This is a genomic window from Oceanobacillus sp. CF4.6, from assembly GCF_051262635.1.
In the GTDB taxonomy this organism is placed as follows: domain Bacteria; phylum Bacillota; class Bacilli; order Bacillales; family Amphibacillaceae; genus Oceanobacillus.
In genome coordinates, this window is the sequence record NZ_JBIMEX010000002.1 from 173,014 (window position 1) to 288,356 (window position 115,343).

Annotated in this window: 114 protein-coding genes, 1 pseudogene and 1 riboswitch (2 of these 116 only partly in view); of the genes and pseudogenes, 20 read left to right on the top strand and 95 right to left on the bottom strand. The window is 38.3% G+C overall.

From position 1 onward, the window contains the following. The 27 genes from ACHABU_RS04470 to ACHABU_RS04600 all read right to left on the bottom strand — a co-directional run. A protein-coding gene (locus tag ACHABU_RS04470) for a PDZ domain-containing protein (protein WP_435762693.1) crosses the window boundary here: on the bottom strand, positions 1-416 show its beginning. The gene continues 793 nt to the left of window position 1, outside the view; the window shows 416 of its 1,209 coding nt (coding positions 1-416); the start codon lies at positions 414-416; its stop codon lies off the left edge, out of view. A 193-nt stretch (positions 417-609) separates the two neighbouring features. Next, on the bottom strand, positions 610-2,076 hold the full coding sequence (locus ACHABU_RS04475) for a S41 family peptidase (RefSeq protein WP_435762695.1): 1,467 nt from the start codon (positions 2,074-2,076) through the stop codon (positions 610-612). Between the two features lie 212 nt (positions 2,077-2,288). Beyond that, positions 2,289-3,764 carry a peptidoglycan DD-metalloendopeptidase family protein gene (locus tag ACHABU_RS04480; protein ID WP_435762697.1) on the bottom strand — a complete coding sequence of 492 codons (1,476 nt, stop codon included), beginning with the start codon at positions 3,762-3,764 and terminating at the stop codon, positions 2,289-2,291. Positions 3,765-3,825: 61 nt separating this feature from the next. Continuing rightward, entirely contained in the window at positions 3,826-4,719 is an 894-nt protein-coding gene (gene ftsX / locus ACHABU_RS04485; protein ID WP_435762699.1) for a permease-like cell division protein FtsX, read from the bottom strand. Beyond that, positions 4,709-5,395: a cell division ATP-binding protein FtsE gene (ftsE, locus tag ACHABU_RS04490; protein WP_435762701.1), complete on the bottom strand. Its 687-nt coding sequence runs from the start codon at positions 5,393-5,395 to the stop codon at positions 4,709-4,711. Before ftsE ends, ftsX begins: the two co-directional genes overlap by 11 nt. A 253-nt stretch (positions 5,396-5,648) precedes the next feature. Continuing rightward, complete coding sequence (cccB, locus tag ACHABU_RS04495; RefSeq protein ID WP_435762703.1) at positions 5,649-6,014, bottom strand: cytochrome c551; 366 nt, start codon at positions 6,012-6,014, stop codon at positions 5,649-5,651. Positions 6,015-6,229: 215 nt separating this feature from the next. Next, a protein-coding gene (prfB, locus tag ACHABU_RS04500) for a peptide chain release factor 2 (RefSeq protein ID WP_435762705.1) occupies positions 6,230-7,331 on the bottom strand; the annotation gives its coding sequence in 2 pieces (ribosomal slippage) (positions 6,230-7,258 and positions 7,260-7,331; 1,101 coding nt in all). A 182-nt stretch (positions 7,332-7,513) separates the two neighbouring features. Further along, positions 7,514-10,027: a preprotein translocase subunit SecA gene (gene secA, locus ACHABU_RS04505; protein WP_435762708.1), complete on the bottom strand. Its 2,514-nt coding sequence runs from the start codon at positions 10,025-10,027 to the stop codon at positions 7,514-7,516. A 196-nt stretch (positions 10,028-10,223) separates the two neighbouring features. Continuing rightward, complete coding sequence (locus ACHABU_RS04510; RefSeq protein ID WP_435762711.1) at positions 10,224-10,388, bottom strand: hypothetical protein; 165 nt, start codon at positions 10,386-10,388, stop codon at positions 10,224-10,226. 293 nt (positions 10,389-10,681) lie between these two features. Next, entirely contained in the window at positions 10,682-11,242 is a 561-nt protein-coding gene (gene hpf, locus ACHABU_RS04515; RefSeq protein WP_435762714.1) for a ribosome hibernation-promoting factor, HPF/YfiA family, read from the bottom strand. Between the two features lie 217 nt (positions 11,243-11,459). Continuing rightward, on the bottom strand, positions 11,460-11,813 hold the full coding sequence (locus tag ACHABU_RS04520; RefSeq protein ID WP_435762716.1) for a flagellar protein FliT: 354 nt from the start codon (positions 11,811-11,813) through the stop codon (positions 11,460-11,462). Further along, positions 11,813-12,214, bottom strand: a complete 402-nt coding sequence (gene fliS, locus ACHABU_RS04525; RefSeq protein ID WP_435762718.1) for a flagellar export chaperone FliS — start codon at positions 12,212-12,214, stop codon at positions 11,813-11,815. The genes ACHABU_RS04520 and fliS overlap by 1 nt, the downstream gene beginning before the upstream one ends. 29 nt (positions 12,215-12,243) lie before the next feature. Continuing rightward, a complete protein-coding gene (locus tag ACHABU_RS04530) occupies positions 12,244-13,767 on the bottom strand; it encodes a flagellar hook-associated protein 2 (RefSeq protein ID WP_435762720.1) in 1,524 nt (507 codons plus the stop codon). An 11-nt stretch (positions 13,768-13,778) separates the two neighbouring features. Next, positions 13,779-14,150 (bottom strand): flagellar protein FlaG, encoded by a 372-nt coding sequence (gene flaG, locus ACHABU_RS04535; RefSeq protein ID WP_435762722.1) that lies wholly within the window; start codon positions 14,148-14,150, stop codon positions 13,779-13,781. Between the two features lie 75 nt (positions 14,151-14,225). Beyond that, positions 14,226-14,450 (bottom strand): carbon storage regulator CsrA, encoded by a 225-nt coding sequence (gene csrA, locus ACHABU_RS04540; protein ID WP_435762724.1) that lies wholly within the window; start codon positions 14,448-14,450, stop codon positions 14,226-14,228. Next, a complete protein-coding gene (fliW, locus tag ACHABU_RS04545; protein WP_435762727.1) occupies positions 14,450-14,896 on the bottom strand; it encodes a flagellar assembly protein FliW in 447 nt (148 codons plus the stop codon). The genes csrA and fliW overlap by 1 nt, the downstream gene beginning before the upstream one ends. A gap of 18 nt (positions 14,897-14,914) precedes the next feature. Next, positions 14,915-15,481: a DUF6470 family protein gene (locus ACHABU_RS04550; RefSeq protein ID WP_435762729.1), complete on the bottom strand. Its 567-nt coding sequence runs from the start codon at positions 15,479-15,481 to the stop codon at positions 14,915-14,917. Between the two features lie 105 nt (positions 15,482-15,586). Further along, a complete protein-coding gene (gene flgL / locus ACHABU_RS04555; RefSeq protein WP_435762731.1) occupies positions 15,587-16,471 on the bottom strand; it encodes a flagellar hook-associated protein FlgL in 885 nt (294 codons plus the stop codon). 9 nt (positions 16,472-16,480) lie between these two features. Then, positions 16,481-17,959 (bottom strand): flagellar hook-associated protein FlgK, encoded by a 1,479-nt coding sequence (flgK, locus tag ACHABU_RS04560; RefSeq protein ID WP_435762733.1) that lies wholly within the window; start codon positions 17,957-17,959, stop codon positions 16,481-16,483. Positions 17,960-17,988: 29 nt separating this feature from the next. After that, the gene (locus ACHABU_RS04565; RefSeq protein ID WP_435762736.1) at positions 17,989-18,474 is read right to left on the bottom strand and encodes a flagellar protein FlgN; all 486 of its coding nucleotides are present in this window, start codon (positions 18,472-18,474) and stop codon (positions 17,989-17,991) included. A gap of 32 nt (positions 18,475-18,506) precedes the next feature. After that, a complete protein-coding gene (gene flgM, locus ACHABU_RS04570; protein WP_435762738.1) occupies positions 18,507-18,767 on the bottom strand; it encodes a flagellar biosynthesis anti-sigma factor FlgM in 261 nt (86 codons plus the stop codon). A 116-nt stretch (positions 18,768-18,883) separates the two neighbouring features. Then, entirely contained in the window at positions 18,884-19,309 is a 426-nt protein-coding gene (locus tag ACHABU_RS04575) for a TIGR03826 family flagellar region protein (RefSeq protein WP_435762740.1), read from the bottom strand. A 34-nt stretch (positions 19,310-19,343) separates the two neighbouring features. Continuing rightward, on the bottom strand, positions 19,344-20,024 hold the full coding sequence (locus tag ACHABU_RS04580; RefSeq protein ID WP_435762742.1) for a ComF family protein: 681 nt from the start codon (positions 20,022-20,024) through the stop codon (positions 19,344-19,346). Beyond that, the gene (locus ACHABU_RS04585) at positions 20,021-21,439 is read right to left on the bottom strand and encodes a DEAD/DEAH box helicase (protein ID WP_435762744.1); all 1,419 of its coding nucleotides are present in this window, start codon (positions 21,437-21,439) and stop codon (positions 20,021-20,023) included. The genes ACHABU_RS04580 and ACHABU_RS04585 overlap by 4 nt, the downstream gene beginning before the upstream one ends. Before the next feature lie 83 nt (positions 21,440-21,522). Next, entirely contained in the window at positions 21,523-22,365 is an 843-nt protein-coding gene (locus ACHABU_RS04590) for a DegV family protein (RefSeq protein ID WP_435762746.1), read from the bottom strand. Between the two features lie 852 nt (positions 22,366-23,217). Beyond that, the gene (locus ACHABU_RS04595) at positions 23,218-23,910 is read right to left on the bottom strand and encodes a response regulator (protein ID WP_435762748.1); all 693 of its coding nucleotides are present in this window, start codon (positions 23,908-23,910) and stop codon (positions 23,218-23,220) included. 111 nt (positions 23,911-24,021) lie between these two features. After that, positions 24,022-25,161 (bottom strand): sensor histidine kinase, encoded by a 1,140-nt coding sequence (locus ACHABU_RS04600; RefSeq protein WP_435762750.1) that lies wholly within the window; start codon positions 25,159-25,161, stop codon positions 24,022-24,024. Positions 25,162-25,336: 175 nt separating this feature from the next. On the opposite strand from ACHABU_RS04600, the gene ACHABU_RS04605 reads away from it, so the two are divergent. Then, complete coding sequence (locus ACHABU_RS04605) at positions 25,337-25,987, top strand: YigZ family protein (protein WP_435762752.1); 651 nt, start codon at positions 25,337-25,339, stop codon at positions 25,985-25,987. Between the two features lie 41 nt (positions 25,988-26,028). On the opposite strand, the gene ACHABU_RS04610 is transcribed toward ACHABU_RS04605, so the two are convergent. From ACHABU_RS04610 to ACHABU_RS04625, 4 genes are all read right to left on the bottom strand, one after another. Beyond that, positions 26,029-26,187 (bottom strand): hypothetical protein, encoded by a 159-nt coding sequence (locus ACHABU_RS04610; protein WP_435762754.1) that lies wholly within the window; start codon positions 26,185-26,187, stop codon positions 26,029-26,031. A 147-nt stretch (positions 26,188-26,334) separates the two neighbouring features. Then, positions 26,335-26,835, bottom strand: coding sequence for a VanZ family protein (locus ACHABU_RS04615; protein WP_435762756.1), 501 nt, complete (start codon positions 26,833-26,835; stop codon positions 26,335-26,337). A 174-nt stretch (positions 26,836-27,009) separates the two neighbouring features. Further along, complete coding sequence (locus ACHABU_RS04620) at positions 27,010-27,339, bottom strand: helix-turn-helix domain-containing protein (protein WP_435762759.1); 330 nt, start codon at positions 27,337-27,339, stop codon at positions 27,010-27,012. Between the two features lie 79 nt (positions 27,340-27,418). Then, complete coding sequence (locus ACHABU_RS04625) at positions 27,419-27,547, bottom strand: anti-repressor SinI family protein (protein WP_435762761.1); 129 nt, start codon at positions 27,545-27,547, stop codon at positions 27,419-27,421. Positions 27,548-27,568: 21 nt separating this feature from the next. Beyond that, a riboswitch (cyclic di-GMP riboswitch) is annotated at positions 27,569-27,652 on the bottom strand. 423 nt (positions 27,653-28,075) lie between these two features. On the opposite strand from ACHABU_RS04625, the gene ACHABU_RS04630 reads away from it, so the two are divergent. Then, positions 28,076-29,020 (top strand): LCP family glycopolymer transferase, encoded by a 945-nt coding sequence (locus ACHABU_RS04630; RefSeq protein ID WP_435762764.1) that lies wholly within the window; start codon positions 28,076-28,078, stop codon positions 29,018-29,020. Between the two features lie 123 nt (positions 29,021-29,143). Then, a complete protein-coding gene (locus tag ACHABU_RS04635) occupies positions 29,144-31,162 on the top strand; it encodes a penicillin-binding transpeptidase domain-containing protein (protein ID WP_435762766.1) in 2,019 nt (672 codons plus the stop codon). Positions 31,163-31,213: 51 nt separating this feature from the next. Here ACHABU_RS04635 and ACHABU_RS04640 read toward each other — a convergent pair whose 3' ends face one another. The 4 genes and pseudogenes from ACHABU_RS04640 to ACHABU_RS04655 all read right to left on the bottom strand — a co-directional run bounded on the left by ACHABU_RS04640 (position 31,214) and on the right by ACHABU_RS04655 (position 33,561). After that, on the bottom strand, positions 31,214-31,657 hold the full coding sequence (locus ACHABU_RS04640) for an IDEAL domain-containing protein (protein WP_435762768.1): 444 nt from the start codon (positions 31,655-31,657) through the stop codon (positions 31,214-31,216). A 177-nt stretch (positions 31,658-31,834) separates the two neighbouring features. After that, positions 31,835-32,103 (bottom strand): annotated as a pseudogene (locus ACHABU_RS04645) (DUF779 domain-containing protein); the annotation flags it as partial. Positions 32,104-32,421: 318 nt separating this feature from the next. Further along, positions 32,422-32,604, bottom strand: coding sequence for a cold-shock protein (locus ACHABU_RS04650; protein ID WP_379496379.1), 183 nt, complete (start codon positions 32,602-32,604; stop codon positions 32,422-32,424). A 78-nt stretch (positions 32,605-32,682) separates the two neighbouring features. Then, on the bottom strand, positions 32,683-33,561 hold the full coding sequence (locus ACHABU_RS04655) for a LysR family transcriptional regulator (protein ID WP_435762770.1): 879 nt from the start codon (positions 33,559-33,561) through the stop codon (positions 32,683-32,685). A gap of 173 nt (positions 33,562-33,734) precedes the next feature. Here ACHABU_RS04655 and ACHABU_RS04660 point away from each other — a divergent pair, with 173 nt between their 5' ends. Then, positions 33,735-34,754 (top strand): YeiH family protein, encoded by a 1,020-nt coding sequence (locus ACHABU_RS04660; RefSeq protein ID WP_435762772.1) that lies wholly within the window; start codon positions 33,735-33,737, stop codon positions 34,752-34,754. Between the two features lie 111 nt (positions 34,755-34,865). Here ACHABU_RS04660 and ACHABU_RS04665 read toward each other — a convergent pair whose 3' ends face one another. From ACHABU_RS04665 to motA, 7 genes are all read right to left on the bottom strand, one after another. Further along, positions 34,866-35,609: a Cof-type HAD-IIB family hydrolase gene (locus ACHABU_RS04665; protein WP_435762773.1), complete on the bottom strand. Its 744-nt coding sequence runs from the start codon at positions 35,607-35,609 to the stop codon at positions 34,866-34,868. 202 nt (positions 35,610-35,811) lie between these two features. Continuing rightward, a complete protein-coding gene (locus ACHABU_RS04670) occupies positions 35,812-37,014 on the bottom strand; it encodes an MFS transporter (RefSeq protein WP_435762775.1) in 1,203 nt (400 codons plus the stop codon). Between the two features lie 215 nt (positions 37,015-37,229). Continuing rightward, on the bottom strand, positions 37,230-37,703 hold the full coding sequence (locus ACHABU_RS04675; protein WP_435762777.1) for a chemotaxis protein CheW: 474 nt from the start codon (positions 37,701-37,703) through the stop codon (positions 37,230-37,232). 17 nt (positions 37,704-37,720) lie between these two features. Continuing rightward, complete coding sequence (locus tag ACHABU_RS04680; protein ID WP_435762779.1) at positions 37,721-39,745, bottom strand: chemotaxis protein CheW; 2,025 nt, start codon at positions 39,743-39,745, stop codon at positions 37,721-37,723. A gap of 245 nt (positions 39,746-39,990) precedes the next feature. Next, positions 39,991-41,685, bottom strand: coding sequence for a methyl-accepting chemotaxis protein (locus tag ACHABU_RS04685; protein ID WP_435762781.1), 1,695 nt, complete (start codon positions 41,683-41,685; stop codon positions 39,991-39,993). A 22-nt stretch (positions 41,686-41,707) separates the two neighbouring features. Then, positions 41,708-42,481, bottom strand: a complete 774-nt coding sequence (motB, locus tag ACHABU_RS04690; protein ID WP_435762783.1) for a flagellar motor protein MotB — start codon at positions 42,479-42,481, stop codon at positions 41,708-41,710. Continuing rightward, the gene (motA, locus tag ACHABU_RS04695) at positions 42,474-43,259 is read right to left on the bottom strand and encodes a flagellar motor stator protein MotA (protein ID WP_435762786.1); all 786 of its coding nucleotides are present in this window, start codon (positions 43,257-43,259) and stop codon (positions 42,474-42,476) included. The genes motB and motA overlap by 8 nt, the downstream gene beginning before the upstream one ends. 248 nt (positions 43,260-43,507) lie before the next feature. Here motA and ACHABU_RS04700 point away from each other — a divergent pair, with 248 nt between their 5' ends. The 4 genes from ACHABU_RS04700 to ACHABU_RS04715 all read left to right on the top strand — a co-directional run bounded on the left by ACHABU_RS04700 (position 43,508) and on the right by ACHABU_RS04715 (position 45,352). Beyond that, positions 43,508-43,912 (top strand): secondary thiamine-phosphate synthase enzyme YjbQ, encoded by a 405-nt coding sequence (locus tag ACHABU_RS04700; protein WP_435762788.1) that lies wholly within the window; start codon positions 43,508-43,510, stop codon positions 43,910-43,912. Positions 43,913-44,284: 372 nt separating this feature from the next. Next, positions 44,285-44,923: a sigma-70 family RNA polymerase sigma factor gene (locus ACHABU_RS04705; RefSeq protein WP_435762790.1), complete on the top strand. Its 639-nt coding sequence runs from the start codon at positions 44,285-44,287 to the stop codon at positions 44,921-44,923. Continuing rightward, the gene (locus tag ACHABU_RS04710; RefSeq protein WP_435762793.1) at positions 44,916-45,089 is read left to right on the top strand and encodes a YvrJ family protein; all 174 of its coding nucleotides are present in this window, start codon (positions 44,916-44,918) and stop codon (positions 45,087-45,089) included. The genes ACHABU_RS04705 and ACHABU_RS04710 overlap by 8 nt, the downstream gene beginning before the upstream one ends. Further along, positions 45,086-45,352: a helix-turn-helix domain-containing protein gene (locus ACHABU_RS04715; RefSeq protein ID WP_435762796.1), complete on the top strand. Its 267-nt coding sequence runs from the start codon at positions 45,086-45,088 to the stop codon at positions 45,350-45,352. The genes ACHABU_RS04710 and ACHABU_RS04715 overlap by 4 nt, the downstream gene beginning before the upstream one ends. 372 nt (positions 45,353-45,724) lie before the next feature. Here the strand turns inward: ACHABU_RS04715 and ACHABU_RS04720 are convergent, their stop codons facing one another. Continuing rightward, the gene (locus ACHABU_RS04720; protein ID WP_435762798.1) at positions 45,725-47,029 is read right to left on the bottom strand and encodes a S8 family serine peptidase; all 1,305 of its coding nucleotides are present in this window, start codon (positions 47,027-47,029) and stop codon (positions 45,725-45,727) included. Positions 47,030-47,277: 248 nt separating this feature from the next. On the opposite strand from ACHABU_RS04720, the gene ACHABU_RS04725 reads away from it, so the two are divergent. Continuing rightward, the gene (locus ACHABU_RS04725; protein WP_435762800.1) at positions 47,278-48,603 is read left to right on the top strand and encodes a short-chain fatty acid transporter; all 1,326 of its coding nucleotides are present in this window, start codon (positions 47,278-47,280) and stop codon (positions 48,601-48,603) included. A gap of 18 nt (positions 48,604-48,621) precedes the next feature. On the opposite strand, the gene ACHABU_RS04730 is transcribed toward ACHABU_RS04725, so the two are convergent. The 4 genes from ACHABU_RS04730 to putP form a co-directional block, all read right to left on the bottom strand. After that, entirely contained in the window at positions 48,622-49,539 is a 918-nt protein-coding gene (locus ACHABU_RS04730; RefSeq protein WP_435762802.1) for a DMT family transporter, read from the bottom strand. Between the two features lie 101 nt (positions 49,540-49,640). Beyond that, complete coding sequence (locus tag ACHABU_RS04735; protein WP_435762804.1) at positions 49,641-49,895, bottom strand: hypothetical protein; 255 nt, start codon at positions 49,893-49,895, stop codon at positions 49,641-49,643. A gap of 289 nt (positions 49,896-50,184) precedes the next feature. Next, positions 50,185-51,135 carry an agmatinase family protein gene (locus tag ACHABU_RS04740; protein WP_435762807.1) on the bottom strand — a complete coding sequence of 317 codons (951 nt, stop codon included), beginning with the start codon at positions 51,133-51,135 and terminating at the stop codon, positions 50,185-50,187. A 17-nt stretch (positions 51,136-51,152) separates the two neighbouring features. Continuing rightward, positions 51,153-52,652 carry a sodium/proline symporter PutP gene (gene putP / locus ACHABU_RS04745; RefSeq protein WP_435762810.1) on the bottom strand — a complete coding sequence of 500 codons (1,500 nt, stop codon included), beginning with the start codon at positions 52,650-52,652 and terminating at the stop codon, positions 51,153-51,155. A gap of 421 nt (positions 52,653-53,073) precedes the next feature. On the opposite strand from putP, the gene ACHABU_RS04750 reads away from it, so the two are divergent. The 3 genes from ACHABU_RS04750 to ACHABU_RS04760 are packed head-to-tail and all read left to right on the top strand — an operon-like array spanning position 53,074 to position 58,120. After that, entirely contained in the window at positions 53,074-54,732 is a 1,659-nt protein-coding gene (locus ACHABU_RS04750) for a serine hydrolase (RefSeq protein ID WP_435762813.1), read from the top strand. A gap of 22 nt (positions 54,733-54,754) precedes the next feature. Beyond that, positions 54,755-56,830, top strand: coding sequence for a beta-N-acetylhexosaminidase (gene nagZ, locus ACHABU_RS04755; protein ID WP_435762815.1), 2,076 nt, complete (start codon positions 54,755-54,757; stop codon positions 56,828-56,830). Positions 56,831-56,851: 21 nt separating this feature from the next. After that, on the top strand, positions 56,852-58,120 hold the full coding sequence (locus tag ACHABU_RS04760) for an exo-beta-N-acetylmuramidase NamZ family protein (protein WP_435762818.1): 1,269 nt from the start codon (positions 56,852-56,854) through the stop codon (positions 58,118-58,120). A gap of 56 nt (positions 58,121-58,176) precedes the next feature. Here ACHABU_RS04760 and ACHABU_RS04765 read toward each other — a convergent pair whose 3' ends face one another. The 12 genes from ACHABU_RS04765 to ACHABU_RS04820 all read right to left on the bottom strand — a co-directional run bounded on the left by ACHABU_RS04765 (position 58,177) and on the right by ACHABU_RS04820 (position 72,685). After that, positions 58,177-59,019, bottom strand: a complete 843-nt coding sequence (locus ACHABU_RS04765) for a carbohydrate ABC transporter permease (RefSeq protein WP_435762820.1) — start codon at positions 59,017-59,019, stop codon at positions 58,177-58,179. A gap of 35 nt (positions 59,020-59,054) precedes the next feature. Beyond that, a complete protein-coding gene (locus ACHABU_RS04770) occupies positions 59,055-59,948 on the bottom strand; it encodes a carbohydrate ABC transporter permease (RefSeq protein ID WP_435762822.1) in 894 nt (297 codons plus the stop codon). A gap of 186 nt (positions 59,949-60,134) precedes the next feature. After that, positions 60,135-61,433, bottom strand: a complete 1,299-nt coding sequence (locus ACHABU_RS04775) for an ABC transporter substrate-binding protein (RefSeq protein WP_435763672.1) — start codon at positions 61,431-61,433, stop codon at positions 60,135-60,137. Positions 61,434-61,535: 102 nt separating this feature from the next. After that, the gene (gene murQ / locus ACHABU_RS04780; protein WP_435763674.1) at positions 61,536-62,468 is read right to left on the bottom strand and encodes an N-acetylmuramic acid 6-phosphate etherase; all 933 of its coding nucleotides are present in this window, start codon (positions 62,466-62,468) and stop codon (positions 61,536-61,538) included. Positions 62,469-63,172: 704 nt separating this feature from the next. Next, positions 63,173-64,027, bottom strand: a complete 855-nt coding sequence (locus ACHABU_RS04785; protein WP_435762824.1) for a MurR/RpiR family transcriptional regulator — start codon at positions 64,025-64,027, stop codon at positions 63,173-63,175. A 16-nt stretch (positions 64,028-64,043) separates the two neighbouring features. Continuing rightward, positions 64,044-65,009 carry an N-acetylglucosamine kinase gene (locus tag ACHABU_RS04790; protein ID WP_435762826.1) on the bottom strand — a complete coding sequence of 322 codons (966 nt, stop codon included), beginning with the start codon at positions 65,007-65,009 and terminating at the stop codon, positions 64,044-64,046. 97 nt (positions 65,010-65,106) lie between these two features. Continuing rightward, complete coding sequence (locus ACHABU_RS04795; protein ID WP_435762828.1) at positions 65,107-65,571, bottom strand: flavodoxin domain-containing protein; 465 nt, start codon at positions 65,569-65,571, stop codon at positions 65,107-65,109. 161 nt (positions 65,572-65,732) lie between these two features. Further along, a complete protein-coding gene (locus tag ACHABU_RS04800; protein ID WP_435762831.1) occupies positions 65,733-66,767 on the bottom strand; it encodes a LacI family DNA-binding transcriptional regulator in 1,035 nt (344 codons plus the stop codon). A 25-nt stretch (positions 66,768-66,792) separates the two neighbouring features. Next, entirely contained in the window at positions 66,793-69,147 is a 2,355-nt protein-coding gene (locus ACHABU_RS04805; RefSeq protein WP_435762833.1) for a glycoside hydrolase family 31 protein, read from the bottom strand. Positions 69,148-69,194: 47 nt separating this feature from the next. Beyond that, a complete protein-coding gene (locus tag ACHABU_RS04810) occupies positions 69,195-70,037 on the bottom strand; it encodes a sugar ABC transporter permease (RefSeq protein ID WP_435762836.1) in 843 nt (280 codons plus the stop codon). A 1-nt stretch (position 70,038) separates the two neighbouring features. Continuing rightward, positions 70,039-71,328 carry an ABC transporter permease subunit gene (locus ACHABU_RS04815; protein WP_435762839.1) on the bottom strand — a complete coding sequence of 430 codons (1,290 nt, stop codon included), beginning with the start codon at positions 71,326-71,328 and terminating at the stop codon, positions 70,039-70,041. Between the two features lie 79 nt (positions 71,329-71,407). Continuing rightward, the gene (locus tag ACHABU_RS04820) at positions 71,408-72,685 is read right to left on the bottom strand and encodes an extracellular solute-binding protein (protein ID WP_435762841.1); all 1,278 of its coding nucleotides are present in this window, start codon (positions 72,683-72,685) and stop codon (positions 71,408-71,410) included. A gap of 321 nt (positions 72,686-73,006) precedes the next feature. On the opposite strand from ACHABU_RS04820, the gene ACHABU_RS04825 reads away from it, so the two are divergent. Continuing rightward, on the top strand, positions 73,007-74,776 hold the full coding sequence (locus ACHABU_RS04825; protein ID WP_435762843.1) for a glycoside hydrolase family 13 protein: 1,770 nt from the start codon (positions 73,007-73,009) through the stop codon (positions 74,774-74,776). Positions 74,777-75,099: 323 nt separating this feature from the next. Here the strand turns inward: ACHABU_RS04825 and ACHABU_RS04830 are convergent, their stop codons facing one another. From ACHABU_RS04830 to ACHABU_RS04895, 14 genes are all read right to left on the bottom strand, one after another. After that, a complete protein-coding gene (locus ACHABU_RS04830) occupies positions 75,100-75,315 on the bottom strand; it encodes an EAL domain-containing protein (RefSeq protein ID WP_435763676.1) in 216 nt (71 codons plus the stop codon). 4 nt (positions 75,316-75,319) lie between these two features. Continuing rightward, the gene (locus ACHABU_RS04835) at positions 75,320-76,234 is read right to left on the bottom strand and encodes a type II secretion system F family protein (RefSeq protein ID WP_435762845.1); all 915 of its coding nucleotides are present in this window, start codon (positions 76,232-76,234) and stop codon (positions 75,320-75,322) included. A 5-nt stretch (positions 76,235-76,239) separates the two neighbouring features. Then, entirely contained in the window at positions 76,240-77,175 is a 936-nt protein-coding gene (locus tag ACHABU_RS04840; protein ID WP_435762847.1) for a type II secretion system F family protein, read from the bottom strand. Between the two features lies 1 nt (position 77,176). Further along, positions 77,177-78,595, bottom strand: coding sequence for a CpaF family protein (locus ACHABU_RS04845; protein ID WP_435762849.1), 1,419 nt, complete (start codon positions 78,593-78,595; stop codon positions 77,177-77,179). Then, positions 78,546-79,397, bottom strand: a complete 852-nt coding sequence (locus ACHABU_RS04850; protein ID WP_435762851.1) for an AAA family ATPase — start codon at positions 79,395-79,397, stop codon at positions 78,546-78,548. Before ACHABU_RS04850 ends, ACHABU_RS04845 begins: the two co-directional genes overlap by 50 nt. Positions 79,398-79,416: 19 nt before the next feature. Then, a complete protein-coding gene (gene cpaB, locus ACHABU_RS04855) occupies positions 79,417-80,346 on the bottom strand; it encodes a Flp pilus assembly protein CpaB (protein ID WP_435762853.1) in 930 nt (309 codons plus the stop codon). Between the two features lie 10 nt (positions 80,347-80,356). Next, positions 80,357-81,274, bottom strand: coding sequence for a TadE/TadG family type IV pilus assembly protein (locus ACHABU_RS04860; RefSeq protein ID WP_435762855.1), 918 nt, complete (start codon positions 81,272-81,274; stop codon positions 80,357-80,359). A 10-nt stretch (positions 81,275-81,284) separates the two neighbouring features. Further along, complete coding sequence (locus ACHABU_RS04865; protein ID WP_435762858.1) at positions 81,285-81,659, bottom strand: TadE/TadG family type IV pilus assembly protein; 375 nt, start codon at positions 81,657-81,659, stop codon at positions 81,285-81,287. Beyond that, positions 81,656-82,162: an A24 family peptidase gene (locus tag ACHABU_RS04870; RefSeq protein ID WP_435762860.1), complete on the bottom strand. Its 507-nt coding sequence runs from the start codon at positions 82,160-82,162 to the stop codon at positions 81,656-81,658. The genes ACHABU_RS04865 and ACHABU_RS04870 overlap by 4 nt, the downstream gene beginning before the upstream one ends. A gap of 76 nt (positions 82,163-82,238) precedes the next feature. Further along, positions 82,239-82,421: a Flp family type IVb pilin gene (locus ACHABU_RS04875; RefSeq protein WP_435762863.1), complete on the bottom strand. Its 183-nt coding sequence runs from the start codon at positions 82,419-82,421 to the stop codon at positions 82,239-82,241. Between the two features lie 62 nt (positions 82,422-82,483). Next, positions 82,484-82,834: a DUF192 domain-containing protein gene (locus ACHABU_RS04880; RefSeq protein WP_435762865.1), complete on the bottom strand. Its 351-nt coding sequence runs from the start codon at positions 82,832-82,834 to the stop codon at positions 82,484-82,486. A gap of 207 nt (positions 82,835-83,041) precedes the next feature. Further along, positions 83,042-85,159 carry a LuxR C-terminal-related transcriptional regulator gene (locus ACHABU_RS04885; RefSeq protein WP_435762867.1) on the bottom strand — a complete coding sequence of 706 codons (2,118 nt, stop codon included), beginning with the start codon at positions 85,157-85,159 and terminating at the stop codon, positions 83,042-83,044. Then, complete coding sequence (locus ACHABU_RS04890) at positions 85,156-85,413, bottom strand: hypothetical protein (RefSeq protein WP_435762869.1); 258 nt, start codon at positions 85,411-85,413, stop codon at positions 85,156-85,158. The genes ACHABU_RS04885 and ACHABU_RS04890 overlap by 4 nt, the downstream gene beginning before the upstream one ends. 15 nt (positions 85,414-85,428) lie before the next feature. After that, positions 85,429-86,853: an ATPase domain-containing protein gene (locus ACHABU_RS04895; RefSeq protein WP_435762872.1), complete on the bottom strand. Its 1,425-nt coding sequence runs from the start codon at positions 86,851-86,853 to the stop codon at positions 85,429-85,431. A 221-nt stretch (positions 86,854-87,074) separates the two neighbouring features. Here ACHABU_RS04895 and ACHABU_RS04900 point away from each other — a divergent pair, with 221 nt between their 5' ends. After that, the gene (locus tag ACHABU_RS04900; protein ID WP_435762875.1) at positions 87,075-87,215 is read left to right on the top strand and encodes a hypothetical protein; all 141 of its coding nucleotides are present in this window, start codon (positions 87,075-87,077) and stop codon (positions 87,213-87,215) included. Between the two features lie 76 nt (positions 87,216-87,291). Then, positions 87,292-87,624: a hypothetical protein gene (locus tag ACHABU_RS04905; RefSeq protein WP_435762878.1), complete on the top strand. Its 333-nt coding sequence runs from the start codon at positions 87,292-87,294 to the stop codon at positions 87,622-87,624. 115 nt (positions 87,625-87,739) lie between these two features. Here the strand turns inward: ACHABU_RS04905 and ACHABU_RS04910 are convergent, their stop codons facing one another. The 6 genes from ACHABU_RS04910 to ACHABU_RS04935 form a co-directional block, all read right to left on the bottom strand. Further along, positions 87,740-87,979, bottom strand: coding sequence for a DUF362 domain-containing protein (locus tag ACHABU_RS04910; RefSeq protein ID WP_435762880.1), 240 nt, complete (start codon positions 87,977-87,979; stop codon positions 87,740-87,742). A 94-nt stretch (positions 87,980-88,073) separates the two neighbouring features. Further along, a complete protein-coding gene (locus ACHABU_RS04915) occupies positions 88,074-89,588 on the bottom strand; it encodes an AbgT family transporter (protein WP_435762886.1) in 1,515 nt (504 codons plus the stop codon). 120 nt (positions 89,589-89,708) lie between these two features. Continuing rightward, positions 89,709-91,010, bottom strand: coding sequence for a hypothetical protein (locus ACHABU_RS04920; protein WP_435762888.1), 1,302 nt, complete (start codon positions 91,008-91,010; stop codon positions 89,709-89,711). Between the two features lies 1 nt (position 91,011). Next, a complete protein-coding gene (locus tag ACHABU_RS04925; RefSeq protein ID WP_435762891.1) occupies positions 91,012-92,259 on the bottom strand; it encodes a M20 family metallo-hydrolase in 1,248 nt (415 codons plus the stop codon). Next, positions 92,252-93,547: an amidohydrolase gene (locus ACHABU_RS04930; RefSeq protein WP_435762893.1), complete on the bottom strand. Its 1,296-nt coding sequence runs from the start codon at positions 93,545-93,547 to the stop codon at positions 92,252-92,254. The genes ACHABU_RS04925 and ACHABU_RS04930 overlap by 8 nt, the downstream gene beginning before the upstream one ends. A gap of 4 nt (positions 93,548-93,551) precedes the next feature. Further along, on the bottom strand, positions 93,552-94,748 hold the full coding sequence (locus tag ACHABU_RS04935; protein ID WP_435762895.1) for a M20 metallopeptidase family protein: 1,197 nt from the start codon (positions 94,746-94,748) through the stop codon (positions 93,552-93,554). A gap of 217 nt (positions 94,749-94,965) precedes the next feature. Between ACHABU_RS04935 and ACHABU_RS04940 the strand changes: the two genes are divergently transcribed. Continuing rightward, positions 94,966-95,172: a DUF2188 domain-containing protein gene (locus tag ACHABU_RS04940; protein WP_435762897.1), complete on the top strand. Its 207-nt coding sequence runs from the start codon at positions 94,966-94,968 to the stop codon at positions 95,170-95,172. Between the two features lie 107 nt (positions 95,173-95,279). Here ACHABU_RS04940 and ACHABU_RS04945 read toward each other — a convergent pair whose 3' ends face one another. After that, a complete protein-coding gene (locus tag ACHABU_RS04945) occupies positions 95,280-97,448 on the bottom strand; it encodes a DNA topoisomerase III (protein WP_435762900.1) in 2,169 nt (722 codons plus the stop codon). Between the two features lie 134 nt (positions 97,449-97,582). Here ACHABU_RS04945 and ytaF point away from each other — a divergent pair, with 134 nt between their 5' ends. Beyond that, on the top strand, positions 97,583-98,215 hold the full coding sequence (ytaF, locus tag ACHABU_RS04950; RefSeq protein ID WP_435762902.1) for a sporulation membrane protein YtaF: 633 nt from the start codon (positions 97,583-97,585) through the stop codon (positions 98,213-98,215). 212 nt (positions 98,216-98,427) lie between these two features. On the opposite strand, the gene ACHABU_RS04955 is transcribed toward ytaF, so the two are convergent. Both ACHABU_RS04955 and ACHABU_RS04960 read right to left on the bottom strand, forming a co-directional pair. Further along, positions 98,428-99,219 carry an SDR family oxidoreductase gene (locus ACHABU_RS04955; protein ID WP_435762904.1) on the bottom strand — a complete coding sequence of 264 codons (792 nt, stop codon included), beginning with the start codon at positions 99,217-99,219 and terminating at the stop codon, positions 98,428-98,430. Between the two features lie 296 nt (positions 99,220-99,515). Beyond that, a complete protein-coding gene (locus ACHABU_RS04960) occupies positions 99,516-100,412 on the bottom strand; it encodes an AEC family transporter (RefSeq protein WP_435762907.1) in 897 nt (298 codons plus the stop codon). Between the two features lie 579 nt (positions 100,413-100,991). On the opposite strand from ACHABU_RS04960, the gene ACHABU_RS04965 reads away from it, so the two are divergent. Further along, a complete protein-coding gene (locus ACHABU_RS04965; protein ID WP_435762910.1) occupies positions 100,992-101,846 on the top strand; it encodes a CvfB family protein in 855 nt (284 codons plus the stop codon). Positions 101,847-102,385: 539 nt separating this feature from the next. Here ACHABU_RS04965 and ACHABU_RS04970 read toward each other — a convergent pair. Further along, positions 102,386-102,670, bottom strand: a complete 285-nt coding sequence (locus ACHABU_RS04970; protein ID WP_435762912.1) for a hypothetical protein — start codon at positions 102,668-102,670, stop codon at positions 102,386-102,388. A 125-nt stretch (positions 102,671-102,795) separates the two neighbouring features. Beyond that, positions 102,796-102,990 carry a YwbE family protein gene (locus tag ACHABU_RS04975; RefSeq protein ID WP_379496441.1) on the bottom strand — a complete coding sequence of 65 codons (195 nt, stop codon included), beginning with the start codon at positions 102,988-102,990 and terminating at the stop codon, positions 102,796-102,798. Between the two features lie 265 nt (positions 102,991-103,255). Between ACHABU_RS04975 and ACHABU_RS04980 the strand changes: the two genes are divergently transcribed. Together ACHABU_RS04980 and ACHABU_RS04985 are read left to right on the top strand one after the other, a co-directional pair. Next, positions 103,256-104,953: a M3 family oligoendopeptidase gene (locus ACHABU_RS04980; RefSeq protein ID WP_435762915.1), complete on the top strand. Its 1,698-nt coding sequence runs from the start codon at positions 103,256-103,258 to the stop codon at positions 104,951-104,953. Between the two features lie 149 nt (positions 104,954-105,102). After that, entirely contained in the window at positions 105,103-105,888 is a 786-nt protein-coding gene (locus ACHABU_RS04985) for an HAD family hydrolase (RefSeq protein ID WP_435762917.1), read from the top strand. A 76-nt stretch (positions 105,889-105,964) separates the two neighbouring features. Here ACHABU_RS04985 and ACHABU_RS04990 read toward each other — a convergent pair whose 3' ends face one another. The 11 genes from ACHABU_RS04990 to ACHABU_RS05040 all read right to left on the bottom strand — a co-directional run. Further along, a complete protein-coding gene (locus ACHABU_RS04990) occupies positions 105,965-106,492 on the bottom strand; it encodes a chromate transporter (protein WP_435762919.1) in 528 nt (175 codons plus the stop codon). Then, the gene (locus tag ACHABU_RS04995) at positions 106,489-107,067 is read right to left on the bottom strand and encodes a chromate transporter (protein ID WP_435762921.1); all 579 of its coding nucleotides are present in this window, start codon (positions 107,065-107,067) and stop codon (positions 106,489-106,491) included. The genes ACHABU_RS04990 and ACHABU_RS04995 overlap by 4 nt, the downstream gene beginning before the upstream one ends. A 45-nt stretch (positions 107,068-107,112) precedes the next feature. Then, positions 107,113-108,723, bottom strand: coding sequence for a gamma-glutamyltransferase (gene ggt / locus ACHABU_RS05000; RefSeq protein ID WP_435762924.1), 1,611 nt, complete (start codon positions 108,721-108,723; stop codon positions 107,113-107,115). Positions 108,724-109,075: 352 nt separating this feature from the next. Beyond that, complete coding sequence (locus tag ACHABU_RS05005; RefSeq protein WP_435762927.1) at positions 109,076-109,450, bottom strand: DUF3278 domain-containing protein; 375 nt, start codon at positions 109,448-109,450, stop codon at positions 109,076-109,078. Then, a complete protein-coding gene (locus tag ACHABU_RS05010) occupies positions 109,451-109,645 on the bottom strand; it encodes a helix-turn-helix transcriptional regulator (RefSeq protein ID WP_435762929.1) in 195 nt (64 codons plus the stop codon). A 254-nt stretch (positions 109,646-109,899) separates the two neighbouring features. Further along, positions 109,900-110,031, bottom strand: a complete 132-nt coding sequence (locus tag ACHABU_RS05015; RefSeq protein ID WP_435762931.1) for a YuzL family protein — start codon at positions 110,029-110,031, stop codon at positions 109,900-109,902. Between the two features lie 203 nt (positions 110,032-110,234). Next, complete coding sequence (locus ACHABU_RS05020) at positions 110,235-110,516, bottom strand: YciI family protein (RefSeq protein ID WP_435762933.1); 282 nt, start codon at positions 110,514-110,516, stop codon at positions 110,235-110,237. A gap of 148 nt (positions 110,517-110,664) precedes the next feature. Beyond that, positions 110,665-112,509 carry an asparagine synthase (glutamine-hydrolyzing) gene (asnB, locus tag ACHABU_RS05025; protein ID WP_435762935.1) on the bottom strand — a complete coding sequence of 615 codons (1,845 nt, stop codon included), beginning with the start codon at positions 112,507-112,509 and terminating at the stop codon, positions 110,665-110,667. Positions 112,510-112,728: 219 nt separating this feature from the next. Then, positions 112,729-113,388: an alpha/beta hydrolase gene (locus ACHABU_RS05030; protein WP_435762937.1), complete on the bottom strand. Its 660-nt coding sequence runs from the start codon at positions 113,386-113,388 to the stop codon at positions 112,729-112,731. Positions 113,389-113,508: 120 nt separating this feature from the next. Beyond that, positions 113,509-114,309, bottom strand: coding sequence for an alpha/beta fold hydrolase (locus ACHABU_RS05035; protein WP_435763678.1), 801 nt, complete (start codon positions 114,307-114,309; stop codon positions 113,509-113,511). Between the two features lie 856 nt (positions 114,310-115,165). Beyond that, positions 115,166-115,343, bottom strand: the end of a protein-coding gene (locus ACHABU_RS05040) for a catechol 2,3-dioxygenase (RefSeq protein ID WP_435762938.1). It continues 815 nt past the right edge of the window; the window shows 178 of its 993 coding nt (coding positions 816-993); its start codon lies beyond the right edge, outside the window; it ends in the stop codon at positions 115,166-115,168.

Here is a 115,343-nt window from a genome sequence, read left to right on the forward strand (position 1 = left end):
TTCGTTTCCGTTATTAATTCTGTATCTATTACTGTCTGGTTTTCCAACAAAGATGGTAAGAATAAGAGAAGTAAAAATGTAAGGCCGATTGTATAACTCGGAGATAGCATCGTAAATCTCAAAGCAAGACTCAATATGATGGTTATAATTGCTAATAATACAATGAATTCATAAGAAAAAACGATACCTGCTCCGATTGTAATGATAGACAAAACCAAACCGGTAATAAGCGATACACCCCAAGTACTTCTCCATTCTGAAAAAATGTCGAATACTTTAGATCCGAAATCAATTCTTTCCTGCTTGATACGTTTATAGCCTGCCAATAGTATTAATAGGATTGTCCAATATACAATTGGGTTCATAAACAATCTTCCAACACCTTTGAAAATTTCAATTAGCCATGCTTCTGCCAAAACGATTCACCTTCTTTACTGTCTGACGACCATCATTTATTATATTCGATAGTTATCTATTATTTTCCTGCTATATCAAAAAATTGGCTTATCGCCATGTTGGTATCTATCAAGCCAAACTCACTAAATGAAAATCCACGAGCAATGCCTCGTGGATTGTTAAAAACTTATTGCTTTTCACCGATTTTTTATGCTATTGATATAACTCTTCCAATGCAGTTTCAAGCTGCTGATCATCTTCACCATTACGCATTTTTTCAATAATTTGTGTCTCAATTAAGCCGGCTGTTTCCTGATTGACTTCACCAGTTGAATCAAGATCATTATCTATTTGAAATTCTGATACAGCAGTTTTTGTTTCTTCACTAAAGTATCCATCTGTTCGGCCCGAATCATACCCTAATCCAGAAAGCATTACTTGCATATTTGCGATTGCTTCTGCTGTTTGATCGTAAGTAAAAGGTTCTTCTGCCTGAATCGGATAGGTATAGTAATAATCTGGTTGTTTTTCTTCTATCGTAGGCTCAACACCTGTTTCATTAATCCACTCACCATTTGGAGATAACCATTTAAAGGTTGTCAGTTTAATTGAACTTCCATCACCAAGTGGTACTGCCTGTTGTACGGTACCTTTTCCATAGCTTGTTTCCCCAACAATATCATATCCAAGTTCCTTTAGGGCAACAGCAAGAATCTCTGAAGCGGATGCACTTCCTTCATTAATCAATACACTAATCGGATATTCTTTCTGTTCATCCAATTGTGAGTAATACTTTTCTTTTTCTCCGTTGCTATCTTCAATTTGTAAATATGGTATATCTTTAGGGACAAATAACGCTAGAATCTCCTCAGCGACATTTAATAAGCCACCCGGATTCCCCCGAACATCTATGACCAGACCTTCTATTTCTTCATTCTCCAGAGCTGTTAACTGTTCTTCAAATTCAGTAGATGTGTTCTCTGAGAAATTGGTAACTTCCAATATCCCAGTAAGTTTTCCATCGATTGTTTCTGTCCTGCTGTACACCGTTTCTACAGGAATTTCGTCACGGACAATGGTCACATCAAACGCTTCTGTTACACCGGATCGCTGTATTTGCAATACCACTTCCGATCCTTTCTCACCACGAATTTTAGCAACAGCTTCATTCAAGTTTAAACCTTCCAAACCTTCCCCATCAACAGTTAATACTTGGTCATTGGGACGCAATCCTGCCTTTTCTGCTGGTGAATCCTTGATAGGTGCAACAATCGTTACAAGTCCGTTAACCATGCTAACCTCTGCACCAATTCCTTCAAAGGAAGATTCGATTTGGTCATTAAACTGACTTACTGTTTCAAGGTCCATGTAGGAGGTATGCGGATCTTCCAGGGTAGATAGCATACCTTCTATTGCTCCTTCTATCAGTTGTGTATCATCAACATCTTCCAAGTAATTCTGTTTAATTAAACCATACGACTGGGTAATTTTATTTAAATCTCCAGATTGCTCTGATTGATCCTCTTCTACGTCTTTAGCCGTCTTATTTTGAAGCTGATTGGAACTCTGTATTTCTGGTTCCTCGGGCTGTGCAAATTGTACCCCAGCATATGCACCCGCAAAACCTAGAAGAAGTGCAGCAACAAGGATTAATGCAATGTGTGATTTTTTTAAATTCATAATTCCACCTCTAACTTATTATTCGCTATGTAAAAGTATATGACATGATCAAAAAGTTTACGAATTGCAAGCAACTTTATCTGATATCTCATATGAAAAGCATACCATTATATTTTACCAATGACTATGGTTTTATCTTTTGTGCTTTGTGGAATTAAAACAATATATAGAGAAAAAGGCACACCCACTGGGGAATGCCTTTTGTAAACATACTATTTTAAATAGGTCATTGGGTTAGCTGGATTTTTATAACCACCGGGATGTACTTCGAAATGTAGATGTGGTCCAGTTGAGTCTCCGGAATTACCAGTTTTACCGATTGCTTGACCTTGACTAACCGCTTGTCCAACAGATACAGAGATACTGCTTAAATGCGCTGAAAGAGTCGTATAGCTTTTACCATTGATATAATGTGAAATCATTATTGTATTTCCATAACCACTGACCCATCCAGCTGTACTCACAACACCGTCAGCCACTGCAACCAAAGTAGTTCCTGTAGGTGTTGCAAAATCCGTTCCGGCATGAAGCTTATTGTAATTGTGAATTGGATGGTATCTCATTCCATAATGGGAAGAGATTGAACCAGCCGCTGGCTTTATAAATATTCCTGAACCGGAACTACTGCTTGGCGCGGGGCTGGAATTTGATTTTGTGCTAGGACTAGGGGTTGAACTAGGGCTAGAACTAGGGCTTGAACTTGACTTTGACTTATTTGCTTCCTCAGCTTTTTGTGCTGCTTCTGCTTTTCTCGCTGCTTCTGCTTTTCTCGCTTCTTCTTCTTTAGCCAATTGCTCGAGCTCACCTTTTTTACTTGAAGCCATTGCAATCGCCTTTTCTTTTGCCTTTTGTTCCGCGCTCAAAAGTTGCTGTTCTTCTTCAACACTCATTTTATGTTCTTCCAGCTCACCATGTTCTTCTTCTAGTGAAGCCATTAACGTTTCTTTTTCTGCCAACTGTGCATCAAGTTGACTTTTTAGAGCTACAAGATCTTGTTTCTGGTTTTCCAATGACTTTTTCTTATCTTCCACTGCAACCTTTTTCGTTTCTACTTCTTCTTTGTTTGCTTCTACTTCTTTTTTACTTCCTTCAAGTGCTTTCTTATCTGCAGCTTGTGCTTCCATAATCTCTTTATCTTGATCCATAATCGTATTTACTGCCGAAGTTCTACTGATGAAATCACCAAAACTGTTGGCACCAAGGATTACGCCCATATATTTCATTTCGCCGCCACTTTGCTGTATCGCACGAAGACGTTCTCTCAGTAATGCATCACGTTTTATGATTCTTTCTTGTAATATCTCAATCTCTTCTTTTAATTCTTCAATTCTATCAGAGAGTTCACTAATCTTGTTGTTTAATTCTTCTATTTCATTGTTCGTATCTGTTATTTCATTTTCCTTTGTGCTTATTTTACTCTGTGTATTTGAAAGTTCATCATCTATTGTATTTATTTCCTGTTCAACCGAACCCTGTTGTTCCTCATTCTCGCCCAACTTACTTTCGGTTTCTTTTTTGGTACCTTCCAATTGGTTCTTCTCTTGATCCAGTTTGGATTTCTCTTGTTCCAGTTCATTGATTTCTTTGTTCAGGTCCCCAATTGATTCTGCAGATACCTTACTTATTCCTGCAGGTAATGACACTAAAATTAAGACGGCAATAAGAATAACCGTAGCTAGCTTTTTCACTCGTATTTCCCCTTTTCAATTAAAATTGTCTAGTTGCTTCTCTATATTAGTCTTAGTCACCTTAAACTTTCAGGAATTTACGAACACTCATTACACTTCCCCAGATACCGATAACTGTTCCGATTCCCAGTATCATGATGGACAATTGCCATGCAAATGGGTTAAACGGCAAAAGTTCCACAAAACTGAGCGAAATTTGATGTCCAAAGTTGGTTTCCAAATAATAATATCCGCCTGCAATGACTGTTATCGGAATGATCGAACCGAGAATTCCGAGTAGTAATCCTTCAATAAAGAACGGCCATCTGATAAATCCATTTGTTGCCCCTACAAGTTTCTGAATTCCTATTTCAGTACTGCGTGCCATAATTGTAATTTTTATCGTATTGGAGATAAGGAATATTGCTGTGAACACCAATGCGATAACTAAAACCAAGCCGATTATTCTAGCATAGTTATTAAACTGGAATAACTTGTCTACTACATCTTGTCCAAAGTTTACCTCTTGCACATGATTAAATGATGCTATTTCGGTCGCTATTCTCTCTGTGTCCTCAGGGAACTCTGCCCGAACGATATATGCATGGCTCAGAGGATTATCCTGCTCATATAATTGCCAAGCTTCTCCTTCTTCTCCCATACTATCAATAAGGCCTTGCAGTTCATCATTATTTGATGAAAATGCAGTAGATTCAACTCCATCTATTTGCTCAATTTGTTCTCCTAAAGCGAGAATATCCTCTTCTTCAGCAGTTAGATCAATTAGCGTTTTTATTTCAACATCGTTTTCAATGTTATTTGCCATCTCATTTAAATTCATTACGAGTGCAAGAAATACCCCGACCAAGATCAATGTCGTAGTAACCGCACCAACTGAAGCAATGGTCATCCAACCATTACGGATTATATTTTTTGACCCTTCTCGTAAATGCCTTCTAAATGTTCTAAATTTCATAGCCGTAATCACCCCTGTGCTCATCTCTAACAATTAAACCGTCTTCGATAGCAATAACACGTTTCTTAATTGTGTTTACAATTTCCTTACTATGAGTGGCCATGATAATTGTTGTTCCACTAGCGTTTATTTCTTCAAATGTCTTCATAATGCCCCAAGATGTTTCCGGGTCAAGGTTTCCTGTAGGCTCATCTGCAATTACGATTTTTGGGTGGTTAACGATTGCACGTGCAATTGAAACACGCTGCTGTTCTCCCCCAGATAATTCATTGGGAAGGAAACGGGCCTTATTTTTCAAGCCAACTTGTTCAAGTACTTCCATTACACGTTTGCGAATATTCTTCGGAGATTCTTCAATTACTTCCAAAGCAAATGCAATATTTTCATAGACTGATAATTTCGGTAAGAGTTTAAAGTCCTGGTAGACAACTCCAATATTCCTACGTAAAAAAGGAACTTTTCGCTCTTTAATTTCACTTAAATCCATATCACCAATAACGATTGTTCCACTACTTGGTTTTACTTCTCTGAACATTAATTTAATAAATGTCGACTTTCCAGCTCCACTGGGGCCTACAATATAGACGAATTCACCTTGCTTAATTTCAATATTAATACCACTTAAGGCTGTTACACCATTTGCATACGTTTTATAAATATCTTTCATTAATATCATTTTAGTATCAACCTTTTTATTTATTGTTGTTGTCCTTTGCTGCCCGAGTCTATCAAAAAACGTAGAAATTTGTCGTTTCAACGTTACGTTTTCAAGAATACTAACTTATTATAACATTTTTCTACAATAATTTTAGCTATAAAATTATTACATTTATATTTCATTCAGTAACTATTATGTAAAATAGAATTAATAAAAAAAGCTCTGTTACAAGTAACTCACTTGTAACAGAGCTTTTTTATCCTTTTAACCATTATTGTTGTTCAGCCAACCAGCTTGATAATGCATCCAAATCTTCTCCCGCTACATTTTGCGCTGGCATATTTCCTTTACCATTTGTAACGATATCTGCGATTTCTTCAGCGGAATATGTTGATCCAACTGCTGTTAATTCAGGACCTGCGCCACCTGATAAGTCGGCACCGTGACATGCTGCACAGTTTGCTTGATATACTTCTTCCCCTGCGGCAGTATCAACCGTACCTTCATCTGCTGGTACTTCCGTTTCTGTGCCGGTATCATCTGATCCTGTATCATCAGTTCCGCCATCGTCACCACCGCCACATGCTGCTAATGTTAATACTGATCCAAATAATAATGCCATTAAAACTTTTTTCATTAATAAATCCCCCATTCATAAGTAATTGTTTTTATAAAAATAGTTGCTGCTTCTATTATAACCCTTTTAGAAATAATTAAAACTTATGTTTGAAACGTTTTCATTATATAACTTCGGTAAAACATTGATATGTCAATCCCTCTGAGTGATTATGGCAATTTTATGAAGTTAAAAAGGAGGAAACTATCTATATGACAGAAATCCTCCTTTTGGGATTATTGAATTTGTGATCTTAGATAAGAATCAATAAATGAATTGATGTCACCATCCATTACTGACTGTGTGTTCCCTGTTTCTGTATTTGTACGATGATCTTTGACCATAGAGTATGGGTGGAAGACATAGGAACGAATCTGACTACCCCAGCCAATTTCTTTTTGTTCTCCACGTATGTCATCCAGTTCACGCTGTTGACGTCCAATCTCTAATTGATACAACTTGGATTTTAACATTTTCATTGCTGCTTCACGGTTTTTTATTTGTGAACGTTCATTTTGACAAGTAACAACCGTGTTGGTCGGTAAATGTGTAATCCGCACTGCCGAATCAGTCGTATTAACATGCTGCCCCCCCGCACCGCTTGCACGGTACGTATCCACCTTTATATCTTCCGTTCTGACTTCGATATCGACATCGTCTGCCAACTCTGGGGTTACATCACAGGAAACAAATGAGGTATGTCGCCGTCCGGATGAGTCAAATGGCGAAATACGCACAAGTCGATGGACACCTTTTTCTGCCTTTAAATAACCATATGCATTATGTCCTTTAATTAAAAGCGTTACGCTTTTCACACCTGCTTCTTCACCAGGAAGATAATCAACTGTTTCTACCTTGAAGTCTTTGTCTTCAGCCCAGCGCTGATACATTCGAAGTAGCATGCTCGCCCAGTCCTGTGATTCTGTTCCCCCTGCGCCTGGATGTAATTCAAGGATTGCATTATTTGCATCATAAGGTTCGCTTAATAGCATTTGTAATTCAAAATCATTAACGTCTTTCATAAAGGCTTGCAGTTCTGATTGTAAATCTTCAAAAAGCTCCTGATCCGCTTCCTCTTTTATCAATTCGTAGGAAACTTCCAGATTTTCTAAACGTTCTTCCATATCATTAAAGCTTTCCACGTAGCCTTTCAAACCATTTGCTTCGGAGATTACCTTCTGGGCTGCCTCCTGGCTATTCCAGAATTCTGGATCTGACATTTGCATATCCAATTCAGCAATGCGAGCCTTTTTAACATCTAAGTCAAAGAGACCCCCTAAAGTCTTCAACACGTGAAGCTATTTTATCTAATTCATTTTTTATCTCTACTAATTCCATTTCCTTCACCTCTAGTTAATTTATTCAAAAAGAATCTTTCGTAATGTTTGTTGCTTTATAATCGAGTTGATATAAACTGCGACGTAATTTCAGGTTACATGTGCTTTTCCCGCCGTCCGCGAACCGCAAGTATATTTCCCAGAGCGCCGCCGAAGTTTCTACATACTGAAGATATATTTTATTTATTTCCCGTGACAATTTTTATATTTTTTCCCGCTTCCACATGGACATGGGTCATTACGGCCAACCGTTTGATTCTTCACAATAGGTTTACGCGATTTTTTCTTTTCATCCTGTCCACCAGCAACGGCTTGTGTGTTCTTCACTACTTCTTCACGCTGCAGATTTTCACGAATTTGAGCTTTCATAATATATTTAGCAACTTCATCCTCTATATTGGCAATCATCTCTTCAAACATAGAATAACCTTCCATTTGGTATTCACGTAGCGGATCATTTTGTCCGTATGCACGAAGATGAATACCTTGGCGCAACTGATCCATTTGATCAATATGATCCATCCATTTGGAATCGACTGTACGAAGCAGTATTACTTTCTCAAACTCACGGAATTGCTCTGGAGAAAGCTCCGTTTCTTTCTCATCATAACGTGCACGTACTCTTTCCATAAGCAGATTCGAAATTTCATCCGCTTCTTTCCTTTTAAGGTCCTCCTCAGAAATTTCAGTAGGGTCCATTAAGTTTCCGTGTGCATATTCTACAATTGCTTTTAAGTCCCACTTTTCTTCATTATCCTCCTGTGTATGCGTTTGAACGATACGATTAATGGATGACTCAGTCATATTTTCAATGATTTCACGTAAATTATCATTCGCATCGATAACTTCGAATCGTTGCTTATAAATAATCTCGCGCTGTTCCCGCAATACATCATCGTAAGAAAGAACCGTTTTCCGTGCATCAAAATTATTTCCTTCCACACGTTTTTGTGCAGATTCAACAGCTTTGGAAACCATTTTGCTTTCTAAAGGCTGTGTATCATCCATTCCCAATCTTTCCATCATTGATTTCAAATTATCGGAGCCAAAGCGGCGCATCAATTCATCTTCCATGGACAAATAAAATTGTGTTATACCTGGATCTCCCTGACGACCGGAACGTCCCCGAAGCTGATTATCAATTCGTCGTGATTCATGTCGTTCCGTACCTACTACAGCAAGTCCCCCTAGTTCTATAACACCTTCACCTAGTTTAATATCTGTACCACGACCTGCCATATTCGTAGCTATTGTTACGGAACCTTTTTGGCCTGCATTTTCAATAATATCCGCTTCTCTATAGTGATTTTTTGCGTTAAGAACTTCATGCCTAACTCCAGATTTTTTTAACATTTGAGAAATAAGTTCCGACGTTTCTACCGCAACCGTACCGACAAGAACAGGTTGTCCGGCTTTATTTCTTTCTTTAATATTTTCTACTACGGCACGGAATTTACCTTCCATTGATTTGTAGATCAAATCAGCACGATCATCCCTTGTTATTGGTTTGTTCGTAGGTATAGCAATGACATCCATATTATAAATATTTCTGAACTCTTCTTCTTCTGTTTTAGCCGTACCTGTCATACCTGCAAGCTTATTATACATACGGAAAAAGTTTTGGAAGGTAATGGAAGCAAGTGTCATGCTCTCATTTTGAATTTGTAATCCTTCTTTTGCTTCAATCGCCTGATGAAGTCCATCACTATAGCGGCGGCCTTTCATCTTACGCCCTGTAAATTGATCAATGATGATAACTTCTCCCTCTTCTACCATATAATCATCATCACGATGCATGGAAACTTGTGCTTTCAATGCTTGATTAATATGGTGTGTTAAGGATACATTGTCTAAATCAAATAAATTCTCAATGGAAAAATAACGTTCAGCTTTGTTAATTCCCTCTTCCGTCAGCTGGACACCTTTTGTTTTTTCATCATATGTATAGTCCGTCTCACCATGCAGGGTGATAACAAAACCATCTGCTTGCTGATAAAGAGCAGCTGATTTTTTTGCTGACCCAGAAATAATTAATGGCGTTCTTGCCTCATCTATGAGAATAGAATCGACTTCATCGATGATTGCGAAATTAAGAGGTCGCTGCACCATTTGATTTTTATATAAGACCATATTATCTCGAAGGTAATCAAAACCAAACTCATTGTTTGTACCATAGGTAATATCTCGATTATACGCTTCTCTTTTTTCTTCTTTCGTTAGCCCATTTCCATTCAAGCCAACTGTCAAGCCGAGGAAATCATAAAGTTGGCCCATTTCCTGCGCATCACGGTCAGCCAGATATTCGTTGACTGTAATAATATGAACACCTTTTCCAGCCAAGGCATTTAAGTATGCTGGCATAGTGGAAGCCAAGGTTTTACCTTCACCAGTTTTCATTTCAGCTATGTTGCCTTCATGAAGCGCTATCGCTCCCATTAGCTGCGTTTGGAATGGACGCATCCCGAGTACTCTTTTTGAAGCTTCACGCACTACTGCAAATGCCTCGTCCAACATATCATCAATTTCTTCACCATTCGCATATCGTTCCTTGAATTCTTCTGTTTTTTTCTGAAGTTCGGAATCCGTTAATTTTTCGATTTCAGGTTCCAGCGCTTCTATTTTATCAACTTGTTTTTGTAATCGATTTATTTGTTTTTGGTTACCATCACCAAAAATTTTTGTTAATAATCCAACCATATTATAAACGCTCCTCAATTAAAACAATCTAAACTATAATCCACTATTATCATAACACTTTACGATAAGCTATGACAACTCGGGTGGGCATTGCCAAAGAGCATAATTGTAGAATACTAAAATAGAGAGCAGACCGGGGATAGTCTGCTCTCAGAAATGGGGAAAAAGAGGTAGATTTGGGGAGATACCCTGCTTTTTATACCTGAGAATAAAAATAATCATTCTCTTTTTGTTTTGCTGAAATCTCTGTAATTTTCCGGTTCGTTGCAGCAAGAATTTCCAGTAACTGCACAATTGTAGCTTCATGCTGTTGTACTTTAATTACTAAGTCATTAAACGCCCTCCGATCATTTTCATTCACAGACTCACCTCCTAGTTCTATTGACTTATTTATATCATGAGGATGGGTGAAAAGACGAATGGGTATTTTTCAATTTTAGTTTCAAATTCGATAGCGATTTGATCCTAATAAGAGCTTTGAATAAAGTAAACTAATGTTATTTTCCATTTCAAATAATTTTTTTGTCACAAAACTAAAATTCTATTTTTCGTTCTACAATTTTCGACAAATACTGCATACAGGCTGCAACTACTTACTCTCGCACATTTAAAAAGCGACTCCTTTACAGGAATCGCCTTAAGTATTTTATATTTTTAAAAAGCATTTGGTTCTATTAATCCATATTTTCCGTCTCTGCGGCGGTATACAACATTTGTCTCACCAGAATGATCATTCGTGAATACAAAGAATTCATGTCCGAGCATATCCATTTGAAGGATTGCCTCTTCAGAATCCATCGGTTTAAGATTGAAACGCTTTGTTCGAACAATTTCTATTTCATCAGGATCTTCTTCTACTGCAATACTAGTAGCCTGTTTTTCCATTTCCGCAAAAGCGTGTTTAGGAGAACCTTTCTGTCTAAACTTACGATTGATTTTTGTCTTATGTTTCCGAATCTGTCTTTCTAATTTATCAACAACCAGATCAACAGCAGCATATAAGTCAACATGCTGGACTTCGCCACGCAATAATAGATTTGTCATCGGTATAGTAACTTCGATTCGTTGTTCATCATTATAGACACTTAAATTCACATGTACATCGGACGTTGGAGGTGTGTCAAAATATCTTTCCAGCTTACTGATCTTTTTTTCCACGTATTCCTTGATTGCCCCTGTTACCTCGAGATTTTCACCACGAATATTATATTTCATGAAAGTGTCCTCCTTCAATACTTTATATATTTATTATACTACTTTACCACTAATTTTTCCTGTTTAAACCTTACAAAAACGTAACATATATTTGATATAATCATTAAGCCCTTTCACAGCAAGGGTTCAAGGATTTACAATTAATTAATATTTTTTACAATTCTATAAAGTAAGTAATATACAAAAAAACTTCTGAAGTAAAACAGAAGTTTTTTCGTTATTTTTTACTGTCCATAAACATTCCATCTATTGTCTGAACATGTTTATATGGATTAGTATAAGATTGATTTGATTTTTTCTGTTTCTTAACTTGTCTCATTTCCAATTTCAATTCAGCGAAAAGTATTTGCATCTTTTTTTGAATTTCATTGTTGATTAGTAGAAGTTCTTTACCGATTTTTTTTTCTTCTTCTAAATAGGGAGGCTTTAGTTTCTCCATATACACGCCTCTATTTAATATAAGATTGTTCAATTCTTCGATAACGGATTCTCTTGATTTTGCGGTAATATCCTGCTCCAACAATGTTTTAATTTTCATCGTTATTTCATAAATTGGCTCTGCCCTGTTCATTAAACCTGTGCACCTTGAGCAAATTGCTGCTGCCTGTTTTTGATAATGACCTGTTTCCAAGTATCCCTGAAGTCTTTAACAAACTCTAACACTTCTTCCAGCTTTGAAGCGTCATTTTTTATATTCGCTTCTTTTAGCTGATATTGCATATATTCATATAATGGTAGAATCTGTTTTGAAATTTCTACTTTAGGATCCAGAGTAATCATTAATTCCTGAATGATATTTTGTGCTTTTTGAATATTTTTATTTTTTGCTTCGTAGTTTTTATCGTCCATATCTTTCATTGCCTGCTTAATGAATTTCATGCACCCATTATACAACATTAAAGTTAACTCACCACCAGAAGCAGTGTTTACTGCATTGTTCTGATAGGTTTGATAGGCTTTATTAACTGCCATTAGCCTGATCCACTCCTTTATTAAGTAATCTACTGTCCGCCACCGAAGTTGGACATAAGCATGGAAGATTGCTGATTCATCGCAGAAATTGCTTGTTCCATTGCACTGAATTGCCTCCAGTAACGATCTTCTACTTGGGTAAGTCGATCTTCAAATGCACTGATTCTGCTATCTAGATCTTTCATCCGCTTACCCAACGTATAATTTTCTAATGTATCCGTACCTTTACCAGCACGTTGATTGATTTTATCCATGGTGCGTTCTAATGAATCTTCCAGTCTATTCACCAATCCACGTTGATTACCTGTTTCACTGTTGGAAAATAATTTTTGTACACTTGCTGGATCTTCTGATAATGCTGCTCTTAGTTCTTCTTCATTTACGACAAGCTTTCCGCCATTAAGATAATCACTTGAAGTGGCAATACCAATTTGAGTAAGTGATGTAAATTGCCCACCACCTGTATCGACAGTAGAATACCAGCTTTGACGCATATCGAATAATCCGCTGGAAATTGCACTTTCCCCTTTTAGAAGACCGCTCTTCGCCTTTTCTTCCCACAATTCAATTTCATTATCAGACATCTCTTCCCTTTGTGCGTCGGTCAATGGCGGGAAGTCTCGATACCGTTCTTCCTGTTGGGAACCATTTAATGTCTCCACTACCTCATTATATTTGTCCACGAATGCCATGATTTTATCGAAGGAAGCATCGACATCGTTGTTGACGGTTAAAGTTGCGTTTTGGGCGACACCGGAACTGTCTTTGGTCGTGTTGTTGAACTGGAAAGTAATACCGTTTAAAGTGTAGTTGTTTTCTTTTGATACTACTTCGTAACTATTGTTGTAGGTGAATATTGCATTTTCTCCACCTGATTCTTCTCCCATCTTGAGTCCCTTTTCAAAAATGGTACTATTAAATACAATCTCGTCTCCTGTTAAATTATAATTGCCTGTCCTTGTTGACTCCATAATGACTTTATTAGTGTTATCGTCATATGTCATACGTACATTATTATCACTATCGTCGTTAATTCGTTTCATTATATCTTTCAGTGTTTCATTCTCACCAACTTTATACTCATGAGGAAGATTAGCAGTTCCATCTTCTTTGTAAGTAGTAAAGGAAATTGTGTAATCAGAAGGTATAATTTCAGTATCTGTACCTGTTCCTATGCTTTGTCCAACTAATGGCTTGTCCGCATCAATTCCAATTTCCTCCTGACTCACATTTATTGCAGATGTTGCCAGCTGAGATACGCTAATATTGTACGTCCCATTCGTAGAACTCGCTGTACCTGTAGCCGTCACAGCACCTTCCATCGTAGAGGTAACTGATTTTGAATTATATGTTCCGCTCATTTTCATATCAAGCATCATATTATCCAGTTCGAGCAACGATTTATTGACATCCCGAAATGCATCCCGTTGCCATTCCAATTTTATTTTATCCTGACCCATTTTATCCAATGGAATTCGTTCTGCCTTCATTAAATCCTTGATTATACTATCTGTGTCTATGCCACTGGCTAGACCACCAATTCTCATTCCCATTTTATCACTCCTTATATTTTCTTATCGATTAAAAAACCCATGAAGTCTGCCATTTCAGCATACATATCAAGCATTTTTTTCGGAGGGATTTCTTTAATGATTTCTTTTGTGCTCGAATCAATGACCGTTACATAATATTTATTCAGCTTGTCGTGAAGTTCAAATTTAACATTCCTTCTTAATGGTTCAAGAAAGTCATTCATTTTGGAAACTGCCATTTCCAGATCTTTATTGTTTATCATAGAATTTTGCTTTTCTGATTGCTCTTGTTCATATTTATTATCCGTCCTGATTTCAGAACTTTCCACTACTGTTGTAGATTTCATGCTGTCCTCACTGATTCGTAAAGTCTGAGATCCGGTCGCTAATTTATCCACCATCATCCCACAACACTCCTAAACCTTTTCCTTTTATATCGGTTATAAATTTTGCTAAGTGAAGGATTTCGATCATTATTTTCATTTATTTGAGTCTTTTAGGAGTTCGAGTAAATCTAGGGAAACATTTGCCGCCTCATTGTTTTGCTGTTGAATATCCACATAAATTTCCTTGCGATAGATATCAACAGACTTTGGAGCAGAGATTCCCAGTTTTATTTGATCTCCCTCTATAGCTAAAACAGTAATTTCGATGTCTTCACCAACCTGAATTGCTTCATTTCTTTTTCTGGAAAGTACGAGCATTATTTAACCTCTCTTTCCGCAACTGAAGGAATAATTGGTGCCTTTGAGGAATAATCGTCACTATTTAAAATATATTGTTTCCCTTGTCTAAGAGCAGAGTTAATAATAATCGGTGCTTTCATATTTAATGTACTCGTTTTAAAGGGATTTTTTAAAGTTACAATGGAAAGCACTGCCACTTCTATTTCCTTTTTAATTTGCAGACTCTCCATTAAGCTTTCATCCAATTCGAATGTGTATTCCTCATATATTTGGTAAGGATTCGTTACAATAAACGCAACATTGGCAGACGCAATCGACTGTAAAATTTGAAAGATAGGGTTATCCGGCAAATCCAGTAATACAAATTGTGTTTCATGAACAAATCCAGGAAGGCCAAATGGAAATTGAATAATCTTATAATCTTCAATTTCTACCTCACTTAAATATTTCGTTTGTATTTTCATTTCTTTCATCATCCTTTCCTAAACCCGAAGATTGGTAAAACTTATTTCCAGGTTTTGTTGCTGTTTCACGTTTGTTTCTACTTTACCAGGCTGATAACTGAACTCAGGTTTTCTAACAGTAGCATCAATAACCGGTTTGTTCGTTTGGACCTCAATATGTACTTTTGCTGGCTGATAACTTGTCTTAACTGAAAAATGCGTTGGAATAAATTGAATAGCGAGAGACTTCATTGATTCATGACCATTTTGCAATGCTTGACTGACAAATGGATTCCCACCATTCTCAATTTTCATCAGCTCATTACCTTGCCTCGCCCGTCGTGCTATTCCTTGCATTAATGCATTTTCACCTTCTTGAGCAAATCTCTGATTACGTTTAGAAATATGCATTAAGTTCATATCTTCCCATGCTTGCGTCTGATCAATTTTCAACTTTCCAGGAGTCGTCCGAATGGAAAGTTCCGCTTTAGGCTGTTGAATGGTAAGCTCTGCCTGTGGCTGATAAATTTGTTGTTTTCCTTCTGTTGTTTGGATTTGAATTTGTGCCATCTGTGACTGCAATCGGATTTGTGGTAATTTCACCATCGAGGACTCCCTTCTGCATAAAATCTCCAATTTATCAGGGTAAATTTTACCGTTAAATACAGGATAAACCCTGAACTCTATTTCGGGTCAGGGTTTACTGAATGTTTATCTTAAGAAATCAACCAGTGACGGTTGGATAATTTTTGAACCTGCAGATAATGCAGCACGATGAAGGCTTTCCTGAGTAATCAATTGGGTTATGGCTTCAGCATAATCAATATCTTCATTGTTGGACATCGATTGGGTTGCAATAACTTCCTGTTCGCTTAAGCGGTTTTCAACAAGTTCGAGACGATTCATACGAGCACCCAATTCCGCACGCGAATTAATGATATTATTAATGCCAATGTCCAGTTCACCAATGCTGGAATCAATATCTTCACCTGAATCCAATCGATCAATAAAATTATCGATTGCACCAAAAATGCTTGGTTCCCCACCGAATACGTCTGCACCACTTACATTTGCTTTCAATGTAGTACCACTGGATACTTCAATTTTTACTTCTCCACCGGTAAACCCAGGTTCGATTCCACCATCTGCATTAATCGTATTAACAGGTGCTATATCGGTATCGGTCCCATTGAAAATATATTTATCATTTACATTTGTATTGGCAATATCGACAAGATGTTCTTTCAACTGCTTGACTTCTTCACTGATGCTTGCAAGTTCTTCGTCATCATATGTTCCATTACTTCCCTGGACAGCGAGTTCACGAATACGCTGCATTGCAGATGTTGCTTTATCCAAAGCCGTATCTGAATTATCCATCCAATTGTGCATTTCATTTGTATTCCGCTGAAATTGTTCCACCTTAACCAACTCCGTACGGTAACCCATGCCTTTCATGGCAACTACAGGATCATCGGAAGGTCGGGTGATTTTTTTACCAGTATTTAATTGATCCATATACGAACTCATTTTTGTATTGCTTTGCATTAAATTTCGTAACATATTATTAGAAAGCATTCCTTGAGTCACACGCATCGTTACTGCCTACCTTCCTACTAATCCCATATTATTTATAACTCTATCAAGCATTTCATCCATGGCAGTCATGCTTCTGGCTGCTGCACTATATGCATGCTGGAATTTAATCATATTGGACATTTCTTCATCCAGCGAAACTGCACTCACGGAGAGTCGCTGATTTTCCACCTGTGCCAATAGTGTCCCTGTGTTTTCTGTCATACGATTTGCGTGCTCAGCAGTAACACCAAGATCCCCGATGACCGACTCATAAAAGTCTTTAATGGAAGCACCGTCCAAATCATCATTGTTTGAATTATAAAAAACTTTTGCTAGTGCTAGAGCATTTTCTCCATTACCAGCATCGCCATTTGAACTTGCGATAATCTGACTTCCTTCTGTTAAAGCAACCGATATGGAACCTGCAGCGCCTATAGAATTATTCGGATTATCAACTTCAAAAAACGAAACTTCGCCTTCATTATTGGCATGTTTCTCATTAAAATCAGTTGCAACTGCATATGCCATTTTATCGAGGTTACGTATCGTTTCTGGATAATCACCTAATGCATTCTCTCCATCGGCATATCCATAAGCGTCAATGAAACCTTTCAGTGATCCGCTTGAGTTCATAATGTCAACACCGTTAACATTAACTGCTTCGACTACAGAAAGTGATTCCACAGTGTCATACACAGGATCGTCTATCGTTTGTTTTGTTCCTTCTACACCGTTAACCAGTTCCGAGATTGCTGTCCCAACATCATTTACGACATTGATTGTTGCTACACCATCCACTCTTTTATTTGGGCTGTGACTATTATCATAGGAAACTTCAATACTTACGATTTCAGATAGCTGATCAATCAGTATGTCTCTTCGATCATACATATCATTCGCATCGTATCCATTTGCTTCCAGGTTTTTTATCTGTTTATTTAACTCATTTATTCCATCAACAAACGTATTCGCGTCATTCACCGTCGTATCAATTTGAGTTTGCAGATCTGTTCGAATGTTTGTCATGGATTCGGACATATAATTAAACGTTTCTGCCAAAGCTTGACCACGCTGAAGTACAACAGACCGTGCACCTGAATTTTCCGGATTAACAGCCAGGTCCTGCAGTGATTGCCAAAATTTATCGATTGTAGTGGATAATCCTGTATCAGAGGGTTCGTTTAAAATATTTTCCATACGGCTTAAAGCTTCAGACTTTGTGGACCAATAGCCTGAAGTACTGTTTTCGCTGCGGAATTGATTATCCAAGAATTGATTCCGGATACGCTGAACGGATCCTGACTCAACTCCTGTTCCCATCTGACCTGGAATTTGTGGTCGATTACGGGATGCTGAAGGGAATGGGGATGATGTCTCAAAATTGACCCGCTGCCTCGTATAGCCTTCTGTATTTGCATTCGCTATATTATGACCGGTTGTATATAGTGCTGACTGTTGCGTGGATAAGGCTTGTCTTGCCATCTCCAAACCATGAAATGTACTCATTTTGGCGTACTCCTTTTATTGCTTAATCTTTATGCTTTGGAATCAAAAACCGACCGACTTGAAGTATCCGCTTCACTTTTGACTCCATAATTCATACTTTTTAATGTCGGACTCATTAACTCCAAAGATATTTGAACAAATTGCATCGATTGACTGATGAGTACCTGGTTTAATTGTTCCTGCTGTTTTAACTTCGTAATAACAGCAGTAAGTTTGATTGCAGCATTTTCCATTTTTACTTGTTCTGCTTCATTTTTAACTTGTTGTAGGATGTTTGTAATTGTCGCATCTTCCACCGCCATATGATTGGCTTTACACAGCGCCTCAACAGCGATTTGCCTTTTGCTCTCCGCTTGTTCTAAAAGCCGAATTAGTTTCCGTTCCCTTATTAGCAAAGACTGTAAATGGTCGATGGAACCTTCCTTGACTGTTCTCGTTTTCTCTTTTGAAACCGCTAGTAAATCTTCATGTATCTTTACAAGCTGTTCCAATGATTGTGTAATTATATGGGACAACTTGAAGTCCTCCTTTTAGACGTTACCAACTTTTATTTTGACCAAAATTCTAACATTTTTTGTGCCGCCTTCTCTGGATTTACTTTATATTCACCAGAATTAACTGCTTGTTGGATCTCTTGAACATAGGCAGCCCGCTTTTCACTTGTCTTATCTGTTTCCTGAAGCTGTTTTGCCTGACTTGAAATCTCAATTTGATCTTTCGTTTGTATTGCTTTCTTTACTTCTGTTTGTTTTTGTATTTGCTGTTTATATGGATTGAAGTTCGTATGATTTGTACCGTTAATTTTCATTTGAGCTTCACCTCTTCCTGTTCATAGTTTTCTGCGGACAATTTCTGTAATCCTATTATCGGCCACTAACACAAAAAGTTTAAGGGTTTATTCAAAAAAATCCCTGTAAACGCTGATTATTTCCGGTTTTTATCCACCGCATAATACGTATCCGTACGGGCATTCTCTCTTATACGCACTTCTTCCGTCCTTTTTTCTGCTTCTTCATATACTTTCAGTTCTTTGTTTAATTCTTCCCGACAGCCTATGCAAAGCTTCCCTGAAACAATCTTCGTACCACATTTTTCACACGGGTAAGCAAGTTTTGGAAAATCGGTCGGATGAAGTCTTTTCGCTTTAATGAATTTCGTGATTAACGTTTCTTCAACACCAGTTTCTTCAACAATCTCTATTAAAGTTGCTTCTCTATTTTTTCTTATTTTTAAAAAAGCATATACTTTCTTAAAAGCTGCTTCTTCTTCTTTGTAACAGTTTGGGCATATATCACGTAATCCTTTTACAAAAACTGCTTCACAACTGCTGCAATTTGCTAGTTCAGCCATTAGTCTATTCCCTCTTTTCAATAAGTATCATACATCAACCCCGAATCAAGGTAAGAGCATAAATTGACGGACAACCATGGTTTTTCAGTAATTTGGCTGCATGACGTAATGTCGTTCCTGTTGTATATATATCATCGACAAGAATGACTGGTTTGTTAATAGGTTGTTCTATAAAAAAAGGGCTATCGGTGTATAGTCGTTCTAATCTCGTTTTCTTGGACTGTTTCTCACCATCTTTACGCGTTAAAATATCCATACATGGTACAGGTAAAAACTCCGCCAATGCCTTTGCCTGATTAAAGCCTCTTTCTCCAGCACGTTCTTTACTCAAGGGAATTGGAATTAGTACCGCGTCTTTTTTTAAAACTGAAAACCGCTCATTAAATGTGTCCTTGAAATAAGTTCTAAAGATTTCTCCAAGCACATAATCCCCACGATATTTCCATTTTGCAATCACTTCCTGCATTCTCTCATTGTAGGCAAATACAGAATAATTAAATTCAAGCGCATGTTCCTCGAGATTTTCCTCCCACCACAAACAGTCTGAGCAGATTTTTTCATCTGTTTGACGGCTGCATATTCTGCATCGGGGCCCATGCAACAATTCTAGTTTTTCTTCACACCCGGTGCAAATCGGCTTTGGATTGTACAACTGAAATAAGTTGGACCAGGTAATCTCTGGGATGATCTGATTGTGACACCAGAGACAAATCACTTTAAAAACTCTCCCCTCTTATTCATTGACTTTATCGAATCGATAGCCTGCACCATCGCCTCTGTCTTGCCATCATGGAAAAATAATACTTCCCCAGTCGGATCATCAGGACTTCTTCCTGCGCGTCCAGCAATTTGAACAAGGGCGGCTTCATCGAATACATCATGTCCAGCATCAAAGATGGCCACATCTACGGAGGGAAATGTAACCCCTCTTTCAAGTATCGTCGTCGTAATCAAGATGAAAATTTCCTTTGCTCTGAATGCCTGAACCTTTTCTTCCCTATCCACATCCGCTGCGTGTACAGATTGTAGCTTTTCTTCTGACAAAAGAATTCCTACTTTTCGCAAATGCATCGAGAGAAAAGGCTTTATGTTTTCAGCTAGTGTAATGGAAGGTACAAAAATCAACAGTTGTCTTTTTGGATTTTTCCGGGATTTCACCCATTTCAAAAATGCAGACGGAGGAAAATAGGTATTTAGATCCCGATTCAACCCATGACACATTACCTTTTTTGGTATAGGCAGTGGTTGTCCATGAAATCGGACTGGCACAAAAATATGTGGAAGCTTTTTACGTCTCATTGCTTTTTTATGTTCTTTTCTTGGAGTCGCAGTTAAATAGATGGTTGTACTTTGGGATTTTTTGGAGCGTTTCGCAGCATATGGGAGCGATTTATCTGCGTGATATGGAAAAGCATCAATTTCATCAATAATCATTACATCAAATGCTTTCTGATAACGAAGTAATTGGTGTGTCGTTGCAATAATGAGCTGCGCTGCTCCTAGCTTATCCTCACTCCCACCATACAATGCTTGAATCGAAACCGCCTGAAAAGCACTCTGAAGTCGAGGAAGCAATTCTCGGACTACATCTGCTCGCGGAGTTGCTAAACAAATACGTTTTCCTGTGCTTAATGCTTCCGTAATACCAGGAAATAGCATTTCCGTTTTTCCAGCTCCACAAACTGCCCAAACTAATAGCTCAGACTCTTTCTGTTGTACTGCGTCGACAATTCGATCGGCAGCTTTTTGTTGGACTACTGTCAATTTCCCTTTCCAGGAACATGGATCCACATGATAACTCCAATCCGGTTCCGTTCCATTCCAATAATAAAGCAACTCACATTCACTAACACGTCCCATTTCAATACATTTACGACAATATCTATGTGTATGATGACATCTTTGGCAAGGTAGTTTCGCAAACAAATGAGGGTTTTCATTACCGCAACGCTGACACTGATAATGGAAGTTTTTTTGAATGATGGATTTTTTAGCTGTTAGTAAATTATTTGCTAGAAGTTGTTGGAATGAAGGTTCGTTTAGCAGTATTTCTTTTCTCAGGAGGAGTTTTCCAGCGTACTGAAAGGAGAATTCCTTGAAGTCGAGAGGTTGTAGTACAGAATCTGGCATCAATGTTTCACTCACTTTCTATATTATGTTTTTGGCAGATAGGAAACTTTTATGCTTTCCTTTCTGCCAAAAAAAGTCACTTCTTACTTCACATACCAACCAACACCGATGGATCCCTCGCCGAGATGGGTGCCAATAACTGGTCCAAAGTAGCTGATGGATGTATGCATGGTTGGGTATTTTTTCACAAAATCATCTCGAAGCTCATTAGCTGATGCTTCATCATTACCGTGAATGAATACAACTTGCAGATCTTTTCCTTTTTCCGCATCTGTTTCAAGCATTCCGATGATCCGATTAATCGCTTTTTTACGGGTTCGTATTTTTTCAAATGGAACAATAAATTTTTCCGAGAAGTAAAGAATAGGCTTCACTTGCAAAAGACTACCAACAAGTGCCTGTGCTCCACTCAAACGTCCTCCACGCTGCAGGTTAGTAAGATCGTCCACCATAAAGTAAGCCTTCACACTATTCTTCATCTCATCCAAGCGCTGGAGAACTTCTTCAGCTGTTTTTCCTTTTTGAGCCATGTCAGCAGCTTCCAGTGCATAAAAACCTTGAACCATACAACTCACTTCCGAATCGAAGGCATAAACATCAATACCTTCAACTAACTCACTTGCTGTTATAACTGTCTGGTACGTACCACTAATGCCACTTGATAAGTGAACAGATATTACCGCATCATAATCCTTTGCAAGCTCTTCCAACTTGGTTGTTATATAACCAATGGATGGCTGTGATGTAGTAGGCAGTTCTTTTGTTTCTCTTACTTTTTCATAGAACTGTTCTGCTGTGATATCTATTTCTTCTTCAAAGGAGTTATCTTTAAAAATAACACTGAGCGGAACCATATGTATCTTATGCTTGTCCCTTATATCAGCGGGGATGTATGCTGTGCTATCTGTCATTACAGCAAGTTTCATGTATATCCTTCTCCTCTATAGCAAATTGAACGATACGTGTAATTTATTTTACATGAAAGATATGAAAAAATCACCTGTAATTAACTCAACTTTCGCAGATTGAAATTGACAAATAAGCCTTGGTGGAAATAGGAGGGCTGGAGATACACTGTTCAAGTTAAATTTAAATTAACTTTTTGCTCTGAGCAGTCCGGTTACACTTAGACTTCAAGGGTTTATTCGTTCATTTTGTTGATTTTTATCATCGCATTTTAGATAAAATGCGACATAACTTTTGGTTGGTATTCTAACATATGTGCTGTTGCTGCCGTCCGGGTTCGCTCTGGGCGGATGCGCATCCTTAGGGCACGGCCTCAGCCCCGAAGAGAAAACCACTCTTCTGGTCTTCGGACACGTGCTTTTCCCGCAGGAGTCACCGCCCGCCGCTCACCCGGACTGGTGAAGTTGTATGATGTTATTTTAGCACCCGCAAGTATAGTAATTGTTAGCAACCTTAACTAGCTCTGGGAAATACACGGAGACTCCAACGGGAAGAGAGGCATAGGTGAGACACTGAAATGCGTCAGCATGAAGGGGCTCACCAGCCGCCTTAGGATGCGCGCAGTGTATTTCCCAGAGCGGTCGCCGAAGTTTCTACATACGGATAGAAATCAACCAGCAGTTACTTCGCATTTTATATAAACTCTGCGATGATTAAAAAGAAAAAAGCATTATTTTAAGTTTAACCCAGATTAAATGTTTAAACTTATTTTATTGGTGCGAAATTAGAGTAATTAAGATAAATAACCTGCACATAGAAAAATACCCTGGTGCATTAACACCAGGGTATTTTTAAAGCAACTGTAAAGTAAGTTAAATTACTTCCACCCAGCCCTTGCGAATTGCCGAAACAACCGCCTGTGTACGGTCATTTACGTTCATTTTCTGTAAAATATTACTCACATGGTTTTTAACTGTTTTTTCACTAATATATAAGGTCTCCGCTACAGCACGATTACTTTTTCCATCCGCCAGTAGCTGCAATACCTGACACTCACGTTTCGTAAGCAAGTGTAGTGGTTTACGGTATTCTATACCTTTATCCGTAATACTCGAAGCATTTTCCTTAGCAAGGCGACGATATTCCTTCACAAGGTTATGTGTTACCTTTGGATGCAGATAGGACCCGCCGTCACTGACTACTTTTATTGCTTCAATCAAGGAATCCGAATCCATTTCTTTGAGCAAGTACCCTTGCGCCCCAGTTTTCAATGCATGTGTCACATAGCTTTCATCATCATGAATGGAGAGAATAATTACTTTTGAGTTTGGAAAGTATCGGACTAAGTCAGCAGTCGCCTGAACACCGTTGATCTCCGGCATATTAATGTCCATTAATACAACATCGGGATTATTTTCTTTTACCAGTTTAGATGCAACAGACCCGTCAGCCCCCTCAGCAACCACGTTAAAGGACGGTTCAAATTCCAGAATGCGTTTTACCCCTTCACGAAATAACTTATGATCATCTATTAACACGATACGAATTTCTTTCTCTGTATTCATTGATTCATCTTCCTCCTGCATTCGATTACTTCGTACACCTACTAAAATTTATATGACAGATATATGTTTCTCTCTATTTTTCATTAGTTATTCTTATTAATCATTATATACTTATGGCGTTGAATAAGGAACTTTTATGGTAATTGTTGTTCCTTTGCCAATAGCTGACTGTATATTCAGTTGGCCTTCTAGCATTTCGACTCGTTCTCTCATACCTATCAATCCAAATGATTTATCTCTTTTTACACTCAAATCGAATCCCTTCCCATTATCTTTAATGAGCATCGTCAAACTATCTCTACGTATTTCCAGTTTAACTTGAATCAAACTAGCTGCACTATGCTTGATTGCATTTTGAATGGATTCTTGCATGAGACGGAAAAAGGCTATTTCATATTTTTGATTAAGACGCCTTTCTTCTCCAAAAACAGTAAAATCAATCGTGATTTTATTATAATCCGAGATATTGTCCACGTATTTTTTGATCGTTGGTACAAGTCCCAGATCATCCAATGCCATCGGTCTTAGGTCATAAATAATTCTTCTCACTTCATACAAGGAAGAACGAACCATTTCTCTTACACTTCTTATTTCTGCTATTGCCTGATCAACCGAACCACTTTTTACTGTTCGTTCCATAAGTTCGGAACGCAATAAAATATTGGCAAGCATTTGTGCCGGCCCATCATGTATTTCTCTTGATATCTTTCTGCGTTCATCTTCTTGTGCTTCAATAATTTTCAACCCAAATTCCTGTTTCTCTTTTGCATTTTCTATCATTTCGTTAACTTGCCGGAAATCATCCTGCAAGTAAGTAAGAATTACTGAAATTTTTCCAGCCAATCCTTCAGCCCGATTGATGGTTTGAGATAAGGTGATTAATCTTCTTTCCAATTCATCCCGTTTATCACGCAATACTTTCTCTTCCTGGCGAAGCATAGCTAGATTTGTTTGCATAAGATGTGTATTTTCATATACCTCTCGTATATCCGCCTCGGAATATCGTTCAAAGTATTTACTTACCTCGGCTAATCGCTGTCGTGAAAAGCGGACTTTTTCTTCTAACTGATCTCCATTTTCAATATGCCGAAGTACTTTTTCCTTCGTTTCTTTTAGCTCAAATACAAGATGCTCATGTTCCTTACGAGCCTCTTCACTAATATTGAAAATTTCGTCCTTGCTATTTTCAACGACTTCGATCATTTCGTCGATGACGTGGTCCAAAGCCTTTTCACTTATCTTTACCGCCATATTTTTCCACCAACCTATGTTATAGTTATACGTATAGACATTTCATTTTTTTAGGGTCTTTTCCCTATATTGAGGAAATATTTTCCTAATTTAGATATATTTTTAACAACTTCTCTTTATATGATATTAAGGGTACCTATATACTATAATGTGCGTTAGAGGTGAGAAAATCAAGATGTTAAAAAACTATTATACCGTAAAAAAAGAAGGAAATGACCAGATTATTATCCAGAAATCCAGATTTATCGGCTATATTAAGCGGGTGGAAAGCGAAGAGGAAGCACAAATATTTATTCAGGAAATAAAGAAAAAACATCATGATGCTAACCATAATTGCTCTGCCTATATTATTGGAGAAAATGACCAAATCCAAAAAGCAAATGATGACGGCGAACCAACTGGTACTGCAGGCGTTCCGATGCTGGAAGTGCTTAAGAAACAGCATTTAAAGGATACCGCAGTCGTTGTAACAAGGTATTTTGGTGGAATTAAGCTTGGTGCTGGAGGACTAATTCGTGCATATGGAAGTACGACTTCTCAAGCTATTAAAACTACAGGTATTGTAAAAAGACAGCTTATGAAAGGTTTTTCCATAACGGTGGATTACAGCCTTCTAGGTAAATTGGAAAACGTGCTAAGAAATTCGGATCATCTTTTGGAAACAATTAACTATTTGGAAAGTGTTGCGTTTATCGTTTTTGTAAAAGTTGAGCAGGACGAAGCTTTTCAGAGTTGGATGGTAGACTTAACAAATGATCAGGCAGATATCAAAAGAATCGAATCTAAATATATTGAAATCGATGTTACTTCGACCGATAAAATATAGAAAAATGACAAAACAAAACTGCATCCTATAGGAATGCAGTTTTATTTTGCCATCGATTGTGCATATTTTTCCAAACGCTTACTGCTCGACAACTCACTAATCAGCATCTTGATCAACTCTTCCGAACTATGAATATTTTGCTTTTCGGTTTCATCAATCATTCGTCGCAGCATATTTTTATATTTTTCCTGCTCTACCATTCTCTTACCGCCTTTTCGTTCATATTCCAAGTTACTATCATTGCAATTAAAAAGAACTGTATCATAGTTTTTGGTAAATGCGTGTCGAACTATGTCGAAACAAGAAATAATTTATTTTCCCTCACCATACCTATACGACAAAAACTGTCATTTATGGGCGCTGTTTCGCCTTTTACCAAACCAATTTATACTAATGATACAAAAAACAGCTATTAAAGCTCCAATACTATCCAACATGACATCGCCGGCATATGGAGTTCTATTAGGTGTCATTCCCTGGTGCAGCTCATCTAAAACGGCATATATAACTGTCAGCAGAAAAGAAAATAGTAATCGTATTTCTATTCTAAAGTCAGTCGATTTTCTAAAAGCGATATAGAAAAAACAAGCTAACAAAAAGAAGACCGTAACATGTGCGCCTTTACGAATAAAAAATTCGATAAAGCCATTAATCCCAAGTACATCAACATTTACCAAGGAATGATTATAAGTAAAAGAAATCCAACCAACAAATGGCTCTAGAAAACTGAAATCAATCAGACTTCCCATCAAGGGTTTAATATCCTGCTGCTCATATGGTGTAGCTGAAGAATAGAAGATAATACCCATCCACCCCATCGGCAACAGCCAATATAAATATTTTTTCATCGTTAACAACCAAACTTTCTTATAAGAAATAAAACACCCTGAACGATAACGAGACTATTATATAGTATATCTGTTAATCCAATAATTTTCATCTATTAATTTCCCCTTATATATATAAAAGGGGAAATCGAAACATAAAAAAACCGTTAAGCAGTTGGCTTGACGGTTTTTCTCTTAATGATCTTGTTTTTGTTTCCATTTATTAAACTCCAGGTATTCTTTAAACTGTTCTTTCGATACTCCAGACTGCATTGCTTCCTGTACAATTTGCATCCATTCATTATCAAGTTCTGCTGTATCTATGGATTCATTTTCATTAATTACATCATTGACGGATACACCTAATACAGTACTGATCTTTTCAATAAACTGGATCGATGGATTAGATTGAAGGTTTCGCTCAATCGAACTAAGATATGATTTTGCTACCCCCGCTTTTTCAGCTAATTCAGAGATGGACATTCGTTTTTCCTGGCGTAATTTCTTTATCGTTTCACCGATCAAGTTCCTCACCTACTTTCACTGCGCATTATATCATATTTACAGTAAGTAGTTCTATATAGAGTACACTTTTTCATGAAAATTACGCCTTTTGTCCTGTGTCTTTTAAAAATTGGCGAATCTCATCCATTGAAATTCCCATTTTTTTTGCATTCTTTATTAAGACTACCCATTCCTCATCAACTGCCACATTTTCAATAATCTTTTCCACAATCCGTCCCCCATTATTCATCCAGACAATCCAGCCATCTTAGCATAATGCTTTAGACCCGTGACTTTGCGCCCTTACCTTTCGATAAGTTTGCCCTTTTCTGAGGATTTCATTTATTTCATATGACTATCATACTATATAAACTAACACAATAGGTTGACTTCTTTTGTCGGATACAGACTAGTTTTGTAATTGACGAAAATACAACTATTATTCAATTGTTGGAATTCTAGTTTCATTGTATCTGCCGTAAGTTAACAAGGAAAATCACTTCTTAAATTTTAAACTTTCATGAAATAGGAAAATACTTCTTAAAAAATGGAACCGCTTCCTGTTACTATTATTTTATTAATAAACAAAAAATCCAGTCACCTTAAATAAACAAAAACCTACTTATTTCTTTAAATTCCATAGACTATATTCGCTATTTCAGATATAATTTATCCAAGATTTGATATTTTTTTACAAGTAACTACTAGTCAAAAAGTCTTATAATGGAAATCATAATTAATACAGAGGAGAATACGAGTGGTATCAAGAGCAGAGAAAAGACAAAATAAGAAAAAACGCAAATGGCCTTATTGGGTTGGTGGAATAATATTGGCATTAATTTTACTTGTTGGAGGATTAGCATTCTATGTTTGGAATCAGGTCGGTGCTACCGTAGAAACCATGCACAATCCGCTGGCAAGAGATGAAGACCCAGAAAGACAAAAACAAATACAGAATATCTTTAAAGAAACGGATTCTGTTAATATTCTTTTGCTTGGCGTTGATGAACGCTCCGGTGATAAGGGTCGATCCGATACAATGATTCTTTTGTCTGTTAATCCAAATACGGAATCGATGATTATGTTGAGCATACCACGTGATACTTATGTGAATATACCTGGACGGGGACAGGATAAGATAAATCATGCCTATGCTTTTGGTGGAACTGATTTATCGGTACAAACTGTCGAAGAAGCATTTGACCTTCCGATTCATACGTATGCAAGGGTGAATATGGAAGGCTTTCAACAAGGAATTGATGCATTAGGTGGCGTTACAATCAATAATGATCTAGCCTTCTCACAAGATGGTCACACCTATCCTGAAGGGCAAATTATGTTAAATGGTGAAGAAGCACTAAGTTTTATTCGCATGCGCTATGAAGATCCACGTGGAGACATGGGTCGAAATGATCGTCAACGAAAAGTAATTACCGCTGCCATGAATGAAGCGGCAAGTTTTAATAGCATTACCAAAGTTGGAGAGATACTGAATATTTTAGGTGACAATGTACAAACCAACCTAGATATGAAAAAAATACAAACCTTGTTCACTGGTTACGCAGGAGCACGCAAAGATGTGTCCACAATGGAAATAAGCGGTTCCGGACAAACCATTAATGGTGTTTGGTATTATATCGTTCCGGATTCTGAGTTTAACCGTATTCATACAGAGATAAAAGATCATATGGAAGCCAATTAGGAATGGTAAAATGAAAAGTCACCTGTGTATCATAAAACAGCGTGGCTTTTCTGTTCGATGTACAAATTTTTGTATATCGTTGATGGTATACTATATATAGAAAAAAAGTTGGGGGTATAATTTATGAAACGAATATTATTATTATTTATAATTCCACTTGTTCTTGTGGCATGTTCCAATGATGAAGAGGTCACACCGAATGAGCGTTTTAATGACTATGTCAACCACTGGAATGAACAGGAAGTTGGAGAAATGTACGGGATGTTTTCTCAGGCAGCAACAGAGAGCTATCCTGAAGATCAATCAACTTTACGAACAGAAAAAATTTATCAGGATCTAAACGTTTCTGATTTACAAATAGTTTTTGAAGAATTAAACGAAGAAGAGCTTGAAATGGCAATGGAAGAAGGTACAGCGAAACTGCCTTTCACCGTTAATATGGAGACGATCGCCGGACCAATTACTTATGAGTATGAAGCAACACTTGTCCAGCAGGGTGAAGAAGACGAAGAAGAGGAATTAAATTGGTATGTAAATTGGGACCCCGGATTTATTTTTCCTGATTTGAAAGACGGCGGCGAAATTGGTATCCATACGGTTAATCCAAAACGTGGAGAAATCCTTGACCGTAACCAAATGCCTTTAGCAATCAATGGGACAATTGTTGAAGTCGGCGTTGTCCCTGGTGAGCTTGGAAATAACGCTGAACAGTCAAAAAAACAAATTGCGGAATTGCTCGGTATAAGTACTGAATCTGTTGACACGGCTCTTAATGCCGGCTGGGTCGAAGATAATTTGTTTGTACCACTCAAAAGTGCCCTGCCTTCTGAAGAGGAACTTCTACCCGAGTTAAGTGCCATTGATGGCGTACGGCTTAGAGAAACTACCGGACGTATCTACCCAGCTGGCGAGGCAGCTGGGCATCTTGTTGGATATATCCGAAGTATAACTGCTGATGATTTGGAAGACCTTGATCCTTCTCAATATAGTGCGAATGATAAAATTGGTTCACGTGGACTTGAAGCAAATTATGAGGAGCAACTTAAAGGAAAAAAAGGAGTAAAAATTACAATTAACAAAGAAGAACAAGATGAAATCGTACTTGCTGAAACACCTGTGGAAGACGGCGAAACAATAAGCGTTACAATTGATGTTAATGTTCAAGAAAAATTGTTTAACTCCTATGAAGAAGATGCAGGAACAGCTGCTGCGATTCATCCAAAAACCGGTGAGACATTAGCACTTGTTAGTAGCCCTGCGTTTGACCCAAATGAAGTTTTATATGGTACATCAGGAGATTTATGGGAAAGAATAGAAAACGATGAGCAAAACCCTTTAATTAACCGGTTTGCTTCTACCTATGCCCCCGGGTCTGTTTTTAAACCCGTCACAGGTGCAATCGGATTAAAGAATGGAAGTATCGAACTTGGTCAAGGAATAGAAATTGATGGTAAAACGTGGAGCAATGGAGAAGGCTGGGGAAATTATGAGGTTACAAGGGTTTCCACCTCAGATGGTCCTGTTGACCTTGAAGATGCGTTAATCCGTTCTGACAATATCTTTTTTGCAAGAAAGGCGGTTGAAATGGGATCCGATGCCTATGTAAGTGGTCTGAAAGAATTTGGATTTGGTGAAGATTTACCATTTGAATATCCAATCACAATGTCAACCATTTCATCAAGTGGTGATCTGGATGATGAAATCTTATTAGCAAACTCCAGCTATGGCCAAGGTGAATTGGAAATGAGTGCACTTCATGTGGCATTAACCTACACGACATTCTTAAATGAAGGGAATATGATTAAGCCTACATTCCTAACAAGTGAAGAAACAGCTCAAGTATGGAAAGAAGGATTAATTACACCGGAACAGGCAACAGCCATTCAAGAAGCTTTAAGAAAAGTTGTTACAGAAGGTACAGCGAAAAAAGCTCAGAATGCAGACTTTCCTATTTCAGGTAAAACGAGCACGGTAGAGTTAAAGCTTTCGGATAGTGAGTCAGGTGCTGAGAATGGCTGGTTTGTAGGTTACCCAACGGATGATCAGGACATCCTAATTGCAATGATGGTGGAAGAAACACAGGATAAAGAAGGCGGACTTGCCGTTCAAAAAGTGACGGATGTCTTAACACAAATGAAATAGTTTCCAAAGCAAAAAAATCTACTCCTTTCGTTGCAGGAGTAGATTTTTATTTTATAATAATTTCGCCAGCGAATAAAACATATTTTCATCACGTGCATCAAGTGCCATATCGATCAGCCTTTTGATATTATCTCTTTCCAATTCATGAATAAATAGATGGGTAGCTTTTTCTTGGTCTGTTTTACTTAAGCTTGCATCGCTGTGGTAATACGATTCAGCAATCGAATGCAATTGCTTGAGAAAATCAGGGATGGAAATGAGTTTGGACATCGGGACATTTACGACGTCTTTACCATTTTGAAAAGCAAAGACCGCATCGGTATTTTCTACCATCTTTGTTTTTCGATTAATCCGTATTTCATTGGCCTCAACAGGAATGAATTGATAAACCTTTTTATTGATCATGACCGAAAAATATTGATACGCTAAAATAATACGGACATATTTATCTTCTGTTTTAACATAGTACGGTTTTAGCATTTTAACAGTTACCATCGATTCCACCTCCCAATTTTTCTTACGCAATATCAATCTAAATTTTCAGTTAATTTATTTTACATGAATTTTCTGCGAATTACAAGAAGAAGTTTTGAAGAAGCCTTTCATTCTGGTAGGGTAATCGTCAATTTTCATTTTATCCTTCGATATATGACGATTAAATTAATGATTGATTCATTTTTTCTCTATTTCTGTAAATACTCGGGATCTTGTAAGAAATTGTTTCCCTTCAGGACCTTCGAGGGAGAACATGCCACCCCTCCCCTTCACTGCGTCAATGATAAGCTGTGTGTGTTTCCAATATTCATATTGATCTTTAAAAAATTGGAAATATAAAATGGTGTATCTCCTATTTTCCCAAAAAGTAAATCCGATTCACCTGTACAGAACTCATCTCTGGGGTAGCACATTGGGGAGCTGCCATCACAGCAGCCACCCGATTGAATTTACTAGATCCCCTTCAGTGTTTGGGTTTGCATACCTCATACATTGATTCCTCCCCCTTATTGTAAGCGATTACAATTACTTGATGAAAGACATGCGGTGAACTATCTCTCTCTAGATTATAACATTATATGTTTAACTATTCCAATAATTATAATTATGAATAAAAATAAAATCCTTGATCAATCTATTTTGATCAAGGATTTTTTCAAGCTGAAGCTATAAGAAAAACGCTGGTAACCCAACGTTATAGCTAGCAAGTATTGTATTATGAATTCAAATTTTAGCTTCAGCTTTTTTTGAGATACTATTTCCTACTACTTCATCTCTGGAATAACGCGAACTTCTCGCTCCATTGTCGATTTACATAGTGGACACGCTGGTTCCTCGTTAAAACTGTATGTTTCTCTCATCCAGCCTTGACAATCGTCGCTTGTGCATGACCATACGTTCGTTTCCACTTCAGGAACCGGTTCCTTTGGTCCTCGAGAAAATGACATAATAGCATCCCCTTTCCTTTTACTCTTCTTATTATACTCTTTTTCGGGTAACAATGTAAGGGCATGCTTGTGACCAGATTAAATTTTCTGTTTAACAAGTTCCTCAAATACTTGCAATGCCTTTGCATGAAACTCATGGTGATTTTTAATAATGGAAAATTTGCGCTTAATTGGTGTCCCATCAATGATGAGCTTTTGGATTTTATTCAATTGAATTTCTTTTGCAAATGTTAAATCAGAAAGCAGGCTGATGCCTAATCCGGCTTCAACCCCTTCTTTAATTGTCTGTGTACTACCAAAAGTTAAAACTCGTTTTGGATGAAGACAATGCTTTTTGAAAAAATCTTCAAGCACTTTACGTGTCCCGGAACCTGACTCCCGAATGATCCAAGTTTCTTTTTCCAAATCCTTTATGGAAACTTCCTCTTCTACTTTATATGGTTGCCTTTTCGCTGCGATAATATACATTTTATCTGTTGAAAACTGCTCAACGGAAAACTGTTGATGCGAGTAATTTCCTTCAATGAGGCCAATATCTATTTCATGGTTCAAAAGCTGCGAACCAATTTCATCCGTATTTCCGATAGTAACTTCGGGAACAATCTGAGGGTATCTCTCCTGTAATTCCGCCAACAGTTTGGGTAGTAAGTATTCCCCAATGGTATAGCTTGCGCCAATTTTCAATTCTCCACTTGGATCATTTTGTAAGTCCGAAACAAGGATCTGCATTTGATCATAACTGCGCAAGATTTGCTGTGCGTATTGATAAACAATCTTCCCTGCTTTGTTCAACTCTACAAATTTATTGCTTCTCTCCAGAAGCCGAACACCGAGTTCCTTTTCCAAGGATGCTATGTACTGACTGACTGCTGGCTGAGACATATGTAAAGCCTCAGCAGCACGGGAGAAACTCTTACGCTCAGCCACTTCCTTAAATACAACAAGATGTTGATCCACCAACTACTCCCCCTTCCTCAAAATCAGGTGCCTGTCACTCCCCGAATTTTGTCAAATAATATTGTACTTTCTATTTATAAGTATATCTTATCATAACAATAATAATAATTTATTTTTCTTATGTTAAAAATGAACTTATACTTAAAATTACAATTTGAAAGTGAGGATTATCTATGAGCACGTTAACGAAAGTCTCCAATTACTGGAGAAAGCTTTTATTAGGAATCTGTTTTACATTTATTTTTTCCCTCTTTGGATACTTGCTATCATTGGTACCTGGTTTTAATCGTGTTGGGCCACTTGCTAGTGCTATCATGCTCGCTATTGCCTATCGACAAATAGTTGGCTATCCTGAATTTTTTCGTATTGGAATAGAATTCTCATCTAAATATTTATTACGTTTTGCTATTATTTTATATGGGCTAAAATTAAATATCGATGTGATTTTTCAAGATGGACTTGGATTACTACTTAAAGGGACGATAACGATTATCTTCGCAATTCTGGTAACGATATATCTAGCAAAATTATTTAAGGGAAATACCCAAATAGCTTTATTACTCGGAGTTGGCACAGGGGTTTGTGGAGCAGCAGCCATAGCCGCAGTTGCGCCGATTGTAAAAGCGAAAGACGAAGATACAGCAATAAGTATTGGTATTATTGCACTTGTCGGTACGATATTTTCAATTATTTATGCACTCTTACTGCCGCTACTGCCCATTTCAGATGTCCAATACGGCATATGGGCAGGTCTCAGCTTACACGAATTAGCGCATGTTGCTCTTGCTGCAGAACCAGCAGGTGAAGAAGCACTTGCAATGGCATTACTGGCAAAGCTTGGACGTGTTTTTCTGCTTGTACCCCTATGTTTTGTTTTGATTTTCTGGGTTAAAAACCGTAAATCCGTAGATGGGACAGATGATACGAAAGTTAAATTTCCAATGTTTTTGCTTGGCTTTATTGCAATGAGTTTATTTGGAAGTTATGTATTGGGAGACATAGTGCCGGTAACAGATAATGTCATGGATGTTATCAGTTTTGCTACCACATTTATCCTCACTTCGGCCATGGTCGGACTTGGGTTGAATGTGAGCTTGAAGGATGTTAAAAACAAAGCAATGCGTCCACTCTTTGCTATGCTGATCGCTTCCGTACTTGTTTCCATTTTGATGTATTGGATTGCGGGAATTTAATTGAATGATTGTTTCGTGGATCGGCTGCTTTAGCCGGTTCTTTTTGATTAGATGATTGCAAAAAAATCAGGGAGTGACCGGCACCTGATGGTGGGCACTCCCTAAGCAAACTTATAATGCAAATCGTTCGATAGCTTTAGCAACGCCTTCTTCATTGTTTGAATCTGTTGTATGGTTCGCAACATTTTTGATTGCTTCCTGGGCATTGCCCATTGCTACACCAATTCCGGCTTCTTGAATCATCTTAATATCGTTTAAACTATCGCCAACTGCCATGACTTCTTTCATCGTTATACCGATTTTGTCGCACAGGAAATGGAGTGCTCTCGCTTTACTAACGCCCTTTGGATTAGCTTCCATGTTGGTTGGCAATGAGTTCGTCAACTCAAGCCCTTCATAATGTGAAAGTTCCTGTACCATGATGTCCAACTTTTGTTTATCTTGAGATTCACAGCCAAATTTCAGCCATTCATAGTCATAAAAGTTCTCTGGAGCTTCTCCACGGAAAACACCACTTGTGGAGATCATCCACATATTAACTCCGACCTGTGTACCCAGATTATATAATTTCTCAATAAGCTTTGTTTCAAGTAAATGCTGATCCAGAAGTTCTTTTTCAACTGTCCAAACCTGACCACCATTGGCAGTTATCAGATAGGATTGCAATTTCAATTGTTCTGCATAGGGATAACAGGCTTGAAATCCACGCCCTGTACTAAGAACAACGTGTATACCTTGATTCATCGCATCTTCAATTGCTTTTACAGTACGTTCTGACACTTCATGATCATCCGATAATAAGGTACCATCCATATCTAACGCAATAAGCTTTATATCTTGTTTTTGTTCTGTCATTAAAATGCTCCTTTTTCTATAGTTCTTTATTATCGTATCCGATTTTCTGTCATATAATTGTGTCCTTAACAAACAGTAAGTTCCATAATAAATATGATGTTTCGGTGAAGCAATTCTAACTGTAATCCATTTTAACAGAGGTTTCGCCAGAACGATAAGAAAATCATTTTATTCCCCATAAGGAACGGTAGTCGTCATCACTTTATACATCTCTTTTGCTTAGTCTACTTTGTATAACACGAACAAATACTAAATAAACGAGTGGTAATAGACCTGCCAGTAATACAACACCATTCCAACCTACCGTGTTCCCGATTGGACCTACTGCTGAACTGCCTAATGTAACACCAACATAGTAAGCAACTAAATATAGACTTGAAGCACTTCCTTTATGATGTGTTGCATGTTCTGTCACGGACGTTGCTGTCAACGAATGGGCAGTAAAGAAGCCAAGACATAGCACACACAAACCGATCACTATTACGATTAAAGACTGGCTAAAGGTGATAAATGCCCCCATAGATAATACGATGATTCCAGCAATACGGACTTTCTTTAAATTAAGCTTCGCCGCAAGCCAACCAGCAAGCGGCGCTCCTATCACTCCCAATCCGTAGGCTAAAAATGTATAGGAAATAGCTTCCATTGATAATGAAAAAGGCTCAGACTCCAAATGGAAAGGCAAATACGTCCATATGGATGTGAAGGAAAATTGCAAAACAACACCTATTCCAATGATGACAAGAATGGCAGGATTTTTTAAATGAAAAACCATCCCTTCCATATCCTTTTTAAATGGAAGTCTGCTAGCTTCAAAAAATCTTGATTTGGGTAGGAATAAAAATACCAGTACAGAAATGAATACGCCAATTCCAGCAAAAACATAAAATGCTGTTTGCCAGGAATAGTGGTCGGTTAAATAGCCGGTAACCACTCTCCCTGCCATTCCGCCAATAGCATTGCTGGATATGTATAATGCAGTTGCTACACCAACACTTCGCCGATCAATTTCTTCATTCAAATAAGCAAGCGATGCAGCAGGTAAACCAGCAAGTGCAAATCCTTGAATAAAGCGCAGCAGTACAATCAAATAAAAAGAGTCAGATAGAGGAATGAGAAAGAAAGGAATAACCGAACCTATTAATGAAAACTTGATAAAGAAAGTCCTTCCGACCCTATCTGAAAAAAATCCTAAAATGATTAATCCTATGATTAGTCCAACAATTGTCATTGACAATACCAACGTGGACTCTGAAACCGTGACATCGAATTCTTGGACAAATAATGGCAAAAGCGGTTGAACGACATATGTACTTGCAAAAACGAAAAAGGATGCAAATGCTAAAATCAATGTTATCTTCCAAAAATAATAATCCTTGATATTATACTTGTGCTGCTGCCTCATCAAATGACACTTCCTATTTATGTAGATATATCTTTTTCTCTATCTACTATAGCATAATCTATTCCGGAAAAATCTAGAATTATCATCCTAATTCTAGATTTATCAGCTTTCCCTACATCAGAAAAGACGTTACTGCAACCATTCTCCGGAAGCATTGTACTATTTATAAAACAGGGTAGCTGCGTAAAGAACGCAGTCTCTGTTTATTTCAATTTTTATTCAACTTCATCTTCGAATACTACTTCACGCAATTCATTCGTTTCTTCAAAATCCACGATACGGTCCAGATCCATTAAAATTAATAGATTACTATCAATTTTTGCTACACCCTTAATAAACGTATCTTTGACCCCACCTACAAGTTTTGGTGCAGCCTGTATCATCTCTTGGTCTATATCCTTTACCTCTGTTGCTGCATCGACGATAAGACCTACCTGCATCTCTTGAACAGAAACGACGAGAATGCGACTATCATCCGTAGTTTCTGTTTCAGCAATCAGGAGCCGTTCCTTTAAATCAATAATAGGGGTTGTTTCTCCTCGCAATTCGGTTACACCTTTAATAAACTCGGATGTTCTTGGAACTTCCGTAATATCCTGCACCCTTTCAATAGAGATAACCTGCTGGATATTTACCCCAAAAGATTGCTCCTTCAATTTGAATACAATAAATTTTGTTATTTCTTCCAATTTACGACCCTCCGACTCTATTTAATTAATGCATTTGGATCCAGTACTAATGCAACTTCACCGTCTCCTAAAATAGTTGCACCGGAAATCGCAAAAACATCTTTCAAGTAGTTACCAAGCGACTTCAATACAACTTCTTTCTGTCCAACAAAGGAATCCACAATTAAACCAGTCAGTTTGTCACCTTTTTTGACAATAACAACGGAGTATTCCTGCTTGTTATTTACTTCCTTTAATGGGACTTCAAATATGGTTTCTAGGGAAACGAGTGGAATAACTTTACCCCTAAAATCCATTACCTTCCTACCATGTGCGTACATCAACTGAGCTTTATTCAGTATTGCGGTTTCAATAATACTGGATAATGGAACTGCATACGTTTCCTGCTGTACTTTAATTAGCAAGGTAGCAATAATCGAGAGGGTTAATGGTAATTGAATGGAAAAAATACTTCCTTTTCCAGCTTTAGATTCAATGGATATCTGACCGCCAAGTGATTCTATTTTATTTTTAACAACATCCAGACCAACCCCGCGACCAGAAATGTCCGATACTTTGTCAGCAGTACTAAAACCCGAAGATAAAATAAAATTAGCAACTTGATCATCGGTTAATAATTCCGCCTCTGAGGCAGAAATTAGTCCATTTTCAATCGCTTTTGACTGCACTTTTTCGCGATTTATACCAGCACCGTCGTCTTCAATTTCAATAAAAACATGATTGCCACTGTGGAATGCCCGTAATATTAAATTGCCTTCCTCCTGTTTACCAAACTGTTTCCGAACATCCGGCAATTCAATTCCGTGATCGACGGAATTGCGAATTAAATGTACTAAAGGGTCCCCAATTTCATCAATAACCGTTCTATCGAGCTCCGTATCTGCACCAATTACGTTAAGATTAATCTGCTTATTCAAGTCTTTGGCAAGTCCTCGGATCATCCGTGGAAATCGATTAAATACCTGTTCAATCGGTACCATGCGCATTGCCAAAATTAAACTTTGCATATCGGTTGATACACGGCTCATATGCTCAACGGTATCGGTAAGGTCACTATTACTTAGATTATCTGCAATTGCTTCCAGTCTACTTCTGTCGATAACCACTTCTTCAAACAAATTCAACAGATCATCGATTCTTTCAAGATTGACCCGGATCGTTTTGGAAGTACTACTGCTTGTCCCAGATGCAGACTTTTCTGTAGTTGCAGCCGCCTCTTCTTGTACGAGTTGAGACGTCAGATTCTCTTCGTTGATTGGCAGAGCGTCTTTCTCCGTATTAGAAATGGTAACCAGATTACCAATATCTACCTCTTTGACCTCAGAAACTTTTCCAATGATCGTTTTAATTGTTTCAGCTTCCACTGTTGAAAGGAATATCATTGTAAATTGTTGCGCAAAATTACCTTCTTCAATTTCTTCGACAGAGGGATTTGTCCGAATAATTTCCCCACGATCTTCCAAAGACTCGAAAACCATATAGGCACGAGCGCCTTTTAAAATACAATCATCTGTCAATGTAACTGTTATTTGATAAGGAAAAAATCCCTGTTCACTGGTCTGGTCGATAATGGTTATTTGAAATTCGTCGAGATCAAGTTCGTCTGTATTAATGAAGTGACCTTCATTTGCAACTGTTGGTTTGATCATTGCCTTAACCGGCTCTCCCTTTTCAATTTGATCCAGTAGCTCTACCAATTCGGAAACATCTTTTTTCCCGTCTTGTCCTTCACTGATGGAGCTAACCATTTCCTCTAAATATTCAATTGCTGAAAATATAATATCAATAATAGCAGTTGAAACCGTTAATTTTTGATTGCGAATCAAATCCAATACATTCTCCATTTTATGCGTTAAGGAAGCGATATCCTCATACCCCATTGTTGCAGCCATTCCTTTTAATGTATGGGCTGACCTGAAAATCTCATTTACAAGATCTATGTCCTGAGGTTGTTTCTCCAATTTAAGAATATTATCATTAACCGCCTGTAAATGCTCGCGGCTTTCATCCAAAAACACTTCCAAATATTGATCCATATCCATAGGAAAAATCCTTTCTCATTTCCAATTTGTCACATCATTTCTTTGTTTAAGGCTATTTTCAGAATAGCTGATTGACTTCCATCTCATAAATATTTTTGAAGATTATGTAGGCTAAAATCCCTAATTTTTATATCGGTTTAAGACCGAAAATTGTGAAGGGTAAAATGGAAATACGAACGCCTAAGAAAAATAGGAAACAGAATCATCATTCTGTTTCCTATCATAACCTCAAAATAAGAATATCTCTAAAGTTTAAATTTTCTAATGAGTTCATTTAATTCTTCTGCAGAATTCGCAAGCTGTTCTGAGCTTGATGCAACTTCATCCATCGAACTGCTTGTTTGTTCCGTAGAAGCGGCAATTTCCTGAACACCTGCAGCCGACTCTTCTGAGACAGAGGCAATTTCTTCGACAGACCCGTTCATCTTGTTTGTACTATCTGCAATATCCAAAAGGTTTTCTGATACGATATTTATATCCGTTACCATATTCGTAATGGAAGACCTTACTTCTTCCAACATTTCCGCGGTTGACTGAATTTGATATGTACCCTGTTCAACTTCTTTATAGCCACCTTTTAATGATTCGGTCACATTACTTGTCTCTGTTTGGATCGTACCTACAATCCCTGTTATGTCCTTTACTGAGTCAGAAACCTGTTCAGCAAGCTTTCGGACTTCATCTGCTACAACCGCAAATCCTTTTCCATGCTCACCGGCTCGTGCAGCTTCAATTGCTGCATTTAAAGCAAGCAGGTTTGTTTGTGAAGCAATTTTCTGAATCACAGATATAAGTTTAGAAATTTCCTGTGATTGCGTATCCAGTCCTTGAACCTTTGCAACTGAATTTTTTACGAGCTGATTTATTTTCTTCATCTGAACATTCGAGTTTTTCATAAGCTGGCTTCCGATTCCGACTTTCTCCAGTACATCATTCGAATTAACGTGAATATTTTCACCTTTTTCTTTTGCTTCCTTCACCTTAATCGCGAATGTGCTCATAACGATTGCTAGATCACTCGCACTATTTGCCTGTGTTTCCGATCCTGTTGCTAATTCTTCCATTGTGGTTGCCACCTGATTAGTACCGACTTTCACCTCATTCGCAGAGCTTGTTAACGCTTCCCCTTGACTGGATAACAGTTCGGATACTTCACTTAGTTTTGTAACGACATTATTTAAATTAGAGCTCATTTCATTTGTCGAAATAATAAGTTGACCGGTTTCATCCCTAGTGGTAACTTCCAACGGTTCTTGGCTGATATCCCCAGATGAAACCATCTTCATACGATGCATCACTTTATTAATAGGCTTAGAAATACTGTTGGAAGTAATCATACCTGAAACAATTGCGACAACAAGTGTGATAACGCCCAGTGCAATCATACTGATATAGTTTATTCTATTGTTTTCCAAGATGTTGTTTCCCAAATCAGTTATAATCTCTTCTCTCGTCTCAGATGCTGCGATCGCTGTACCGATTATTTCATCCGTTAGTGGACTTAAGTCGTTTTCCATAATCCTTAATGATTCGTCCTTATTCCCAATTTCGTATAGAGCTATGATTTCGTCAGTAAGCGTTTCCCATTCCATTTTCTTGCTTATTAATTCTTGATTTTCTTTAATATTATTTAAAGCTAATAACTCCTCTTCTAATTCAAAAGAAGCACCAAGTGAATCTGTAAATTTATTCTTTTCATTTACATCATCGAATAATAAATAGCCTCGCAAATAAGCTTCACGTGTAGCCATATTATTTGCCAAGTTTTCATCGACAATCAGCAAGGATAGTTGATAATCCATGATTTCAGTCGTTTGTTCATTTGTGATACGAATCATATAGGAATTAAATAGTATAAATATAAATACAAGGAGTATAACGACTGCAAAACCGGATAAAACCCTTGTTCGAATGCTCTTAAAATTGGATAACTTCTTCAATACTTCCACTTCTTTCATCGTATTATTGAGGTATATTTATTTCATAATTAGGTAGAATTAGAACTTCCACCCTTCTGTTTTTTGCCCGATTCTCATCACTCGTATTTTCAACAATTGGTTTGTGCTCTCCGAATCCTTTCGCACTAAAGAGGGTAGGGTCCAATTTTTCATTCTCCAGAACAAGACTCATAAAGTTCAGTGCCCGAGTCACACTGAGTTCCCAGTTCGAGCTATATTCAGATGTACCAATCGGGACGTCATCAGCGTGTCCACTGATAACAATCTGATGTGGAGGCTCTGTATATAAAAGATTAGAAACATCCCGTGCAACTTCATGGCTTTCTGTTTTTACTTCTGCACTGCCAGAATCAAAGAAAATATCATTTACAATGGTGATCAGCAGGCCCTCATCCGTCAAATCTGTAGCTAACTTATCCGTAAGATTATTTTCATTGATATAATTTTGAATCATCGATTGCAGTTTCTCTAATCGAAGGATTTCTCCATCCGCTTTTCCGTTGCTATCATTTGCTTCTTTTTCTTTTTCATCTTCTTTTTCCTCTTGCTCTTCAACCGGGGGAGCAACTGGATCGTTATTTTCCTCTAATATTCCACTACCTGAACTTGAAAATTCACTGCGAAACACACTTGATAGTTCTTCATACTTTTGAACATTAATATCACTCATCGCAAATAGAACAATAAATAACGCTACTAGAAGTGTCAGTAAATCAGAATACGGGAGCAGCCACGATTCATCAATATGCGATTGTCTTATCTTTTTTCTTCTACGCATTGGCATCAGCCTGCTTCATTGCTGCCATCTCTTTACCAGAGAGTAAAGATCCAAGTTTCTCTCTAACGATCATTTTGGAATCTCCTGTCGTTATAGAGAGAATTCCCTCTACCATAATTTCCTTGTGTAAAACTTCTTTTTTGGACTTCTCACGCAATTTATTAGCAAATGGATGCCATAATACATACCCAGTAAAAATACCTAACAATGTCGCAATAAAGGCTGATGAAATCGCGTAACCAAGCGCATCTATATCGGACATATCTCCTAAGGCAGCAATTAGACCTATTACCGCACCGAGGACCCCGAGTGTTGGTGCATATGTACCTGCCTGGGAGAAAATAGCTGCACCCTCTTCATGTCTTCGCTCCATCGCGTCTATTTTTTCAAGCATTATATCTTTGATAAAATCGGGTGACTGTCCGTCGATTGCAAGCTGCAACCCGGATGATAAAAATGGATCATCTACCTCAGAAACCCGTTGCTCCAGTGTTAGGATTCCTTCTTTTCGGGTCTGATCTGCCCATTCACTGAACATTTGAATGAGATCTTTTGTGTCTGTATGGTGTTGTTCTGTAAAAAGAATTTTAAATAGCACAGGAACTTTTTTTAAGGTGCTTGCGGGAAAAGCTATGGTTACAGCAGCAACCGTTCCTAGAAGTATAATTAAGATTGCTGCAGGATTTACAATTGCCATGACACTTACGCCTTTAAGCACCATACCTACTCCAATCGCAACGAATCCTAATATTAAACCTATAATCGATGTTTTATCCATGGGTTACCTCCTGAAGAATATGAAATCGTTCATTGTGAAGTTGTTATTCTTTTTATCGGTTTAAATTGTTAGGAGTGTAGTGAATTATCGGAATGTCGAATATTTTGATAATTATTGCTCGCTGGATGAGACAAAAAATCAGAGAGTCAAATCGATGAAGTTTCGGTGAGGAAGTTCCATATTAATCTTCACTCTCCTCCTCATTTCCAGTAAAATAAAAACAGATCATTGAGAAAGGATGAATCAACATGCTAAACACATTTGTATTAAACACGAACAAGCATTCAGAAATGATAGACATTACTGCAGAAATTGAGGAGTGGATTCATCATGAAGGAATAGCAGATGGCATTGCAATAATCTCCTCTCTACATACAACAGCAGGGATTACAGTAAATGAAAATGCTGATCCGGATGTGAAGCAGGACATGCTTATGAGGTTGGATGAGGTATATCCATGGGAACATACAAAGGATAGACATATGGAAGGGAATACAGCATCTCATTTAAAAGTAAGTACTGTCGGCCATGCACAGACGCTGATTATCTCAAACGGTGCGTTGTTGCTTGGTACATGGCAGGGCGTCTATTTCTGTGAATTTGATGGACCAAGAAGAAACAGGAAGTATACAGTCAAAATAATGGAAGGTTAAGTTTATCACAGAACAAGCAGTCCTCCTTTTGGTGCTAATCATAACTGCTTGTTCTGACTTATTAATTGTAAAATTTTTAGGTACTTTAAGCATAGTTACGAAGACTTATTTTTTAGAAATATACGCTTCTTTTCATCCTTTTTCAGCTTCTTATTTCCTCTCTCACCCGTATCTAGTATGTATAGCTCAGTTATATTTTCCCTATGTACCTAATAAAGGCGATTAAATGTCCCGAATTACAACCTATTTGACTAAAAAGTTTTACTAGGAATTATTTATAATATTTAATATAGTATAGGAAACTGATGTTCTTTCAGGTTGTGCCATAGTCATTATTTTTGCCTTTATGAGATAGAAGGGAGGAAAATTAGGATGAAAAAAAATACAAGTCCTGATGAGGAACAATGTGAATACACATGGGCTAAGAAGTTTGTTGATGAAAATGAGTTGATCTTCCGTAACAATCTGATGCGATCATTTTTGCTAACGAAGAAAAATTGTTTTCTTTTGGATCAGTCCATCCGTTATTCTACATCTGATTCAAAAAAGGCGTTAGATAAGGCGTTCCAAGATCATCTTGCCGAGATAAGGTTAATTAGCCAATTATCAAATGATTTGCGAAGGTATGCAATTCGTTACGACCAGAAATTTAACCTGGACAGGAGGCGGCAATTATTAATTTTGGACCAGCCAATTCATATTGATACAAATAACCCAGCATCGAAAGTCGACCTTATTGCAGACAGTCAAGCTTTATCTGTTGATGAGGAAGCATTGGAAAACGATAATCAGTTAGAAAGTAACATTGGAAATCCTTCTCTTTATCAAGCTCTTCATTTTCTCACACCAAGACAGAAATATATTTTAGAAGCATCGTATCTTTTTCATATGACTGATACGGAAATCGCAGCTAAAGAAGGTGTCTCCCAACAATCCATTTCCAAAACAAGAAATAAAGCTTTAAGCAACTTAAAAAAACAGCTATTAGCAGAGGAGGGAAAACATGAATGAAATTTCTGCTCTCTCTTATATGGTCCAATCCATGGAAAATGTCGGGTTTCCGGTTCTGGTTACTTTAATTTTGTTAATTCGTTATGAAGTAAGAATGGAACGCCTAGAAAAACATTCCAGAGATTTATCGGATATTATAAAAGAATTAAGGAGGGATATTTCATGACTCGACTCATTGATTTAACGAAAAAAATTCAAATGCAAAATGATATCGAATCGTTGGAAATTGTTCTTCATTTATTTGAACCGAAAATCAGAGTTTCTTTGAAACAGACTTCTCCCCAAGAACGCGAGGACCTGTACCAGGAATTGAAAATCAGAACAATTGAGATTGTTCGGCAATATGACTTCAGTAACACATATGGATTTTGGGAATTCACAGATATACTAAGAGCACAATACGATATGGAATATGCTGAATCAAAGTAGCTCTACAAGTTTTAAAACGCATCCTATAGTCAACGCTTAGAGGAGGAAAGTACAACTATTGTATAATAAGAAAATAATGTATTCCGTTTCTAATTTTAATCCTCCAGTATAGAATCCGTTCTCTTTCAGAGGGGGGCGGGTACATAATGCTAGAGAATACGAGTTCAGTCGCGCTCCTCACCCGCATTTCTAGGTGGGGGAAGGAAACCGCTATAATTACCCCTTTATTTCTCTTACTTTTTATGATGTACAAGCCCATCACCTTCCTGAAAAGATCTTACAGTGAACCAATCCCGCTACATGAACTACCCAACTAAATTATAAAAGGGAGAACTGTTTGTTCTCCCTCTCCTTCTGTCTATTTCATTTCTCCTAGCTATCCTGGACTGCTGTTTGTACTTGAAGTTGATAATTTTTTGCCATTTCAACAGCGCTTTCTGCTTCAAGATATCCCCATAAATCATCAAGCGTAGGATGAGAAGTCGCCTTTAAGATGCTTTTTATATCATTCGGACTGAGATTCGGGTTAGCTTCCAACATAAGGGCGATGATCCCTGCACAAATTGGTGTTGCCATCGATGTACCTGACAACTGGATATAGTTTTCATCGATAATCAACTCTGGTATTTGTGATTCGATTGCTGATCCTGGGGCTAACAAGGAGATAATATTTGTACCTGGTGCATAGATATCTGGTTTAATTAGGGAATCAATTGTAGGGCCTCTACTGGAATAATCTGCTATATGATCATCCGTACGCTCTAACGTATTTTGATCATCCGTCGATCCAACCGTAATGATAAATGGGTCGATTGCTGGGGTACTGATTGTTGCTGCAGCAGGTCCACTGTTTCCAGCTGCTGCACATACAACAATTCCTTGATGCCACGCTTTCTGTGCCGCTCGCGATAGTGGATCATCTCTGAAAGACTCATAGGCAGGAGCTCCGAGTGATAAAGAAATGATTCGAATATTATGTGCTTCTTTATGATCCATACACCATTCCAAACCTTCAATAATCGTTGATAGCCTACCACTTCCCTGCTCATCCAAAACTTTTATTCCTATTATAGAAGCTTCAGGCGCTGGACCTACATACCTTCCATTGGAGAGGTTACCGTTCCCGGCAGCATCCCCGGCACAATGCGTTCCATGACCATTATCATCATACGGTTCATTTTGACCATTTATAAAATCTTGAAAAGCTATTATTCTATTTGAGGGAGTAATCAAATCTTCATGTGGGTGAATTCCTGTATCAATGACGGCAATCGTTATCCCGTTTCCAGTTAAATCAAGATTTTTGTGAACATTAACAGCACCTATATGCTCACACGCGACATCCAGAAAGGAAGTTACGATCCGATCGTAAAAAATCCGATCTACTGCTTCATGGTCTTTAATCTCTTTTATTTTATCAGGTGTTAAATGGCCTTTCACCCCATTTATACTATGCAGTTCTCTTTCGAGTTTGTTATGAGAATCTAAATTGCAGGTTTTTAGGAGGTCGTCTTTTTTGTCTTTGTCACAGTTCTTCTTCAAATAAACGATAATGGGGATTTCATTGCTGCTTATTACATTCATGTCTACTTTACGGGCATTCCATAATTGTTCTACCAGGCCAGGATCAAGTTTGCGATCGTTATTTTCAAACCATACTTTTTTCCTGTTACTCATTTTACTCCTCCTTTTAAAATAATCTATCTTCATTGATAGATTAGCAATGAAGATAGATGATAACAATCCGACAACATGACTATTTTTAGAAAATTAAAATAAAAAGTAGTAGTTTTGTCGATATCTTTAACATTTTTTGAGACATTTTACGTAATGACAAGCATACACTTAACTATATTTTAATATTATCAAATAATTTGATAATATTATTTTGAAAACGTTTATAAAATAGTTAAGGAGGAATAATTGTGAAAGGATTAACTTCATTCTTTGACCGTATGGTTCAGCGTTATTTACCGGATGCATTCTTATTTGCCATCATCTTAACCATTGTCGTTTATCTTTTGGGTGTGCTATTTACAGACAGCGGACCTGTTCAGATGATTGAGCATTGGGGAACGGGTTTTTGGGATTTACTTGCTTTTGCTATGCAGATGGCTCTCGTTGTTGTTACAGGGTATATTTTAGCAAGTGCACCGGTTGTTAAGAACCTGCTGGCGAAATTGAGTACACTTGCCAATACACCTGCACAAGCAATAATGTTAGTTACCTTTGTAGCCATTATAGCTTGTTTAATCAATTACGGGTTTGGCCTTGTAGTTGGAGCGCTCTTCGCCATTCACGTCGCCAAGCGGGTTCCATCCGTGGATTACCGCTTATTAATCGCCAGTGGCTATAGTGGCATGCTTGTCTGGCATGGTGGTTTTTCTGCATCGATCCCATTAACCATTGCAACACCAGGGCATTTTTTGGAAGAAACGTTGGGAACAATTCCGGTAGTAGAGACGTTATTCAGTCCTTTTAATATTTTCACAGTTCTTGTACTCGTTATTACCTTACCTTTGTTTAATCGTTACTTGTTAAATGGTACAGATCCACTAAGAAACACGGATGCTGCTTTGTGGAAGTCTGATACTGAGGAACAAACAGCCCATGAAATCGCACAACCGACCACACCTGCAGAGAAGCTTGAAAATAGCCAAATTGTTTCACTGATTATTGGTGTTATGGGTCTTGCTTATATGGTTTATCATTTTGCTACAAATGGATTTGATTTGAATATCAATATCGTTAACTTTATTTTTCTATTTCTAGGTATCATCCTTCATAAAACGCCAAGACGATTTCTGGATACAGTAAGTAACGGTGTGAAAAATGCGGGAGGAATTATTATTCAATTCCCATTCTATGCTGGTATCATGGGAATGATGGTTGCTTCTGGTCTTTCGGAACAAATGTCTCTATGGTTCGTCAGCTTTTCAACTGAATATACACTGCCGTTTTTTTCCTTTATTAGTGCGGGTATCGTGAACTTCTTCGTTCCCTCTGGTGGTGGACAATGGGCAGTTCAAGGTCCAATTATGATTCAAGCAGCTCTTGAAACCGGCGCAGACACAGCAAAAACGGCAATGGCAGTTGCATGGGGAGACGCCTGGACGAACATGATTCAGCCATTTTGGGCACTGCCTGCACTCGCTATTGCTGGTCTGAAAGTTCGTGACATTATGGGATTCTGTGTAATGATACTGCTATTCAGTTTTATTCCAATCTCAATTGGTCTGTTTTTATTTTAAAAGAAATCCTCGATTCCTTCATTGGAGTCGAGGATTTTTTAATTGAGCAACGATAATACCGATAACAATCAACACAAATCCTACCACGATGCTTGGGGTCATTTCTTCGTTTAATAATAAACTACTAAAAAGAAGTCCAAACAGGGGAACGAGCATGGTGGAGATTGTTGCTGTTACCATATCAATCACACTTAAAATAATGAACCACACAGTGAAACATAATGCTGATGCCAATACACCTGTAAAGAGAATATAATAAGTGCTTTGTGCATTTAGTTGAACAGGCTCTCCCCATTCCATAAATAAGGTAACTATAAAAATAGCTATCGTTCCAAACAACATCTGAAATGCTGTTGCTTGTATTTTTGGTAAATCCTGTACATGAATGCGGTAATATACATTGGATACGGCCCAGGAAAAGGCTGCAATAATGATTAACAACTCACCAAATATAATAGATGGATTCTGTCCAACCCATATGTCCCAACCAAGAATCGTCAACAATCCAAGCATTCCTATCCATAGACCTGCCATTTTAGCCGGAGTTATTTTTTCCTGTAAAAATTTTGTTGCTAGCATACTACTCCAAATCGGCATGGAATAAAGTAGAACAGAAGATTTTCCTGCATCAACAAATCGTAATGCGAACATAACAAATAGAAAAACAATTGCAGTTTGCAGTGTACCAACGATCAATAAATGTTTCCAGGACTCTTTCGGCGGCATTCCTATTTTCAACAGCCATACGATGAGCATTAATGTGACTGTTCCAACACCAAATCGGAAAAAGGAAAACGAAAAGGGACCCATGAATTCAAGTGAAGCCTTCATCAACACCCAAGCATAACCCCATATGATGGTAATAGTAAGAATAAGCAACCAAAGAAGAAGTCTATTTTTGCGGAGCGTTTTTACATAAGGTAATTTTTGTTTCATAATGATGCTACATCCTCCAGTCATTTATCGTTTATGCTAGCAGATGCAGAGGATATTTAAAACTAAATAAGAACAAAAAAAATAAGCCTGCCTTAGCACGCTTAGCTGATTGCTTTATAGACCGCTATCTCTTCTTTAGCTCTGCTCATGATACAATCCAAGACCTGAGACAGTCTATCGTTAAGGCTCTGTGCATTTTTTTCCAACCCATGGATATTTATCTCCACATCATTTACTCGTGTTTCCAACTGATTTATTAATTCATCCATATGATAGCTGTTTTCTTGAACATCTTTAACATCGTCAAGCAATAATGTAATGGCTTCCAACAACTCGTCAATAATTTCCTGAGTCAAATCGTCCCCCCCTATGACCTTATTTTATTTCAATCGTGCATTCATTCACAAGTGTAATAAGTATGAATTCAATATTAAGGTATAGGTCATATTATCTGTATTTCAGAAAAAAATAGTTAAAAACTGGCCTATAAAGTCTTTAGGCTAATATTTTCTTACTAACAATTCATTTATGATATCCTGTATAAATATAAATGTAAAGGAGCGATTCATCACATCAAGCAGGGATTTCCCCATCTCGGTTCAGACACAAAAAAGCGCCGCCCCAAACAAAAGGAGCGGCATCCTATTATTTATTTTCATTGAGAATATTACCAGCGAGCGCATAAAGCACAGCATAGGTTACAAAATGCGATGAGTTATCATTTGTGTCTTGCTGTGGATAAACTTCCACATAGTCCATGCCACGAATACCGAGTTTTGCAAATTCATGAACGAGTTCCAACAATTCATAGGAAGTAACGCCGTTTCCATCTACCGGTCCACCAGGATTGAAGGCAAAATCCAAAACATCACTGCAAATACTTAGGTAAACTGCTTCTGTCCCTTCGCTTGCAATATCGTATGCCTTTTGTGCAAGTTCCGTCAGATCTGTTCCAGCTTTCCTGATTTCTCTCACAGAGATTGTTGTTGCGCCAACTTCTGCCGCGTACTTCCCTGTTTCCGGCTTATTACGCGGTCCATGAATTCCCATATGAACAATACTCTCATTTCGAACACTTTCACTTTCATAAATTCGATGAAAAGGTGTACTACGTGCGTAAAGGTCACCATCATAATCTGGATGGTTATCGTAATGGGCATCCAAATGTAGGATTCCAACTTTTCCTTCTACTTCTTCACTTAATGCCTTCACAATCGGATAAGTAATCCCATGGTCTCCACCAAAGGCGACAGGGAATTTTCCCGTTTTCCATACATTGGATGCGAAATTTTCGATACGGGTCATTGTTTCCAACGTATCTGCTGGAACGACATCGATGTCTCCAAGATCACCAATCGTGTAATGACTCAAAACATCCATATGATTCAATTCAGGTAAATAGCCCGAATAACGAGAGCTATTTAAGCGGATAACCTTTGGTCCAAGCTCACAGCCGGTGTAATCCCCCCAAGTAACCGCACCTTCCCAAGGCACACCGTATACGAGTACATCTCTATCTTGATAACTATTATCTTTTAGGCTAACTTTCTTTCCGCCTAAATAACAAGGTGTATTGCCATATAATTTATCTGTCATAAAATTTCACTCCTAGATTATTTGACTCCTGCAACTTTATCAAACTCTTCCTGCATTTCTTTTGTAGGTCCCTTTCCTATAAGACTAAATACGACAATTGCTAGACTCGATAAAATAAATCCTGGTACCATTTCATATAAATCCGAACCTGTTAGCGGCCAAAGGAATATGGTAATTCCACCAACAATAATCCCAGCCAAAACTCCATTACGCGTTGTTTTCCGCCAAAATAGGGAAAACAAGATTGCCGGTCCAAATGTGGCACCAAAACCAGCCCATGCATAGGATACAAGGTCAAGTACGGAACTGCTCTCATTCCATGCAAGTATCAATGCAATAACCGCAATAACGAGTACAGAAATCCTTCCGACCCATACAAGTTCTTTATCACTTGCCTTTTTACGCAAATATCTTCGGTAAAAGTCTTCTGACAATGCACTGGATGATACGAGTAACTGTGAATCAACCGTACTCATAATTGCCGCTAATACTGCTGCAAGTAAAAAGCCTGCAACCCACGGATTATAAACTACCTGTACGAGTTGAATGAAAACCTGCTCCGAATCAGCTAATGGCTGATCAAATGTTACAATCCCAAGCAGCCCTACAATTAAAGCACCATACAATGGAATAACAAGTCCCAGAGAAACACTTATTAAACGTGCTTTCCTGACTTCTTTATGAGAGCGGATTGCCATAAACCTTGCTAAAATATGTGGCTGTCCAAAATAACCAAGACCCCAGGCAAGTGCTGAGATAATACCGACCGCTCCAATTGCCCCAGCAGATTCCCAAAGAACTCCACCTGCTTCATCATAAGATGTAGCTGCAAATGCATTTATTAAACTACTGTTGATCGAACCCAGTTGATTAAATAATTCCCCAAATCCACCAATTTGAATCAATCCGTAAATCGCAGTAAATAATAATGCTGCTGACATTAATACACCTTGAATAAAATCTGTATAACTAACTGCTAGGAATCCACCTAAAAACGTGTACGCAACAATAATAATTGCTCCAACTACTAAAGCGAAATGGTAATCAATATCAAATGTCCCTTGAAATAATTTCGCACCTGCAACTAGACCTGAAGCAGTATAGAAAAGGAAAAATGCTAAAATAAATAATGCAGAAATAACTCTTAATAAATGGGAATTATCACGAAAACGGTTTTCAAAAAACTGTGGTAATGTAATCGAATCATTTGTATACTCCGTATAAACTCTTAATCGCTTTGCTACGTACTGCCAGTTAATCATCGCACCTACAGCCAAACCAATTGCAATCCACAAACTCCACTGTCCAAGTCCTGCCGCATATGCTGCACCGGGTAAACCGATAAGTAGCCAACCACTGAAATCACTGGCTGATGCCGAAAATGCCGTTACCCAGCTATTTAATTTACGACCCCCAAGAACATAATCGGATAATGTGTTTGTCATTCTGAATGTAATAATTCCGATGGTTATCATAACTGCTAGGTATGCGACAAATGTTATAAGTGTTGGATTCAAACGTCATCACTCTCCTTGTCCGTAAAGAAAGTAATAATCGCCCACACGACCAATAATGGCATTGGTACGGCAAACCAAAACAATGTCCAGCCATCAAGCATAAATTCCTCCATACTAAGCCCCCTCCTCATTTTTACATGCTTCCTTTTTCTTTTTCCCATACAGAATAATAGTAAACCAGAAAATTTAAAATATTGTTATATGGTTTAGAATTATGTAATTAGATTAGGTATTATGACTAGACATTCGATATTCGCAACCTATTAATCTTTTTACCTAGTTCATTTACACTATCTCTTTAAAATATTATTTCATAAAATAGTCAGTTTGAGTGATGGACAATTTTAATAGCGTGCTATAATAAGAGATAGAATTTAATAAATAATGTGAATTCTATGAATAAATAAAAGGGAGGAAGATTATGCAAAGACGTTTTATTTGTATCGCTATTACCGGATTACTAGTCTTCTCGATTATTATCACCACAGGTGCGCCTGTACAGGCAAAAAAAGATTCTAAGCCACGCTTCACTTGGGGGGATCCTGGACCTACATCACCCGTCTTGCATCCAGGTTCCATTCATGGAGCTGGAATGCTTTCGGATCCTTTACTCGAAATCGGTCCTTATATGGAATCAGCAATTGAAGATGGCGCATTTCCTGGTGCTGTCACATTTGTTGCAAGGAAAGGTCATATTGTCCAACAGGAGGCATTTGGACATGCATACTTATATGAAGATGACAAAGGTAATACAACCGACCAACCAATTAACATGAGTGAAGATACAATATTTGATCTTGCCTCCATCAGTAAGATTTTCACTTCAACAGCAGCGATGATCGTTTATGAACAAGGTCTTTTTGAACTTGATGACCCTGTTGCTGATTATATTCCGGAATTTGCTGAGAATGGAAAAGAAAATGTAACGATTAAGCAACTTATGACCCACACATCAGGATTTACCCCATGGATTCCGCTTTATACGATTGGAGACAACCGCGAAGATAGACTGCAATATGTTTATCAGTACCCACTTGATAACACACCAGGATCTACATACACCTACAGTGATTTAAACTTGATAACCTTAGGAGCTCTTATTGAACGTTTATCAGGCCAGCGTCTTGATGAATTTGTTTATGAGAACATAACAAAGCCACTAAAAATGGATGATACGATGTATAACCCACCGGAATCATTAAAGCATCGTGTTGCTGCAACCGAATATCAGCCTTGGACAAACAGGGGCCTTGTCTGGGGTGAAGTACATGATGAAAGTGCTTGGGTCTTGGATGGCGTAGCAGGACATGCAGGCGTATTTTCAACTGCAGAGGATCTAGGTAAGCTTGCACATATGTTTATCAATGATGGACGTTATGGCGGAAAACAAATCCTCAAGCCGGAAACGGTGGATTTATTAGTACAAAATCAGATCCCTGAGTTTCCTGGAAATGATCATGGATTAGGATGGGAGCTTTCACAGGCCTGGTACATGGACGGGCTTTCCGGACCTGCATCCATTGGGCATACCGGTTATACAGGCACATCGCTTGTCATTAACATGGAGAACGATACGATTGCGATTCTTTTGACCAATCGCGTCCACCCTACACGTGATACCGTATCAACAAACACTGCCAGAAAACAGCTTGCAAGACTCGTTGCAAATGCAATTCCCGTTGCTACTCCAAATGGGGAAGACGCATGGTACGCCGGACATGGTGATCAGTTAGAAAATCGCACACTAACAGTCGAACTAGACTTAAAGGACGATGCTACCCTGTCCTATGATACGTGGTACAGAATTGAAAATTATTGGGATTTCGGATATATAGAAGTATCAAGTGATGGTGATTATTGGAATACTGTTAAAGATGCCTATTCCGGAAGCAGTGAGAACTGGCTTCATGAACAAATTGAAATTCCTGCAAATACGACACGAATCCGGTTTCGGTACGCTACCGATGTAGGTGGAAATGAACGTGGTTGGTATGTAAGCAATCTGAAACTTACCGATTCTTCAAAAGAAAATATTCCTTTTGAAGTAGTAAGCGATGGATGGGTTGAACGTAATTATTAGAATGAATTAGAGGAGGAGTATTATGAAATTTTTTAGCAACGCTCCATTTATTTTTATCACAATACTTGTGCTTATGTTAAGCACATTCACCTTTTCAGGTAGCAAAGTTATTGCGGCAGCAGAGAGTAAGATCCATGATTTAATCATATTCCAAAACGTTCCCGAAGCAGCTATAACCGTTGAGGATAAACAAATCCATTTAAATGTACTGAATATCTATGAGGATGGCCATTTTAAAATGACTTCTGAGGATTTAACATGGGCTTCGAAAAATAAGAATGTTGCTACGGTGGATCAGCATGGTGTTGTCACATTCACCGGACAAAACGGTCGATCCTTCATCACTGTCACAGATGGTAGTTCAACAGATCGAATCGCCGTGCATAAGAAACAATCCGAAGAGCTTGTTATGAAAGAAAAAGGAAATCGCTACGATGTGATCCAACATGCAATAAATGGAATGACACGAAATGAAAAAATAGGTCAAATGCTTATGCCTGATTTCAGAAACTGGGACGGAGAAAATGTAACTGAAATGCTCCCTGAAATTGAACAACTAGTAAAGGAATACCATCTTGGCGGAGTCATTTTATTCGCTGAGAATGTTGTCACTACAAAACAGACAACCCGCTTGGTAGCTGATTATCAGGAAGCAAGTGAAAAATATGGACTGCTGCTGACAATTGACCAGGAAGGTGGGATTGTTACCCGATTGCAATCAGGTACACATATGCCCGGTAATATGGCACTTGGCGCAACCCGTTCGGCTGAAACCGCAGAAAATGTAGGACAAGTGATCGGTGAAGAATTACAAGCTTTAGGAATTAATATGAACCTTGCGCCAGTATTGGATGTTAATAATAATCCTGATAACCCGGTAATCGGTGTACGTTCGTTCGGAGAATCACCTGACCTGGTTGCTGAAATGGGAACAGCATATATTCAAGGTTTGCAAAGTACAGGAGTAGCAGCAACCGCTAAGCATTTCCCTGGACACGGTGATACAGCTGTTGATTCACATCTTGGACTGCCTGAAGTTCCACATGATAAAGAACGGTTATTGGAAGTAGAACTCTTCCCTTTTCAACAGGCAATGGAAGAAGGCATTGATGCAGTTATGACGGCACATGTTACTTTCCCTAAGATAGATGATACAAAAGTGATCTCTCAAAAAGATGGTACGGAAATCTCTTTGCCTGCCACCCTTTCCCACAAAGTATTAACCGGTTTGATGCGTGAAGAAATGGGATATAACGGTGTGATTATTACCGATGCGTTGAACATGGCTGCGATCGCGGAACATTTCGGATCCGTTGATGCCGTCATCCGTTCTGTAAAAGCTGGAACAGATATTATCTTAATGCCTGTCGGTCTTGGGGAAGTAGCAGATGGATTGGTAGAAGCAGTTGAAACAGGAGAGATAACAGAAGAACGTATTGAGGAATCCGTTGAACGAATTCTAACATTAAAAATGGAACGGGGAATTATTAAATCCGAGAACTCCCTCCCTATTGAAGAATTAATAGCAAATGCTGAAGCGATTGTTGGTTCGGATGAACATAAACAAGTTGAAGCAGACGCTGCCAACCAATCCATTACCTTGATTAAAAATAACGATGTATTGCCATTCAACCTTTCTAATGATGAAAAAATCGTTGTCGTAGGTAATACGTTTATCAATAGCCTGCACGATGCAGTCAATGCGTACCATACGAATACAGACCTCTTTGTAGCATCTGGACCGCTCGATGAGGACCAACTAGCCCAACTTGAAGATGCTAGTGCAGTTGTTGTCGGCTCGTACACCTATAATGTAAACGGTCGTTCACCAAACAGCGCACAAATGCAATTGATTAACCAACTTGTTGAACATGTTGAAGCACCGATAGTCGGCGTCGGCATCCGTAATCCATACGATATTATGGCATTTCCTGCAATTGATGGTTATTTAGCACAATACGGCTTCAGACCTGCCAGCTTCCAGGCAACAGCAGCAACCCTTTTTGGCGAAAACAATCCAACTGGAACGCTGCCAGTAACCATTCCCAATCAAAATGGCGATTCACTATTTGAATTTGGCTTTGGTTTATCCTACTAAAAATAAGGAGAGTGTAAAAAAATGAAGAGACCCTTGATTATGTTTTTAACAATTGTCTTGGCTTTAAGCTCGTTATCAGCGGTATTCGCAGATAACGGAAACAACGGAAAAGGGAAAGGTAAAGATAAACAAAACGAATTAGAACTTGGTGTTGAAGTGCTGCTTGAAGAACAAAAGGAACTGATTAAAGGAAAACGGGTCGGATTAATTACCAATCCAACAGGAGTAGACCAGGAGTTAAGAAGTATCGTAGATTTGCTGCATCATGATCCGGATGTTGAATTAACCGCATTGTATGGACCGGAACATGGGGTACGTGGTGATGCTCAAGCTGGAGAATATGTGGAGTTTTATATTGATGGGACTACAGGATTACCAGTCTACAGCTTATATGGACAAACTAGAAAACCCACCCCAGAAATGCTGGAAAATGTTGATGTATTGCTATTTGATATCCAGGACGTAGGAACACGCTTCTATACGTATATTTACACGATGGCATATGCCATGGAAGCAGCACAGGAAAACAACATTGAATTTATCGTACTTGACCGTCCGAACCCACAAGGCGGCCATAAAGTCGAAGGGCCAGTTCTTGAAACGGAATATGCATCCTTTGTTGGTAATTATCCGATCCCATTGCGTCACGGGATGACAGTCGGAGAACTCGCAAAACTCTTCAATGAAGAATTTGAAATTGGTGCAGATTTAACCGTTGTTGAAATGGATGGCTGGAAACGTAATATGTATTATGATGATACAGACTTAGAATTTGTTCTCCCGTCACCAAACATGCCAACACTTGATACAGCACTCGTATACCCAGGTGCAGCATTAATTGAAGGAACAAATCTATCCGAAGGTCGTGGTACAACGAAACCATTCGAATTGATTGGCGCTCCATTTGTAAACAGCACAGCGTTTGCAGCTGCTTTAAATGAACTGGAACTACCTGGAGTAGCTTTCCGTGCAGCATCCTTTACACCTTCTATTTCTAAACATGCTGGAACACTTAGTCATGGTGTGCAAATCCATATCAAGAACAAGAAATCCTATAAACCGGTTGAAACAGGATTGCATATCGTAAAAACACTGCATGATATGTATCCGGAAGACTTTGAATTCCGTGCTGAAAACAGCGCAGGTATATCCTTCTTTGATAATTTAATTGGTAATGGTTGGATCCGTGAAGCAATCGAAAACGGCGATTCTGTTAAAGATATGGAGAAAGAATGGAAGGATGAATTGAAAGAGTTCAAGCAGGTTCGTAAAGACTTCCTTATTTATTGAATAGATAAAGATAAAAAGACATCCAAAAACTGGATGTCTTTTTCCTATCTTTATATCTACCCTTTTATCGCCCCTTCTGTCATACCTTTTGAAATCCTCCGCTGGAAAATCGCATAAAGAACAATAACCGGAAGTATAGCAATTACGAGACTGGCAAATAATGTACCCCAAGCATTTGTATATTGTGCTTCACTACTAATAAAGTCGATTGCCAGTGCCAATGTATAATTCTCACTGGATTGTAGAAAGATCAATGCCATGAAATACTCATTCCAAAACTGAATCGCATTCATAATTGTTACTGTAATTATTCCCGACATTGTTAACGGTGTAATCACTTTCCAGAGGACGCCATAAGGCGAGAGACCGTCGATTGCTGCAGCTTCTTCCAGTGACTTTGGTATCGTACTTATAAAGCTTGTTAAAACAAATATGGTAAAAGGCAACTGGCTAACTGCATATACAATAGCCAATCCATAAATATTATCTAATAAACCTATATCCGATAGTAGAAAGAATAACGGTATCCAACCCAATACCATTGGAATCATCATCGCTGATACATATAACGTAAATAAGAATTTACTACCTCGGAAATTTATTCGCTCAATCGCATATGCGGTAGGGACAGCAAGGAACAATGTTAAAAGTGAACCTACTACCGTTACAATTAAACTATTAAATACACTTGTATCGATATTATAGTTCGTCCAAGCATCCGCAAAGTTTTGCCAGTTAAATGTTTCCGGGAACCCCCATGGATTTCTATATATTTCTGCATTTGATTTAAATGAACCGAGGAACATCCAAAATATTGGGTATAACACGGCTATTGACCATAAAATTAAAGGGATACGTATCCCTGTCTTACCTAAAATTTGACCCACACTACGTTTCAATTTTGTTCCTCCTTTACCTTTTCCACTTTATGATTCTAGTATTCAACTTTATCCCTGCGCATTAAGAATTGTAAAATTAATACTGTAATAAGCGAGATCACTAAAATCATAACTCCAATTGTTGCACCATAACCAAAGTTATACTGTACGAATGCCTGCTGATAGAGATAGGAACCCATAACATGTGTCGAGTTATTTGGCCCACCGGCAGTCATAACCTGCACAATAACAAAAGAACCATTTAAAGTAGTAATAACGATGTAAAGAACGGATATTTTAATTTGTGGCCATACAAGTGGCAAGGTAACCTTCCAAAACTGTTGCCACTGATTTGCTCCGTCAATTTCAGCTGCTTCATAATAGCTTTTGGATATATTCGAAATACCCCCTATTAGCATTAACATAAATAAGCCAATCCCCGCCCAAATGGATGGTAATACAAGACTTGGCAATGCCCATGTCTCACTTCCAAGCCATGGTCTAGCCAAATTCTCTAAACCAAGAAATTCCAATCCTGAATTAACCAGCCCCATACTCGGATTATAGATAAAGGTCCATAATATCCCAATTACAACAACCGACATAATATTGGGAAAGAAAAAGACAACCCGATAAAATGGTGCTTCTTTAATTTTCAGTTGAGTCAGAGCAACTGCAAAAAACATTGCCAAAATCATAATGCCAATAACTTTGGTTACCACGAGGAAATAATCATGAATAATCGTATTGGGGATTATTGCATCATTGAATAATTTTATGTAATTGTCGAATCCAATAAATTCTTTGTTTTGGGACGATCCTGACCAATCAAAAAAAGAATAGTACAATCCGCTGAACAAAGGATAAAGCGTAAAAATAGCGAACATGACAAACGTGGGAATAAGACAAAAGGCCAGAAATGTATATTTTTGTTTTTTAGACTGTACCATCCAATCACTCTTTCTTTTGGAAATAGATGTATGGAACATAATGGCTAACGTTGAATGCCATCATGTTCCATACTGACTTATAGAGACTGTTCAAATAGTTCGATAAAAACACGCAGATGTTTCTCGTTGGCGGATCTTTTACCGAGATCGTCCACGTCCTAGCGGCTACGCAGAGATCATAATTAATTAGTTACGATAATCTGCAGCTGCTTTTTCTGCTTCTTCCACAAATTCTTCTGCAGTCATATTTCCGAGCATCAAGGACATCAATGCATTACCAATCGGTGTTTCCAAATCTGCACTCATTGGATGCGGTTTTTCATAGATTTGAACTTGATCCGGATCATTAATCATCGCATTCGCTTCTGTTAAATACCCTGGAACATTTTCATTTTCCGTTAAATCTACTTCCGTAATATTCATAATAGCTCCTGTATGTTCAGAGAATGACATTGCATACTCTCTTGTAAATGCAAACGCAACAAAAGCTTTAGCCGCCTCTGGATTTTTCGCATTTTCAGCGATTGCCAAAGGTCGTAAGTCTGGAACAATAGCAAAAGGTTCACCCTCATCCTGCATTGGCGATGGAATAAAACCAAAGTCAAACCCTTCAGGAATATCATTTGCCATTTCATTCGGCAACCAGAAACCAACAGGGATAAATGCATTTTCATGTAACAGGAAGTTCATTTGAGATTGTGTATGGTTTAATGCACCCAATCCAGAATCAAACATTCCTTCCTGTTGCAATTTCTCCACTTTTTTCATCGTTTCTAGTACAACATCACTTGTCCAAGCACCTTCTGCACCAGTAATTAAATCAGAGAGTAATTCTTCCCCACCGGCTGCACCAAATGCAGGGTAAAGCATTCCACGTAGGAAGTAATATGGATGTTGACCACTTGTTACAAGTGGATTTATATCCTCTCCCTCTTTAATTTCCTCCATCGAACTCATAAAACTGTCAAAGTCTGTTGGTACTTCATAGCCTTTTTCTTCAAATAATGCTCTGTCATACCATGTTCCCCATGTATCAAATACTAAAGGCAGTGAATAAATTTCCCCGTCGAACTTACCGGGCTGAACGATAAAGCTTTCCACTAATTTGTCGCCGCCTTCTAATTCAATTCCTTCGACCCACTCTGACAGATTCATTAATTGTCCATCCTCGACCATTTGGGTTTCGCTTGAACCAGCCCCATCAATGTATACGACATCAGGCGGATCATTTGAAATCCAGCGTGAGCGCATTTCTTCATTAATATTTGGACCCGCATGTTCAATCACATTTACGTCAGGATATTCTTCCTGAAAATCTGCAATGACTTCTTTCCACCATGAATCTCCATATCCACCTACAAAATATTGAATTTCAAGATCTCCTGAAACTTCTCCCTCAGCGCCAGTGCTTGGTGTTCCACTTGTTTCCGTTGCATCATCATCTTCATTTTCATCTGAAGAACACGCTGCAATTAGTGCTACCATTAACAGCACAGCTATTAGTAAAAAACGACGTCCTTTAAATAATTTATTCAACTTATTACCCCCTTTTATTTTCGTACAACATATGTGAAACACATTACCAGATTAATCCAGTAATGGAGTTTCTGAATTTAATTTCCCTTTGAATGATTCAATCGCAGTTCTTGCATAGCCATTACTTGCAGACAATGCTTCTTTTGCTTCTTCCAACGTAACTCCAGCTTTGATCATTACAATCGCTGGCTTGACTTCATGATTAGTCTGTTTTAATACGTCTTCTGCAATATCATAGGAAACATTTGTTATTTCAATGATGTTTTGTTTAGCACGCTCTTTTAATTTATAGTTGCTTGCATGTACATCTACCATCAAATTTTCGTACACTTTTCCAAGCTTCACCATTGTCGTCGTGCTAATCATATTCAAAATCATCTTATGCGATGTAGCCGCTTTCATTCTTGTTGAACCGGTCAATACTTCTGGCCCTACAACAACTTCAATCTCACAATCTGCATATCTACTAATTAATGAATCTTTATTGCATGAGAGAGATATCGCATATGCTCCCATTTTCCGGGCAAATTTCAAGGCACCGATTGGATAAGGGGTTCTTCCACTAGCAGTAATTCCAATGACCACATCCTGTTTGGAGAGCTTCCTTGATTTTAGATCAGCTTCCCCCTGTGCTTCATGATCTTCAGAACCTTCTATTGCTTGGAAAAATGCATTATTTCCACCAGCCATAACTGTTTGCACCATCTCTGGCGGGCTCATAAATGTAGGGGGACATTCCGATGCATCCATTACTCCTAATCTTCCACTCGTACCAGCACCCACATAGAAAAGTCTTCCACCTTTGGAAAGAGCAGTTACAATTCGTTCCACAGCAACTTCCACTTTAGGCAACACCATTTCAACCGCTTCGGCAACCTTCTTGTCTTCTTCATTCATTAGCTTTAGCATTTCATAGGTAGACATCTGATCGAGGTTCGTACTATTCTGATTTCTCTGTTCAGTAGTAAGATTGGTTAATTCCATTTGCATGAAGATCTCCCCTGTTAGTAGATTCGGTAATTACGATTAATTAAATAATAGTAATTACATTAATTTTCTTAATTTTATTTCATTATAGGTCGACTGAATTATTTTGTCAATATTTCTTTTTATTATAGTAATATAATTTCACTAATAATTTAAAACGCCCTGTTTTTTAAAATCTTATAGGTATTGCCATAAATCTATAAACTCCGAAGTAACTGCTGGTTGATTTCTATCAGTATGTAGAAACTTCGGCGACCGCTCTGGGAAATACACTGCGCTTTCCACGGGCGGCTGGTGAGCCCCTTCATGCTGACGCATTTCAGTGTCTCACCTATGCCTCTCTTCCCGTTGGAGTCTCCGTGTATTTCCCGGAGCTGGTGTTAAGCCTACAAAAGATTAACAGCTTAGTGATATTAGATAAAAATCGTATCACAACTTTACCAGTCCGGGTGAGCGGAGGGCGGTGACTCCTGCGGGAAAAGCACGTGTCCGAAGACCCCGCAGAGTGGTCTTCTCGAGGAGGCTGAGGCCGTGCCCGCGGAAAGCATCCGCCCAGAGCGATCACGGACGGCGGGAAAAGCAGTTACTTCGCATTTTTTCTCCACTCCGCAATACTTTAATAGCAACAATCCATTTTCAATCGGACGAGTAACCGCAGACAAACAATTTAAGAGCCCTAAAAAAAAGAAGCTATATCCGTTTCATTTCTTAAAAAAGGATATGGCTTCTCTCGTTTCATCTAAATGTCGAACGGTCTCCTCATATTGAACAGATGCTAAACACATAAATAATATATCGATTACCTGCAGTTGTGCGATTCGGGAAGAGGTTGCACCACTTCGTATGGTTGCTTCCTTTGCAGCAGATGTATGTAATTGAATATCGGAGTAATTCGACACCAATGAATTCCCGTATTTTGTAATACTAATTGTCGTTGTGTTTTTATGTTTTGCAAGCTTTAATAGTCTTGCAACTTCTTCTGTATTCCCTGAAAAAGAAATGCCAACTACCACATCATTCGGTCCTTTATTCGCAATGGATGTTGCAGCCATATGCGCATCAGAAAATGCATACGCATTCTTATTAATTCGTAAAAACTTCTGTTCAGCATCTTTTGCAGCAATATAGGAAGCACCAACACCGAAAAAGATGATAGCTGGTGCATTCTCCAATGCCTTTACAGCCGCTTGCAAATCTTCTTCATTCATTATATCTGCAGTTTCTTTAAGTGTTTGTATCGTATTGGTTGTTACTTTATCAATAATATTTTTAAAACCCTCATTTGGCTCAATATCCCGATATTCCGTTACAACCTGCTTCTGTAAATCACCAGCAACTCTAATCTTAAGCTCCTGAAATCCACGAAAGCCTAATGATTTACACAAACGGATAACTGCAGCACTACTTGTTTTACTTTTTTCACCAAGCATTAAGGCTGTCAGAAGAATGGACTCCTCAGGATTTTTCAATATGTATTCCGCTATTTTTTTCTCGGAAGGTGGCAAGCTGTTTACCATATCCTTTAAAATTACTAGTCCGCCTTTAATATGAGACATTCCTTCACCTTCTTATCTATTGGATTGTACCCTTTATATTTTTAATCATTTCCTTCGTAGGAAGCTCTCCCTGCATAACATAGGCACCGATTAGTGAACCACCCACTGGAGGCATCTCAGGGAATACAACAGTTGTATGGGGATTTTTACTTAGGCTCTTCTTTATTAATTCAGAAATAGCCTTTTCGCTAAAAACACCTCCACATAATACGACTTTCACTATGTCATGTTCAGAAAATAATTTTTTATATAATGTTTCAACACTGTAGGTTATTTCCTCAATCACATTTGCAATGATTTCCTCAGCCACGGGATCCTGTTTGTGGTAGGATTGTATTACTATTTTCGAAAGAGCTGAAATTTCATTTTTGGGTCTTGGTGATGTATATATCTTTTGAATCAAATCTTGGCCATTGTCTGCATTAAAATAGGTAAACATTAACTGGGACATGACCGTAGCTGGACCTCTCCCGTCATAGGCCTTTAACACTGCCATCATTCCTTGGCGTCCTATATCATAGCCACTACCCTCATCACCTAATAAATACCCCCAACCACCAACACGATCATGCTTCAGACTGCTGTTAATTCCGTATGTAATGGATCCTGTACCGGATATTTGAACAATCCCAGGCTTTCCGTATGTACCGGAATAAAGAGCGTTAATCGTATCTGGTTCTACTACAACAGACGTAGATGCTGGGACAAATCGTTGAATCATTTCTTTCAAGAAAATCTGGTTAGCTTTATTACCAGCTCCAGCAATACCAGCGAACAGATACGTAATCCTTTGAAAGCTAGCGGGCACTTGTTCTTCCAAAGAGCTGAATAAATTTCTGAATGTTTTTTCAAGCTCTTGTTTTGAGGATGAATTCGGATTTGTAGAGCCTGTTCTTGTCTGTGCTAAAATATTCCCATTTCTGTCCGCTATTGCAGCGACCGTTTTTGTCCCACCACCATCAATACCCATTAGAAATTCCACCGAGTCACCCCCTAGCTACATTATATAATATTATGTTATAAAAAAATACTCTTACTGAAATTTAATTTCAAATAACATAAAAAAAGAGAATACAGTGCTAGGACCCCACTGTTTCCCCAATCATCTCGCATGCTTCCTTTACAAACGCTTCACATCGCACCTTATCTTTTGCATCCGGCTCGAGTTCTACTTTCAAACGGGTTGGGACGAGCCTTGCACCAAGATGAACCAATCGATCACCCATCATTTCAATGGACTCACAGAACACATCATAAAACGATTCTCCTGAACCAAACACGCCAATTAACCTGTCTTTAAGATCTATGTTATCCAGATCATCATAGAAATGCTCCGCCTCAAAGGGAATCTGTCCATCATCTGCAGAGTGTGTACCAATCAACACCAAGTCATAATCAAGTAGTTCCTCCACATCGATGGAATCGAATTCAAATGATTTCGTTACAACATGGTAGCGATGACTTTCAAGATAGGAAACCATTGCATCGGCAATCATCTCCGTATTACCGGTTGAGCTTGCATAAAGTATAAGCACCTTATTCATTGCTTCCCCTCCATTCAAGATTATTATCTAACTCCATTTTACTGATAATGATAATCATTTTCAATTAGTTCCAAGAATTTAACACAAAACTATGTCCGAAATGTGTACAACTGAGCAAGGTGCCTGTCACTCCCCGGATTTTGTCGAACAAAAAAAGAGCCTTAAATTTGGCTCTTTTTTGGTCGTATACGTACCGAATCGCGACAAACAATCCGATGAGGGATGATAATTCGCTTAGCGGGCTCTTTTTCATTAATTGTTTTCTCAATTAACGCTTTCGCTGACTGCGCACCCAACTGTTGAATTTGAATATCAACAGTTGTTAAAGCTGGGCGGGTTATTTCTGATAAGTAAACATTATTGAAGCTTACCAATGAAATATCCTGTGGCACATTAACCCCTGATTCCTCTAGCATGCTCAACACACCGAGACTCATTAAGTCATCACTTACGACGATACCGGTTGGACGTTTTTCTAATGCCAGCAAATTTTCTACCGCTTCTCTGCCCCCGGACTTTAAAAATTCAGTGTGTATCTTATACGTCTCTACAACTTCCAATCCAGCTTCCTTCAATGCCGCTTCATATCCTGATTCCCTGTCCAGCGTAACGAAAAGCTCTTTTGACCCACCGATAAATGCAATTCTTTCATGGCCGTGGTCAATCAAATATTTCGTTATTTCTTTTCCTGCACTGAAGTTATCGTTATCCACATGTGTAATTTCATTAATATTTTCATATGGCTTTCCGACTATTAGAAATGGAAATTCATTTTCGCGAAGGAAATTCATCACGCGGTCATTGATTCTGGAATAGAGCAAAATAACTCCATCAACATAACTCCCATGTACCATACGCTGAACCTCTTCAAATATTTCTTCCTCTGTCTGACCACTTGATAGTGTCATGGAATATTGCATCCTATGTGTAACAGAACCGACTCCTCTCAAAATCTCTGGAAAGAAAGGATTTTGCAGTGCCTTATCAGCAGATGATGGCATAATAACACCAATTGCCTTTGTCGATTTAGCTACGAGATTGCGGGCACTGATATTCGGATGGTAGCCAAGTTCTTTCAATGACTTTCTGACTTTCTTTTTCGTCTCCGGACTTATCCGTGGATTGTCCGCAATAACCCTGGATACAGTAGAGGGCGATACACCTGTTGCCTTTGCTACATCTTTGATTGTTACCATTTCTCTCTCACCCTCTACTATTAATTTAGATTTTCAAGCTTAATTTATCAATATCTCGACTTATTTCACCGTTGATTATAACATTTCCCCCTTCTCTTAGCCCAATTATATTAACGATAATTTCGTTATATTCTGGTGTATAATCACCGTTTTTATTTCGCACGCTTACTTCAACCGTATTTATATGCGAAGTAACTTCTACATCCATTTTAAGATAGCTGCCGTCCTCATAAGCAAATGTTTCTCCATCATCATCATAATAGGTGAACGCGTATGTCTCATCACATTCCCCTGCATAAATCTCCATGCTAATGTTTTTTGATGTCTTATCAGCATTTGAATTCCATTCCCCTAGCATGATTGCTGTTCCTGCTTTCACAAAAATAGGCATATCTTCCAACTCTGCATGGATTAGATGCAGTTTCTCACCAGTGTACTTTTTACCTGTTGTAAATTCTATCCAATCACCAGCAGGTAAATATACGGTCCGATCTGTTGTAGATGGTGTTAATATTGGTGCTATGACAACATTATCACCAAACATAAACTGATCATTCAAATTATAGGTTTTCGCATCGGAAGGGTATTCCATTAATAGCGGACGCATCACTGGCAACCCTCGTTTGTTCGCTTGATAAAATAACGAATAAAGCTGAGGCATCCATTTATATCGCATTTGAATATATTTTTTCATAATCGCTTCATACTTTTCACCAAATTGCCATGGCTCCTGATATAGTGTTCCAATTGCTGAATGATTGCGGAAATATGGTGTGAATGCTCCAACCTGTGTCCAACGGGTTAGTAATTCAGCATTTGTATCATGGGCAAAGCCACCGACATCCGGACCGGTAAAGGGGACACCCGATAGCCCCAGGTTCATCACCATTGGCAGGGACATTTGTAAATGTTCCCAAAAACTGCGATTATCTCCGGTCCAAACCGATGCATAACGCTGAACTCCCGCATAGCCAGCACGGGTCAGTATAAATGGACGTTTCCCCTTAAGCTGCTCTTTCATCCCTTCATATGTCGCCTGCCCCATAAAAAGACCGTAAACATTATGAAGCTCACGATGCGTTGTCGGTTCCCCATCATTCCGGTGCATAACAGATACATCCATCGTTTTCGTTTCATTAAAGACTGCAGGTTCATTCATATCATTCCAAATACCCTCTATTCCGATATTTGTGTAAAATGCATGCTGGTCACCCCACCATTTACGAGCTTTTCCATCTGTGAAATCAGGGAATGCACTATCACCTGGCCAAACTTCCCCAAAATAGATATCACCCTCCATATATTTACAAAACAGATCCTCTCTTACACCCTCCTGATAAATCGGATATTCCGAATCTTTTTTTACACCCGGGTCCACAATTGGTACAATTCGGATACCCATTTCCTTCAAGTCACAAATTAATTTTTTTGGATTCGGAAAACGTTCCTTATCAAAGGTAAAGACTCGGTAGCCATTCATATAGTGAATATCCAAATGAATGACATCGACTGGAATGTCATGCTCTACAAAGCTTTTTGCAAGCTCTCGCACTTCCGTTTCTGTTTCATAGCTGTAACGTGATTGATGGTAGCCAATTGCCCACTTCGGTGGTAAAGGCATTCGGCCAGTTAGGTGTGTATATTGCTCCAAAACTGCTTTTGGTTCCGGTCCGGCCATCACATAATAGTCAATTTGGCCACCTTCAGCAGAAAAGGAATAATAGTTAGATGCTGTCTTCATATCAAATTTGGTCCGAAATGTATTGTCAAAAAACACACCATGTGCTCTGCCATGACGTAATGTCATGAAATAGGGAATAGACTCATACAATGGATCAGTCTCTGGATTATGCGGAGCATAAACATCCGTATTCCACATCTCGTATTTTTCTCCTCGCTTATCAAGATAACCGGATTTTTCACCAAACCCATAGAAATGATCATCTTCATTCATCTCTTTAAATACGGTTACTTCTCCATTTTCACGATAAGCCATTCCCTTATCACCTTCAGCGACAATCACACGGTCCTGATCATCCATTACCGTTATCCTAAAAGGTGCTTTTCTAATAATAAGTACCAGATTATTAGTTTTAAGTCTTAAAACTTCTTCTGAATTTACTTCTGTAATCCTCAAGTCCCCTGGAGTAACATGAACTGTCTTTGAAACATGAAGCTTTGGTTCAGTCTTTTGATTCATAGCCACTCGCACAATTGAATCAGTATAAAATTGAACAGCTACATTTCCATTTTCACATGAAAATAGATAGGTGTTATCAGATTCTGTATGATTCAATACATTTCCAATATCCCGGTAAACTACTGGTCCAGATTGTTGCTCCATCCCTGGATGAATGGCAAAACTAGTATCTTTAAGCATCGGTTTTCCTCCTGTGCATATATAAGTTAGTCTGTTTTTTCTTCAGATTATCCCTTTATACCCCCTGCAGTTAATCCTGTAACGAAATATTTTTGCAGTAGTAAAAATAATATTGAGATTGGAACTGCGATTAATACAGCACCCGCAGCAAACAAAGTAAACTCATTACCAAACTGCTTAGCTATCATTTGGTAAAGACCTACTGCCAATGTATAATTTTCTTCTGAACGAAGAAGAATCCTTGCTAAAATAAAGTCCGTGAATGGAGCAATAAAAGTGAACAATGCCACTACCGCTATTATAGGTTTAGCAAGAGGCAGTATTATTTGCCAAAAAATCCTTAAATGTCCTGCACCATCCATTCGTGCAGATTCATCCAGTTCTTTTGGTAGCGTATCAAGATAACCCTTCATAAGATACGTATTCATTGGGATCGACCCACCAGTATAAATTAATATTAAACCTAAGTGAGTATCCAATAAACCAGTTAATGATGCTAGTACATATATTGCTATTAACGCTGCAAAGTTAGGAATCATTTGTAAAATTAAAAATGTCATCAGCCCATTCTTTCTCCCAATAAAACGATAGCGAGAAAACGAATACGCTGCCAGGCTGACCAGAATTACGGAAAATATCATTGTAATCACACAGACTTTCAATGTATTCCAATACCATAATAAATAATCACTTTGTTGCGGATCAAAAAGTTCCTTATAATGTGCAAAAGTCGCATTTTTCGGAACTATACTGGATCCTGACAAACTATTTCCCGGATTGAAAGACGAACCAACAATCCATAGTATTGGAAATAGAATAATAATCATCATCGTAAAAATAACTATATAAGACAACGTTAAACGTATGATTTTTTGCTTATTCGTATTCATTTTACATCATATCCTCTTCTTGGAAGGATTTTGTTCTTCTAAACTGCCATAAAGCTACAATGATAACTATTAATGATAAAATCATTGTAATTGCAGCAGCCTTTCCATATTGAGCAGAATTCATCGTTAATGAATAGATCCAGGAAATTAATATGTCTGTTCCACCTGCATTTTGACCTGGTACTGCCGGTCCCCCGCCATTAAATAGATAAATGGCATTAAAATTATTAAAGTTACCAGTAAATTGAGTAATCAAAATAGGTGCCGTTGAAAAAAGAATAAGCGGCAATGTTATACTCCTAAACTTTTGAATAATGGTTGCACCATCTACATCTGCGGCCTCATATAATTCAGAAGGAATCGACTGCAATACCCCGGTAGTCATAGCAAATATAAACGGAAATCCAAGCCATGTTTGAATAAATATTAATGCCAGTCGAGTATACATAGCATTGGTCATCCATGGAATGCCATCTATCCCAAAGAATGCCAGGATATCTCTGTTAATTGTTCCAAAGGTTTCATTAAACATGCCTGCAAAAACCAGTAAAGAAACAAATGCAGGTACTGCCCATGGCAAAATAAAAATAGTCCGGATAAGTCTTTTAAACTTAATATCTGGCTGATTCATTATGACTGCCAATAAGATCCCTAACCCAATTTGTAGTGTAGTAGCTGCAAATGTCCAGACAATTGTCCATGCAAAAACACTAAAAAAAGTTTTGCGCCAAATTGGAATTTTAAATATATCAACAAAATTTTGAAACCCAATCCAATCTACCAAATTTGCTGGTGGCGAATGGTATAAACTATAATTTGTAAATGATAATAAAATGACAAATAATATAGGGAAAATGACAACAAAAACCATTAACAAAAATCCCGGGGACATCATTAAATAAGGAAATCCGTTATCTATCAGTGTGTGATATTGTTCTCGAAGACCATTTACCTTTTCAGAGGTATCACGTTTTCTTCCAACTTTATATGCATCATAAAAATTAAAGGCATATATCCCCAAAAACAAAATAGTTATGATAACTGTGAGTATACCTTCAATTAGTAAAAATATAGAGTGGTCATACTGAGGATCAACACCTAATGTGATTAACCCCCAGAAACCATATTGAAATAAATCACGAAATGCAATAAAAAATGAAATGGTTAACACAAGAAGTATCAAACCTTTATAAACTTGTTTATTATAAATTTGACCGAGACCAGGAATAATTGAAAGGATTAAAGCTATTTTTCTTTTATTCTTTTTATGTTCTGTGTCAGTCTGTAACATCAGAGTTCCACCTTTCAGAACCATTTCCTAATGATAAGCAGTATCTCAGGGGCTATGTTGAGATACTGCTTTTAATCATTTAATTGCCTGTATGATTCAATTCAATTTGATCAGCTATTGAGGATTGCGCTTCATCCAATGCTTCCTTAGGATCAGATTTGCCAGTGGCAATTAATTGCAATGCTTGTGCCATAGGTTCCCAAACCTCGGACATTTCTGGAATGTTTGGCATAGGTATTGCACGTTGAGACTGTATCGCTACAGCTTGGGCACCCTCATTATCTGCAATAATTGGGTCCTCTATCAATGTCTTCACAGGAGGAATTTCATTTGTTTCTTCAAACCGGATTTTAGCGTTTTCTTCATTTGCTATCCACTCTATTAATATAGTTGCCCATTCTTTATTATTAGAAAAGCTTGATAGATGCCAACCCTTAACACCCATAAACGTTATTGGGTACTCTCCATTAGGGAGTTTAGGCATTGGCGTAACCCCGTAATCCATTCCTATATCCTTAAGTGTCTGGAATGCCCATGGCCCATCCATTACAGAGGCAACCTTTCCTTCCTGGAATAAACCATCTTTTGCAGATCCGCCACTTTCCCCAACAATACCTGAAGGGAAAATCTCTTCATACCACTGTTGGATATACTCAGCACCTTCTACAGCTCCTTCGTTATTCACCCCTAAATCTTGTGGGTCAGGGACTCCTCCATCATCTCCAAATACATAACCACCGTAACCTTGTAATACCGAATTTGCAAAATAGAAATTATCCCATAATGCCAAATAACCATATTGATCACTGCCAGCCAATTCCTTAGAAAACTCAAATAACTCATCGAAAGTTTCCACCGGCTCTGCCATAAGTGCTTTGTTATATATAAATACTGGCGTTTCTGTTGCTTTTGGTAGGCCATATAATTGACCATCATATGTTTGCGCCATAATTGATGATTCCGTATAGATATCAGTAATGGATGATTCGACTTCCAATGGAGCAACTAATCCTTCTGTAACAACCTGACCTATCTGATCATGTGGTAGAGTTATTATGTCCGGCCCTTGACCCGATGGTCCATCAAGTCTCATTTGTTCACGGATTTCTGTTGCCATATCCATTTCTCTATATTCGACTTTGATACCATATTCCTCTTCAAAGCTTTCAATTGCTGCATCTAAACCAATACCCTTATCTTTATCTTCCCAGATTACTAGTTTTCCTGGTTTTTCTTCTTCCACTGAATCTCCATTGTCACCACTATCCGTAGCGCCACTTTCTTCACGTTCAGGAGCACACGCCACTAAAACAGCTATAAAAAATAATGAAACTAGTAAGACCAACCATTTCCTCATATTAACCCCTCCTATTTTATATGTAATCGTTTTCAATTTATTGTTTGTGAAAACGATTGCACATCAACAACTTTAATTATACATACGGAATTATTAATTGCAATGAAAATTTTAACAATTTTTATTTCTCGAAGATATAGATTATGTTAGAATATATTTATGCGATAAGCGTTTATAAATATCCACAATAGTTTTTCTATTATTTATGTAGAGAAATAGCATTGTTTCTTCACATCGTTTACTGGTACTATAGTTCTATCAACTATGCAAACGATTGCTCATATTTAATATGAAATATTTTTTATAAGGGGAGTATCTAAAGTGCTGAAAGAAGCCATTTACCACCGACCGAAAAATAACTATGCTTATGCAATCAATGAGAAATCGTTACACATTCGACTACGCACAAAAAAAGATGATGTAAATTTTGTTATGCTCATAAATGGGGATCCAAATGACTGGACTGACAAAGGATGGCAAGCCGACCGTAAAAAAATGCTGCTCCAGGCATCTGATGGATTATTTGACTATTGGATAGTGGAGGTCACCCCACCATTTCGCCGACTGAGGTATGGTTTTGAACTTTTCAGCGAAGAAGAAAAAATAGTTTATACAGAAAAGGGCTTTTACGACAATGCGCCATTTGATGATGTTGCCTATTATTTCTGCTTTCCTTTTTTGCATTCAGCTGATTTATTTCGGGCGCCTGAGTGGGTAAAGGACACAGTGTGGTATCAAATCTTCCCGGAGCGTTTTGCAAACGGTAATGTAAAAAATAATCCCGAAAATGTATTATCTTGGGGTAGTGCTCCTCCTTCTCCTACTAATTTTTTTGGCGGAGATTTTGAAGGTGTTATAGAGCATTTGGATTATCTCGTTGACCTAGGAATAAATGGCCTCTATTTCACACCAATATTTACAGCACATTCAAACCACAAATACGATACCATTGATTACATGGAGATTGATCCTCAATTCGGAAATAAAGAGACATTTCGTCAGCTGGTTGATGAATGTCATAGGAGAGGAATCCGCGTTATGCTTGATGCGGTATTTAATCACAGCGGATATTACTTTGCCCCATTTCAGGATGTATTGAAAAATCAGGAAGAATCAAGGTATAAGGATTGGTTTCATATTTGGGATTTTCCGGTAACCCCTGAACCAAAACCAAATTATGATACGTTTGGTTTTGTCGGATCAATGCCGAAGCTAAATACGGAAAATCCAGAAGTCAAGAATTATTTATTAGATGTAGCCCGTTATTGGATCAGCGAATTTGATATTGATGGCTGGCGTCTTGATGTTGCAAATGAGGTTGATCATAATTTTTGGAGAGAGTTTAGAAAAGAAGTAAAGAGTGTAAAAGAGGATGTTTATATTCTAGGTGAAATTTGGCATGATTCTATGCCATGGTTACAGGGTGACCAATTTGATGCAGTGATGAACTATCCATTTACCATTGCTGCTCTTGATTATTTAGCCAATGACAAAATAAATGCCGAATCATTTGCAAATCAAATCACAACTGTTCTGTTCTCCTACCCTGAAAATGTAAATGAAGCAGCATTTAACTTGTTAGGTAGTCATGATACCCCTCGGGTTTTAACATTATGTAACAATAATAAACAAAGGGCCAAACTACTTTATTTACTACAATTATCATTCAAGGGTACACCTTGTATCTATTATGGCGATGAAATTGGTATGACAGGAAAAAATGATCCTGATTGCAGAAATTGTATGGTATGGGAGGAAGATAAGCAGGATATAAATCTAAAATTATTTATCAAAAAACTAATTCAATTACGTAAATCGGAAGCAGCCTTCGGTAACAAAGGTAACATTCAGATTATTGAATCAAGTGCAGAATCAAACCATCTTGTTTATTCGAAAAAATATAATAACGAAACGATCTATATCATTATAAATCCCGGCAAAACTCCTATAAAAGCAGCTATAAAAGAGGACATTTCTGCTAAAACTATCAAAGACTTATGGAATGATCGTACACTCATCCCAACTGAGGAATCCTTGATAATTGAAACAGGATCAAATGATTTTTCAATAATAAAAGTTCATGAACGTTAATACCGAACACTTTAAAATAACTGTCTTATGGAGTATCTGCCCTAGAACTCAGCAAAAAAATATAGCCATATTGTTGTGAAAAACTAATCTATCGGAAAGATAAGAGTGGGAAATTATTTTTTCACTCTTTTTTTGATTTAAACAAAGCACTCAGTCTTTATGTTTTTAATATACATTTCTTTTAGTGATAGTTTTCATTAGAGATGCTCCCAAACTGAAACTCTCCTTCCTCCCCCTTTCCTATTACAACACTTACGGGAAATATAGCAGTAAATCATAAATACACCTTCATTAGGATTTTATTCCTATTGGAAAGAACAATTTCAATGTGTTTCATTCCGGATTTGATTACAGACTGACCTGATTATCCAATTGCCAATCTCAATAATTTGTCCGGTCTCTTCTGCCAATGGAATAAATTCACTTGGCGAAACAATACCCCAGTTTGGATGGTTCCAACGAAGTAAAGCTTCTGCACTGTCTACTTTACTTATTGTTGTATTTACACAGGGCTGGTAGAAAATTCGCCTAATCCCAATCCCATTAAAAAGAACCCATAAGCTGAATCATCGCAGGCCCCAATAGAATGATAAATAAGGTAGGGAAAATAAATAATACCAATGGAAACATCATTTTAATTGGAGCTTTCATTGCCGCTTCTTCAGCCTTTTGTCTTCTATATTCGCGTATTTCCTCTGTCTGCACACGTAAAACAGAAACCATTCCAATACCTAGTTTTTCCGCCTGTACGATATTATAAATTAATGCTCTCAATTCATCCGATTCAAGGCGATCATTAATCGCGTTTAATGCTTGTTTCCTTGTTTTCCCTAAACGCATTTCTTCCAAAGATACCTTAAATTCTTTAATAACTTCCCCATGTTTTTTGGAAACAACTTGGCTTAATGCGGCATCAAAGCCTAGCCCAGCTTCAAGGCTTATTGTTAATAAGTCAAGAATATCCGGAAGTTCTTTTCCAGCTAACTGGCTCCTTTTTTTAATCGCCTTTTTTAAAAACTGCTTTGGTAATATAATTGCTACTGCAAAACATACAAAGAAAATAAGAAAGATATACTGCAGTTCCACGTTTAAAAGGAGGCCTATTCCCCCACCAATTAAAGGCATTACCAAGGTTATCGTAATCTGCAGCATTTTAAATCCTACCGGGCTAAAACCAAATGGCTGACCCGCTTTCAACAGCAGATGCTCGAGCTTGGATGCCTCTTCTTTCCCTAATCTTTTTGTGTATTTCCGTTTAAATGAAATCCAAGTAGGTTGCACAACGCGCTCATAAAAGGAAAGTTCTTCTTCCTCCATATCTGCTTGGTACGATGGTGTATTCATGACAAAATAAGTTTGTATTCTATTTTGAATATGTCCTTTTCTTTCTGCTTTCATACCGACTACAGCATAGGTTAACAAGCATACAAATATAAAAAAACTACCATATAAAGCCATCCATTTTACACCTCGATTGTCGTAATTTTACGTATCAATATAAAACCAATAATACCACCTATAGCACCAGCTATTAGCATTCCTATCCCAATTGGATTTGTAAATAGTGTTCCAATATATTCTGGATTCATCAAGTAAATAACGAAACCAAGTGCTACCGGCAGAAGACTGATAATCATACCAGATAAACGTCCTTGCGCTGTAAGTGTTTTAATTTGATTCTGGATTTTAGAACGTTCCCTGATGGTCTCAACAATTTTATTTAGTAGAAAAGCCAGATTTCCTCCTACTTGTCTCTGGATAATGATTGCTTCTACCATTAATTCCAAATCTTCACTAGGTATTCGATCTTTCCATTCCACCAAAGCATCTTCAAGGCTAGTTCCATAACGCATTTTCTTTAATACTAGCTCTGCTTCTTCCTTAATCGGGGAATAGGATTCTTCTGCTACCATTTGCAATGATTGAGGTAAACTGAATCCCGCTCGTAAGGAGCCAATGATCGAAGTAATCATACTCGGTAACCCCATATTAAATTGTTTTATCCGCTTCTTTTCTTTCGTTTTCAGCCATAGAGGTAGAAATTGAAATCCAAAAATGAAACCAATAATGGAAAAGAGCAAATGACCCATTAGTAGATGAAACAACCCTCCAGCAAAAACTGCTGCCAGCCATTGAAAAGCAGCAAACTCTTCTGGCTTGATCGGAACTCCAGCTACACTTAACCTTTGATCCAAGCTGTTTTTTTTCTTGCTTTGTTTTTTATTTTTCATTAAAAGCAGTGTTAGCTTATGGTTCATCTCTTTAAGTATTTCTTTAACAGAAAATTTCTTTTTAACGACTTTATCTTTGCTGCCACTTTTAGTATAACGAGCAAGACTAATTGCCATGAGAAAAAGAAAACTTGTGATAAACACGGAAAATATCAATATTAACATCATATTAATTCTCTACCTTTTCAGTAAATACAGAAGTTGGAAGATGTATCCCTTCATTTTCCATCCGCTCGTAAAATTTGGGACGGATACCAGTTGGAACTAGCTTTCCTAATATCTTGCCATTTTCGTCAAGACCAAATTGCTTGAAGGTAAAAATATCCTGCAGCACAATAATATCGCCTTCCAAACCTTGTACTTCCGTGATATTCGTAATGCGGCGTGTACCATCTTTTAATCGGGACTGTTGAATAATTACATCCAATGCCCCTGCAATTTGCTCACGAATTGCTTTGACTGGTAATTCCATTCCAGCCATCAATACCATTGTTTCTAATCGAGCAACCATATCCCTTGGACTGTTGGAGTGCCCAGTGGCAAGTGATCCATCATGCCCTGTATTCATGGCCTGAAGCATATCCAGTGCTTCCCCTCCACGAACTTCACCGATAACAATCCGATCTGGTCTCATACGCAGCGAATTTCGAACAAGATCACGGATGGAAATCATTCCTTTTCCCTCAATATTAGGTGGTCTTGTTTCTAAGGAAACGACATGCTCCTGACCAAGTTGTAACTCTGCAGCATCCTCAATCGTTACAATCCGATCTCTATTGGAAATAAACGAAGATAATACATTTAATGTAGTCGTTTTACCTGACCCTGTACCGCCACTTACAAAAATATTCAATTTTGCTTCCACACAAGCCTTCATGAAATTAGCCATTTCCTCGGTTAACGTACCAAATCCAACTAAATCACGGATTGTAAATGGATCCTTGGAAAATTTACGAATCGTTATTGTAGGTCCATTTAATGCCAATGGGGGAATAATCGCATTTACCCTTGATCCATCCATCAACCGGGCATCCACCATTGGGCTGCTCTCATCAATTCGTCTGCCAAGCGGTGCAACAATCTTCTCCAGCACTGCCATCACATGCTCATTGTCACGAAACTTAATATTTGTTAGCACCAATTTACCGCCCTGCTCTGCATATACATGTTTTGGTCCATTAACCATAACCTCGGTCACACTCTCGTCAAGCAATAACGGGTTGATTGGACCATATCCTGTCAGATCATTTTTTATTTCTTCCTTAAGAATATTCCAGTCATTTATGTTGGTTAAGCCTTCATTTTCATCCAGAATTTCGGATATAATGGAATCAAGATCCGCAACAATTTTATCAATATCTTCATCATTTCGTTCTTTTATAATGTATTTAAAGATAAGATTTTTTAATTCAAAGTAGTCGTTGGTCAGCTCAGGAGTATGATCCTTCTCAACAGCTGATGAAATAGCATTATCAAATAAAATCGTTTCTTCCTTTGGTAATACTACTTCTTCTTTTGGAACTTCTATTATCGTCTTTTCAGTAATTTGCTCTTGACTCTTGGATTGAATCCGTGCTAATAAACTCATTTTTTCTCCCCCTCGACCTATAACCTTTATTCGTAAACTTTGAGAAAATACCGAAATTGCCCTTCTTATTTGAATGGTAAAGGTTAAGACTTTCAGCTAATTTTTCCATTTCTTTGGAGAAAGTTAATTTTGGGTGACTGGACACAATTGGTACTCCCATGTCCAGGGAAAGATCAATGTGCTTATCCACAAATGGCAAAAAGAATGCTTGTTCCATATTTGTGAGCTCTGCCATATCTTTTGATTTGATAACAGTATTTGAAGTAGCTTTATTCAATACTAATCGGGCTTTATCTTTTAAACCGAGCATACTTAGTGTTTCACTCAAAAGCTTTGTATTTTTTAATACCGCCATTCTTGGTGTACCGACCACTAAAATAAGATCTGCCTTTTCCATTAGTTGAATATTTAAGTCGTTTAAACCTGCTTGTGTTTCAATTAACAATACCTCTGTATTGTTATGCAGTGTATCAATGATTGAATTCAGAAAATCAGGAGTAATCAATTCTGCATATTCTGGCCTGTCAGGTGCAGGTAAGACATGTACACCAGATTCATGATTCATGACATAAAAATGGATATTATCTTTATCCTTACGCTCCGCTAGATCTTTAATAGTAAGCGTTGGATGAAGATCGAAAGCCAACGCTATATCTCCAAACTGAAGGTCTGCATCAATGACAGTAACTTTGACATGTTCCTTTGCCAGAAGTGCTGCCAAGTTAGCCGTTATAGTCGTTCTACCAACTCCACCAACAGCACTACAGACTGCAATCCGTATGATATTAGGTTTCTCTGTCATGTCAAATCCCTCCGTAACGTTATTCTTGTTCGCCTTTTATGATTCGGCTGCTGATCCAGCCATTTTCTTTATCCGTTGTCTCTACTTCTAGCCAAATTCTTCCATCCTCATCCGTTTCCTGGTTGTGAAGGAGTAACAGTGATGTCTCTTCTTTAACGATTTCGATTGGAGGCGCCGATAAACTTGCTGACTTGCGGATAATAGATTCAGCAGGAATGGTAATGATGTTACTGTCTGTTTCTGTGATTTCCTGATCTGATTCTGGAGTTGATTTTTGATCTACTGTCTCTTCGTTAACGTCAGACTTACTGTATAACACTAATTGAAGTGCACCATGTGCATCTGCATTAATTAGCTTTACCGTATCATCCTGATCAAGCTCTAACGTGACTGCTTGATATAATACGATTGCATCCGCTATTTGCTTTTCAATCATTCTTTCGCCAACAGCCAATACACGGACTTTCTCCAGAATGATTTTTGTTTCTATGTTTTTATCAGAGGTTAAAACTACGTCAACATAATCCTCTGGATGAATTAAATTGGAAACACCTGTGACATAAGTTACTTCTGTAGAAACCGCTCGATATCCTTCATTAATTTTCCGTGATACAACTTCTTTTTCTTCCTCTTTTTCTTGTATCCGGTGGTTCATTAATACTTCATCTTGTTTTATATCAGCGGTAGTGTACTGATTTATTGCCATCGTTATATCCTGTATCATTTCAGCATGAACTTGATCAGTTGGCATTTCCTTTACTATGATTTGCTCTTGTAAGATTTGCTGATCTTGTGGTATGTCTGTAGCTGCAACAACTACTTCCGTCATTTCTATTACTGGTTCGGAAGCACTCGTACCTTCTGCTTTATTATTTATAAACATATAAAATAAGGCCGTCGTAATAATCCCTGATAGGATAGCAAGCAGTAGTACCTTTTTTGGTTTCAATTATAAACACCTACTCTACTAATTTGATTGCATATGCACCACGGTCTGCAGGACTGTTCTCGCCTGTAATTCCAGGTCCAGTGCGTTTAATGAAAATCCCTTTAACCGAGTCGTCTGTATTGCTCATCGGCTGTGTAATATAAAAATAAGCAAACCCGGTGATTTTTACTTTTTTCATTTGGTTTGAAGTCTGTTCGTAAGGTTTATATACAACAACCAGCATTACTCTTGGACAATCCCGATGCTGGTATTCACCGTCAGGATATGGACAATTACTTATTCTGTAATTTATTCCACTTCTTGTAGCCCCTGCTATATTCCCTGTCTGTGTATTAACAATATCGCCAACTTTTAAATCTTCATCGAAGCCATATGTTAAGCTATCCTCATATGTTTTCGCACCTGGGCCCTCCAGTGCGAGAACACCAAAGTTTCCACTTACAGAATCACCTGCATCCACTTTCAATTCATAGGTTTGTCCATTAACAAGTTCTACGGATTCATCGATACCAAGTGGGACAGCTCCCTTCGCTTCTCCCATAGGATTTAAACCTGCTTTTGCATCTGCCTCAATGGGTATAGAATCAATTCCAAATAAAGTGGCAAAGAAAAGCGGGACATCTTTTGCAAGTTCTACATGCAGTTGGCTTGTTTCCATATTTACCTGTGATAGACTTTCCACTTCATCATGTGATGCCAGTATTTGATTAACTACTTCATTTACATTAGCTTCCGAATTTACAATTTCCTGTGCACCTGATAATGCAGCTGCATTTGCCGTTTTCTGAAGATGGCTTTTAGATACAAATAAATTCCCACCGTCGATAACAAGTCCAACCATAGCAATCATCGCACTCATTGCTAATGCCATAAGAATGATCGCATTTCCATCTTCACTTTTTTTCATCTTCTTATAAAAAGATCCCATTCTGTTCACCTCATTCAACCCGTATCGTGGAATCTGTTTTTACAGTATACGGAATGGCCGCTTCTCCAAGTACATTCATAAATTCCTCTGGGTAGGCTATTGTTACCGTGACATAATCGCCGGCTTTCCGAACACTTTCTCCTGGTGTTACCGATACTTCCAGTTTGGAAGCATCTCCATTAAACTGTGTCATCGCATAGGTGCGGATATCTTCATCCCCTTGACCCAAACCACCAATTCTCACCGCTTCCTGTGCAACCATTTCAAGCTGAAGATGGGTATATAGTATTCTTCCAAAATCGAAAATTCCTACCAATAACATTAATAAAATTGGTAGAATCAATGCGAATTCTACCAACGATTGGCCATCTTGCTTCCTGATCATAGGAAACTCACACCTTGTATAAATAACAATAGAAATGCTCCACCAACAATGGCAACACCGTATGGATAGGTAGCCGTTAACGACCCTCTTGAAATGCCACCTTTTAATACAACGCCATTCTTTAAACTAGATAGAAAGTAAATCATAGACTTTAACATTCCACGACGGAATAAAATAATTGCAATTGCCATTAGAGCACCAATAATTGCGATATAAATAAAAGATTGAAAAACAAATGCTGATCCTTTAATTGCACCAATCAGAGCAAGCAGTTTAACATCTCCAGCTCCCATGCCACCCATAAAGTACGGGATAAGCAATAATCCAAAACCTATCAAAAAACCAATGAAAGAATGGCTAAGACCTTCCCAACCACCAGTTGTGAAGTGGTAGATAAATGTGATTAAAAGTGCCGGGTATATTACTTTGTTGTAGATCATTCTGTTTTTAATGTCTGTAATTAAACATATTAGTAAAATAATAATAAGGAAAATATCAATCATGAGGTCCATCCTTTCATTCGTGGTTTGATAAAAAAGATAAAAAGATCCTATTAAGACATAGGACCTTTTTTAGTTATTATACTGCTGGATTTGCACCTGAAAGTTTATCTAAAACTTCTTGGAATATTCCAGTGAGTTCTGGTGCAAACAATACCAATACCCCAATCACCGCTACTGAAATCAGTCCTAAAATCAAACCATACTCTGTCATTCCTTGACCTTTTTCTTCTATAAATAATCCTTTGATTTTGTTTAACATTAAAATCGCTCCCTTAATATATGTTTTATTTTATTTTCTATTTGACCTTCTCGTAATCCTTGTCAACAAAACTTTACAGCTTGACCACTGAACGTGGGTGTATCTTTAATTGTCCCAGCAGGAAATTCAATTACTGAATATGCACCCGAAAACCGTTTACCAATTTTACCTGGTTCGAGATTTTCTTCGATTCCTACGATCTCATTTTCTTTATTAAGATATAAAATATCAATGCTATATTTCATGAAAAACGTATGGATCGATGGACAAGGCGATATATGAAGACCTGTATTTTCAGGCATGCTCTTTGTCAGCATTAATCCTTTAAATCGCGGCCAGAACGTATAAGCTCCTTTTACTTTTCCAGCAATTACCTGTTCTGTCTGGGAATTAATTAATTTGATGTGTCGCACCTCCCGTTCCTTGTGGTGTTGGTGTAACTTGTTGACTAACTTACAATCCCTATTATGCATTGCTTAAGACTTTATAAATATCCCCCACTGTTCCTGTTATTTATCGAGACGCTCGAATAGGAATGCATTCCTATAGCTATGATTTCTGTAGTCTATCGATAGGACCATAAAAGAGCACATAAAAAAACCTCCCATTGATTGGGAGGTTTAACTAGAGTGATATTTTAACTGATAGACCTTAGATATAGCATGGGCCCGGTCAGGCACATCAAGCTTTTGAAAGATTTTTGTCACATGGTTCTTTACCGTATGTCCGCTTATATAAAGCTCTTGGGCAATTTCCTTGTTATTGAGCCCCTGAATGACAAGATCAAGTACCTCCTGCTCTCTTGGTGACAGATCCATTTCCTTAATTGTACTTGTCACGGAGTCAATCTTCCGTTCTATTGGAAGTTTATCCAAGTCGATTTCTTCTTCAACAACCCGACTTTCCATTATGAACGTTATAAACGTTTGAACGGTACCATTACCAAGAATTTGCTTAGGGATTGCCTCGATTGAACCGCTTCGACTATACATCATTGCCAATGCAAATACTTGTCCCCCGATACTAGCCTCTTCCCATGGTAATGTCTTGCTCCCCATCAATGCTTTTCCTTCCTTGACAATCATATCGATTCTCTTCTCAGGAAAGATATCTCGAATGAATTCCGGCGTATAGTAGGATAATTGGCATGCATGGATAATTTCTTTTATTACCGATGCATCCAAGCCAAGATGCATCGCATACTTGCCAGCAAGGTTTGCGGCATTCTCCGCTTCGGCATATGCTTCTTTGTCAAATTGTTCAATTGCCCGAAAAAGCGTATTTACTTGTTTCTCTTCGTATTGATCTTCTTCCTTACCGGCCAATTGCAGCGAAACTCCCCCAATAATGGAAAGCGTCTCTAAATAATTGATATGTTCCTGAAGCTGTGCTTCCGATTGTTTGGATATGCCTACACTTAGTATACCAACTACCTGTCCTCTGTTAAATAACGGACATTCAACGACACGATCTCCATTTTCAGTTACTTGGACCACTGAAGTTTGTTTTTCACGAGAATCTTCATCAAAAAAGCGTTTTGCAACGTCTTTTGCATACTCTCCGATATTACCTTTCGCTTTTCCACGGGAAATGAGCTTCACTTTCTCATTTTTGATATCTCTTAAAACAAGGCAAGAAAAAGTCCCTTCTACTAGATTAAGACCTATATCTACTAAAATATAGACGATTCTTTTTATATCTGGAGCAGCTACCATTAGTTTCGATATTTCAATAAGTGATGATAACCGGCGAAGCTGCTCGTCGTTCTCACTTTGCAGATGATTGATAACCGAATGAGCTTCCAGCATGATCGCAAATGTTTTCGCTATTTCCAATTCACTACTTGAAAAGCCTTCCTTATGTATATTCCCGCCAAATAATAGTTTCGTTGAACCATCATGTTGCTTAATCGGATAACATAGAAGTGATTTGGGCTTAAATTGATGTCTCTTAAAAAAGATTGATCTTGGATCCTTATCAATATTTTCCCAGAAGGCAAATTCACCTGTTAAAAGCACCCTTCCTAAAAACCCTTCCCCTGGAGAGAATTGAGCTCCCTGAAAAGAGTCTATTCCTTCTCCAATCACTTCTGTTACCACAAATGAATTGTCCTGTTCTTCTGCGAGACCGAGAAATTCAAATACCTTTTTACGGTGGAAAAAATCATGTAATAAATGGGTGATACTACGATCCCTTTCTTGTACACCCTGATGAAATAGTTCATTTTGTAAAGCAAAAATAGAACGATCAGTCTTCTCCGTAAGTAATTGAGAGATGAGCTTTCCAACTTTTTTCATCCAATCTTTCCATACCTGTTTTGCAGAAATGGTAATGAGTGGTGTGTTAGCTAAAATCGCTTCCCATTGTATATCCTCATCTGGATATATAGCGTTCAACTGTTCAAATATGAGATCTTGGGTTTCATCCTCAATCATTAAACCTGCGAATAAATTATATTTTTTTTCATTCTCCAGCGAGATGGAAGTCGTCAGTACATACACTCCCGGAAAAACATCATAAAAAACAGGTGTATGGATGGACCATGCCTTTTGTGTACTACGCTTTATTTTTGTAAATATATTATCCTTTTCCAGATTTAGGAGCTCGTTACATAATTCATTGTCACCATCAGGAGACAGAACGATTTCCTCGTTTTCGTCTGTCAGCCATATCGTGAAGCCATACTTCGCTGCATATACGGATTGTACTTCCTCGAGAAGTTCCAGATTCTCATTCATATACGATCCACTTCTTCTGCAAAGTCGATATCCTGAATGATTTTCGGTTCCTTATAGCGGTACAATGGGGATATTTCATCGCCAAGCATTTCCAGAATCCCTTGTTTCTCTAACTGTTCAATAATCGGAAGAATGTCATCTGCTTTTCTTCCCAGTTTAATGCTTAATCCTTCAACCGTTTCAATCATGTATGGATTGGATTGAAACAGTATGGTGCATTCCATTTGCAGCGGTATCTTTTCTTTACTTACCATATGTCTTACCTCCTTCTATATTAAACGTATATAAGGGAATTCCTGAATGTTTTCCAATAAGTAAGGCTTCGAGATATCACCATTGGATGCTTTTGTTATTTGCAAATATTGATACGATCCATCCACCCACGTTTTTAATACGCCGTTGCATGAACGTTCCAGAAATGATGCTACATTTATTCCTACTTCCTTAAAATTACACAGCACCAATACCGTCATCCCTTTTGACCTTGCATTTGCTGTTTCTGCTGCAAAATGTCTTAAAACATAGTCCGTTCCACGTTCATTAATGATTGCATTTAAATCGTAATAAATAAACCAGCTCTTTTCGTTTTTTAAATCTGAATTAATCTTTGGATATAACTCGTAATTCAGGAAATGATTATATTTTTCATTATCCAAATCATTCACATGAAAGACTGCATTCGCCCAATCTTCAGAGATCGGACGGTTATAATGTTCAATAAAGAACATTTTCTTTTCTTTTATCACCTTATTTAAGTCTACTCGATGAAGGTTCAAAAGGGCTGCCAGTTCCCCAATGGATTGTACACTGGAAAGAATCGTTAACAGATAATCATCCGCTTTTATCCGCTCAGCCAAAATGGATGTAATGATGTTGCGATAATTTGCTTTACTGTTCGTATCAAGCATATAGATATTTCCTCGATCCAAACCACCGCCTAAAATATTATCAAGCGACGCAATTCCTGTTTTTAAGCGTAAATCTGATTGTGAATCGTGACTATCAGCAACTGTTCTGCTGGCAAGTACGACATAGATTCCTTTTTCGGTAATACGATAAATATGCTCTCCCTCAAGAATGCTGCTGCCTCTCATTTTTAATACTTCCAATGTTCGTTGACGAAATAACTGTAAATGCTCTTTTAAAGATAACCGAATAAGTCCATCAAAAATAAAATGTTCAAATGGCACATGCTCCGCATTAAGGTCAGATTGCTCTTGAATAAGCAGTGAAGTAAGCTTGAACTTGCGTAAAATATTTCGTAAAGTGTATAAAATCTCACGCCCTTTTATTTCACTATTCCTATTCAAAAATTTTAGTAGACTAATACTGTCAATTACAATCCGCTTGCAATTAATCTCATTTACCATTTGTTCAAATAACCCATTTGGTGTCAACATTTGCCCGATTAACGTTTCCGGGGAAAGAGAGATGACCCGCAATTGGTTTTGTCTCTCTAATGCTTGTAAATCCCAACCAAAATGTTTCATGTCAGTATAAATTTGTTCAGGAAATTCTTCAAAGGTTATAAATATCCCGTTTTCATTATATTGCTTAATCCCATTATAAAGAAATTGGATACCAAGTGTCGTTTTTCCAGTTCCAGGTGCCCCTTCCACAATGATTGCCGATCCTGTAGGAAGGCCGCCTCCCAAAATACTGTCTAAACCGTTTATTCCTGTAGCTGATAGCATTGATATCCCCCTTTTCTGTTTCCAGTTTTATGTACTAGTAAAGGAATAGGGATGATATTCCATATCTTATACCAGGAATATACAAATACATATCCCCTACCATTCCTATTTATTTCTATACCCTTAATGAAAGGACTTTAACTGTTTATCTATGAATCCATACAAACAACTTTATCAGGTATGCTATAATTAAGTATTATGTATAACGAGGTGAATGCAAAATGATCAAAGTAAAAATGAACGTACAAACTGCATACCACGGAGATTTGCTTCGGGCAGGCAAAGTTTATGAAGTTGAAGAAACGATTGCTAAACGTTGGATTGCTAGCAAATTAGCAGAAGAAATAAAGGAAGAAAATTAACGACAAAACACTACAATTTTTGTATAGACTGAACTGTTCAAATGGAATATACTATGAACAAAGGGAGGTGAAATAAATGAGTCAAGAGGAATTTAATCATTTAGTAAAACGTTTCGATAAGCTCGAAGACATGATGGCACAGCTAATTAATACCGTGGGAAATGTCATGGAAGAACAGACTTCTATGAAAGGAGAAATTAGCTCCATTAAAGATGGGCAAGCTTCTATGAAAGGAGAAATTAGTTCCATTAAAGATGGACAAGCTTCTATGAAGGAAGAGAATGAAACCCGCCACCAGGAGGTCATGGAACAGTTAAATAAACTTAAAGCTGATCAAGATCTCATTTGGGATAAATCTACCAAAAATGAACGGGAGATTGGAATTGTCAAAAAGCTATACGATTTTTAAACTGCTTGAAACTAACAAATCTTTCCTTTCATAGCTCATCGTATCTAACTTCACCGTATTTTACTCCAGGATAAATATAAGGCTACCTTAATTAGATTAAGGTAGCCTTATTACTCTATCTATTCGCAAAAAATTCTTCTGCTTCTTCCAGGTATTTCTCCTGATTCGGTGTTAGATCATATTCTTCCTCAATTGCAGAAACCGGACAAACCGCTTTACATGCCCCACAGTCAATACAAATATCGGGATCTATGTAAAACTGCTTTACACCTTCTTCTATACAATCAACCGGGCAGACACTGACACACTCGCCAGCCTTTTCTCCCTGGCACGCATCCAAAATTACAAAAGCCATCTATATTTACCCCCTTAAAAGCTAAAGCATTACTCAATTAAATGATAATGCTTTAACCCCTGGAAGTAAACCTTTTGACTCAAATTTACATTTTTTATACGTGCACACTTACACCCGGTCCAAATGGAATTCCAAGGAAGTAGAATACCAATAACATAATGGTAAAAGCAATCAGGAAGAAGATGGTGTATGGAAGCATTAAGGCGATTAATGTACCAATTCCAGCCTTCTTATCATACTGCTTAACAAAACTAAGAACAATAATCAGATACGGGTTCATCGGTGTTATAACGTTGGTAGATGAATCCGCAATACGATAGGCCGCCTGAACAAACGCAGGACTGTAACCCAAATAATAAAACATCGGGATAAATATTGGTGCTTCCAGTGCCCATTGAGCTGACCCACTAAAAATAAACAGATTTAAGATTGCTGTAAATAACACAAAACCGATAATAACAACGATGCCTGTCAAGCCTATGGATTCAAGGATATTTGCTCCACTGATGGCAATCCATGCTCCCATATTGGTCCAGCCAAAATAGGCAATGAACTGGGAAGCAGCAAACACGAGTACGATAAATCCGGACAAGTCCTTCATCGCTTCTCCCATATGGGAACCAATATCTTTGGAACTTGTAATTTTCTTTACTGTTACCCCATAGGTAACACCTGCAATAATAAAGAGAAATAGAATTAGCGGAACAATTCCCGATAAGAATGGTGAAGGAATAATTCCCCCTTCTTCATTTGTTAGTGGGGAATTAGGAATTAGAATTGCTACAATCAGTACTGCAATATATGTCATACTGGCTAATACAGCATTACGTAACCCTCTCATTTCCAATGCAGTTGTTTCTTTTACAATTTCTCCAACGGCACCTTCATATTTGCCAAGCCTCGGCTCGACAATTTTTTCCGTTACTACCCCTCCAATGATGGTTAATAGAACAACACAGGCAAGCATGAAATACCAGTTATCAACCGGAGTAACAAAAAGCTCTGTGTTGACTGTTTGTATTGCTTCGGTAGAAATACCTGAAAGCAATGCATCTGTACCAGTAATCATGAAGTTTGCGGTAAATCCGGCACCAACACCACCAAATCCAGCAGCCAGACCTGCCAAAGGATGACGCCCAATATTATAGAAAACCATAGCTGCAAGTGGCGGTACAATTACAAATGCAGCATCTGAAGCTATGTTTCCCAGAATACCAGTAAATACGACAGCATATGTTACAAGAGATTTGGGAGCCTTTAATATTGTACTCTTAATCCCGGTTTCCAGGAGTCCCACTTTATCAGCAAGCCCGATTCCAAGCATCATAGCAAGTATGACACCCAACGGTGCGAATCCGACAAAATTATCAAGCATCGATGTTAGAATATATTGCAGACCTTCTGCTGAGACTAAACTTTTAATTGCAAGTTCTTCCGCCTCGCCTGGCAATGTGAACGTAACATCAAATAGAGAGATGATCCACGAAGCAACGATAACAAATGCAGCAAGTAATATAAATAATATAAACGGATCTGGCAACTTATTCCCTACTGTTTCAATTCCATTTAAAAAACGGGCCATTCCTGTCTTTTTTTCCTTTGCAGCCATTTTTTTCATCCCTTTCTTTTTCCCTCATAGTTTAATTATCTGTTAGAGAACTTGGTATACGCCTAGCCTTTGGGCGGATGCCTTAATTGCACTTATCCAAGTAAGAAAGTTTATATTTTCTTACTTGCTAAAACAAAACACTCTTCGTGGCCTTCCGCGAACTCCGGATTGTATTTCACCGCATTGTTCGATAATTCCAGCCCTTTCCAGAAGGGTTACAATTCTCCGGCCGTTTCTATCTGTACTTTGCAACCATCTTGATACATCCTGTGAAGTGAACTCGGGACGGTTGTACTGCCTCGAGTAAGCTGTGATTTTTGAAACTACTCCTGGACTGACGCCACTATTTTGTATTTTTTGCTTCCACTCATCTCCAAGCTCAATCGTTTTATAAGCTATCGTTTCATTTTGAGCATTTTTTGTCGTTATTTTCTGATCTTCATCAATGATGATAATCGATGTTGCCTCTCCTTCTTGTTGATTATGGAAGCCATTTCTCACATTTTGTTCAGCCTGTGATACTGTCTCACCGAAACCAATAGAAATCATCAGCTTGATATTTTCCTGTTCCTTGATATCATCTATACATGCAAACAGCTCAGATTCCACATGTGCATCGATCTCCCCACGGGTCGTGAATATGAAAAATAATCCATCACCTATCTGCATTAATGAACCATTAACCTTTTCAGCCACGCGCAGTAGAGATCGTCTTAATTCCAGTTCTTTATGCTTTATTTTAAACGAATAATTTATTTCCTCTTCATTCGTATTGAATTCCACCTTACATCCAACTACTGCCATTTGAGCGTTTTTATAACGTGAGGATCGCGCTCGCTCAATTAATAGTCGAAAGGATTGCTCAATAGATAAATAGGAAGGAGTCACCCTGTAGACTGGAATTCCAATCTTTTTCAATGCGGAATAGGTTGCATTTATAAACGTTATGGCAACTTCTGATTCTCCCTGTTCATACAGCGCTTGATGGAAAGCTACCTGTTCCTCATGATCCAAATAGCTTTGAAACGGACGATTTCGATACTTTATATCATCCAGCTTGTAATAGGATACTATTTTTTTAATTTCCTCATTTGTGATTGTATCCATGCTTATCTTTTTATACACCATGTTTGCTTCCAGCTGGGCTTCCAGCAATGTGCCAAAAAACGTTGAGCCATTCATATTCGGGTAAATGGCATTGGCAGAGGTAAATAGTCTTTTTTCGAGTGCATAGGAATAATTCATTATTCCCGAAAAAAACCATTGATCATATCGAAGAGAATTTTTCTTTATAATTAAAGGAATATCTTCCAGTTTTTCATAAATGAAAGGTACGATGTGTGTATCGTCAAATTCCTTGGCAACCGACATAATTTGCTTTACAGAGTCGGCTGGTCCAATCACGCCAATTCTCACTTTCATATTAGTCCCCCATTTCTCTCTTGAGGAATTCCGCAATAACCTTCGTTCCCTTTTCGAGGTTTTCAATGGAAGTATGTTCGGCTGGGTGGTGACTGATACCGTCTTTACAAGGGATGAAAATCAATCCTGATGGCCATTTGGCGGCCATATTCATGACATCATGTCCAGCGCCACTATTCATGGAAAGGCTTTTGTAACCAATCGATTCACTCGCCTGGAGTAATTTATCATGCATGGATTTATCTAGCATGACAGAGTCGTTGTCAACGAGTGTGGAAACTTCAATCCCCACCCCCGCCATGGCTTCCAATTCCGTACAATAGTTTTTGATATCTTTAGCAAAATTTCGTTTTAGTAGATCATCAACACTACGAATATCAATTCCAAGTTCAACTTCACCTGGAATAACATTCATCGCATTCGGCTTAAGACGAATAGTACTTACGGTTGCAACCAATGGATGCTCGCTATGTTCATTTACCTTTAAAGCTTCTTCTTGAACAAACGTCACGAGTGGGGCAATTGCTGCAAATGCATCTTTTCTTCGATTCATTGGAGTAGTTCCAGTATGGTTTGCCATACCTTTTGCCGTTACTTTCAATCTGACTGGACAGGAGATTCCTTTAACAATTCCAATCGATGCGCCTGTGTTTTCCAATTCCATGCCCTGCTCAATATGCAGTTCAAAAAAACTTTCCAGCTTTTCTACTGGAATGGCAGCCTGATCGATTGTATTAAAATTAATTCCATAAGCTGTGATCGCCTGTTCTATCGAAATTCCGTCACGGTCTTTTATTGCCGCCAGTTCCTGCTTATCCAGCATTCCGGAAATGGCTTTGCTCCCGATGGTTGAAACTCCGAAGCGGGCTGACTCTTCAGAGATAAAACAAATTACTGCTATATTCTTCGTTGATTCAAACTTACTTGCCTGTAATTCCTTTACGGCTGCCAATGCGGTTAGAACACCTGCAGTACCATCATAACCCCCACCTGTATCAACTGTGTCTAAATGAGACCCTAAAGCAATCGTTGGAGCCGAGTCATCAACTTTCCAGAGGGCCCACATATTTCCTGCAGCGTCTTGGTGTACATGCAAATCAAGTTCCTTGGCAACTTTCCCAAATTGAACATGTGCATCCTTTTCCTCTTTGGTATAACTGAGTCTGCTGAAACCTGCTGGTAATTCCATTGTGTCCGTTACATTCAGCTGAAGCAATTTTTCTTCAAGCCACGAACTCAAACTAGTCAATTTGCGAGCCTCCCTCGATTATTTTCACAAATGTTTCCAGCGCAACTGGTAAAGCACCTTCCTGAAAATCGAATGCTGGATTATGATGCGGGTACTTTAATTCTGTTCCGAATAACATGTAGGTAGCTTTCCCACCATGTTTCTGTACGCGATTCATCATAAAACTTGCATCCTCAGATCCCGAAACTTGTGCAACAGGCAGAACTTCTTTTACATATTCACTGGACTCACAAGCTCTCTTTATCGTATGGATAAGCTCCTCACTACAAATCATTTCTTCTGTAACGCCTACAGGTGTGATCTCACAAGTAACCTGGTGCATATCTGCCGCTGCCTTTATGATACGTGCTGCTTCGTTCAGCATATAAATATTGATTTCCTGTGTTTCACCGCGGGTTTCGATTTCCATATAAGCATCACCTGGTATAATATTTCTTCCACTTCCAGCAACCATTTTTCCAACATTTATTCGAGTAATCCCCTCACTATGCCTTGGAATAGCATAGAGATTTGTTGCTGCAGCAGATGCAGCAAGCAGTGCATTTCTGCCTAATTCCGGGTTCATTCCAGCATGTGAGGAAACTCCAGTAAACGTAACATTAATTTTGGAAGAGGCGAGGAACCCTTTTGTCGTTGCAGCAATGGTTCCAACAGGTAAAGACTGAATTCCGATATGTCCACTATAGAAATAATCGACATCATCTAGCCATCCTTTTTCCGTCATCGCCTTGGCACCTCTGCCACCTTCTTCAGCTGGTTGGAAAAAAAGCGTAAACTTTCCTTTTACAGCTTCTTGATGTTCGGAAATATATGTGGCAACTCCCAAACCAATGGTCATATGGCCATCATGTCCACAGGCATGCATAACAGCATTATTTACAGAAAGAAATCCTTCCTTGGAAGGGATATGTGCTCCATCTAGTGTTTCCTTAATTGGCAATGCATCAATATCGAAACGAAATGCAACATGGTCTCCAGCTTTTCCCGTATCCCATGTTGCTACAAGACCTGTTAGTCCTCCCTGCATTTTTCTAAGCCACGATTCCTCTACTCCAGCTTCTGCCGCCTCTTTTTCATGAGCAGCAAGATCTTCCTCTTTCGGAATCCCCAATCTGGCATCACGATCCATTGCTTCTTCCCCAATATGAATGGTAAACCCAAGACTTTCCAGTTCCTTACCAAGTCGATATGTCGTTACATATTCCATAAAGCCCAATTCTGGGTATTGGTGAAACGAGCGGCGCCATGAAATCAACTTGGCTTCGATACCTTTCACAAAATCCGTCATGATCTCACCCTCCATTCAGTTCATTTAAGGCATCTATCGCAATTTGCACGAGTAGTTTTGTGCCATCAGGCAATGCACGCTCATTCAATTTAAAATTCGCGTCATGCAGTGGTGCCTGAATTTCCTTATCCTCTATTTGTGCTCCAAGCCATACAAACGCACCTGGATATTTTTGTAAAAATCGTCCAAAATCCTCACCTGCAAGCGATGGGTTATACGCAGGGGTGGCCGTCTTTCCAATCACCTTTTGTGCGGATTGTCTAGCAAGCTGTGCCCATCTTGGTGTGTTGATTGTAGCAGGGTAGCCATCCATATATTCAATTACTGCTTTGGCGCCAAAGGCCTCGGCAATTTGCGTAGTAATTTGGAAGAATCGTTCTTTTAATTTCTCCCTGATCTCCGAATTGTACGTACGAATGGATCCTTGCAAGGTCACTTCTCTCGGTATAATATTCGGCACGCTACCTGCTTCAATCATACTGATCGTAACAACACTTGCTTCCATCGGATCGAGGTTTCTGCTTACAATTGTTTGTAATGCAGTAATTAAATGACCAGCAGCTACTACTGCATCACTTGTCTGATGCGGCATACTTGCATGACCGCCCCTGCCTTCCAATATTATTTTAAAACGATCAGAGGCACCCATCACTTCGCTGTCATGAACACCGACTGCTCCTGTGGGAATATATGGCCATATATGTTGCCCAAATATTGCATCTGGCTTGTACATATCAAAAACGCCATCTTCCATCATGACACTTGCTCCACCGATCGGCGAATCCTCTTCAGCAGGTTGGAATACAAGCAGAACCGTTCCTTGAATCTCTTGCTCCATTTGTTTCAATATATATCCGGATCCAAGCAGCATGGCGGTATGTGCATCATGACCACAGGCATGCATCACATTTGGATGTTTCGAAATAAATGTATCGTCGTTTAATTCCTGTATTGGCAAAGCATCGATATCCGCACGTAATGCAACGGTTTTTCCCGGTTTTTTTCCTTGAATAATGCCAAGCACACCATGGGTAGCAAATCCGGTTTCAAAATGAATGCCATATTCGGTTAATTTTTGTTGAATATAAGCAGATGTATCTTTTTCATGATTACTTAATTCCGGATATTGATGGATGTGCCGGCGCATTGCAATCACTTCATCTTTTATCTGATTCATGTATGTCTCTATCTCTTGTTGCATATAATACCCTCCATAAAGATACTTCCTTTATTAACGGAATTTTTCCTTAAATAGTCCTTTAAATGAATTATATAGAAAGTTGATTCACTTGTATATAACTTTTTAGAAAATTATCACTTAACAACCCTAGTAAAATTATGGGAATAGATTTTTGGTTTATGTCAAACAAATCTGGGAAGAAAATATATGTAGTTACTTGGAAAAGGAGATTGTTAAAATGAGAACCTATCGTGTTACACCAAATGTAGATGCATCCGCATGGTTTGTGAAATTGGAGGATGTTGCACCTGAAGAAGTATACGATACAAAGACGGAAGCGATTGAAGTTGCAGAACAGCTAGCGAAGGAAAATACTCCAAGTTTGCTAAAAATACTTGATAAAGACCATCATGTAATTGAAGAAAAACGATACAAAGGATTATAGGATGCCTCTAATGAGGTGTCCTTTTTCATGTGTATGCTCTCTTCAATACCTTCTTCCTTTCGAAAAAAAGAAGGAAACCCCATCATTCATGAGATTTCCTCTACCATCTATTTTTTCAGTTTTGCCAATGCTTCAGCAAGTGCATTATTTGTAAATCCATCATCCTGTTTCTTCATATACTTGTTTACATCTTGTTTTGAGACTTTATGTTTCTTCTCTTTTTGTTTCCGGGCATTGAATGTGGAAAGTTTCTCCCTGTGTCCACATTTGCATGTAAACATTTGGCCTTCTCCTTCACCACGGAGCTCCAAGCGCTTATGACAATTCGGACAGCGCGCATTCGTTTGTTTGGCAATATTCTTCTTCGCCCCACATGAACGGTCCTGACAGACAAGCTTACGTCCATGCTTATTATTGATTTCAAGCATGAGCTTCCCACAATTCGGACATTTTGTACCTGTCATATTATCATGCTTAAACTTTTCATCGCTGTTTTTAATCTCGTTAACCGCTTCTTTTGTATAATCTTTAATTTCAGCAATAAATTTTCCTTTTTTTAATTTTCCTTCTGCAATAAGGGCAAGCTTTTTCTCCCATTGGGCAGTTAATGCCGGTGAGCGTAAATCCTCCGGAACCAAGTCCAGCAGTTGACGACCTGTTGAGGTTAAATAAATATATTTGCCCTTCTGCTCCATGTACATATTGTTAAAAAGCTTTTCAATGACATCAGCACGTGTAGCAACCGTTCCAATACCACCTGTTTTGTTGATTGTAGTTGCCAAATGCTTTTCATCCGAACTCATATAGCGGACTGGGTTTTCCATTGCTTGCAGTAAAGCACCCTCCGTAAAGCGCTCCGGTGGTTTCGTTTCACCTTCCGTAAGTGAAATCCGTACACCCGTAAACACATCACCTTTGTTAATGACCGGCAACTGTTGGTCATCACGATCCTCATCATCATTGGTATTATTATAGATTTCTTTCCAGCCTTGTTGTTTAATAACCTTTCCTTTTGCAACAAAGCGTTCGATGCCAATGGAGGCAGTAATCGTTGTTTGTTCGAATTCATGTGGATCCGACAGTACCGCCAGAAATCGTTTAACGACAAGGTCATAGATTTTCCGTTCCCTATCGTCTAAATCCGTTAAAATAACTGCCTGTTCGGTTGGAATAATCGCATGATGATCTGACACCTTCGCATTATCAACGACTGCTTTGGATAGCTTCAAATCTTTTTTCAAAACTTTCGCTGCAGCTTTTGAATACTCATCCACACCACACGCTTTCACACGATCCTTTAATGTTGGAACGATATCCGTTGTTATTACACGAGAATCGGTTCTTGGATAGGTTAGAACCTTATGTTGCTCATAAAGCTTCTGCATGATGGACAATGTCTGTTTTCCAGAGTAATTAAAAATCCGATTTGCATCACGTTGTAACTCTGTTAAATCATATAGCTGCGGTGCAAATTTTTTCTTGTGATTTTTGTCAATTTGTACAACCTTCGCCGCCTCTTTTTTCAACTCACCAAGTAACGCATCTGCTTTCTCCTTGGAAAACATGCGCGAATTATTTTTATCATCCTGCCATACGAGTTTAAATCCTTTATCTGTTTTTGCTTCCAGCCCATAAAATTTCCGAGGTTTAAATTCTTTTATTTCCTGTTCCTTTATAGCAATCATTGCCAGTGTCGGGGTTTGCACACGACCACTGGAAAGCTGTGCATTATGCCTTGTCGTTAATGCACGCGTTGCATTTAGTCCGACATACCAATCAGCTTCCGAACGCGCCACAGCAGATTCATATAAATTGATATAATTTTCCCCAGGCTTCAGGTTTTGGAATCCATCACGAATCGCTTTATCGGTAACCGATGATATCCACAAGCGGTTGATAGGCTTTTTCACCCGTACTTTTTCCAAGATCCATCTGGCTACCAGTTCACCTTCACGTCCTGCATCCGTTGCAATGACAATTTCACTAACGTCATTACGAGTCAACTGTGTCTTAACAGCACTAAATTGTTTCCCCGTCTTTTTAATAACCACGAGTCGTAAATCCGTCGGAAGCATTGGCAAGTCTTCCATACGCCAAGTTTTATATTTGTCATCATACGTTTCCGGGTCTGCCAATGTAACCAAATGTCCAAGTGCCCATGTAACGATATATTTCGAGCCTTCCAGATAGCCATTTCCTTTTTTGGTGCACCCAAGTACCCTTGCGATATCACGGCCAACGGATGGTTTTTCAGCTAAAACAACTATTTTACTCATTATCTTAAATCCTCTCTTCTATTACATCTACTGTTACTTTATCATAATTGACCACAATCGTGCAGTAATCAATTGTAATCACACGGAATGCCTGGATTCCATATTATAATCTAGAAACCTTGAAGAGGATGTTCATGATGCTAATATATACTGGGTTGTTATTATTGGTTATAGCAGTTAGTTTGGATGGGTTCGGTGTTGGAATTACCTATGGTATCCAGAAAATAAAAGTTCCAATTATAGCTTTACTGATTATCATGATTTGCTCTGGAATTATTGTTTATACATCCATGGTTATTGGTGATTTATTAAGCATATTCATCTCCAAGGAATCGGCAAAAATTCTCGGAGGGACGATTTTAATTTCATTAGGCTTGTTTTCTTTCGTGAATATTATACGTTCCAGGTTGAAAAAGCCACGGACAGATTCACCGGAAAAGATAGCAACGACAAAGATTCATGATTTAAAAACGGTTATAACTACTCCCGATAATGCTGATTTGGATCGGTCTGGTATTATATCCGCTGGTGAGGCCTTTTTACTTGGGCTGGCACTTGCTTTGGATGCATTTGGAGCTGGAATAGGAGCTTCCATGCTCGGATATTCTCCATTTCTCACAGCATTTCTGACTGCGTGTATGAGTGGCTTCTTCTTGTACTTCGGTATGAAATTAGGGATTTTTCTATCAAGAAATGAAAAACTGCAGCAATTAACGCTTTTGCCACCAGCTTTATTGATTGGGATTGGGATATTGAATTTAATTTAAGAGAATGGTAAGTGGATTGGCAGAGTCACAAGCTCAGCCCGGTTTGCGTTAGTGGTTTAAGGTAGGGCTTCTCCTTATTCCGCGGATTTTTCTATATATCCGCCAATTCGTGAGTTTTATCCGCGGATACGGGGATATATCCGCGGATTCACACCATTTTTCCGCGAATCGCCCGCTTTTTCGATTAGGCCGCGCTATGCAGCCTGATCCTTTTATAATGCTTTAACTTGCCCACCATCGATAATTAATGATTGGCCCGTGATATACGTATTTGCTCCGGATGCCAGAAAGACAACAGCTTTTGCAAATTCTTCCGGCTGACCATAACGTTTCATCGGAATTTTTTGTTCCGCTTCTTCCATTAAACTTTCCATAGAGACATTTTGTTTCTGAGATTTCGCTTGATTCAACTCAAGAATTCGTCCCGTCTCAATCGTACCTGGACCAACTGTATTTACCAAAATATTATCCGAACCCAGTTCTTGGGCTAATGTTTTGGCAAGGCCAACAATTCCAGGGCGCATCGTATTCGATAATACTAATTGGTCCAAACTCTGTTTAATGGAAGAGGAAGCTAGATTTACAATATGTCCACGGTTCTGTTTTTGCATAATTGGAACGACTGCTCTTGTTGAACGGACAAAGCTGAGCAGATTTAATTCAAATGCATGGTACCAGTCTTCATCGGTCATATCCATAAAGTTTCCTGAAGGTGGTCCCCCCGCATTGTTAATCAGTACATCAACAGTACCATTCCAGGCTACTGCCTTTTCAACCAACTGCATAATATCATCAGCGTTTTTCATGTCACATACCACAAAATCAATTTGTTCATTTCCAGTCTCCTGTATGATTTCCTTCACAGTTGTATGTAATAACTCTTCTGAACGGCTGCTGATTAAAACATGTGCACCTTCCCTTGCAAATTCAGTTGCAATTGCTTTTCCAAGTCCTTTACTTGCTGCTGTTACGATAACTGACTTTCCCTTTAGCTCCAATTCCATCTAAAACACTCATTTCTTTTTTTCTTCATTATAACAAAAATTCTGGTAAGCATAGTTAGATACTTGAAAAAGAGATACAAAAACCCGAAGATGTAGCATCTCCGGGTTCCATCGTTAAAAAAATAGTATTTTAAATTTAGATTAGATCATGGAAAGTATTAATCCGATAACAACAATAGCTCCAATAATCATTAATATGGTACGTATCATATAATGTTCATCCTCTCCTGCAATAACTGTTTCGATTTGGTATATATATAAGATACCCCAATTATAAAGAATGAAAACATATGCAACTATGAAATCAGATTTAGCAGGATAGTAAGAGTTACAATACTTATCAACGTAGATATAAGCGTGATACTTGAAACCAATTCAGGCTCTGTATCAAACTCAATTGCATACATCGTAGTAGTTGCTGCAGTTGGCATTGCAGAAATAATAATAAGTACCATACCAATAAGTGGATCAACGTTAAACGCTAAAACAAATAGAAATGCAATAATCGGTGCAATCACCATTTTTAATGTAACAGCTGATATGACCACTTGCCAATTAAGCTTCAAACCGGTTATGGATCCAAGCTGCATTCCAAGCATAACCATCATGACCGGAATTGCCGCTTCACCTACCATGGATAATGTAGAATGCACAGATTCTGGAACTGTGATCGAAAAATATTGAAAAATGAAAGCCAAAATTGCTGCATATGTTGTAGGCATCTTCAGTACATTTTCAACAGCACGTCTCATTCCACTTGTGCTTCTTGATGCATAATAAACCCCAAAAAAGTTGTTTTGCAGTGCTTGAACAATCATAATGAAAATTGCATATGGGAGCGCAGTACTTCCTACACTGAAAAGCACCACTGGCAAGCCATAATTACCAGAATTCATAAAACCAGATGCCAGAATGGATGCACTCTCGGTGCTTGGCCCCCATCTAAAGATTTTAGCCAGCATTTTGTTAAAAAAAACCATGATATAAAACAATACAAACATATAAATAAGAATTACTAAAAACCCACTATCAAACTCTGCATCATGTAAAGTAACAAAAATTAATGCTGGGGATAATATGTACAAACAAACAGCCGATACAGACTTCACATCCAATAGTCGAATCCTTTGCAAAATAAAACCCGATGCAAAAACAGCCATGATAGGAAGAATAACATTTAAAAATAAACTCATTTCAACATCTCCATATAGATAATATATTTAGTCTACCATATGGATTCCATAGCCGGCACATCATTTTTATTTGTCCCTCATAAGTCGAATTCAAATTTAAATTTGACAATATAATCATAGTATGATATTATAGTTAAGTTATCAAAGTAACAGTAAGTGATCTGGCATTCTACAACGTTTTTGTTTTTGAAGATGCTTATTCACACTGGCGCGACTAAGGGGTCGCAAGGACGTAAGAGCAGGTAGGGCTTGCGTTGCTTAAGTTTAGAGAACATAGGAAGGCGTAAGCGACCGATTAGCGACGGTCAGATTGAACTGAGCCGTACGAGATAAAACGACTTATCGTACGTAGCTGAAGGAAGTCTCGCAAGTTGCTGGGAGCTGAAGCTGGACAACCAGTGGAACATGTACCGCGGTTAAGTGAAATTTATAATCATGCAAATTTCCCACCCGAAAAAATCGGGATTAAAAAATAATAATCTTATGTGTTACTTTATAAACAAAGGGGTACTCTTTTAGTAAGGGGTACCCCTTTTCCAATTTAATTTACATAATTATATAAATGAAAGAAGGAACATTATGAGCACTTTACCAATAGGTACGATACAACCAATGACAGTCTCCCGTACGATTGATACAGGATATGTCTTAACTAAAGATGGTCACGATGCACTTGTACACCACAATGATACGGAAAGTGAACTTGAAGTTGATGTACAGGTTGATGCTTTTTTATACAATGACAAAAAGGGCAATCTAATTGCAACAACAATTCTTCCAAATGTGTGGATGGATGTTTATGATTGGGCTGAAGTAGTAGAAGTTATGCCGCATCTCGGTGTTTTCGTTAATATTGGGATTGCTAAGGAAATGCTTGTATCCAAAGACGATCTGCCATTTTTTGAAAAAGTATGGCCCAAGCCTGGTGATAAATTATTTGTCACGCTTGGCAAGGACCAAAAAGGCAGATTGCTGGCACTCCCTGCAACCGAAGGAATTGTTGCAAGAGAAGTTGAGTTTGCCACGGAAGAATTAATGAAACAAACAGTAAGTGGTACCGTCTACTTAACAGATAAAGAAGGTTCTGCAATTATAACTACTGACTACCACCGTGGCTTTATTCACCGTACAGAGCGCAAAACGGAACCAAGATTAGGTGAATTCGTACAGGGCAGAGTAATCGATGTGAAGGATGACGGTTCCATAAACGTTTCGCTTCGTCCACTGAAGCAGGATAGCATGGGATCTGATGCAGATGTAATTCTCAAACATTTGGAAGCAAGCGACGGTGTAATGCCTTTTAGTGATAAAAGTGATCCTGAGGATATTCTTGGTACTTTTCAAATAAGCAAAGCAGCTTTTAAACGCGCATTAGGTAGACTGTTCAAAGAAGGAAAAATTGAGCAGCGTGAAGGAAATACGTATCTTAAATAAATAAAGGATATTTTCGTAACTTTTGTTGCTTTTAACCTTAATTTAGGATACGTGCAGTCTTGCTGCCGTCCGGGATCGCTCTGGGCGGATGCGCATCCTTAGGGCACGGCCTCAGCCTCCTCGAGAAACCCACTCTGCGGGGTCTTCGGACACGTGCTTTTCCCGCAGGAGTCACCGCCCGCCGCTCACCCGGACTGGTAAGGCTGTATGACGATATTTTAGCTAGCCCCCGCTAATGTAGTAATCGTCAGCAATCTTCTAACTAAGCTCTGGGAAATATACGGAGACTCCAACGGGAAGAGAGGCATAGGTGAGACACTGAAATGCGTTAGCATGAAGGGGCTCACCAGCCGCCTTAGGATGCGCGAAGTATATTTCCCAGAGCGGTCGCCGAAGTAACTTATCCTAGTTCGCAGTTTATAGATTTCGTGGCAAAAACAACAATTCTTTTCGATGGGACGAGTAACCGCATTTCCACTTTTATAGAAAATAGGCAAAATAAAAAAAGCAGAATCTGTTAATAGATTCTGCTTTTTTAATTAAGCATTCACATTTCTGTAAGCGTCCATAATGGATGTGATAACAAAGCCGATTGCTGCTGCAAATAGAGCTGCTATTCCCCATCCGCCAAAACCTGCTCCAAGTAAGTCTACTTTAGGAGCTAAGGAAGCGACCGCCAGTAATAATAATCCAACAATTACTAAAAAGATATTTGGATAGTAAGGAGAATGTGATTCTTTCCGAGTCATTTTAACAAGAGCAATACCACCAACGACGGTAAGTGCTGTCAAAATTGCCCCAATTGTAATTACTGCCTGTATCATATCTTTCACCCCAGTTAATTAAAATTACACTACTTATAGTCTACAATTGAACGGTGACAAAGTCAATCAGATTCTTATTTTCGAAGCATACGTTCAACCTTTTGACACCGCTTCGTCTACCCTATCTATTTTGTATGGATTCTTCCTACTTGCCCATCTTCCAGCCTTACTTTTATCCCATGTGGATGGAAGTCAGATTTAGTAAGTAAATCTTTCACAACTCCAGCTGTTGTTCTGCCTGTTCGTTGATCTTTTTTTAAAATAATTTCTGCTTCTAGTCCTGGGTGGACATTTTTCCTATATCTTCCATCAATTGTCATTTTCTGTCTCCTATCATTTTCATTCTTTTACCTATTAAACATCTTCTAATTATAACACCTAATATCATAATATCCAATCACACCATCCATTTACAGACAACCGTAATTCATTATATACTTGGTTCACATTCAGCTTGAACATCTGATAGGAATTAGAATTACATAGGATACCCATTACACAACTTCACATTTTTTTGAAAGACGTTGAGATAGAATGTATATAAGTTAGAGGAATACATATTTATATTTTCAAGGAGGAATTGCAATGTTAAAATTTCAAGATTACCAGTATGAAAGACCCGTACTGCAAGAGGACCAACATGCATTCAAAGAATTATTACATCTGTTCACCAACGCTCCATCGGCTGATAAAGCAATCGATGCGATAAAAGAGATCAATACTTTTCGAAACAAGCTATCCACCCTTTTTAACCTCGTTTATGTTCGGGCTTCGATTAACACGAAGGATGAATTTTATCAAAAAGAACGCAATTATTTTGATGAGATTGAACCAGAAATTAAAGCCATGAATACAGCGTTTTACAAAGAATTAATTAAATCACCTTACCGGATGGAGTTGGAAAAACAACTTGGTTCCCAATTATTTGAGATTGCTGATTTTGAAATCAAATCTTTTTCTCCAGATATTATCAGTTTGCTGCAAAAGGAAAATAAACTTGCTTCGGAGTACTCCAAATTGGTTGCCTCTGCAGAAGTAGAATTTCAAGGTGACACCTATACACTGGCACAACTTGGCCCATTTGCTCAAAGTGAAGACAGATCAATCCGTAAACAGGCTGTTACAGCAAGTGCAGGATTTTTTGAAAGCCATGTAGATCAATTCGACTCCATTTATGATCAGCTTGTAAAGACTAGACATGAAATAGCTGTGAAGCTAGGCTATAAAAACTTCGTGGAAGTAGGATATCTAAGAATGCTCCGCATCGATTACAATGCAGAAATGGTTGATGTTTTCCGTAAACAGGTTCAGAATTTTGTTGTTCCATTGGCAACGAAACTATATGAAAAGCAGGCTGCCCGTATTGGTGTTGATTCCTTGAAATTTTACGATGAAAACTTTAAATTCAAAACTGGCAATGCAAAACCTAAGGGATCACCGGAATGGATTATCGAAAATGGCAAAAAAATGTATGCAGAACTGTCCGATGAAACAAATGAATTTTTTCAGTTTATGCTTGATCGGAATTTATTAGATTTGGAAGCAAAAAAGGGTAAAGAAGCTGGTGGATACTGTACATTCATTGAAGACTATGAGGCACCATTTATCTTCGCTAACTTTAATGGAACTTCAGGTGACGTCGATGTTTTAACACATGAAGCTGGTCACGCATTCCAAGCTTATTCAAGCCGTAACATCGGAGTACCGGAGTATATTTTCCCAACTAGTGAATCAGCAGAAATCCATTCGATGAGCATGGAGTTCTTCACATGGCCATGGATGGAGCTTTTCTTTAAAGACGATGTGGATAAATATAAATACGCCCATTTAGCAGATGGTCTACAGTTTCTTCCATACGGTGTTGCTGTCGATGAGTTCCAGCACCTCGTATATGAGAACCCCGAGTGGACACCAAACGAGCGAAAGGATGCATGGAAGCAACTCGAAGAAATCTATTTGCCACATCGTGATTATGATGGAAATGAATACTTGGAATCCGGTGCTTTCTGGCAACGACAAGGACATATTTATGATGTTCCGTTCTATTATATTGATTATACACTTGCGCAAATTTGCGCTTTCCAATTTTGGAAAAAATCACGTGAAGATCATGAAGCGGCATGGGCAGACTATTTAAATCTTTGCAAGCTTGGTGGTTCCAAAGCCTTCCTTGAACTTGTAAAAGCAGCCAATCTCCGCTCCCCCTTTGAAGAAGGTGCATTAGAAACGGTCATCCGTACCATTGAAACCTGGCTCGAATCCGTGGATGATAAAGCTTTATAATAGGGAAGCAGTAGCAATGATTTTGAATTGCTGCTGTCTTTTTTATATCTTTTATGTAACGAATTCCTTCTATCTCAGTAAGCATGATACAACCTCTACTCGATCTATGCTAAAATGAATGTAAAATAGCATATTTAAAGGAGATCAACATGACATTCAAAATACTTTTTCTTGATATTGATGGAACAATTCTTATGCCTAATCATACATACACCGAATCAACGAAAACAGCAATTCAGCAAGCAAAAGCTAATGGTGTTGAAGTATTTATCGCAACAGGCAGACCACTCATTGAAGTAAAAGACCTTGCAAAGGAACTAAATGTAGATTCATTTATTGGATATAATGGTGCATATGCCATCTACCAGGAAGAAACAATTATTAATGAGCCAATCGATGAAAAACTCGTTCGACAATTTTTGGACATAGCAAAGGAAAATGATAACGAACTTGTTCTTTATACAAAGGATAGGAATTACTACACATCCCTTGACCACCCTTTTGTGGAGCAATTTAATCACATATTCCAACTGAAGCAAAACGCATTATTTACTTATGATGTGGTCGATCAAATTATCGGGATTACTGCAATGAATCTACAACCTACAGAAGTCTCTCTTTATGAAATCAAGGAGAATATCCGCATGTCACAGGTGAATATCGAAGGTGCAACGATGGCGTACGATATTATCCGCAAAAATGTGAATAAAGGAGAGGCAATAACGAAGATTCTTAAACGCTTAAATATACCAAAAGAACAGGCTATCGCATTTGGCGACGGATTGAATGATAAAGAAATGTTGCAGGCTGTCGGAGAAGGGTTCGCAATGGAAAATGCCCATCCAGACCTTTTTGATTTTGCAAAACATATAACAACCTCTGTATCGGATTCTGGTATATTTAATGGCTTGAAAAAAATTGGATTAGTTAAATAACATGAAGATGACAATTCGCTCTTATTAAAAAGCAAAATGCACCTTATTAAAGGTGCATTTTGTTGTTTAATTTTACTTACAAGAAGAATCCACCATACAACAACGCACCTACAATAACAAATGCCGGATGAATCTTCCAACGCTCAATTAAAAAGTAACTGAGAATGACAATGACTGCCGTTTGCCAAAAACCAATACCAATATACGATTCACTGAAGAAATTCCACGCCATAACACCGAGTAATATGGCAATGACCGGTTGAACAAAAAGAGTGAGTCGTTTTACTTTAGGTGATTTCTTATACTTCAGTAAAATACCGCCAAGCAGAATCATTAAAATTAAAGATGGAGCTACGATTGCAAATACGGCGATAAATGATCCGAGTACACCACCCATTTCAAACCCAATATAACCTGCCATTTTCGTAGCAATCGGTCCTGGAAGAGAATTACCAAGCGCAAGAACTTCACCAAATTCCTGAACGTTCATCCAATTATATCTTTCGACGACTTCGTTTTCAATGAGTGGAATCGAAGCTGGGCCTCCACCATAGCCAAGAATACCAGGAATAAAAAAGGCTAGAAATAATTGCAAATACATCATGATTGATTACCTTCTTTACTACCGACATCGTCCTTATTATTATGAATCGGTAAGGATAGGGCAAGTATCAATAACACGGCAATGACAATCCCAGGGTGAATATGAAGTAATTGTAATAAAATAAAAACGATTACAATCATGATTAGTGCTTTCCCCCAGCCGAAGCCTTTTCCTGCCTTTTTAGCAAATTGCCATGTAAGAACTACCATCATCATTCCAACGACAGGAACAACTGCTGCAGTCATCCCCTGTACCCAATCAAATTCACGAATACTTGATAGGGAAGTTAATAGAATAATCATTAATAAAATGGTAGGTAATACGGTTGCGAGTAAGGCATTGATCATCCCCATTAATCCAGAAACACGATAGCCAACATATCCTGCCAATTTTGTAGCGATGGGACCGGTTAACGTATTCCCAATGGCCAATAGGTCCCCAAACGCCTCATTATCCATCCATTTATAATTATCCACAACTTCCTTTTGTATAAGTGGGATGGAAGCTGGACCTCCACCGAAGCCCAGAATCCCAACCCGAAAGAATGCCATAAAAATATTCCAATGCGTTTTCATTCGTCACAAACCTTTTTTAGTTATTCTTTTAGCTCATATTATCTATTACCAGGCCGCTACTTTACCATCTGTTCTGGATTCCGTTCCACCAACGAACACACCTGTTTCTGAATTACGCCAAATAATCTGCCCACGCCCAAAACGATTAGGTTCGTGTTGTATCTTCATATCATGCCCTTTAGCTACCAATTCCTGTACAATATGGTGTGCGAATCGATTCTCGACTTCGACTGTCTTATCTTTCATCCATTGCCATCTTGGCGCATCAAGAGCAGCTTGTGGATTCAATCCAAAATCAACCGTGTTCATAACAACTTGAACATGACCCTGTGGCTGCATAAAACCACCCATTACTCCAAAAGGACCTACAGGCTGGTTCCCTTTTGATAGGAATCCAGGAATAATCGTATGATAGGTTCGTTTGCCTCCTGCCAATGCATTAACATGATTATGATCCATGGAAAAATTATGCCCGCGGTTTTGTAAGGCAATCCCAGTACCCGGAACAACCACACCAGATCCAAATCCCATATAATTACTTTGGATGAATGAAACCATATTTCCTTCCTTATCTGCTGCAGCTAAATAGACTGTACCGCTTGAGGAAGGGTCGCCAGCTTCCGGGAGTAGCGCAGCGTCCCCAATGAGCGCTCTTCGTTTCTCTGCATAAGATTCACTTAGAATAGCTTCAGCAGATACTTTCATGTGACTTTCTTCTGTTACATGCTTCAAGGCATCTGCATAAGCAAGTTTAATTGCTTCAATCTGTTTATGATAGGTATCGATGGAATCTTTCGTTTGAAAATCAAAACCTTTTAAAATATTTAATGCCTGAAGTGCGACGATACCCTGCCCATTCGGAGGGATCTCCCATACATCATGTCCCCGATAGTTTACGCGGATTGGGTCAACCCATTCAGGCTGATAGTCTTCTAGATCCCCTTTTGTCAGAAAACCTCCATTTTCCTTTGAAAAGGATGCCATTTTCTCAGCCAGGTTTCCTTGGTAAAAGGATTCTCCATTCGTATCTGCAATTTCCTGTAAAGTGTTTGCATGGTCTTCAGAGGACCATAGCTCACCAATTTCCGGTGCCCGTCCCTTAGGTGCAAAAGTTTTAAACCATTCTTCAAACTCAGCACCTGTTAATTTTTCTTTGAACGAGCGATAGGCATTTTTCCAATACTTACCTAGAGTTGGTGAAATTGGATGTCCTTCTCTTGCATATGTAATTGCTGGTGTTAAAACTTCCTTTAAGGAGAGTTTTCCAAATCGCTTTGACAATTCTGCCCATGTTCCTGGCGCTCCGGGCACCGTTACGGGAATCCATCCATGTGTCGGTATTTCGTGATATCCTTTTTCTTTTACAGCATCAATGGTAATATCTTTTGGTGATTTCCCACTACCATTCAGCCCATGCAACTTCCCTTTTGTCCATACGAGTGCAAAAGCATCACTGCCAATCCCGTTTGATGTTGGTTCAACAACGGTAAGGCAGGCTGCGGTTGCAATAGCAGCATCAATTGCATTTCCACCTTTTTTCAACATATCCAAACCTGCCTGTGCAGCAAGCGGCTGAGATGTTGCTACCATTCCATTCTTTGCATAAACAGGTTTTTGCGAAATAGGATAAGCGTTTGATTGATTTGTAAGATACATTTTATTTCCCCCTCCGTTATATGTTCTATCTGTTCACGTCCACATTTCTCCCAAAAAAGGACACAAATAATATTTACTCGAAGCGTCCTTAAAATTTGTTTCAAGTAATGTCTTTCTATTATACGTTATTTTTGGGTAAATTTTAACTATTCCATAAATGACATCCAAAATCACTGTCCATATCACTGAGATATTTATACCGTATCTTTACAGAACAGCTAGGGGGAATTTTCTCCAAGCTGTTTTACATGATATTAATCATCGATCACATCTTTATTTTTCTTAAAAGAACGTTTTAAAGAGATATAATCAAAAAGATAATGAAAAAAAATAACCAATATAGAAGGTCCAATTATATCCATTGCTTCCACCCAACCAGAGGGCACACCTTTGATACGAAAGAAGCCACAAAAAAAATTAGTCCAAACCTTAATGAATTTTTCCAACTCTTCCTACGTTGTTTGGAATAATCATTTTCATTAGAAATATCTGTATGTTCGATACCAGAGAAAATATAGCGCATAAATGTATAAAACATAATAAATACAGCAATTAAAAACATAATTAATGAACCATCTAAACCCCACTTAAACCAATTAAGGTTCAGGAAGCTAAAAAGCATGAGTATACCTGTTGTCAGAAAAGCAGCTTCCGCCATAATGTAAACCATTTTCATCCGTTTGTATTCATCATCCGGCAGAAAAAAATTTAAAAAAGATCGGATCATTTACAGTTCCTCCCAAAATAAATCGTCCAATGTTTTATCCAATGCCTTTGCAATTGCTATACATAATCGCAGACTCGGATTATATTTCCCCTTTTCAATCAGTCCAATGGTTTGCCTTGTTGCTTGCACTTGTTTAGCAAGCTGGTCCTGGGTAAGTCCCTTTTCAATTCTTGCTAGTTTCATTTTACTGGTCATTCAATCACCTATTTCCGAATAGTGACAAATATAAATAACATTATGTAATTTATATATTACATTGATAGCTTACTTATTACAAGTTAATTATAAATATTCTGCAATTTTTTTTAGACAGTATTGGTTTATTATGCCATTAAGTTTCATATATGACTGACGTAAAAAATGGGATTAGCTGCACCGCTAATCCCTTCACTATTTGTATAAAATATTTTAAAGAAACGTACAGCTTCTCTTAAGAACACTTAAACATATTAATAGCGCTTTTGTTTTTTTCTTGAAGAATCAGCCTTTTTGCTTCCCGTTTCCCTTCTTGTCGTCCCTTGCCCTTCTACCTCTGGAGAACTCAAACCATCCGTTACTGGATTAACTTTTCTCTTTTTCATTCTAATCACCTCCAATTTTAGTGTTCCTTAAAATAATTTAGATATGTTATTTTGTCGCTATTTTGAATCAAGCCCTAAAAACACTTTTTAACTTTTCTACAAGAAAAAGATGATCAATATAAGGAATAAAAAAGACCAAATCATTGTGCAATTTGGTCTGCTAATACTTCTGTTATTTGTTCTCCATAAAATAGAACTACTGATTATTTTTCAGGTAGTACCGCATCTGTTGTCATTACCCATTCATGGATTTCATAGCCTCTTGCACCTTTTACAACATATGGATCGTTTTTAACGATTGCTTCCGCTTCTTCAAAATTCTCTGCCATATAAATCACTAGACCACCAGTTCCATCGGTAAAACGGCCTTTCGCAAAGACTTTACTTTCATTCTCTTTTTCTTCCAAATAAGTCAAATGATCTGGACGGAACTCCTGGCTCTTCCCCTCATCCAACATCGGTGAAAACGCAGCAAAATACTTCATATGTAACATCCTCCCTCTCTTATCCTCCTCCCATTATACCGCTCCATAATGGTGCCTGTCACTCCCCGAACTTTGTCATATTTTGTCGATAGCCGCCAATAGAGAAAGCTCTGCCTTCTAACTTTTGGCAGAGCTCTCTAAAAATCTATCATTCGCTAACTTGGATATCATATTTTCGAAGCCAATAATCAATTTGACATAGATGTGCAATTAACTGGGGACCTTGCATAAGCTGGCCATACCATGGATCCTTAAATTCTTTCCCCTCACTTTTTACAATTGCTTCCACTTTTTCACGTTTCATAAATTCAAAGATTCGTGCATCAGGATCGGCAAGGATTTCTTCCATCCATTTCACAACTTGCATGGTATACTCCGGCTGGAAAGTTCTCGGATAAGGACTCTTCTTACGGTACAAAACTTCATCAGGCAGAATCCCTTCCAATGCTTTACGCAATATCCCTTTCTCCCGACCTCCATACATCTTCATATCCCATGGAATATTCCAGACATATTCTACTAATCGGTGGTCTGCATATGGGACACGCACTTCAAGACTAGCTCCCATACTCATCCTGTCCTTGCGATCGAGTAATTGAGCCATAAACCACTGCATATTTAAATAAAATATTTCTCTACGCTTTGCATCTTCTTCTGTTTCTCCATCAAGCCTCGGGGTTTCAGCAACTGTTTCTTTATATCTTTCTTGCACATACGTTTTCAAATCTAATTTCTTTTGCCACTCTGGCTTTAATAAATCTACCCGTGAATCCAAGGACCTCATCCAAGGAAAACTATCTCCAGATGCGGACGGATCATGAAACCATGGATAACCACCGAAAATTTCATCTGCACATTCTCCAGATAGCGCAACCGTCGTATGATCTTTAATACGGCGACAAAACCATAATAAAGAAGAATCAATATCCGCCTGACCCGGTTGATCACGAACGTCCACTGCTTCCTTTAGCAATGCAGCAAGTTGTTTTCCGGAGATAACTTCATCATGATGATCCGTATCAAATTCCTTAACCACCTTTTCAATCCATGGCTTGTCACTAGATGGTTGAAACTTACTTGACTGGAAATGCTCGTCATTCCCCTCATAGTCGATTGAAAAAGTAGTTAATGCGACGTCATCTTTTCGCTTAAAATAATTTGCGGCTACAGCTGTAATTGCACTTGAATCCAACCCACCGGATAATAACGTGCTAACCGAAACATCTGCAACCAACTGCCGCTCCACTGCATCGACAAACAATTCCCTCACCTTTTCAGCCGTTTCCTCTACAGAATCATGATGCGGCTTACTGACCATATTCCAGTAGCGCCACGTTTTCAAGCCGTTCTTTGAAAACGTCAAGGAGTGCCCGCCACGCAATTCTTTTATTCCTTTAAATAAACCATGCCCCGGTGTTCTGGAAGGTCCAAGCGCAAATATTTCTGATAGGCCTCCGCGATCAACTTCAGCATTCACATCTGTGTGAGCAAGTATTGCTTTCAGCTCGGAACCAAAGATGAACTGGCCCTGTTTTTCATGGAAAAATAATGGTTTTACGCCTAGTCGATCCCGGGACATGAATAGCTGGTCTCTCTTCTCATCCCAGATACCAAAAGCATATATTCCATTCAAATGATCCACACATTCTTCCTTCCATTCGATGTAAGACGTCAGTAGAACTTCCGTATCAGAGGTCGTACTGAATGAATATCCCATTTGAAGTAATGCTTGGCGAAGTTCTTCGGTGTTATAAAGCTCTCCATTATATACAATCGTATAAGTAACTCCATCTTTTTTCTTACTCATCGGTTGTTTTCCACCTTCTAAATCGACAACCGAAAGACGCTTATGTCCAAAACCTGTATGACCATCTATCCAATATTGTGTCGCATCCGGTCCCCGTAATGCCAAAGTCTCCGTCATCTTCTCCAATACTGGCTTCTGCATGCTTGCTCTTTTATTCCAATCAACAAAGCCTGTTATTCCGCACAAATCCTGTCACCCTCTCTGGTGCATTTTACGTTTACTTCACTATTCTATGCGGAAAATTTGTCCCTAGTGATAAAAAAACACCCAAAGGATGTCGCAAGGGAACTACCCTATAATTTCAGATTAGCAAAGAGGATGGAACGCTGTGCGAGAAACAACAAAGCCGCTTTCAAAACAAAAGTTCGAAAATTCCCTGTATAACAAATAAAAGAACGCTAAGGTTCACGGTTTTTTAATGCCATCGACTCTTCGGAGCAACCACTCTGTAACATCCTTTTTGTTTTCATTACCAATTAAATGTTCCGTTGGATATGTCTTATATTTAACGGAAGCACCTTTTTCTTTGAAAAATTGATAATTCTTTTTACCGACTTCTGGTCGGAAGATATGATCTTTTTCTCCATCCGTTAAAAAAACAGATAACTGATCAATGGATTCTATCGAGTACTCCTCAATAACAAAACCTGGTACATAGCCATTCATTGAAACAATGCCACTTATTTTATCACCAAAAACTAACGCAAGTGAATTGGCAAGTATTGCACCTTGACTAAACCCAGCTAAATAAATTTGATTTGGATCAATCGGATACTTATCCAATGAAGTTTCGATAAAACCTTGTAACATTTCCATACTTTCATCAAAAAGTTTACGATCAGGCTTTCCATATTCTTTTAATTTATAATAAGCAAAGCCATCCTCATACGTTAAATTTCCTCGAACACCAATTAATATAAAATCCTCTTTCAATCCTTCAAATACGGACAACATTTCTTTTTCGTTATAGCCAATTCCATGTAAAGCGAATAATACTGGATATTTCTTGTTATCTTTCACACCGTTTGAGGGAAGCGTTACCTCATATTGAAAAGTTTCACTCATACTAATCCATCCTTTTTATATTAATCTGTTGAAACATTCGAAGCACGGGGACGGTTCTCCTGCTTCCATATCTGCACAAAAGGAAGCACGAGAACCGTCCCCGTGCTTCCTCTATGTCAGTCAGTTTTTAAGAAATGCTTGGATGTGTTCAATAAATGGCTCTGTTTTTTCAATTTGTGTCCAGTGACCACATTCATTAAATAAATGCAATTCGGCATGAGGTAATAGCTGCATTAATTTATAGCTTGTCTCTTCGAATGGAATAACTTGGTCATTTAAGCCGTGGAATAATAAAGTTTCCGTGTTAATCTTTTTAATTTCTTCGTCTGGCAATGCAAGTTCATTCAATCTTTCTTGTCGGTTATCAAAGAACATTGCAGCGAAAGCTTCTTTGGACTCTGGTTTGATACTTGCTTCGTAACGCATACGAACCAGTTCATCATTTTTTGCTGCGTTTTGATCATAGGAGAACAGTTGAATCAATTCTTGCATCGTTTCAAAACTTGGCTCGTACCCCCAAACGCGATCTAAACCATATGATATTTCATGCTGCGTCCCAACGCTTCCCATTAAAATTAATTTCTTCACTAAATCAGGTCTTCTATGTGCTACATGAAGTGACAGGGCTCCACCGAATGAATTACCGACTAAATATACGGGTTCATCGGATACTGCTTCAATAAAACCAATCAGATGTTCTACCCACAGATCTAGTGTGTATTCATCTTTCGAAAGTTTATCTGTTTCGCCAAACCCAACGATGTCTGGTGCAAATACTTGAAGTGATTCACTTAAACGCGGAATAACTAGTCTCCAGTTTGCAAAAGCTGATACTCCGGGCCCTGACCCGTGGATTAGGATCATCTTTTCTGTTCCTGAACCTTCCTCATGGTAATGTGTATTAATTCCATTGATTTTCATTTGTTTTGAACTGATTTGTAATTGCAAGTAAAACCCTCCTATTACCTTTTCTACAAGGCTTTATAAATAACTGTTGAATGAATAAACTTTTTTAAGTAAACTGCGGGACTGCGATACTCGTCCCATCGAAAAGATTTGTTGCTTTTTTTAACTGCATTTTCTATAAATCAGAACGTAACTGCTGGTTTTTTTATCAGTATGCAGAAGCTTCGGCGACCGCTCTGGGAAATATACTTCGCTTTCCGCGGGCGGCTGGTGAGCCAACTTGCGCTAAAGCGCTGCGTTGTCTCACCGATGCCTTTCCTCGAGGCCACTGAAAAAGTAGGACATTTAAAAATTAGTACAAATTAAGCCCCACTTTTAATGATATTGAATGTTAATTTGAACACTCAACTCCCACTAAGTCCGTGTTATAACGTGAAATTTTGGGAATTGGTTTTTTGACTTTCTAAGTTAGGGACTTTTTCAGTGGCCTCCTTTCCTCCCGCTGGAGTCTACGTATATTCCCCAGAGCTGGTTAGAAGTTTGCAAATAATTAACTGCATTAGTGATTGTTATAAAGATGACATCATACAGCTTACCAGTCCGGGTGAGCGGAGGGCGGTGACTCCTGCGGGAACAGCACGTGTCCGAAGACCAGAAGAGTGGTTTTCTCTTCGGGGCTGAGGCCGTGCCCGCGGAAAGCATCCGCCCGCAGCGATCCCGGACGGCGGTATAAGCACACGTTATTGCATACCAGCCACAGTTACAATAAACAAATAACAATCGTATAACCTAAAAAGATGAGCATGAAAGAGGAAGCTACAATCCTTCCCTCTTTCATGTTCCCACCAACTCATTCTATCCTATAAAAACGTTATTTATTTTCAACTGGCTCTTTGCTTCTTAACGGAGTTCCATGTGTGAAGAACTCTTGAGGCAATTGCGTACCATGCCAGAGAATAGCCTGATCTACATCTTTACTTTGCCATTCGATTGTTTTCCAATCCGGGTCAAAAATTAGATAACCTGCATCACCAAATAGCTCTATACGA

Excerpts from the sequence above, each read along its gene's own strand:
- fliW (WP_435762727.1), bottom strand. The coding sequence starts at position 14,896 with ATGAAAATACAAACGAAATATTTAAGTGAGGTAGAAATTGAAGATTAT.
- ACHABU_RS04700 (WP_435762788.1), top strand. The coding sequence starts at position 43,508 with ATGCTAAACACATTTGTATTAAACACGAACAAGCATTCAGAAATGATA.
- ACHABU_RS04965 (WP_435762910.1), top strand. The coding sequence starts at position 100,992 with ATGAGCACTTTACCAATAGGTACGATACAACCAATGACAGTCTCCCGT.
- flgK (WP_435762733.1), bottom strand. The coding sequence starts at position 17,959 with ATGAGTACATTTCATGGTTTGGAGATGGCAAGACAAGCCTTATCCACG.
- ACHABU_RS04895 (WP_435762872.1), bottom strand. The coding sequence starts at position 86,853 with ATGCTATCAGCTACAGGAATAAACGGTTTAGACAGTATTTTGGGAGGC.
- ACHABU_RS04760 (WP_435762818.1), top strand. The coding sequence starts at position 56,852 with ATGAAGAGACCCTTGATTATGTTTTTAACAATTGTCTTGGCTTTAAGC.
- ACHABU_RS04730 (WP_435762802.1), bottom strand. The coding sequence starts at position 49,539 with ATGAAACAAAAATTACCTTATGTAAAAACGCTCCGCAAAAATAGACTT.
- ACHABU_RS04810 (WP_435762836.1), bottom strand. The coding sequence starts at position 70,037 with ATGAATACGAATAAGCAAAAAATCATACGTTTAACGTTGTCTTATATA.
- ACHABU_RS04635 (WP_435762766.1), top strand. The coding sequence starts at position 29,144 with ATGAAACGAATATTATTATTATTTATAATTCCACTTGTTCTTGTGGCA.
- ACHABU_RS04910 (WP_435762880.1), bottom strand. The coding sequence starts at position 87,979 with ATGGCTTTTGTAATTTTGGATGCGTGCCAGGGAGAAAAGGCTGGCGAG.
- ACHABU_RS04605 (WP_435762752.1), top strand. The coding sequence starts at position 25,337 with ATGTTAAAAAACTATTATACCGTAAAAAAAGAAGGAAATGACCAGATT.
- ACHABU_RS04970 (WP_435762912.1), bottom strand. The coding sequence starts at position 102,670 with ATGATACAGGCAGTAATTACAATTGGGGCAATTTTGACAGCACTTACC.
- ACHABU_RS04640 (WP_435762768.1), bottom strand. The coding sequence starts at position 31,657 with ATGGTAACTGTTAAAATGCTAAAACCGTACTATGTTAAAACAGAAGAT.
- ACHABU_RS04475 (WP_435762695.1), bottom strand. The coding sequence starts at position 2,076 with ATGAATTTAAAAAAATCACACATTGCATTAATCCTTGTTGCTGCACTT.
- ACHABU_RS04665 (WP_435762773.1), bottom strand. The coding sequence starts at position 35,609 with ATGACAGAACAAAAACAAGATATAAAGCTTATTGCGTTAGATATGGAT.
- ACHABU_RS05005 (WP_435762927.1), bottom strand. The coding sequence starts at position 109,450 with ATGATCCGATCTTTTTTAAATTTTTTTCTGCCGGATGATGAATACAAA.
- ACHABU_RS04710 (WP_435762793.1), top strand. The coding sequence starts at position 44,916 with ATGAATGAAATTTCTGCTCTCTCTTATATGGTCCAATCCATGGAAAAT.
- ftsX (WP_435762699.1), bottom strand. The coding sequence starts at position 4,719 with ATGAAATTTAGAACATTTAGAAGGCATTTACGAGAAGGGTCAAAAAAT.
- ACHABU_RS04600 (WP_435762750.1), bottom strand. The coding sequence starts at position 25,161 with ATGGCGGTAAAGATAAGTGAAAAGGCTTTGGACCACGTCATCGACGAA.
- ACHABU_RS04815 (WP_435762839.1), bottom strand. The coding sequence starts at position 71,328 with ATGTTACAGACTGACACAGAACATAAAAAGAATAAAAGAAAAATAGCT.
- secA (WP_435762708.1), bottom strand. The coding sequence starts at position 10,027 with ATGGTTGGATTATTAACAAAAATTTTTGGTGATGGTAACCAAAAACAA.
- ACHABU_RS04520 (WP_435762716.1), bottom strand. The coding sequence starts at position 11,813 with ATGAACAGGGCAGAGCCAATTTATGAAATAACGATGAAAATTAAAACA.
- ACHABU_RS04575 (WP_435762740.1), bottom strand. The coding sequence starts at position 19,309 with ATGGCTGAACTAGCAAATTGCAGCAGTTGTGAAGCAGTTTTTGTAAAA.
- ACHABU_RS04615 (WP_435762756.1), bottom strand. The coding sequence starts at position 26,835 with ATGAAAAAATATTTATATTGGCTGTTGCCGATGGGGTGGATGGGTATT.
- ACHABU_RS04720 (WP_435762798.1), bottom strand. The coding sequence starts at position 47,029 with ATGAGTAACAGGAAAAAAGTATGGTTTGAAAATAACGATCGCAAACTT.
- ytaF (WP_435762902.1), top strand. The coding sequence starts at position 97,583 with ATGATGCTAATATATACTGGGTTGTTATTATTGGTTATAGCAGTTAGT.
- ACHABU_RS04995 (WP_435762921.1), bottom strand. The coding sequence starts at position 107,067 with ATGAAAACGCATTGGAATATTTTTATGGCATTCTTTCGGGTTGGGATT.
- ACHABU_RS04900 (WP_435762875.1), top strand. The coding sequence starts at position 87,075 with ATGATCAAAGTAAAAATGAACGTACAAACTGCATACCACGGAGATTTG.
- ACHABU_RS04915 (WP_435762886.1), bottom strand. The coding sequence starts at position 89,588 with ATGGCTGCAAAGGAAAAAAAGACAGGAATGGCCCGTTTTTTAAATGGA.
- ACHABU_RS04595 (WP_435762748.1), bottom strand. The coding sequence starts at position 23,910 with ATGAATACAGAGAAAGAAATTCGTATCGTGTTAATAGATGATCATAAG.
- ACHABU_RS04945 (WP_435762900.1), bottom strand. The coding sequence starts at position 97,448 with ATGAGTAAAATAGTTGTTTTAGCTGAAAAACCATCCGTTGGCCGTGAT.
- ACHABU_RS04680 (WP_435762779.1), bottom strand. The coding sequence starts at position 39,745 with ATGGATATGGATCAATATTTGGAAGTGTTTTTGGATGAAAGCCGCGAG.
- ACHABU_RS04660 (WP_435762772.1), top strand. The coding sequence starts at position 33,735 with ATGAGCACGTTAACGAAAGTCTCCAATTACTGGAGAAAGCTTTTATTA.
- hpf (WP_435762714.1), bottom strand. The coding sequence starts at position 11,242 with ATGAAATATAATATTCGTGGTGAAAATCTCGAGGTAACAGGGGCAATC.
- ACHABU_RS04935 (WP_435762895.1), bottom strand. The coding sequence starts at position 94,748 with ATGCAACAAGAGATAGAGACATACATGAATCAGATAAAAGATGAAGTG.
- motB (WP_435762783.1), bottom strand. The coding sequence starts at position 42,481 with ATGCGTAGAAGAAAAAAGATAAGACAATCGCATATTGATGAATCGTGG.
- ACHABU_RS04740 (WP_435762807.1), bottom strand. The coding sequence starts at position 51,135 with ATGACAGATAAATTATATGGCAATACACCTTGTTATTTAGGCGGAAAG.
- ACHABU_RS04770 (WP_435762822.1), bottom strand. The coding sequence starts at position 59,948 with ATGGTACAGTCTAAAAAACAAAAATATACATTTCTGGCCTTTTGTCTT.
- ACHABU_RS04865 (WP_435762858.1), bottom strand. The coding sequence starts at position 81,659 with ATGATCAGGAAGCAAGATGGCCAATCGTTGGTAGAATTCGCATTGATT.
- ACHABU_RS04805 (WP_435762833.1), bottom strand. The coding sequence starts at position 69,147 with ATGCTTAAAGATACTAGTTTTGCCATTCATCCAGGGATGGAGCAACAA.
- ACHABU_RS04585 (WP_435762744.1), bottom strand. The coding sequence starts at position 21,439 with ATGCCAGATTCTGTACTACAACCTCTCGACTTCAAGGAATTCTCCTTT.
- ACHABU_RS05020 (WP_435762933.1), bottom strand. The coding sequence starts at position 110,516 with ATGAAGTATTTTGCTGCGTTTTCACCGATGTTGGATGAGGGGAAGAGC.
- ACHABU_RS05010 (WP_435762929.1), bottom strand. The coding sequence starts at position 109,645 with ATGACCAGTAAAATGAAACTAGCAAGAATTGAAAAGGGACTTACCCAG.
- flgM (WP_435762738.1), bottom strand. The coding sequence starts at position 18,767 with ATGAAAATTAACGGTACAAATCATACGAACTTCAATCCATATAAACAG.
- ggt (WP_435762924.1), bottom strand. The coding sequence starts at position 108,723 with ATGTATCTTACAAATCAATCAAACGCTTATCCTATTTCGCAAAAACCT.
- murQ (WP_435763674.1), bottom strand. The coding sequence starts at position 62,468 with ATGGAATTAACCAATCTTACTACTGAACAGAGAAATCAGAATAGTACG.
- fliS (WP_435762718.1), bottom strand. The coding sequence starts at position 12,214 with ATGGCAGTTAATAAAGCCTATCAAACCTATCAGAACAATGCAGTAAAC.
- ACHABU_RS04905 (WP_435762878.1), top strand. The coding sequence starts at position 87,292 with ATGAGTCAAGAGGAATTTAATCATTTAGTAAAACGTTTCGATAAGCTC.
- ACHABU_RS04670 (WP_435762775.1), bottom strand. The coding sequence starts at position 37,014 with ATGAGGCAGCAGCACAAGTATAATATCAAGGATTATTATTTTTGGAAG.
- ACHABU_RS04795 (WP_435762828.1), bottom strand. The coding sequence starts at position 65,571 with ATGAATAAGGTGCTTATACTTTATGCAAGCTCAACCGGTAATACGGAG.
- ACHABU_RS05015 (WP_435762931.1), bottom strand. The coding sequence starts at position 110,031 with ATGAAAAAGAGAAAAGTTAATCCAGTAACGGATGGTTTGAGTTCTCCA.
- csrA (WP_435762724.1), bottom strand. The coding sequence starts at position 14,450 with ATGCTCGTACTTTCCAGAAAAAGAAATGAAGCAATTCAGGTTGGTGAA.
- flaG (WP_435762722.1), bottom strand. The coding sequence starts at position 14,150 with ATGATGGTGGATAAATTAGCGACCGGATCTCAGACTTTACGAATCAGT.
- flgL (WP_435762731.1), bottom strand. The coding sequence starts at position 16,471 with ATGCGTGTGACTCAAGGAATGCTTTCTAATAATATGTTACGAAATTTA.
- ACHABU_RS04875 (WP_435762863.1), bottom strand. The coding sequence starts at position 82,421 with ATGTTAAACAAAATCAAAGGATTATTTATAGAAGAAAAAGGTCAAGGA.
- ACHABU_RS04590 (WP_435762746.1), bottom strand. The coding sequence starts at position 22,365 with ATGAAACTTGCTGTAATGACAGATAGCACAGCATACATCCCCGCTGAT.
- ACHABU_RS04840 (WP_435762847.1), bottom strand. The coding sequence starts at position 77,175 with ATGATGTTAATATTGATATTTTCCGTGTTTATCACAAGTTTTCTTTTT.
- ACHABU_RS04845 (WP_435762849.1), bottom strand. The coding sequence starts at position 78,595 with ATGAGTTTATTAGCACGGATTCAATCCAAGAGTCAAGAGCAAATTACT.
- ACHABU_RS04530 (WP_435762720.1), bottom strand. The coding sequence starts at position 13,767 with ATGGGAATGAGAATTGGTGGTCTAGCCAGTGGCATAGACACAGATAGT.
- ACHABU_RS04610 (WP_435762754.1), bottom strand. The coding sequence starts at position 26,187 with ATGGTAGAGCAGGAAAAATATAAAAATATGCTGCGACGAATGATTGAT.
- ACHABU_RS04975 (WP_379496441.1), bottom strand. The coding sequence starts at position 102,990 with ATGACAATTGATGGAAGATATAGGAAAAATGTCCACCCAGGACTAGAA.
- ACHABU_RS04940 (WP_435762897.1), top strand. The coding sequence starts at position 94,966 with ATGAGAACCTATCGTGTTACACCAAATGTAGATGCATCCGCATGGTTT.
- ACHABU_RS04920 (WP_435762888.1), bottom strand. The coding sequence starts at position 91,010 with ATGAAAGTGAGAATTGGCGTGATTGGACCAGCCGACTCTGTAAAGCAA.
- motA (WP_435762786.1), bottom strand. The coding sequence starts at position 43,259 with ATGGATAAAACATCGATTATAGGTTTAATATTAGGATTCGTTGCGATT.
- ACHABU_RS04715 (WP_435762796.1), top strand. The coding sequence starts at position 45,086 with ATGACTCGACTCATTGATTTAACGAAAAAAATTCAAATGCAAAATGAT.
- ACHABU_RS04960 (WP_435762907.1), bottom strand. The coding sequence starts at position 100,412 with ATGAGTTTATTTTTAAATGTTATTCTTCCTATCATGGCTGTTTTTGCA.
- ACHABU_RS04800 (WP_435762831.1), bottom strand. The coding sequence starts at position 66,767 with ATGGTAACAATCAAAGATGTAGCAAAGGCAACAGGTGTATCGCCCTCT.
- ftsE (WP_435762701.1), bottom strand. The coding sequence starts at position 5,395 with ATGATATTAATGAAAGATATTTATAAAACGTATGCAAATGGTGTAACA.
- nagZ (WP_435762815.1), top strand. The coding sequence starts at position 54,755 with ATGAAATTTTTTAGCAACGCTCCATTTATTTTTATCACAATACTTGTG.
- ACHABU_RS04885 (WP_435762867.1), bottom strand. The coding sequence starts at position 85,159 with ATGAATGAGAATCTGGAACTTCTCGAGGAAGTACAATCCGTATATGCA.
- ACHABU_RS04785 (WP_435762824.1), bottom strand. The coding sequence starts at position 64,027 with ATGTCTCATATTAAAGGCGGACTAGTAATTTTAAAGGATATGGTAAAC.
- ACHABU_RS04550 (WP_435762729.1), bottom strand. The coding sequence starts at position 15,481 with ATGGTGAAATTACCACAAATCCGATTGCAGTCACAGATGGCACAAATT.
- ACHABU_RS04835 (WP_435762845.1), bottom strand. The coding sequence starts at position 76,234 with ATGGCTTTATATGGTAGTTTTTTTATATTTGTATGCTTGTTAACCTAT.
- cccB (WP_435762703.1), bottom strand. The coding sequence starts at position 6,014 with ATGAAAAAAGTTTTAATGGCATTATTATTTGGATCAGTATTAACATTA.
- ACHABU_RS04890 (WP_435762869.1), bottom strand. The coding sequence starts at position 85,413 with ATGGTAAGTAAAGAAAAGATACCGCTGCAAATGGAATGCACCATACTG.
- ACHABU_RS04750 (WP_435762813.1), top strand. The coding sequence starts at position 53,074 with ATGCAAAGACGTTTTATTTGTATCGCTATTACCGGATTACTAGTCTTC.
- ACHABU_RS04650 (WP_379496379.1), bottom strand. The coding sequence starts at position 32,604 with ATGTCATTTTCTCGAGGACCAAAGGAACCGGTTCCTGAAGTGGAAACG.
- ACHABU_RS04860 (WP_435762855.1), bottom strand. The coding sequence starts at position 81,274 with ATGGGATCTTTTTATAAGAAGATGAAAAAAAGTGAAGATGGAAATGCG.
- ACHABU_RS04990 (WP_435762919.1), bottom strand. The coding sequence starts at position 106,492 with ATGATGTATTTGCAATTATTTCTAGCCTTTTTTATTCCTGGTATTCTT.
- ACHABU_RS04955 (WP_435762904.1), bottom strand. The coding sequence starts at position 99,219 with ATGGAATTGGAGCTAAAGGGAAAGTCAGTTATCGTAACAGCAGCAAGT.
- ACHABU_RS04820 (WP_435762841.1), bottom strand. The coding sequence starts at position 72,685 with ATGAGGAAATGGTTGGTCTTACTAGTTTCATTATTTTTTATAGCTGTT.
- ACHABU_RS04775 (WP_435763672.1), bottom strand. The coding sequence starts at position 61,433 with ATGGTAGCACTAATTGCAGCGTGTTCTTCAGATGAAAATGAAGATGAT.
- ACHABU_RS04930 (WP_435762893.1), bottom strand. The coding sequence starts at position 93,547 with ATGACGGATTTTGTGAAAGGTATCGAAGCCAAGTTGATTTCATGGCGC.
- ACHABU_RS04705 (WP_435762790.1), top strand. The coding sequence starts at position 44,285 with ATGAAAAAAAATACAAGTCCTGATGAGGAACAATGTGAATACACATGG.
- ACHABU_RS04870 (WP_435762860.1), bottom strand. The coding sequence starts at position 82,162 with ATGATTGATATTTTCCTTATTATTATTTTACTAATATGTTTAATTACA.
- ACHABU_RS04985 (WP_435762917.1), top strand. The coding sequence starts at position 105,103 with ATGACATTCAAAATACTTTTTCTTGATATTGATGGAACAATTCTTATG.
- ACHABU_RS04850 (WP_435762851.1), bottom strand. The coding sequence starts at position 79,397 with ATGACAGAGAAACCTAATATCATACGGATTGCAGTCTGTAGTGCTGTT.
- ACHABU_RS05035 (WP_435763678.1), bottom strand. The coding sequence starts at position 114,309 with ATGAAAATCAATGGAATTAATACACATTACCATGAGGAAGGTTCAGGA.
- ACHABU_RS05030 (WP_435762937.1), bottom strand. The coding sequence starts at position 113,388 with ATGAGTGAAACTTTTCAATATGAGGTAACGCTTCCCTCAAACGGTGTG.
- ACHABU_RS04980 (WP_435762915.1), top strand. The coding sequence starts at position 103,256 with ATGTTAAAATTTCAAGATTACCAGTATGAAAGACCCGTACTGCAAGAG.